Consider the following 115,343-nt stretch of genomic DNA (forward strand, 5'->3'; position numbering starts at 1 on the left):
CTCTGCTTCAAAGCGGCGACATTCTCCTTCTACGACCGGAACCGGGAGTCATGGCCGTCGTTAATGCCGACGATCAGCGCGTCGTCCTCAGTGACGTCCAGGGTCGAGCGCTTCAAGATCTCCTGCCACATCCGCATGAACTTGACACGAACACGGCTCTCCCTGACTCGGTGTCTATCGGGATGCTCGCGGGCCATGCCAAGTCGCTAAACGGGCGCAAGAAGCGCTCTGCTCTGTTGGAAATTCTCGCCGCAGTGACTTCTGCTGACGAGATCTCGAAGAGTGCGTCAGCGCTGGCGGAGATCGTCACCGGCCAGGAAGGCGTAGACACGCAGAAGCAGAAGGAGCAACAGCTCGGGATCGACCTGCTGGTCAAGATCGCTCAGATCGAGCAGTCCAGCTTCAAAGAGCTGCAAGAAGCTATCGCAGAAGAGCGCGAGGGCCTGGTCAACGGTCTCATTCAGGAGATGAACAACTCGATTGCCCGCCACCTCAATGTGTCTCGTTGGTGGAGCCAAGATCCGGAGTTCCAGCTCCGCGTGTCACCGCGCGAGCACGAACTTGTCTTCACGATCCGTGACCGCACCGGGACCGACTACTCCTTCACGGAACGCAGCCGCGGCCTGCAGTACTTCCTCAGCTACTACGTCCAGATGCTTGCACATGACCGGCCAAGTTCGCAGCCGGAGGTTCTCCTCATGGACGAACCGGACGCGTATCTCTCGGCGTCTGGACAGCAGGACTTGCTCCGAGTGTTCGAGCACCACGCACGGCCCGACGATTCCGACCGCGAAGACCAAGTCGTCTACGTCACTCACTCCCCGTTCCTCATCAACCGCAACGCCGGGCACCGAGTGCGAGTGGTAGACAAAGGTTCACGCGATGAGGGCACCCGACACGTAAAGGACGCGACCCGTAATCACTACGAGCCGCTACGAACCTCACTAGGGTCGTTTGTCGCCGAGACAGCCTTCATCGGCGGCGATAACCTTTTCGTTGAGGGGATCGCTGACCAGGTCCTCCTCGCAGGTATGAACATGAGACTTCTCCGCTCGGGAGTTGCACCAAGTCAGTGCCTCGATCTCAATCAGGTCACCATCGTCCCCGGCGGATCGAACATCCCATACATGCTCTACCTTGCACGCGGTCGTGATCAGGTGAAGCCCGCATGCGCTGTCCTGGTCGATGGGGACGACGCCGGCAACACAGCTCGGAAGCAGATCAAGAAGGGTGGCGCTCACGGAAAGCCCACCGTCGCCGACGAGTTGGTCGTGCAGGTCGCAGAGTGGGCTGCCGATGCCTCCCCCGACGTCACACCGGGAGTGATCGTTCGTGAGCCGGAGGACCTCGTACCTGCCGGCATTGCGGTCATTGCCGCGCGGCGTTATGCCCAGCACTTCTTGGGCCATAGCGAGACGACCACAGCGAAACTCATTGAAAGCGACCTGAAGGATCGACTCGAAGCTTGCAAAGGCAACATGTGGGATGCCCTCGACCAAGCCTTCAACGCAGTCTTCGCAACCAAGCTCGGCAAGGCAGGGTTCGCGAAAGAGCTCCTCGCATACCTCGCGGAATTGGATATCGACAAGAGCCGTCCGGCCGGAGTTCTGGCATTAGATAAGAACTTCGGACTGCTCCTAGCACGTCTCACTGAGACGTTGAATCGGGCCAGGGAGATGGAGTCACAGAGCCGGCGCGACCAGAGGCTTGAACGCGCCATCGATACCTTCGTGAAGGACTACCCCACGGGCTGCACCCGCGATCGAGCTATGAGCATGCTCGGCCGTATCGATGCGGCCGTGGATTCGACCACCGCGGGAGATGCCATCCGTGTTGGTACGGCAAGCATTCGCCGCGATTTCAAACTCTCCACTGAACCCCTTAAGAAGGTCGACGAGTACCCTGCCTTCTTAGAGCGTCTGAGCAACCTGCGTCATTTCGAGCGGCTGAGCAATCAGGGCGTGCTGACATCGCCGACGGATTCGTGACGGTTATCGCGCGGTTTCGTATTCGCCTCCCTCAGCCCCTCTGCTCCTCCAGTACAAGCAAGCTTCCGTAGCTGCGCGATGCCATCCTTCCAAGCCCACCCCACAGGCAAGCCAGATCAGATGTCACCTACCCGTGCAGCAGACCCGAGCCTTCCTCGCGGACGATGGCGTCACCGAGCTGTACGCGGTCCCCGATGCGATGAGGACCCGAGCCGATGCCTGCCAGATCAGCAGACCACGCTGCGGCGCATCAGCTCTCCCCGCGCATGAGGTCAACGAGGATCGGCATCGCCGACGACGGATCCGGGCCGACACGGCCAGCTTGCATCGCGGGATCCGCCGCTCGGGCGACTCTGCAGGCATCGTCGACGCCGTCGATGGGAAAGCGCAGCGGCAGCCTCTTTCCCGTGGTGAGCTTGAGCGTCGCCATCCGCTGATCCAACTGTGACGAACTCAACGCCGATCTCTTGTCCTCGGCGTGCCAGCGCAGCCAGGCCTCGAACTTGAGGTTCGAGACCAGCAGAAGGATCGACTCGTGCTCAGCCAGGCGACTCGCGCGCTCCAGAGTGGTGTGTTCATCGACGTCGACCAGGCACACGCAGACGTCGTAACGCTTCTCCGTGCCCGCGGCAGCATCACGCAGCTCGATGGACTTTTCCACGACGCGAAGAGGGTCCTCCCCAACACCCACCGACTTGACGATTGCCGTGGCCGACCTGCTGCGCAGGTACCCATCAAGACGCTCGACGTACTGGGGCTCCGTTCTGATGCCCTCGGTCACCACAAGGATGCGCCGGGCAGGATTGCGCTGCGGCCGTCTCTGCGCTCGACGTCCCTGCCGGCCTGCCACGCTCAAGCCTTGCCGGACTGCACGAGTGCGGCCAACGAGCTGGGCGAGAGACGCGGGGTGCCCCCATATCGGCCCGTCAGGTAGCGCCGGGAGACGTTGGCGTCGGGGTGCCTCGGGAAGTCAGAGAGGCAAGTCAGTTCGGTGACGCCCTCATAGGACTTGTCCGTGAACCACACCTGCTCCGGATCGAGCTTCACCTCGCTCAACGGCGACAGGACGTACGACTCGTGGCTGGTGAAGATCAGCTGCGCGTGCTCCGTGTTGACACCCGGATCCGCGAACGCCCCGAGCAGGACCTCCAGCAAGTGAGGGTGCAGGCTCGCATCGATCTCGTCGACCACGAGGAGCCCACCCTGCCGGAGGGCTTCCAGAGCAGGCACCGCGGTAGCGAGCCACGCGATGGTGCCGTCGCTCTCGTCCTGGATCGAGAACGCCGGGCAGTCCTCGACCGTGCCGCGGTGGGTGAACACCAGGTGGCGGATCACCTGCTCGAGCTGATCAGGATCGAGTTCATCAGCGCTGTCGTCCTCGCCGCCCTCGTCCTCTGCGTCGTTACGCAGGTCACGCTCTAGGTTGAGGAACGCTCGACGGATGCGCTCGGGGATGTTCGTCTCCTCGATGTCGACCTTCACTACGCCGATGTCGGCGACCTGGAGCAGCGCCTCAAGATCGGCGAAGGTGATGGTCTTCTCCGCCAGGGAATCCGCGATGTCCCTCAGCCGTGACTCGCGGTGGGAGTCCTTGACCAGCACTGCGTCGAAGTGCGATACGAGATCCCGGGCGATGGCGTGCAACAGCGTGTCCCCAAGCAGCAGCGCACGACTGAGGACCAGCTCACGAGGAGTGACCTCAATCTTTCCACGTAATGCCGCGTGGAATGTGAGCGTGCCCTCCCCCCGGTCACGCTCGAGCAGGGTGCGCCAGCGCGAGCTGGGCACATCGCGCATCCACTCACGCCTAATCCCCTCCGCGTCGACCTCGAAGCCGTACAGGTGCCGGCGGCCGTCGTGGACGAAGTCGAGCTCGTATGTGCTCGAGGACGAGCGCGCCGTCCCATCGAGCTGGAAGGGTGCCCGGTGTACGGACTTGGATGCCTGCCAGCTAGTCGCGGACAGCTGGATTGCTGTGAAGACAAAGCGCAGGGCATCCAGCACCGCCGACTTGCCGGTGGCGTTGCCGCCGAAGATACCCGCAAGCGAGTAGCTCGCACTCGACCAGTCGGCATCCTTCGGCTGCAGGGTCCGGAGGGAGGGATGCGTGAGGTCGAGCGTGATCTCATCCCTGATGCTGGCGTGGTTACGCACGGTGAAGCTCAACAGGATCATGATAAGACCATAGCATGCCGAACGCATCATCTTTCACGTTTTTCGAGCGAATCGATACGCTCCGATCAGTTCAGCATGACGAGCGACCGATTCGACGAGGTCGCCGAGATCCGTCGGAAGATCATCATTGAGATTGAGGCGGTTCGAGTCACGGCGAAGAACCTCACACTGCATGCCACCGTCCACGCCCCCGGCAAAGGGCTGCCGGAGCTCGTCGGGCCGGTTCATGTGCGGCACACATGGTCGGTGCAGTTGCAGTCGGCTATGTCCAACTCAGGGAGTCGGGGCAGCACTGCAACGAGGGGCGATCAGCGGGTCGGGTACCGCTGACACACACTGCGCTCGAGCCGTTTATCGCCAACCTGCCGGAGCCGTAGAAGGAGCGCATCTGTGTCGAGGGCGCACGGCGGATCTTCGCCGAACAGCGGGACGGGTCACCGGCATCCGTCGCGGAGGGACTCGAAGTCGAAGCGGAGGCGAGCGACCAGGCCGTCCCGACTCGGAGGTCGTGCGCGTTCGTCGCCGTTACCGCGTCCTGCTGGGCCCACTTGAGTCAGGTGAGCTCTGTCGTTTGCCGCGCATATGCGCCTCCGACAAGACGGTTGCCCCGGGAGTCCGGTCTTAGAAGATCCGAATAGTCACCGGGGCTCACGTCTTTGATCCTAGCAGTGCCTGCGCACCACCCGGAGGTTGGCTGTTCTAATCCTGCTCGACCGGGAGGCTGGCGAACGCACGAGCATCGTCGCGCATCCGTTCGAGCACAGCGAAGTTGCTCAGCACGGTCTCCGGCTCATACGTGACGGTAGGTCTCAGTTGCTGCATCCGAGCAAGCATCTCCTGGTCCGACAAGCTCTCCAGCCATGCCGCGATCTGCTCGGTACCCAGGTCATCGTCCATCTTGCTTATGGTCTCGACCATATCGCGGCGCATTGCTGCAGCCCTGAGGCGGTCGTTGTGGAGCTGCGGGGCAGACATCGTCGACCCTGAAGACAGCGCACTGCGCTCGTCGTCATGGCCGACCGAGATTTCGTACCGAGCAGGCAAGGCCGGTGCAGGCGGTTCGACCCCCGTGATCAACCGTGGCACTGCTTGACACCGTACCCACGTGGCAAGTTCGTCAAGCTCCTTCATCAGCACCGGCCAGCGCTCGGTACCGGGCCGGTTAATACCAATGGTCGGGAAGAGCGCGACAGGAGTGTGCTGACCTCTGGGGGTCTCCGCGATCACCTCCCCGACCTGCAACGGCACCTCCGGGCGACGCTCGACATCTGCCAACGGCGACGGCATACGGTCCTCGCGATGAATCGCTGCGAGGCGGACGGCGGTGACCGCTGGCGATCGGTGTTTCGAGTGGTTTGTGTGCAGCGCTAGCAGCGCCATCGGGTGATCATGCGAGCCCACCGTCCGATGGAACGGTTGGAGCCCCTCGATGCGCTTGATCAACTCGCTACCCCGCTGCAGGGACGGCGGCCCGTTCTTCGCACGACCCTTCATCCATGCGTCGAACGCATCGTAAGTCTGCGCCGCCGGCATCTCTACGACTTTGGCCGCTTTCTCGTCGAGCGTGCCATCGCGGTACTCAACCTCAGCGAACAGGGTGTGCTCGATAGCATTCCGCAGGACTACCAAAGCGTCGGCGACCAAGAGGACGACCTTGCGCGGTATCGGCGATATGCTCAGCACGATAGTCTGACTGTGGGTGATCATCGGCACTTCTCGCAGCTGGATGATCCCTTTCGGCTGCGTCTGATAGTCGAAAAGGAGGCTGGCGACTTCCCCGATAATCTCATCAGCGTGTGCGAGCGTCGCCGCCACGGCCAGATGGTGGTCGGGCAACCATGTGTAGTTCGAACTCATCCTCGGTCTTTCTGATTAGCGTTGAATTGCGGAGTCCATGCTCCGTCGGCCTCCGCGAAGGCCGCGGCGAATTGGGAGCGATAGGCCCGGTCTCGTGGTGTGGATCCCGAGCTGATCGACGGGCTCCGCATGTTGCTGGCCGCGAACTACTTGTGATTGCGAGAGTTCAGGCGAAACCATGCCTCGGGCGGTCTCTGACCGCTCAGGACGAAGACTCATCACGGACCGAAAACAGAGCCGCGACTTGCCCACGAGACAGCGGAGCTGACTCAGGCGGCAGCATATGCTCGACGTAGCGATGCACATCGCTCGGATAGTAGACGGGCCCGCTCTCTCCGTTCGCGTAGGTCTTCATGATCATGTGCTCGCGGAAGTCAGCCATGCGGTCGCCGAGGATGCCGACGAGCTGCTGCTCGGAGTAGCCGAGCTCGTTGTCGTGTGCGGGGAGTAGTCTGCTGTCCATCGTTCTATTTTCCCGCCCGATTAGAGGCCGTGCATTTCCCGCCCAGCGCCCTGGAGCCCTCTGACCACCGCACTCCACATTCCGGTCGCCCAACCTGCGGCCGAGGCGCACCCTTCTGAAGGCATGATCATCGGCGAGGAACCAGAGAGCAATTCGGGTCTTGCCCGCGCAAGGGTGGCTGGCGTCGCATTTTCATCCCAGTCCGAAGCGATCAACTTATTCGCCTCTCCTTCCATGAGAGGGTCACGCGCCTTCGCAGTCTCGAGTTGCGGAAAATGACGTCACATATGTCGGAATCGAGTGGCAGCAGGCGTGGGTTCCCCGAGGTCACCATATTGTCGGCCAAGTGTGCGATCCAGCTCGAGTGTTCACCGGGCCCGGTATAACGTGTACCTGAGTAACCTTGCCACCGAGGTCAATCCGCGCAGAGTCCACACCCAGCCGTTGCACATGTCACTGCGACGCAGCGGTGATGTAGTCGGAGGCAAGAGCATCTCACTCATCGCTGTTCCCGACCGAGAGGTGACATAGTGGATAGTGAGATCGGTTCGGGAGCCTCTTTGTCGGCGATGAGCCGTGGTATCGCCTGGGCCAGGAGCAAGTATACGATCGCGTGGACTTCAGTCATTAGAATCGGCCAACAGTCAGTACCGACTCGATTGGTGCCGATTGTCAGGAAGAGAGCGCCTCGACGCCCATCTTACGATGAGCGCCGTACCAGGCGGCATACGGCAACTGGTGCATAGAACACTCATTCGCATTACGTATAAAACTGTCCAGGAAACGATTCGGGCTCGGCCGCACTTAAAAGACTCCCAACAAGCGCCCGCATCGCAGACCAAGAATCTCGATCAACCTCATGGTCTGGCGAAGCGCCCGCAAGGAAGGACCTTATGTTTTTCTGTACATAGGCTTTATCTGCCTTCGAAAGGCTGCCTTGATAAGCTCCGATTGAAGCAACGGGTCCGGACCACTCAACCTTTGCGAACTCACCGTTCTCTTTGCGCAATACGTCAAGTCCAAATTGAAATTCGATCGCCACCGCACGGCCATTGATGTCAAGATTCGAGTCGCCGCTGGGCCCAAGAGTCGGATACGACTCCCCATATGGAACGTCTGGAAGCAGGAAGTACCGATTGTTGCTTGGACGTGGCTTTGCCTCGAGCTCTCTGGCCGCCGCACGCCCCGCTGCATCATTATCAAGGACACCGACGACGCGATTAGTTATCCCGGCGGCCGCGAAGGCACGCAGTGTGCGAACAACTTGAGCTGCGTTCAGTTCGGCTCCTGCTTCCCTATCGAAGAAGCGAAACATGTGCGATAGTTGTGGTGCGACAAGGTCGAGTGCAGATTTCAGGAACTCGGCGTCTGTGACTCCCTCGGTGACGACTACAATCGGTCCGCCTGAGCTCACACTAACTGCGAGCTCATCCACAGCAAGTTGCGTGATGTTGTCTATGCTTTCGAAGTAGCCAGCGAAGTAGAGATCGTGCAAATCAATCCAAACCTCGTCGTTTGATTCTGAGGACTCGAGCTGAAGCGCTAGAAGTACTCTACGATCGACTCCTGATTCCAAAAACACTTCGATATAGCGTGAGCAATACTTTTCGATGGGATCGTCTAACCGTCCTGATTGGCCAGCCTCATACGCCTGCAGTGCCCGATCCAGCACCTCCTCCTTGGGGACGTTACTAACAACTCCACCCAGATCGAGAACGGAGATAGCGTCTCCCAGCTGATCTTCCTCGATAACCTCGTAGATGCCGCGTGACAGCTCTCGCCGGCACGCTTCCGCGGTGAAGCCCATTAAAGACAAACGCCGGCGAATAGTCGACACCTTCGCTAGGTAACCAAATGTACGCGAAGGATCAACTTCCTCTAAGAAGATTTCATCTTCCGCCTGCAGCGCTGCATCATCAGCAGTGTACAGACGTGACGTTTGTCGTTCGCAGACGTCTAACCAATGTTTATCTGCGACTTTCTCGGTCTCCGTGAATAACGTGAGAAGCGCGAGAGGAGTTTCGTTCCGACCCCATTGAATCTGATTTCCGCCTCGATAAAGCCACCAACGGTCGCTCACTGCCGTTCCTCGTTTCTTGATGTTTCTTGCACAGGACGTGCAGGCGGATCGCTCTTCTTTACCGTGTGCGCTTCAGCAACCTACTCCACTATCTACAGAAGCGTTTTGAACTTCTAGTCTCGTCAACTCTAGTCACCCTGACGAATGCCCCCGACGAACGATTACCGAGTCGCATAAAACGCTACAGCCGCCGAGGCCGCGATGTTCAGCGAGTCCACGCCGTGCATCATCGGAATCGTCACCCGACGGTCGAGCCGTCGATCAGCCTGGCGCGTCAGCCCTTGACCTTCTGTACCAAACACCAGTGCGAGATGCGGGTGGTCCTCGGCGACCAGTTCGTCCAGGCTGATCGCGCCCTCGCCCAGCGTCATGCCTGCCACAACGTATCCGTACTCCTTGATCAAATCGATGTCGTCCGGCCACGAATCGATGCGAGTCCACGGCACCTGGAAGACGGTCCCCATCGAGACCCGGATCGAACGACGGTATAGCGGATCCGCACAGCTCGGTGTGACCAGCACAGCATCTACGCCGATTGCCGCGGCCGATCTAAAAGCGGCTCCGAGATTCGTATGATCAACTATGTTCTCGAAGATCGCAATTCGTGAACGTCGCTTCCTGTTCAAGGCTGATTTGGCGACTTCTAACGGGACGTTCTCGACAGAGTTCGCGCGAGTGCGAAGATGGTCCGTAGCTGGGCTGCCAGTCGTCGGCTCGAGGATATGATCGACCACAGGATCTGCAGCCTCGGAACGCGAAAATCGACTCGTATTCGAGGACTCAGCGCCTCCGTGTGCAGGTTTGGAACCCCACACGTTCGTGTGGTCGACGACGTCTTCGATGACGACGATGCGCCGAGCATCCGCCACAAGCTCCGACACCGCAGGCAACGATGGGCGATGCATGGCCGCAAGAGCCCCGCGGTGGAGGTGGAAGCCGGTGAGCGATTCCACGGCGGCATCGGTGCCGATGAAGATCGGCACATCGTGTTCGGCGATGAGGTCGGCGAGGTCGAAGAGCCATTTGGGACTGGTCAGGAAGGACCGCGGCACAAGACCCGCGGCATGGGCGCGCCGGATGATCTTCGAGGATTCGGCGATGAACAGTCCTTCGGCGGGCTCTCGAATGCTGCGCAGTGCGACGTCCGTCAGCTGCGTGTAGTCGTGCAGCGACCCCAGGTTTCCGTTCGCAGCAGGGCCGTCGGTGACGTCCCCGCGGGGACGCCCACCCACGGCCCCGCCGGTGCCGCCAGCCCCGCCGGTGCCGCCAGCCCCGCCAGCGGCGGCCAGGGATGATTCGTCGAAGAAGTGCAGCCGCGCCTCGGCGATGCCGAGTTCCGTCGCCCGCGCCCGGATCTGCTCACGCGTCAGCGGGGCCTTGGCCGGGGTGTTCACTGCTCGTCAACTCTCACAGCGCCAAGATCCGCCAGATCGCGACGAGGCCGAGGATGACGATGATCGTGCGCAGCAGCACCGGCGAGAACTTCCGACCGATGCGGGCCCCGAAGTATCCGCCGATGAGCGAACCCACGGCGATGCAGATGACGGCGATCCAGCTGATCCGGTCGTGGCCGACGATGATGTAGGTGCTCGCCGAGACGGTGTTGACGACGAGGACGAGCACGTTCTTCAGACCGTTGAGCCGCTGCAGGTCATCGGGAAGCAGCAGTCCGAGCAGGGCGATGAGGATGATTCCCTGCGCGGCGGCGAAGTACCCGCCGTAGATCGCGGTCAGGAAGACGACGAGGAGCACAGCGAGGTAGCGTCCGGTCGACAGCGTATCCCCCACCGAGGCGGCCACATGCTCACGTCCAGCCCGTTCGGCTCGACGCAGCGACCGGTTCTTCAGGTAGCGCGAGAGCGCCGGCTGGCCGACGACCATGATCAGGGCCACGACGAGGAGGACGGGAACGATCGTCTCGAAGGCGTCCTCGGGCAGGTGCAGCAGCAGATACGCCCCGGTCAGCGACCCGAGCAGCGAGGCAGGCACGAAGCCGAGGATGCGTCGCCACTGCCCGCGCAGCTCCTCCCGGTACCCGAACGAGGAGGCGATGTTGCCGGGGATGAGGCCGACGGCGTTGCTCATCGTCGACACCACCGGGGGCACACCGAAGGCGACCAGGGCGGGGAAGGTGATGAGCGTGCCCGAACCGACGACGGCGTTGATGCCGCCTGCGCCGATGCCTGCGAGGACGATCAGCGCGATCTGCCACAGCTCCATGCCGAGGATCGGCTCCATTACGAGAGCTGGGAGCGAGCGTGGAACCGCTGACCGTCGCGAGTGAGCTTGACGTCGATGCCGAAGGTCGCCGCGAGATTGTCAGCCGTCAGAGTCTCATCGATGGGTCCGGCGGCGAGGTCGGTGCCTTCGGCGAGCAGCAGCACATGGGTGATCCCCGCAGGGATCTCCTCGACGTGGTGGGTGACCATGATCGTGGCCGGCGCCCACTTCGAGGACAGGATCTCCGTCATCGCGGACAGCAGCTCTTCACGGCCGCCGAGGTCGAGTCCCGAGGCCGGCTCGTCGAGGAGCAGCAGCTCCGGGTCGGTCATCAGCGCACGGGCGATCTGGACGCGCTTGCGCTCTCCCTCGGACAGGGTGCCGAAGGTGCGGTCGGCCAGATGCGTGATGTTGAACGCGCCGAGGAGGTCCTTGGCACGGTCGATGTCGGTGGTCTCATACTGCTCGACCCACCGGCCGGTCACGCCGTAGGCGGCGGTGAGCACGGTGTCGAGCACGGCTTCGGACAGGGGGATCCGGTTGGCCAGGGCGGTCGAGGCGTAGCCGATGCGCGGCCGCAGTTCGAACACGTCGACGCGTCCGAGGCGTTCTTCGAGGATGCCAACCTTGCCGGTCGTGGGGTGCATTCGTCCCGCTGCGAGTTCGAGCAGAGTCGTCTTCCCGGCGCCGTTGGGTCCGAGGACGGCCCAATGCTCGCCTTCGGAAACGGTCAGGGAGAAATCGCGGAGGAGGAAATTCTCCCCCCGGCGGACGGAAACGGAATCCACAGTCAGGACATCACTCATATCTTCAGACTCTATCGCAGGCGCGGCGTCTATTCTGGTTCGACATGGACCTCACTACCGACTCACTGCTGCTGGCCCTGGCACTCAACCACCGTCTGAGCTCGACGCTTGCTCCCGACGAGGTCAGTGCCGCCTTTCTCGACGATGATCGTGACGTTCCTCTCATCGTCTCCGATGCCGTGCTCGGGACCACCCCGCCGACGGGGCTGCTCCTGTTCGCCGCCGAGGCGGCCGCGGCCGGGATCACGCATGCTCGCTTGGCGCTGCACCACCCGTCCCTGCCGCACACCACCCCGCCGGTGGACAAGGCCGACCGCACCAAGGTGGGACGGCATCCCGCCCCGATCGTCCTGCACCGGGGCACGCAGCAGCTCGGCATCGTCCTCATCGGCGCCGAGGCGAACGTCGAGGTCCTCGCCTGCCGGGAGACGGTCTTCCGCCCGGTCACGGTCGAAACCCCCGCCGAGGCGCTGCGACGTCTGCGTCTGCTCGTGATGGAGGGGCTCTCGCTCATCGAATCCATCGATGTTCCGGCCGAATGGCGTGAGGGTCCGTGGCGGGACTGGCAGGAGGAGCTCTCTACCTCGCATCCGATCTCCCGACTGATCCCGCGGGCAGCGGATTCCCGGGCGATCTATGCCGCCCTCGACATCCACCACCGCATGGCTTCGGTGCTCGCCCCGGCGACGGTCGAGCCGCCGGAGTTCGGCGGTCTGCTCTCCCGCCTGCACCCCGCGGCTGCCGACTACATCATGGCGGTGGCTACGATGAAGGGGTGAATGACTCAACACTCCCCGTGCAGCTGCTCGTCATGGACGTCGATTCCACGTTCATCAATGAGGAGGTCATCGACCTCATCGCCGTCCATGCCGACGTCGGCGAGCAGGTCGCCGACATCACCGAGAGAGCGATGGCCGGTGAACTCGACTTCGCCGCCTCCCTGGCCGAACGGGTGGCCCTCCTCGACGGCCTGCCGGTGTCCGTGCTCGACGAGGTCCGGGCGCAGATCTCCCTCACCGAGGGAGCGCGAGAGCTGGTGGCCGCCGTGCAGGAGGCCGGAGGCGTCGTCGCACTGGTCTCGGGCGGTTTCACCCCAATCATCGCACCTGTGGCCGCTGAGCTGGGCATCGAGGAGGTGCACGCGAACGGTCTCGAGATCGTCGACGACCATCTGACCGGGCGCACCAGCGGTCGGGTCATCGATCCGAGCGCGAAGGCCGAGATCTTCACCGATCTGGCCCGCCGGTACGAATGCGAACCTGCCCGCACCGTCGCGATCGGCGACGGGGCCAATGACATCGGCATGATCGAGGCCGCGGGTCTCGGAGTGGCCTTCTGCGCCAAGCCGGCGCTGGCCCAGGTCGCCGATGCCGCGGTGACGACACGGGACCTGCGTGAGGTCCTCACCCTCATCGCAGCGCGCACGGGCGCCGCGGACATCTGAGGCTGAGCCCGACCCGGCCCGGCCCTCAGACTCCGCGGAACACGCGGATTTCGGGGGCCGGGTAGTCCCCGGGTTCGACGTTCCAGCTTTCGAGGTCGAAGACCGCGATCGAGGAGGGACGGAACTCCTCGGGAACTCCGGTGGCCGGGCTCAGGTGGCCGACCACCTCGGCGACGGTGGGCTGATGGCCCACGATGTAGGCGCAGTCGGATTCCGCCGGGATCGAATTGATCGCATCCAACCAGTCCTCGACGCCGCCCTGGTAGAGGGAGGCGTCCTGCCGCAGCTCAAGTCCGCCGACGCTGTCGGCGTCGGCGTCGGCGTCACTGTCATCTCCGGTCACCCGGTTGACGGCCTCGACGACGGCCTGCCCGGTCTGCACCGTGCGCCTGGCCGCCGAGGCGATGGCCACATCGGGTGACCATCGCTCGGCGATCTCTGCCCCCGCTTCGATCGCCTGCGCCAGACCCGTGGGGTTGAGCGAGCGTTCGAAGTCGGTCGGACCTTCGGCCTCGGCCTTGGCATGGCGGGCGAGAATAAGCACAGGCATCGTCGGGCTCCGTTTCGGGCTGCTGCGGGTTGTGTCTCGGGCGCTGAGTCAGGCGCCGGTGGAGTGGAAGCCGCCGTCGACGTGGACCATCTCGCCGGTGGTCGCGGGGAACCAGTCGGAGAGCAGCGCCACGATGGCCTTGCCGGCAGGGGTGGTGTCCTTCTGGTCCCAGCCCAGCGGTGCCCGATCGCCCCACATGTCCTCGAGGGTCCCGAAGCCGGGGATGGAGGTCGCCGCGGTCGTCTTCAGCGGTCCGGCCGAGACGAGGTTGACGCGCACACCGTCTTCGCCGACGTACTTCGCGAGGTAGCGGGCGGTGGATTCGAAGGCGGCCTTGGCCACACCCATCCAGTCGTAGACGGGCCAGGAGATGGTGGCGTCGAAGGTCAGTCCGACGACGCCGGCGCCCTTGTTGAGCGCGGGCTTGGCGGCCACGGTGATGGCCTTGAGCGAGTAGGCCGAGACGTGGATGGCCGCGGACACCGATTCCCACGGGGTGTCGAGGAACACGCCGCCGAGTGCGTCCTTCGGGGCGAAGGCGATCGCGTGGACGATGCCGTCGATGTTGCCTTCGAGGCGCTCGGGCAGGGCCGCGAGATCCTCTTCGTTGGTGGCATCGAGTTCGATGACCTTCGGGGTCTGGGGCAGGCGTTCGGCGATGACCTGTGTGATCTTCATCTGGCGGCCGAAGCTGGAGAGGATGACTTCGGCACCCTGCTCCTGAGCGATGCGGGCCGCGGCGAAGGCGATCGAGGCCTCGGTGAGCACGCCGGTGACGAGGATGCGCTTTCCGTCAAGAATTCCCATGGTGGTCCTTTCAGACTGTGTGTGGTCGAACTGAATCGTGTCGAACCTGTCGGGTTCGACGTCTCCGCTGTGAAGTCTAGGCGCTGAGGGGACTCAGTGTCCCATTCCCAGTCCGCCGTCGACGGGAATGACCGCGCCGGAGATGTAGGCGGCCTCGTCCGAGGACACCCAGCGCACGACCTTCGCGACCTCGCTCGCCTCGGCGAAGCGCTTCGCGGGGATGGTCGCGAGGTATTCCTTCTGCTGCTTCTCGTCGAGCTCATCGGTCATGTCGGTGCGGATGAATCCGGGGGCGACGACATTGGCGGTGATGCCGCGTGAGCCGAGCTCACGGGTGATCGACCGTGCGAAGCCGACGAGACCGGCCTTCGAGGAGGAGTAGTTCGCCTGTCCCGGGACTCCGTAGAGGCCGGAGACCGAGGAGATGAGCACGATGCGGCCCTGCTTGGCCCGAATCATGTTCGTGATCCCGCGCTTGACCGTGCGGAAGGCACCGGTGAGGTTCGTGTCGACGACGGCTCCGAAGTCCTCGTCGCTCATGCGCATGAGCAGGTTGTCGCGGGTGATCCCGGCGTTGGCGACGACGACCTCGACGGGTCCGAGCTTCTCCTCGATCTCCTGGTAGGCACGGTCGAGGGACTCGGTGTCGGTGACGTCGGCGGCGACGGCCAAGGCGCCTTCGGGCGCGTCACCGTTGCGGGAGGTGACGGCGACCTTGTCGCCCTGGGCAAGGAATTCCTCGGCGATGGTGCGCCCGATTCCGCGGTTGCCTCCGGTCACGAGGACGATGCGTGGTTCTGACAAGAATCTCTCCTGTTGGTGGACAATGATGATTGGTCGATGCTGTGGACCAATGCTGCCGTGACTAACCTATCGTGAACCGCCCCGCGTCGATACGACTCACACAAACGAAGAGTATGATTTTGTAGCAGTAATCGATCGAAGAAGGTTATGGCCAAGCACCCGCAGCAGATCACCACGGCAGACACCGCCCTTGACGACGACATGAAGTCGCGGATCATCAAGTACTCGATCACCATGGGCATCAGGACACTCTGCTTCGTGGGGGCGTACTTCGCATTCGTCGCCGATCTCCATGTGCTCATGTGGATCCTTGTCGCCGGTGCCGTGCTGCTGCCCTATCCGGCTGTGATCTTCGCCAACGCGGGTCGTGAACGCAGCAGCAACGACTCGACCGCGCTCATCGACTCCGCTCCGCTGGCCGAGCTGCCGCCGTCCACCGGCGAGACCATCTCCTCGGACACCGTCAGCGGGGACACCGTCAGTGGGGAGACCGTCAGCGGGGACATCGTGCCCGGCGATCTCGCCGAAGATGACGATGAGTCCCCAGCTGCGAATCCCAGCCGTCCTCGGACCAGGGGTGAGGATTCGTGACGGAGCGACTCCAGTGCTCGGCCAAGGCGTGCCGAGCCGATGCCACCCGCGCCGTGCTGTGGAACAATCCCGGCCTGCACACCCCCGAGAGGCGCAAGGTCTGGCTGGCATGTGAGGAACACCTCGAATACCTGCGGCACTTCCTCGACCTGCGCGGCTTCTTCATCGCCGACGTCGACATCGACGCCATCCCCGAAGGAGCAGGCTGATGTCTCGCTATTCCTTCCTCTTCACCGCCCGGTGGCTCAAGTACATCGCGATGACGATCATCGTCGTCATCGCCTGTGTGTGCCTGGCCCTGTGGCAGAAGGATCGCCGTGAGCAGCGTGAGAACGAGATCGCGACGATCAATGCGAACTATTCGGCCGAACCCGTCGACATCGACCAGATCCTTCCCTCCGCCTCGGCGTCGCTCGACGATTCCGATGAGTGGAAGCAGGTCTCCCTCGAGGGCGAGTTCCGCAGCGAGGACACGGTGCTGGCCCGCAATCGCACCGTCAACGATCAGACCGGCTTCTATGTCGTCGTCCCCTTCGCACTCGACTCCGGGCAGACGATCGCCGTGGTCAGGGGCTGGATCGCCGATGCCGACCAGGTGCCTGCCACCCCCACCGGACACCAGAGCATCGTGGCTCACCTGCGCCCGGCGCAGGACGGAGCCGACGACGACAACCCGGAGGGCATGATCAAGGCCATCGACCCCGCCCGGATTCCCGGGATGGATGACGCCTACGCCCACGTCTACGGCGAGGTCGCCGACACCACCAACGGGCTGCCCGACGCCGAGGGCCTCACTCCCCTGCCGATGCCCGACCTCAACCCCGGCAACCACCTGTCCTATATGCTCCAGTGGTTCGCCTTCGGCATCATGATCATCATCGCCGTGTCGATCTCGGCCAGGCGGGAGCGCAAGGCCGCCGCCGAGGTGGCCGAACAGTCCACCGGTGAGCCCGATTACGTCGTCGTCGACAAGGCGGCGCTGGCCGCCGGTGCCAAGATCAGCCAGCCGGGCAGCCGCTACGGCCGCAACCGCTTCACCGCCCCCGGTGTCCACGGGCGCGCCGAGGCGGAAGAGGACGAACTCCTCGAAGAGCGGTTCCGCTCGAACTGAGCCGGGCCCGAATCAGGCGAGGCTGACGAGGTCGAGGTAGGTGTCGTTCCACAGGTCCTCGTCCCCGTCGGGCAGCAGCAGCACCCGGTCCGGGTCGAGGGCGGAGACGGCTCCCTCATCGTGGGTGACGAGGATGATCGCGCCCTCGTAGCGGCGGATCGCCGAGAGGATCTCCTCACGGGAGGCCGGGTCGAGGTTGTTCGTCGGCTCGTCGAGGAGGAGCACGTTCGCGCTCGAGACCACCAGGGTCGCCAACGCCAGTCGCGTCTTCTCACCGCCGGAGAGCACCCGGGCGGGTTTGTGCACGTCGTCGCCGGAGAACAGGAACGAGCCGAGCACATTGCGCACGGCAGTGTCGTCGAGATGCGGGGAGTTCCGACTCATGTTATCGAGCACGCTGCGTTCGAGGTCGAGCGTCTCGTGCTCCTGCGCGTAATAGCCGAGCTTGAGCCCGTACCCGGGCACGACTTCACCCGAATCCGGGTCATCAAGTCCGGCGAGGAGGCGCAGCAGCGTGGTCTTGCCGGCGCCGTTGTAGCCGAGGATGACCACGCGGGAGCCCTTGTCGATGGCGAGATCGACGCCGGTGAACACCTCCGTGGAGCCGAAGCTGCGGGACAGTCCTTCGGCGGTCAGCGGCACGCGTCCGCAGTCGGCCGGTGCCGGGAAGCGGAGGTTCGCGACCTTCTCGGTGGCGCGTTCGTCGTCGAGACCGGCAAGGAGGCGTTCGGCGCGTTTGGCCATCTGCTGGGCGGCGACGGTCTTCGTGGCCTTCGCCATCATCTTGTTCGCCTGAGCTGTCAGCGCGGAGGCCTTCTTCTCCGCGTTCGCCCGCTCACGGCGGCGGCGACGTTCGTCGTCCTCACGCTGCTTGAGGTAGAGGCGGTAGCCCATCGAGTAGATGTCGATGGTCTGCCGGGTGGCGTCGAGGAAGAAGACCTTGTTGACGACCTCGTCGATGAGATCGAGGTCGTGGCTGATGACGATGAGTCCGCCCGAGTACCCCTTGAGGTAGTCGCGCAGCCACAGCACGGATTCGGCGTCGAGGTGGTTCGTCGGTTCGTCGAGGATCATCGTGTCCGGAGACGAGAACAGGATGCGCGCGAGTTCGACCCGGCGGCGCTGACCGCCGGAGAGGGTGCCGATCTCCTGGCCGATGAGGTCCTCGTCGAGGCCGAGGTTAGCCGCGATCGCATAGGCCTCCGATTCGGCGGAGTAGCCGCCGGCGGCCATGAATTCCGCTTCGATGCGCGGATAGCGGTCGATGGCCTTGGCCGCGACGTTCTCATCGGGCGAGGCCATCTGACGTTCGGCCTTGCGCAGGCGCTTGACCAGGACATCGAGTTCGCGGACGGAGAGGATGCGCTCCATCCCCGTGGCCTGCAGGTCACCGCTGCGCGGGTCCTGGGGTAGGTAACCGACGGATCCGGAGATCGAAACGTTGCCGCCGGCGGCCGGGTGCCCGCCCATGATCACCTTCGTCAGGGTGGTCTTGCCGGCGCCGTTGCGTCCGACGAGTCCGACGCGGTCACCCTTGTCCACCCGGAAGGACACATCGGACATGAGGGTGCGGGCGCCGACGGCGACTTCGAGACCGGAGGCCTGAATCATTCGTTCTCCAAACTGCGGCCGATGATCTCGGCCAGGAATTCTTGGGGGTGGATGCCGCGGGCCTTCGCCCGGGCGACGAGTTGGTCCGCCTGAGAGGTGGGCACCCGACAGGACACGACGGTGGTGACTTCGCCCTCCGGCGCCGAGGCGGGTGTCGTGTCCTCGCCAGTGGTCGGAGCCGAGGCGGGCATCCCCGCGAGGACGAATCCGGGACCTTCGGGCACGCTTGTGCCCTTCTGATAGGCCGTGGCCGCCGCCCTCGCGCGGTCATCGGCGGCCTCGTTCATCGCGTGGTTGCTGTGACCCTTGACCCACTCGAATTCGACCTCGCGGCCTGTCAGTGCGGTGTCGAGGAGTTCGAGGAGGTCCCGATTGAGGACTTCCTTCCCGTCGGCCTTCTTCCAGCCCTTGCGTTTCCACCCGGGCATCCATTTGGTCAGGGCGTTGATCACGTATTGGGAGTCGCAGAAGACCTTGAGCTCCTCATCGGCATCGGCGGTGGCCTCGAGCAGGTCGAGCACGGCCATCAGTTCGCCGCGATTGTTCGTCGCGTTCTTCCAGCCGCCCGCACGCCAGCAGTCGTCGTCGATGTACCAGGCCCACCCGGCGGGTCCGGGGTTGCCGAGCGCAGACCCGTCTGCGGCAGCGATGATCGTCAATGGTTCTCCTTGGAAAGTCGGCTTCCATTCTTTCACGTCACCGGCCAGGACAGGCATTCAGGGGCGGTGATCTGCGTGACCAGTCCGGCGTGCCGACGGAACTCGCCGTGGTGCCGACGAGACTCGCCGAGGCGGGGCGTCGGAATCGACGCGCCCGCCTCGGCGAGGTGGTGGGCATCCCCGCGGGGACGTCTGGTCCCGCGATTCGGGACTCGTGATTCAGTTGGATTCGAGTCTCAGCTGGTGCTGGAATCAGATGTTGAACCCCAGGGCCCGCATTTGTTCGCGGCCGTCCTCGGTGATCTTCTCCGGGCCCCATGGCGGCATCCACACCCAGTTGATGCGGTAGGCCGGCACGATGCCGTCGAGGCACTGGGCCGTCTGATCTTCGATGACGTCGGTCAGCGGGCAGGCCGCCGAGGTCAGGGTCATCTCGACGACAGCGGTGCCGTCGTCTTCGACCGAGAGTCCGTAGACGAGGCCGAGGTCGACGATGTTGACGCCGAGTTCGGGGTCGACGACGTCCATCATCGCCTCGCGAACCTCGTCGACGCTCGCGTTCTGCGGTGCGTCAATGACTTCAGGCATGTCGTTTCTCCTCACGCGCTGTTTGTGCTTGGTTGAGTGCGTCCTTGAAGGCCACCCAGGACAGGAGTGCGCACTTGATCCTGGCTGGGAACTTCGAGACTCCCGTGAACGCCGCGGCGTCTCCGAGAACCTCTTCGTCGGCCTCCATTGTCCCACGCGAGTGCATGAGTTCGTGGAACTGTCCCTCGATCTTCAGCATCCCCTCGATCGTGGAATCGTCGGCGAGTTCGGAGAGCACCGAGGCCGAGGCCATCGAGATCGAACAGCCGTCGCCGGACCAGCGCACGGCGATCCGCCCGTCCTCGAGCAGCTCGGTTTCGAGCTCGATCTCGTCCCCGCAGGTCGGGTTGACCTGATGGGAGTACCCGTGCGGACCGGCGGCGTTCTCGCCCAGCAGGGCGGAGTTGCCGATCCGGGACCGCGAATGGTCGAGGATGACCTGTTGGTAGAGCTGCTGCATCTGGGTGCTCATGAGGCCTGCTCCCCCACCCCGAAGAACGGCCGCACCTCGGCGAGGGCGGCGAGGAACCGCTGGCAGTCCTCGACGTTGTTGTACAGGTAGGTGCTCGCCCGCGTCGAGGCAGTGACCCCGAAACGACGGTGCAGCGGCTGAGCGCAGTGGTGGCCGACCCGCACAGCCACGCCCTGCGAGTCGAGGTACTGTCCGACATCGTGGGCGTGGACGCCCTCGACATCGAAGGCCACGGTCCCGATCCGCTGCTCGGCAGAACCGAGGACGCGGATGCCCGGGATCTCGGCGATGCCGTCCAGCAGCACCTCGGCGAGTTCGCGTTCGTGGGCGTAGACGTTCTCCAGGCCCACCTCGACGAGGTAGCCCACGGCCGTGGCGAAGGCCGCGACCTCAGCCACGGGTTGGGTGCCGGCCTCGAAACGCTGGGGTGCGGGCATGAACTCGGTGTTCTCCATGGTCACGGTCGTGATCATCGATCCCCCGGTGAGCACCGGCGGCAGCGCGTCGAGCAGCTCAGGCTTGCCCCAGAGCACACCGAGCCCGGTGGGCCCGAGTGCCTTGTGCGCGGAGAACGCCGCGAAGTCGACGTCGAGGTCGACGAAGTCCACGGGCATATGCGGCACGGACTGGCAGGCGTCGAGCACCACAGCCGAGCCGACGGCGCGGGCCCGGGCGACGAGCGTGTCGACGGGGTTGACGGTGCCGAGGACATTGGACACGTGGGTGAAGGCGAGCACCTTCGTCGTCTCGTCGACGATCGAGTCGAGTTCGCTCAGGTCGAGTTCGCCGGCCTCGGTCACCGGCAGCCAGCGCAGGCTCGCCCCGGTCGAGGCGGCCAGCTGCTGCCAGGGGACGAGATTGGCGTGATGCTCCATCTCGGTGACGACGATCGAGTCGCCTTCTCCGATGGCGAAGCGCTTCGCCGCCTCACCCCCGAAGCCATGGCTGGCCCTGTCGATGCCGAGAGCGACGATGTTGAGCGCCTCGGTGGCGTTCTTCGTCCAGCACACCTGTTCGGGTGCTCCTCCGACGAGTCCGGCGACGGCCGCGCGGCCGCCCTCGAAGGCATCCGTGGCCCGCACCGCCAGCGTGTGGGCACCGCGGTGGACGGCGGCATTGCGCTGGGCGTAGTACTCGGTGAAGGTATCGATCACACACTGCGGCTTCTGGGAGGTCGCACCGGAGTCGAGATAGGACAGCGGCGACTCCCCGACCCTCTCATCGAGGATCGGGAAATCGCCTCGCAGCCGTGCGAACATCAGGCCGTCGGTGCGAAGAAGCGGTCGTAGCCTTCGGCCTCGAGGCGGTCGGCCAGTTCCGGTCCGCCCTCTTCGGCAACCCGGCCCTTGATGATCACGTGCACGTGATCGGGCTTGATGTACTGCAGGATGCGGGTGTAGTGGGTGATGAGCAGGACGCCGACGTCGGTCGACTCCTTGACCCGGTTGACGCCTTCGGAGACGATGCGCAGGGCGTCGACGTCGAGGCCGGAGTCGGTCTCATCGAGCACGGCGAACTTCGGCTTGAGCATCTCGAGCTGGAGGATCTCGTGACGCTTCTTCTCACCGCCGGAGAAGCCCTCGTTGACATTGCGGTTGGCGAACTCGGGATCGACCCGCAGGCTCTCCATCGCGGACTTGAGGTCCTTGGTCCAGTGACGCAGCTTCGGCGCCTCACCGTCGATGGCGGTCTTGGCCGAGCGGAGGAAGTTCGTCACGGTCACGCCGGGCACCTCGACGGGGTACTGCATGGCCAGGAACAGGCCGGCCTTCGCCCGCTCGTCCACGGACATCTCGAGCACGTCTTCACCGTCGAGGGTGACCGATCCGGAGGTCACTTCGTACTTCGGGTGACCGGACAGGGAGTAGGCGAGGGTGGACTTGCCCGAGCCGTTGGGGCCCATGATGGCGTGGGTCTCGTTCGAGTTGATCTCGAGGTTGATGCCGTTGAGAATCGGCTTCGGACCGTTTTCGGTGTTGACGCTGACGTGCAGGTCTTCGATCTTCAGGTTGGACATGACAATCCTTTGTTGTTCGTTTCAGTTCAGGGTCGTGGTCGGGTCGAGCAGGATGCGGCCGGCGATCTCCTTGCAGTCGTAGACCGCGACGGGTTCGAATGCCGGTGGGCTCAGCGGCTGACCGCTGGTGAGGTCGAACTGCGAGCCGTGCAGCCAGCATTCGATGGCGCAGCCTTCCACCTCGCCCTCGGCCAGGGAGACCTCGCCGTGGGTGCACAGGTCGTCGATCGCATGGATCCGACCGTCGGAGTCACGGGCGATGCAGATCTCGTGGTTGTCCACTTCGATGCGCATCGTGCCTCCGGGGGCCACCTCGTCGGCGGCCGCCACGTCGATCATGGTCACAGAACGCTCCGTGAGAGCTCGTCCTCGATTCGTTCGTTGAGGACCTCTTCGATCTCGGGGACCTGGATCTTCTGGATGACCTCGTTGAAGAATCCGCGGACCACGAGCTGACGGGCGACATCCTCGGGGATGCCGCGGCTCATCAGGTAGAACAGGTGCTCCTCGTCGAAGCGACCGGTCGAGGAAGCGTGCCCGGCACCGGCGATGTCGCCGGTCTCGATCTCGAGGTTCGGCACCGAGTCCGCCCGTGCCCCATCGGTGAGGATGAGGTTGCGGTTGAGCTCGTAGGTGTCGATGTCGAGGGCCTCGGGGCGGATGAGGACATCGCCGATCCACACGCTGCGTGCGTCCTTACCCTGCAGGGCGCCCTTGTAGTGGACGTTCGACTTCGCCTTCGGCGTGTTGTGGTCGATGTAGGTGCGGTGCTCGAAGTGCTGTCCGGCATCGGCGAAGTACAGGCCGAGCAGTTCGGCCTCTCCCCCGGCAGCGGAATAGCGCACGTTCGTGTTCAGGCGCACGATGTCACCGCCGAGGCTGATGACGATGTGCTTGAGCTTCGCATCCTTGCCCACGATCGCATCGTGCTGGCCGAGGTGCTGCGATTCGTCGTCCCAGAGCTGCAGCGACACGAAGGTCACATCCGCGCCGTCGCCGATGACCAGCGACACGAGCTCGGAGTACCGGGCCGGTCCCTCGTGCTCGACGACGATGGTGGCCTTGGCGTTCGCACCGACGGAGACGACCACATGGCCGTGGGTGATCTCATCGCCGGTGCCGTCGGCGTGGATGATCGCCGCCTGCTCGAGTTCGGTGTTCGCGGGCACCGAGTAGTGGGTCACGGTCTTCGCACGGTTCGCGGCGACGGCGGCCGCGCGGTCCTCGGGCTCGAGGATGCCCAGCTCCTGCGCGGCATCAAGCGAGATCTCCTCGACGGAGATGCCCTCGGGCAGTTCGTTCGTCACCTGCAGGTCCGCCTCGGTGCCGGCATCGGTGAAGAACTCACTGAGCTTGCGCACCGGGGAGAATCGCCATTCCTCCTCGCGTCCGGTCGGGACGGGGAAGTCGGCGGTGGCGAAGCTGCGTGTGCGTGCGTCCCGCTTGGAATCGGGAACCTGGACGCCGGCGCCATGAGAGTGCTCATCGACGCCCAGCGGATTGGTGGTATCAGTCACTGAATAAACTCCTTGGTGTGGAAGGCGGTGGGGATCAGCCCACTGCCCCTTCCATCTGCAGTTCGATGAGGCGGTTGAGCTCGAGTGCGTATTCCATGGGCAGCTCGCGAGCGATCGGCTCGACGAATCCGCGCACGATCATCGCCATCGCCTCGGTTTCCTCCATACCGCGGCTCATCAGGTAGAAGAGCTGGTCCTCGCTCACCTTCGACACCGTGGCCTCGTGGCCGAGGGTCACATCGTCCTCGCGGATGTCGATGTAGGGGTAGGTGTCGGAGCGGGAGACGTTGTCGACGAGCAGGGCGTCGCAGAGGACGTTGTTCGACGAACCCTCGGCACCGGGGTGGACGTGGACGAGGCCGCGGTAGCCTGCGCGTCCGCCGCCGCGGGCCACAGACTTCGAGACGATCGAGGAGTGCGTGTGCGGAGCGGCGTGGACCATCTTCGCACCGGTGTCCTGGTGCTGTCCCTCGCCGGCGAAGGCCACGGACAGGGTCTCTCCTCGGGCGTGTTCGCCGGTCATCCAGATGGCCGGGTACTTCATGGTCACCTTGGAGCCGATGTTGCCGTCGACCCATTCCATGGAGGCGCCCTCTTCGGCGATCGCGCGCTTGGTCACGAGGTTGTAGACGTTGTTCGACCAGTTCTGGATCGTCGTGTAGCGGACCTTCGCATCCTTCTTCGCGATGATCTCGACGACGGCCGAGTGCAGGGAGTCCGTCTTGTAGATCGGAGCCGTGCAGCCCTCGACGTAGTGGACCGAGGAGCCTTCGTCGGCGATGATCAGGGTGCGTTCGAACTGGCCCATGTTCTCGGTGTTGATGCGGAAGTAGGCCTGCAGCGGAATCTCGACGTGGACGCCCTTGGGGACGTAGACGAAGGAGCCGCCGGACCACACGGCCGTGTTCAGAGCGGAGAACTTGTTGTCCCCGGCCGGAATGATCGAGCCGAAGTACTCCTCGAAGATCTCCGGGTGCTCGCGCAGGCCGGTGTCGGTGTCCATGAAGATGACACCCTGGCGCTCGAGCTCCTCGTTGATCTGGTGGTAGACGACCTCGGACTCGTACTGAGCCGCGACGCCGGCGACGAGGCGCTGCTTCTCCGCCTCGGGGATGCCGAGCCGGTCGTAGGTGTTGCGGATGTCCTCGGGCAGATCCTCCCATGAGGTGGCCTGACCTTCGGTGGAGCGCACGAAGTACTTGATGTCGGCGAAGTCGATGCCGGTGAGGTCCGCACCCCAGTTGGGCATGGGCTTCTTGTCGAAGAGCTTCAGGGCTTTCAGTCGACGGTTGAGCATCCACTCGGGTTCGTCCTTGAGCTTCGAGATGTTGCGCACCACGTCCTCGCTGAGGCCGCGCACCGCGGTCGCACCGGCGTCGGTATCGTCGTGCCAACCGTATGCGTACTGCCCGAGGTCTTTGAGCTCGGGGTTGGCATCGATGATCCGATTTCCTGTGTCAGTCATCGTGAACCTCCTTGAGGTCGATCATTGCTGTGAATGAGTGGTCTGGTGAGTTCCGAGGTGGGAATGTGGGTGGTGCAGACATGGTCCCCGTGCGCCAGCGACGAGAGCCTGCGCACATCCACGCCGAGGTAGTCCGAGAACATCTCGAGCTCCGCTTCGCAGATCTCCGGGAATTCCGAGGCCACCGCCTGGATCGGGCAGTGTCCCTGGCACAGCTGCATCGCTTCGAGGGGGGTTCCTGCCGCAACCGGGGTCGCCGAGGCGGCATATCCTTCCCTGGTCAGCGCGGCCGCCAGGGCTCGGGAACGGGACGCCACGGTGGTGCCGCCCCTCCTGTCGAGTTCTCCGCCGAGGCGGTCGCGGAGCTTGGCCACGAAATCCTCGGTGTATTCCTCGACGGCTTCCCCGCCATCGCGATCTTTCATGAATTTGAGGATGTTGACGGCCAGCTCATCGTAGGAATGGCTGACGGAGCCGTGCCCACGCGAAGTGACCACATAGTGCCTGGCCGGACGTCCCCGCCCCGACTGCTTCCCGGCGAATTCGCGCACCTCGATGAGGTCCTCGTTCTCGAGGGCATCGAGGTGGCGGCGGATCGCCGCCGGAGTCAGTTCGAGGGTTTTGGCCAGTGACGAAGCGGTGATGGGGCCTTCGTCGAGCACGGAGCTGAAGACCTTCTGCCGGGTTCGGCGATCTTCCGTGTCGTTTGCAGCCATTTTCCACCTCCTTGACTAACACAACAATATTGTTGCGTAATTTGTTTCGTAAAACTAGGTGAGCCTAACCGCACAAGGATTCGACCGACCGTAGAATGGTCGGGTGTCAGAATCGGCTCTCACCATTCGCGGTCTCCATTACTCGTACGGCGCCCACCACGTCGTCGACGGAATCGACCTCGACGCCGCGCCGGGATCCATCCTCGGCGTGCTCGGTCCCAATGGTGCGGGCAAGTCGACGACGATCTCCCTGGCTGTCGGCACGCGTGCCCCCGATGCCGGTCGGGTCGAGATCTTCGGCCATGACCCCCACCGCGAACACGAGACGACCTCGCAGCTGGCCGGGGTGATGCTCCAGGACGGCGGACTGCCGATGAGCGCGAAGCCGCTCCAGGTCCTCCGTCATCTCGCGTCCCTCTACTCGGATCCGGTCCCCGTGGACGAGCTTGCCGAACCCTTGGGTCTCCATGAGTTCTCCACGCGCACGATCCGTCGCCTCTCCGGCGGACAGAAGCAGCGGGTGGCTCTGGCCGCGGCCCTCATCGGCCGTCCCCGGTTGGTCTTCCTCGACGAACCCTGCGCCGGACTCGACCCGCAGGCCAGAGAGGTCGTCCACGACTTCATCCGGGATCTCGCCGCCGGCGGGGTGACCGTGGTGCTGACCACCCACGACCTCGCCGAGGCGGAGGAGCTCGCCGACGAGGTCGTCGTCATCGATCGCGGGCGGATCATCGCCCAGGGCGCTCCGGAGGAGCTGCGCAACGCCTCCCCCGCAGGTCGACGCCTCGAGATCCGCGTGGCCGAGGGCCTGGCGACTGCGCCGCAGACCGACCAGGACCGTGCGCGACTGCTCTCTGCCATGGACGCCGTCGCCCCCACCTCGGCGACCGGATCGAGTCTCATCGTCGACGGGGAGCTCGACAGCCACCAGATCGCCCGCCTCTGCACCCTCGTCGCCGAGGCGGGGCTGACGATCACGGACATAGACATGCATTCCCAGTCCCTGGCAGATGTGTTCTTCGAGCTCACGGGCAGGCCGCTGCGATGACTGAGAAGCCTGCTATGACCGGGACACCCGCGACGACTCAGTCACCGGCGGTGACGAACTCCCCCGCGCTGCGGACCAAGCGGATCTCCGCCCAGGTGCGATTCGAGACGGTCTCCGTCCTCCGCAACGGCGAGCAGCTGCTGCTCTCCCTCATCCTGCCTCTGGGCATGCTCGTCTTCCTCGCGAAGACCCCGCTGCTCGATGCCCTCGGGGCCATCCCACACGGTGGGGACCCGCTGATCGTGGCGCTGCCGGGAGCGCTGAGCCTGTGCCTGGCCTCGACCGCGTTCACCGGCCAGGCAATCGCGACCGCCTTCGACCGTCGCTACGGCGTGCTCAGACAGCTGGCGACGACGCCGCTGGGCACGAGCGGTCTGATTCTCGGCAAGCTGGGCGCGGTCATCGCCGTCATCATCATCCAATTCGCCCTCGCCTTCGCTATCGCCGCCGTGCTCGGCTTCACCGGGCCCGTCGACGTGCTCGCACTCGTCTGCGCCACGCTCCTGGGCACCGCCGCGCTGCTCTCCCTGGGTCTGCTCATGGCCGGCACCGTCCGCGCGGAGGCGACCCTGGCGGGAGCCAATCTCATCTGGGTGCTCATGGCCGGGGCGGGCGGCCTTGTCATCGCCCATCCAGGCGAATGGGGCACACTGGTCGGATACCTTCCGTCCGGCGCCCTGGGCGAGGCGATGCGCGCGGCTCTCGACGGGGCGGGCTTCGACGTCAAGGCAATGATCGTGCTCCTCTTATGGGGGCTGCTGGGAACGCTTGCCGCACGCAGGTGGTTCCGATTCGAATGAGGAGAGAAGTGGTCACAACCAGGATTCGCATCGCCGCATGGGCCATGCTCATCGCGCAGGGCGGAATCATCTTCACCGGCGGCATCGTCCGCCTCACCGGGTCCGGCCTCGGCTGCTCGGACTGGCCCAAATGCACCCCGGACTCGCTCGTGGCCACCCGCGAGATGGGCATCCACGGGGCCATCGAGTTCGGCAACCGCCTGCTCGCAGTGGCCTTGGCGATGCTCGGCGTGCTCATCCTCATCATGCTCTGGCGCGCCCGGAAGCGGCGCCCCGACCTGTTCTGGCTCAACCTCGGTCTGCTGGCGATCGTGCCCGTCCAGGCCGTGGTCGGCGGAATCACCGTCTGGACGAAGCTCAATCCCTGGGTCGTCGCCGGCCACTTCGTGCCCTCGGCCATCGCCGTCGGGGTCGCCGCCTACTTCGTCAGGCGCACCTATGACACCGGAGTCAGGCTCAAGACCAAGGCCCCGGCACCGCTGCCGGTGCTCGGCTGGATCATCCTCGCCCTGACCGCTGTCATCGTCCTCTTCGGAGTCCTCACCACCGGTGCCGGACCGCACTCGGGGTCGACGATCTCGACGCGCAACGGCTTGGACAACGTGTGGATCACCCGCGCCCATGCCTTCCCCGTCTGGCTGCTCGTCATCGTCACCGTCATCGGCCTGGTGCTCGCGTTCCGGCGCGGGCAGACCACCATGGTCCGCACCCTAACCGTGCTCCTCATCGTCGAACTCGCCCAAGGGCTCATCGGCTACGTCCAGTATTTCAACGGCGTTCCCGTCCCCCTGGTGGCCTTACACATGATCGGTCTCTCGGCTACCATTGCGGCAAGCGTTGCCGTCCTGGACAGCGCATATCCGAGGAGCACTCATCCCGACGCCGATAGTTCCGTGCCTGTGGTTTCCTGATCACGCCGAGGAGGCGATGGAGTTCTACTGCTCCGTCTTCCCGAACTCGCACATCGTCTCCATCGAACGCTACCCGGACGAGTCCCTCGATCCGCACTATGCGGGCATGAGCGGGAAGGTCATCACGGGCGTCTTCTTCCTCGACGGAAATCGCTTCATCTGCCTCGACGGCGGTCCGGCCTTCACCTTCAACGAGGCGATCTCGATGACCGTGGAATGCGCCGGGCAGGCCGAGATCGATCACTACTGGTCAGCACTGTCCGCGGTGCCCGAATCCGAGCAGTGCGGCTGGCTCAAGGACAGATACGGGGTGAGCTGGCAGATCGTGCCGGACAACCTCGGCGAACTGATGACCGGGGACGCTCAGGTCAAGGCGTTGATGGGAATGAAGAAGATCGTCATCGATGACCTCGTCAATGCGCGCTGAGGCTCAGCGACAGCAGCGCTGAGACTCAGGCGCTGAGGCTCACCAGATGCCGGGGATGAGCGTGTCGACGAAGGGGTCGATCGCGACGGCGAGGAAGAGCAGCGAGAGATAGGTGATCGATCCGTGGAAGACCTTCATCGCCCGCAGCGAAGTGCCGTTGAGGCCCTTCTTCGCGCGTGAGACCAGGGCGTAGCACGACCACAGGAACCAGGCGCCGGCGAGCACCGCGACGACGGTGTAGACGGGTCCCATCGGTGCGACCGGGATGAGCGCGAGCGAACAGGCCACCATCGCCCAGGTGTAGAGGATCATCTGTCGGCCCACCGATGTCGGCGGGACCTTCGAAGGCAGCATAGGAACGTCGGCGGCGTCGTAGTCGGCTTTGTACTTGATCGCCAGGGGCCAGTAGTGCGGCGGGGTCCAGAAGAAGATGACGAGGAACAGGATGAGCGGTTCCCAGGACAGGCTCCCGGTCACGGCCGACCAGCCGATGAGGACGGGCATACATCCCGCGGCGCCGCCCCACACGATGTTCTGCGTGGTGCGTCGTTTGAGGATGAGCGTGTAGAAGACGGCGTAGAGGAGGATCGCGCAGGCGGTCAGGCCCGCCGCGACCCAGTTGGTGAATCCGCCGAGCCAGAAGATCGACCCGAGCCCGAGTGCGCAGGCGAAGATCAGTGCCGCACGGGGAGAGATCTCACCTGTGACGAGGGGACGGTCCTTCGTCCGATCCATCTTCGCATCGATGTCACGGTCGACATAGCAGTTGAACACCGAGGCGGACGCAGCCGCAGCGGCTCCGCCGATGAGGGTGTTGAGGACCAGCCAGAGGTTCGGCATGCCCTGCGCGGCGAGGAACATCACCGGGGCGGTGGTGACGAGCAGGAGCTCGATCACCCGGGGCTTCGTCAGCGCGATGTAGGCGCCGATCTTCGACCGTGTACGTGGGGAGTGGCTCTGTTCGTCGATGGTCCTCTGCAGAGGCCGTTCGCTCTGCGTGTCCGGGTTCTGACGAAGTTCACTCACGGGTCCGATTCTACCCTCTGTCGAATTTTTTGCCAGTCGGCCCGACCTGTGTTGCCCACTCGGTCGCGACGGCCTCTCAGTCACGCTGATCTCGTCCGCTCTGCTCGCGGCCGCGCTGGCGGACGATGTTGACGATGAAGGCGATGGTCGCCGCGATCGGTGCCAGCAGGACGGCCTGGACGACCACGGTGGAGACGAGGCCCAGCGCCGCCGTCGACGACTCGGAGGCGAGGACGGACAGATCCACACCGAGTCCGAGAACTCCGGCGACGAGGCTGTAGATGAGGGTCGTGAACCAGGCGAGGCCGCCGCGGCGAGCGGTGAGCATGACGATGAGGGAGGCGACGAAGGGAAGGACCAGCACCGCGGTGAAGGCGAGCCACCCCAGCAGTGCGGCCACGTCGACGGGGGCGCGCAGCGGCTGCCCCAGCGCCGAGGCGACGGCGATGGTGACGATGGCGAACAGAACGGGGACGATGGGACCCGCAGCCAGCAGCCGGCGGCGTTCCCGGGATTCGGGAACCGAGGAAGCGGTGGCGATGCGGTGCGTCGGGCGGGAATCTGCCGCAGTCCGCGGCGCCAGCGTTGATCGGGATGGGGACAGAGACGATCGAGGTGAGGACAGAGACGTCCGGGTCGAATTCGTCATCGGCTGTGCTCCCTCGCCCACCGTGTTCCCTTCTGCTCGTCGACTGCGTGCAACCGCAGGGTCCGATCTGGTCTGATCTGGTCTGCCGCGACCACACTCTACCCCGAGGTCCGCCCGATGTCTCGGAGAGCGCGAGGGCGACCCGGCGCGGTAGAGTTTGAGTGCACGCTCGCAGCCGAACGAAGGATCGCTCGAAGACATGAACTCCCTGTCCTGGACAGAACTCGACAATCGCGCCGTCGACATCGCCCGCCTCCTCGCCGCAGACGCGGTCCAGAAGGCAGGGAACGGGCACCCCGGAACCGCGATGAGTCTGGCGCCGATCGCCCACTATCTCTACCAGCACGGGCTCACCCATGACCCCTCCGATCCCAGCTGGGTCGGTCGCGACCGCTTCGTCCTCTCCTGCGGCCACAGTTCCCTGACTCAGTACGTTCAGCTCTACCTCGCCGGCTTCGGACTCGAACTCGACGATCTTGAGGCCCTGCGCACCTGGGGCTCCCTGACCCCGGGCCACCCCGAGGTCGGCCACACCGCCGGCGTCGAGATCACCACCGGTCCGCTGGGCTCGGGCCTCGCCTCGGCGGTGGGCATGGCCATGGCCTCCCGTCGCGAACGCGGTCTCTTCGACCCCGCAGCCGCCCCCGGGGCCTCCCCGTTCGACCACTCGATCATCGTGCTCGCCTCCGACGGCGACCTCGAGGAGGGTGTGTCCGGCGAGGCCTCGTCCCTGGCCGGCACCCAGGAGCTGTCCAATCTGCTCGTGATCTGGGATGACAACAAGATCTCCATCGAAGACGACACCGCGATCGCCTTCGGTGAGGACACTGCGGCCCGCTACGCCGCCTACGGCTGGCACGTCCAGCACGTCGACTTCACCGCCGGAGGAGAGTACAAAGAGGACATCGAGGCCTTCCACGCCGCGGTCGAGGCCGCCCGCAAGGATTCCCGCCCCTCCTTCATCCGACTCTCGACGATCATCGCCTGGCCGGCTCCGAACGCCCAGAACACCGGCGGCTCGCATGGTTCGGCCCTCGGCGACGAGGAGATCCGGGCGACCAAGGAGGTCCTCGGCTTCGATCCCGAGGAGACCTTCGCCGTCGCCCCCGAGGTCCTCGAACACACCCGAGCCGTGCGTGAGCGCGGCCGCGCCGCGCACCTCGAATGGGACAAGGCCTTCGCCGCGTGGCGTGAGGCCAACCCGGACAACGCGGCCCTGTTCGACCGCCTCTCGAAGGGTCAGCTGCCGGAGAACCTCGACTCCGCCTTCCCCGTCTTCGAGGCCAGCGAGAAGGGCATCGCCACTCGCGCCGCCTCGGGGCAGGTCCTCAACGCCATCGCCGAGACGATGCCGGAGCTCTGGGGCGGCTCGGCCGACCTCGCAGGCTCGAACAACACCCTGATCAAGGGCGAGCCCAGCTTCCTGCCGGCACACCGGTCGACCGGGGCCTTCTCCGGCAACGAATACGGACGCAACATCCACTTCGGCGTGCGTGAGTTCTCGGCCGGACTCATCGGCAACGGCATCGCCCTCCACGGCGGCACCCGCCCCTACACGGGCACCTTCCTCGTCTTCAGCGACTACCAGCGCCCGGCCGTCCGCCTGGCGGCTCTGCAGGAGGTGCCGAACATCTTCGTGTGGACGCATGACTCGATCGGTCTCGGCGAGGACGGCCCGACCCACCAGCCCATCGAGCATCTTTCGGCGCTGCGCGCGATCCCCGGCCTCGATGTGGTCCGTCCCGCCGATGCCAATGAGACCGCCGTGGCCTGGCGCAAGATCCTCCAGCGCGGCGACGGCCCCAGCGGCCTCGTCCTCACCCGTCAGGCGGTGCCGGTCCTCGACCGGGAGAAGTACGCTCCCGCCGCCGAGGCCGAACGCGGCGGCTATGTGCTCACCGACACCGGTGACGAACCCGAGGTCGCCATCCTCGCCAGCGGCTCCGAGGTCGCCATCGCCCTGGCCGCCGCCGAGGAGCTCCACGCCTCCGGGACCGCCGCCCGGGTCATCTCCATGCCATGCCAGGAATGGTTCGACGCCCAGGACGAGGACTACCGTCGCACCGTGCTCCCCCGATCCCTCAAGGCCCGGGTGAGCATCGAGGCGGCCTCCGCCATGAGCTGGCACAAATACCTCGGCGATGCGGGCCGGGCCGTGTCCATCGAGCACTTCGGCGCCTCCGCCGACTACGCGACCCTGTACGAGAAGTTCGGCATCACCTCGGCGGCCGTCGTCACCGCCGCCGAGGATTCGATCGCCGCGGCGAAGGAGAACGCATGAGCACCAATCTGGAACGGCTGAGTTCGCACGGGGTCTCGATCTGGCTCGATGACCTCTCCCGCACCCGCCTGAAGTCCGGGGACCTCGCCCGGCTCATCGCGGAATCGCAGGTCACCGGGGTGACGACGAACCCGACGATCTTCGCCAATGCGATCGCCGGAGCCGACAGCTACGATGCTGCGGTCGCCGAACTCGCCGGACAGGGCGTCGAGGTCGATGAGGCCATCGAGTTCCTGACCACCACGGACGTGGCGGAGGCCGCTCGGCTCTTCCGCCCGATCTTCGATGCCACCGACGGCGACGACGGACGCGTGTCCATCGAGGTCGCTCCCCCGCTGGCCCATGATGCCGAGGGCACCGTGGCCTCGGCCAAGGCGCTGTGGGAGCGCGTCGGCGAACCGAACACGATGATCAAGATCCCGGCCACCGAGGCGGGCCTGCGAGCCATCTCGGAGACCATCGGCGCCGGTATCAGCGTCAACGTCACCCTCGTGTTCTCGCTGACTCGCTACCGTCACGTCGTCGAGGCGTTCCTGCAGGGGCTGGAGAAGGCCCGCGCCGCCGGACACGATCTGTCGACGATCCGGTCCGTGGCCTCGGTGTTCGTCTCCCGCGTCGACTCCGAGATCGATGCCCGACTCGACGCACTCGACGATCCCGCTGCCGCCGGGCTCAAGGGCCGGGCCGGCATCGCGAACTGTGTGCTCGCCCACGAGATCCATTCGCAGCTCTTCACCTCGGAGCGCTTCCGGGTCCTCGAACTCGCCGGCGCCCGGCCGCAGCGGCTGCTGTGGGCCTCGACCGGTGTGAAGAACCCCGACTACGCGGACACCATGTACGTGTCCGGTCTCGTCGCCGAGAACACGGTCAACACGATGCCCGAGCCGACGCTCGAGGCCTTCGCCGACCACGGTGAGGTCACCGGAGAGATCACGGCCTCCGACTACCGCGCCGCGGACGAGGTCTTCGACTCCCTGGCCCGACTCGGCATCGACTACGCGGAGGTGATGACCGTGCTCGAACAGCAGGGTCTGGAGAAGTTCGATGTCAGCTGGACCGAGCTCCAGGGCACGATCCGCACGGCGCTGGGTCGAGCATGAGACTCCAGCTCAGAGTTCCCGTCGACGAGGAGTTCGACGCCGAGCTCACTCGGCTGATCTCGGCGCGTGTGGCCGGCCGGATCACGGACAAGGACGCCGGGGTGTTCGACGATGCCGAGGGTGTCGCCTCCCGGTTAGGGTGGGTGGACCTGCCCGCCCATGCGGCCGAGCTGTGTGATGAGATCGAGTCCCTGCGACAGCGTCTGAGCGAGCAGGGTCTGCGGTCGATCAGCCTGACCGGAATGGGCGGCTCCTCCTTGGCGCCCGAGGTGATGGCCGGTACCGCCGGTGTCCGCCTCGAGGTCGTGGATTCGACCGACCCGAACCAGGTCGCCGAGGCGATCGGCACCGACCTGTCCCACACCGTTCTCGTCGTCGCCTCGAAATCGGGGACCACTGTCGAGACCGATGCGATCAGACGGGCCTTCTCCTCGGCGTTCGAGGCTCTCGGCATCGATCCGGGGTCACGGATGATCGCGATCACGGACCCGGGCACCGAGCTCGATGCGCTCGCGAACGAACAGGGCTTCCTCGCCACCTTCCGCGCCGATCCGACTGTAGGCGGTCGCTTCAGTGCGCTCTCGCCCTTCGGCCTGGTCCCGGCCGGACTCGCCGGTGTCGATGTGCGTGGCATCGTCGCAGCGGCGGCCTCAGCCGTTGCCGAGTTCGCCGCGGACTCCGCGGACAACCCGGTCCTGCGCTTCGGCACCTGGCTGGGCATCGGACATGCGCGGGCGACCGAGAAGCTCGTACTCGCTGAGACCTCACCGGCACTGACTGGGCTCTCCCCCTGGGTCGAGCAGCTCGTCGCCGAGTCTCTCGGCAAGGACGGGCAAGGTATCCTGCCGGTCGTCGTCGACGGAACCGGCGATGTCGGCTTCTCCGATGCCCGGGCCGATGCTCTGCTAAGTGTGCTCGGTACCGCAGACGAGGGCCTCGGTGCCCCCTCCGGATTCGAGGCCGTCGTCGATGGCAGCCTCGGCGAGCTGTTCATGTTCTGGGAGTACGCCACGGCGATCGCCGGCTACAGCATCGGGGTCAACCCGTTCGATCAGCCGGACGTCGAGTCCGCGAAGGCCAATGCCAAGCAGGTGCTGGCACGACCGGCCGACGGAGACGAACAGCCTCCGGCGTTCCGGGAGGGCCAGGTGCAGGTCTTCGGCTCCGGTGAGGGTGTTCAGACCCTGAAGGAGGCTCTCGAAGAGCTCTTCGCCACGGTCGACGAATACGGTTATGTCGGGATCCAGGCCTATCTCGACAGGATCGCCGATGCGGCGGCGGAGGGGCTGCGCGCCCTGGTGTCCACGCATGCCGGCGTGCAGACCACCTTCGGCTTCGGACCGAGGTACCTGCATTCGACGGGCCAATACCACAAGGGCGGCCACCCGAACGGGGTGTTCCTCCAGATCACGGCCGAACCCCGGACGGATCTGCTGGTGCCGGGCCGCTCCTACGGGTTCACGGAGCTCCAGCGGGCACAGGCGGCCGGGGATGCCGCCGCACTGGCCGAGAGGAATCGCCCGGTGCTCCGCCTCCACCTGCTCGATCGGACCCTCGGCCTCCAGCAGGTGCGCGAAGCCCTCGGCACGATCTCGCCCCAGCACCACTTCGGCGTGGACTGAGGACTGCTCGGGGCTCAGGACTGCTCGGGGCTGAGGACTGCTGTGGACTGAGGGCTGCTCGGGGCTGAGGACTGCTGTGGACTGAGCGCTGCTCGGACCTGAAAACAGCTCAGGAGACGCGCGGCAGGAAGGGCCCCGACCATTCGGTCGAGGCCCTTCCTGCTGCGCGGGTGCTCGGGGTGTGATCAGCCGTTGAAGCGGGTGATGAGTCCGAGCAGGATGATGCTGGCCGCCCACACGATCGCCATCAGCGTGGTGAAGCGGTTGAGGTTGCGCTCGGCCACGCCGGACGAGCCGAGCGACGATGACATTCCGCCGCCGAACATGTCCGACATGCCTCCGCCCTTGCCCTTGTGCATGAGGATCAGCAGGGTGAGGAAGATGCTCGTGAGCACGAGCAGCGCAATGAGTATGATGTTGAGGATTTCCACGTCGGTAACAGCCTCTGTATTCGTCAGGTGATTTGCAGTTCAGTCTACTTGGCGACCGCGGCCTTGCACAAAGCGGCGAAGTCGGGGCCGTTGAGGCTGGCTCCGCCGACGAGCGCTCCGTCGACATCGGCCGAGGCCACGATCTCTGCGACGTTGTCGGTCTTGACCGAGCCGCCGTAGATGATGCGGGTGGCTTCTGCCAGTCCGGGTCCGTACTTCTCGCCCAGGTGGGCGCGGATCGCTGAGGCCATCTCCGCGGCATCGGCGGCGGTCGCCGTCTCCCCGGTCCCGATCGCCCACACGGGTTCATAGGCGATGACGAGGCCGTCGAGGGCCTCGGCTCCGAGTCCGGCCAGGGACTCCTCGAGCTGACGCAGCGTGAAGTCGACATGGGTCTTCTCCTGCCGCTGGTCGAGCGACTCGCCCACGCAGAGGATCGGGGTGAGATCAGCGGACACCGCCGCCTTGATCTTCGCGGCCACGATCTCATCGGTTTCGTGGTTGTTCGCGCGTCGTTCGCTGTGGCCGATGACGACATAGCTGCAGCCGAGCCGGGACAGGAACGAGGCGGCGATCTCTCCGGTGTGTGCTCCAGGTTCATGCTGGGAGACGTCCTGGGCACCGTAGCCCAACCACAGCTTGTCGCCCTGGATGAGGGTCTGGACGGAGCGGATGTCGGTGAACGGCGGAATCACGACGACTTCGCAGCGACTCTCGTCGAGCTTGGCGTCTTCTAAGGCCCAGGCGAGTTTCTGGACGCTGGAGATGGCCTCGAGATGATCGTGGTTCATCTTCCAGTTTCCGGCCAGGAGCAGGGTGCGGTCGCTCATTGTGCTCTTCTTCCTTATGCGAGTGCGTCGAGTCCGGGCAGGGTCTTGCCTTCGAGGTATTCGAGGCTGGCTCCTCCGCCCGTGGAGATGTGTCCGAATTCCTCATCGGAGAAGCCGAGGCTGCGCACGGCCGCCGCGGAATCGCCGCCGCCGACAACGGTGAGGCGCTCCCCCTCGGCCGCGGAGGCGGTCAGCGCCTGCGCCACGGACTTGGTTCCGGCGGCGAAGGCCGCGAATTCGAAGACGCCCATCGGACCGTTCCAGAACACGGTGGCCGAGTTCTCGATGATCTGCGCGTAGGCGGTGGCGGTCTCGGGTCCGATGTCGAGGCCGAGTCCGCTGTCTGCCGCCGGCGTCGATTCGAGTGCGTCGATCGGGCGGATCCAGTTCTCGGCATCTGCGGCGAAGGAGGCAGCCATGACGATGTCGGTGGGCAGCACGATCCGCGCTCCCCCAGCCTGCGAGCGTTCGAGGTAGCTCTTGACGTCGGCGATCCGGTCGGTCTCGACGAGGCTCGAGCCGATGCTGTGACCCAGTGCTGCGAGGAAGGTGAAGACCATGCCGCCGCCGATGAGCAGATTGTCCGCCCGATCGATGAGGTTATCGATGACGCCGAGCTTGTCCGAGACCTTCGAGCCGCCGAGGACGACGGTGAAGGGGGCCTGCGGGTCGTTGAGCAGGCGGTCGCTAACTTCGACCTCGGCCCGCACGAGCGAACCGGCGTAGTGGGGCAGCAGTTCGGCGATGTCGAAGACCGAGGCCTGCTTGCGATGGACGACGCCGAATCCGTCGGAGACGAAGTCGTCGGCGAGTGCGGCGAGCTCGGCGGCGAAGGCCTGCCGCTGGGCGTCGTCCTTCGCGGTCTCTCCGGGGTTGAAGCGGAGATTCTCGAGCAGCACCACCTGTCCCTCGCTCAGACCGGCAGCCTTCGCCTTCGCGTCCTCACCGACGGTGTCGGAGGCGAAGGCGACCTCGCGGCCGATCGCCGTGGCGAGTTCCGGGGCGATCGGGGCCAGGGAGTACTGCGGGTCGGGTTCGCCCTTGGGACGGCCGAGGTGGGACATGACGATGACCTTGGCCCTCGCCTCGGCGAGGTTCTTGATCGTGCCCGCCGAGGCGAGGATCCGGCCGCGGTCGGTGATCGTCGTCCCGTCCATCGGAACGTTGAGATCGCTGCGGACGAGCACCGTGTGCCCGGCGAAGATCCCCGGATCGTCGTAAGTCCTCATGAGGTCCTTTCCCTGAGAATGTAGCTGAGCATGTCCTTGAGACGGTTCGTGTAGCCCCACTCGTTGTCGTACCAGGCCACGATCTTGATCTGGTTGCCCAGGGCCATCGTCAGCTTGGAGTCGACGATCGCCGAGGCGGTGGTGCCGACGATGTCGGTGGAGACGAGTTCGTCGGTCGAATAGTCGAGATAGGGCGAGTCCGCGGCGGCGGCCTCGAGGATCTCGTTGATCTCCTCGGCGCTGGTCTCGCGTCCCGGGGTGAAGGTGAAGTCGATGATCGAACCGGCCGGCACGGGAACACGCACGGCGAGGCCGTCGAGCTTGCCGGCCAGGTGCGGGATGACCTTGCCAACGGTGCGGGCGGCACCCGTGGTGGTGGGCACGATGTTGATCGCGGCCGCCCGGGCCCGGCGCAGGTCGCGGTGGGGGCCGTCGACGAGCATCTGGTCCCCGGTGTAGGCGTGGACGGTGTTGAGCAGACCGGATTCGACGCCGATCGCGTCGTCGACGGCCTTGACCACGGTGGCCATGCAGTTCGTCGTGCACGAGGCGTTGGAGACCACGGTGTGCTGGGCAGGATCGAAGTCGGATTCGTTCACGCCCATCACGAACGTGGCGTCGACGTCCTTGCCGGGGGCGGAGAGGACCACGGTCTGCACGGACCCGCCGAGGTGGGCCTCGGCCTGGTCACGGCGAGTGAATCGGCCCGTGGATTCGACGACGAGTTCGACGTTCTGGGAACTCCAGTCGATGCTGCCCGGATCGGCCTGGCTGAACACGGCGATGGTCCGGCCGTCGACGGTCAAGGAGTCCTTACCGGCGCTGACCTCGTGGTCGAAGCGCGGCCACACGGAATCGTGGGTCAGCAGGTGGGCGAGGGTCTCGGTATCGGTGAGATCGTTGATCGCAACGACCTCGAGATCGGAGGAGGGTTCGAGGGTCAGACGGAACAGGGCGCGGCCGATACGGCCGAAGCCGTTGATAGCGATTCGTCTCATGCCTCGATCTTAGCGATCTTCGAGCATTTCCGGAGTCAGGCTGGCTTCGGTTCCCGGAATTCCCAGTTCCTCGGCATGTTTGTCAGCCGTGGACAGGAGGCGGCGGATGCGGCCGGCCACCGCGTCCTTGGTCATCGGCGGATCCGCCAGCTGCCCGAGCTCCTCGAGGGAGGCCTGTTTGTGGGTGACGCGCAGCTGACCGGCGTAGCGCAGATGTTCGGGGACTTCGTCTCCGAGGATCTCCAGGGCGCGTTCGACTCTTGCGCCTGCGGCCACTGCCGCACGGGCCGAGCGGCGCAGGTTCGCGTCATCGAAGTTCGCCAGGCGGTTGGCCGTGGCCCGCACCTCACGGCGCATGCGCCGCTCCTCCCAGACGAGCACGGCGCTGTGTGAGCCCATCCGCGTCAGCAGGGCGGCGATGTCGTCTCCGTCGCGGATGACGACGCGGTCGACCCCGCGGACCTCCCGGGCCTTGGCGCTCAGGCCCAGACGACGGGCGGCTCCGACGAGAGCCAGCGCGGCCTCCGGTCCCGGGCAGGTGACTTCGAGGGCGGATGATCGTCCCGGTTCGGTCAGTGAGCCGTGGGCGAGGAACGCGCCTCGCCAGGCGGCCTCGGCGTCGGCGACGGAGCCGTTGACGATGGCCGAGGGCAGTCCGCGGACGGGGCGTCCGCGGTTGTCGACGAGACCCGTCTGGCGGGCCAGCGCTCCCCCGTCTCGGGTCACGCGCAGCAGGTAGCGGTTCGAGCGGCGGATGCCGGCGGCGTTGATGACGACGATGTCGGCGAACTGGCCGTAGAGGTCCTTGATCTCGCTGCGCAGACGCTTCGCCGCCTGCGCGGTGTCGAGCTCGGCCTCGAGCACGATCGAACCGTTGACGAGATGGAGAGCCGAAGAGAAGCGGAAGATGGCCGAGACTTCGGCCTTGCGCGCCGAGGTGCGGGTGATCGTGACCCGGGCCAGCTCATCCTTGACCTGAGCGGTCAGTGCCATTGTTCGTCCTCCTGCGCCTGAATTTCCTACCACTGCTCGTCCACACCGATCCCGGCGTCGATCAACATGTCACGGTAACACGCCGCGAGCTTGAGGCTGTCATGCTGACCCACCCGCCTCGAGCGCAGCGGACGCACCCAGAGTTTGGCGTTGAACATGTCGCGGGCGCGCTGTTCGAGGTCAGGTTCGACGGCGGTCGCGGCCTCGTCCACCAGCACATAATGCAGCTCGAGCGCGGGGGCGTGCCGGTGAAGGGACATGAGGTGCTCGCCGAGGCTGAGGTCCCGGGTCTCGCCATCGGTGGAGCTGAGGTTCAACGTGAGAGATTTCACCGCACCGGACCTGCCGATCGCCTCGGCGAGGGAGGGCACGAGCAGATGCGGCATCACCGAGGTGTACCAGGAGCCCGGCCCGAGGTTGAGCACATCGGCTTCCTGCACGGCTTCGATGGTCTCGTACCTGGCCGGAGGGACCGCGGGGTCGAGGCGGACGTTCTCTACGTGGCCGCGGGTGGACGCGAGGACGGACTGGCCGCGGACGACCTGGAAGGATCCGGGGAACTTCACATCGGCCTCGATCGTCAGCGGCACCGAGGACATCGGCAGGACGCGTCCGTGGGCGCGCAGCAGCTTGGCCATCCAGTCGAGTCCGGCGACGTGATCGCCGTGGATCTGCCAGAGGGCGGCGATGAGGAGGTTGCCCACTGCGTGACCGCTGAGCTCCCCTTCGGAGTCGAAGCGGTGCTGGATCACATCACGCCAGGTCTTGCCCCAGTTGCCGTCATCGCAGAGCGCGGCGAGAGCCATCCGCAGATCACCCGGCGGCAGCCCGCCGAGTTCGTCGCGGAGACGACCGGAGGACCCGCCGTCGTCGGCGACGGTGACGACGGCGGTCAGCGATTCGGTGAGCAGGCGGAAGGCCCGCAGAGCCGCGTAGAGTCCGTGTCCGCCGCCGAAGGAGACGATCTTGGGGCCTTTGTTCTGCACCGCGGGGGTGATCTGCGGGAGGTCTTCGGTCTCCATCTCATTCTCTCCCCAGATCGCGGTGGCGCACGGAGACCGGGATGCCGGTCTGTGCGGCCAGGCTCTTGGCCACGCGTTCGCTGATCGCCACCGAACGGTGCTTGCCGCCGGTGCAGCCGATGCCGATCATGGCGTAGCCGCGACCTTCGTGGAGATAGCCGCGAGAGACGGTCTCGAGCGTCGCGGTGTAGCGTTCGATGAATTCCTCGGCGCCGTTCTGTTCGAGCACATAGTCGGCGACATCGGAGTCGAGTCCGTTGTGCCCGCGCAGGTGCGGAATCCAGTACGGGTTGGGCAGGAAGCGGACATCGGCGACGTGGTCGGCGTCCTTGGGCAGGCCGTATTTGAATCCGAAGCTCATCACGGTCAGCCGCAGCGGCGGGGCGTCGTCGGCGCTGAATCGCTTGCGGACCTCGCTCGAGAGCTGGTGCACGTTGAGCGTGGAGGTGTCGATGATGATGTCGGCGCGATGTTTGAGCGATTCGAGGCTCGAGCGTTCGGCTTCGATGCCGTCGAGCAGCGTGCCCTCGCCCTGCAGAGGGTGGGGTCTGCGGGTGGATTCGAAGCGGCGCACGAGCACCTCGTCGGAGGCTTCGAGGTAGAGGATCGACAGGGACAGCCCCTGATCGATGAAGTCGCCGATCGTGTTCTCGAGCTCTTCGTATTTGGCGCGCCCCTTCGAATCGGTGACGATCGCGATCTTCGGCAGGGCACCGTCGGCGCGGGCGACGAGTTCGACCAGCGGTCGCATCATCTGCGGGGGCAGATTGTCGACGACGTACCAGTCCATGTCCTCGAGCACATTGGCGACAGTGGTCCGACCGGCCCCGGACATTCCGGTGACGAGCACGACCTCGATGGGATGGTCGGCACCGTTCGATTCGGTCTGCGTACTCACTCGTCCTCCTGGGGGTGCGCGTCGACATGCTGGCGGCAGGCGGGTGCGAAACCCGCTCGGACACTACTCTAGAGCAGAAATCGGACGCTCAGTCTGCGGGGGAGTCTCAGTCTTCGCACCGCCCGGACTCTCCGGTGGCTCAGTCGGCGAGGGCGTCCGCGATCTTCTCCGCCAGGGCCGGTCCGATGCCCTTGACCTCGCAGATCTCGTCGATACTCGCCGCCCGGACCTTCTTGACCGAACCGAAGTGTCGCAGCAGCGCGGTGCGCTTGGACTCGCCCAGCCCCGAGATGTCGTCGAGGACGGAGGAGGTCATCGCCTTCGCCCGCTTCGAGCGGTGGTAGCTGATGGCGAAGCGGTGGGCTTCGTCACGCAGCCGCTGCATGAGGAAGAGGCCCTCGGAGTTGCGCGGCAGGATGACGGGGAACGGATCCTCGGGAACCCACACCTCCTCGAGGCGTTTGGCCAGTCCGACCACGGAGATGTCGGGGATGCCGAGATCGCCCAGCGCCCGCATGGCCGCGGCGACCTGCGGTCCGGCACCGTCGACGACGAGGAGGCTGGGCCGGTAGCCGAAGCGGTCGTCGGGTTCCTCGGAGCTCATCTGCTCGAGGTAGCGGCTGAACCGTCGGGAGACCACGTCGTACATGGAGGCGGTGTCATCGGCGGCGGCCTCGCCGTGGATGGCGAAGTGCCGGTAGTCGCGCTTCTTGGCCATGCCGTCCTCGAACACGACGAGCGAGGCCACGACATTGGATCCCTGGGTGTGGGAGATATCGATGCATTCGATGCGCAGCGGCGCCTCGGGCAGATCGAGGTGCTCCTGGATCTCCTTGAGCGCCTGGCTGCGGGTCGTGAGGTCGGAGGAGCGTTTGAGCTTGTGCTGGATCAGCGCCTCCTTCGCGTTCTTGCTCACGGTTTCGAGGGCCGCCTTCTTCTCACCCCGCTCCGGCACTCGGACGGTGACCTTGGCCCCGCGCTGTTCGCTCAGCCAGGCTTCGAGGGAGTCGAGGTCGGCCGGGAGGGTGTCGACGAGGATCTCCTTCGGGATCGCATCGGCGTCGAGCCCGGAGTAGGCCTGCCGCAGATAGTCGGTGGTCAGCTCCTCCGGCGTGTGGTTATCGGAGCGTTCGATGATCCAGCCGCGCTGACCGCGGATCCGACCCTGGCGGACGTGGAAGACCTGCACCGAGGCCTCGAGCTCTTCGGTCACCAGGGCGAAGACATCGCAGTCGGCGCTGACGGAGAGCACCACCGCGGACTTGTCGAGAACCTTCTGGAGTGCGGTGATCTCGTCGCGCAGCCGGGCCGCCCGTTCGTAGTCGAGCTCGGCCGCCGCAGCGGACATCTCCTTCTGCCGGTAGCTGATGAAGCGTCCCGTGTTGCCGGACATGAAGTCGGAGATGCTGCGGGCGAGATCCCGGTGCTCCTCCTTGCCGATCTGACCGACGCAGGGGGCGGCGCACTTGTCGATGTAGCCGAGCAGGCAGGGTCGGCCGCTGCGTTCGGCCCGCCGGTAGACTCCGGCGGTGCAGGTGCGCATCGGGAAGGCGCGCAGCAGCAGGTCGAGGGTGTCCTTGATCGCCCACACCTGTGCGAAGGGCCCGAAGTACTTGATCCCCTTGCGACGCTTCCCCCGGGTGATGAAGGCCCGCGGGACCTCGTCGCCCATGGTGATCGCCAGGTACGGGTACGACTTGTCGTCGCGGAACATGACGTTGAACCGCGGATTGAATTCGTTGATCCACGTCCACTCGAGCTGGAGCGCCTCCACCTCGGTGTCGACGACGGTCCATTCCACCGAGGCGGCCGTATGCACCATCGTCGACGTGCGCGGGTGCAGCTGCGCCGGGTTCGCGAAGTAGGAGTTGAGCCGGTTGCGGAGGTTCTTCGCCTTCCCGACGTAGATCACCCGTCGATCGGGGTCCCGGAACTTGTAGACCCCGGCCGAGGTCGGGATCGAGCCCGTCGCCGGACGATAGCTGGCTGGATCAGGCATCGCACGTCGTTTCTCGTTCAGGCATCGAGCATCGTCTTGAGGAACCGTCCCGTATGTGAGGCGGAGACCTCGGCGACTTCCTCCGGAGTGCCCTGGGCGATGATCTGCCCGCCGCCGCGTCCGCCTTCGGGACCGAGGTCGATGATGTGATCGGCATTGCCGATGACGTCGAGGTTATGTTCGATGACAATGACCGAGTTGCCCTTGTCGACGAGCCCCTGGAGCACGTGGAGCAGCTTCGAGATGTCCTCGAAGTGCAGACCGGTCGTGGGTTCGTCGAGGACGTAGGCGGTGCGGCCGCGGGAGCGCTTCTGCAGCTCGGAGGCGAGCTTGACGCGCTGGGCCTCACCGCCGGACAGGGTGGTCGCCGGCTGGCCGAGGCGGACATAGCCGAGGCCGACCTCGACGAGTGTCTTCATGTGTCGGGAGATCGCGGGGATCGCGGCGAAGAAGTCGTTCGCCTCCTCGATCGGCATGTCGAGCACCTCGGCGATGGTCTTGCCCTTGAACGTGACCTCGAGGGTCTCCCGGTTGTAGCGGGCTCCCCCGCAGACCTCGCAGGGGACGTAGACATCGGGCAGGAAGTTCATCTCGATCTTGATCGTGCCGTCGCCGCTGCAGTTCTCACAGCGACCGCCCTTGACGTTGAAGGAGAACCGTCCTGGCAGGTAGCCGCGGACCTTCGCCGATTCGGTTTCGGCGAAGAGGCGGCGGATGTGGTCGAAGACGCCGGTGTAGGTGGCGGGATTCGACCGCGGGGTCCGTCCGATCGGCGACTGGTCGACGTGGACGACCTTGTCGAGATTGTCCAGACCGGTCACCCGCTTGTGCCTGCCGGGCACCCGAGAGGCGCCGTTGAGGACATTGGCCATCTGCGTGTAGAGGATCTCGTTGACCAGGGTGGACTTGCCGGAGCCGGAGACCCCGGTGACCGCGGTGAGCACACCGAGGGGGAAGGACACCGTGACATCGCGGAGGTTGTTCTCCACAGCCTTCTCAACGGTGACCAGACGGTCCTTGTCCACGGGCCGACGGGTGGTCGGGATCTGGATCTCACGACGGCCGGCGAGGTAGTCGCCGGTGATGGAGTTCTCCGCGTCCTTGAGCCCGGGCACCGGTCCGGAGTAGATGACCTCTCCCCCGTGCTCGCCCGCGCCGGGTCCGATGTCGACGATCCAGTCGGCGGATTCGATCGTGTCCTCATCGTGTTCGACGACGATGAGGGTGTTGCCGAGGTCCTTGAGTTTGTTGAGCGTGTCGATGAGGCGGCGGTTGTCGCGCTGGTGCAGACCGATCGAGGGCTCGTCGAGGACGTAGAGGACGCCGACGAGGCCGGATCCGATCTGGGTGGCCAGGCGGATGCGCTGGGCTTCGCCGCCGGACAGGGTGCCCGCGGCGCGGTCGAGGCTGAGGTAGTCGAGTCCGACGTCGAGGAGGAAGCCGAGCCGGGCGTTGATCTCCTTCATCACCTGCGCGGCGACGGCCGCATCACGGGAGCTGAGTTCGAGCGAGGACAGGAATTCGGCCGCCTCGTCCAGCGCCATCTCTGACACCTCGGCGATCGACTTCTCCCCGACCTTGACCGCGAGGATCTCGGGTTTGAGGCGGGTGCCGTCGCAGCTGGCGCAGGGGATCTCCCGCATATACGACTCGTAGCGTTCGCGCGACCAGTCGGACTCGGTCTCCTCGTGCTTGCGCTGGATGTACTGGTAGACGCCTTCGAAGCCGGTTGAATAGGTGCGTTCGCGGCCGAAGCGGTTCTTGTACTTGACGTGGACCTGGTAGTCCTTGCCCGAGAGCACCGCGGCCTTCGCCGACTTCGACAGCTTCTTCCACGGCGTCTTCATATCGAAGTCGAGCTCATCGCCGAGGCCTTTGAGGAGGCGGTTGAAGTACTTCGAGACCTGCTTGCCGCCGGACCAGGGAGCGATCGCCCCTTCGCCGAGGCTGAGGTCCTCGTCGGGGACGACGAGGCTCTCATCGACCTGGAGGCGGGTGCCGATGCCGTCGCAGGTGGGGCAGGCGCCGAAGGGCGAGTTGAACGAGAACGTCCGCGGTTCGATCTCATCGATCGTCAGCGGGTGCTCATTGGGGCACGACATGTGTTCGGAGAAGGTGCGGGTGAACTGTTCGTCGACGAGGTCGATGTCGATCCGGCCGTCGGCCAGTCTCAGCGCCGTCTCCACGGAGTCGGTCAGGCGCGGACGCAGACCGGGTTTGGCGACGAGGCGGTCGACGACGACGGAGATCGTGTGTTTGTACTGCTTCTCCAGCGTCGGCGGTTCGCTCAGGCTGATCTGCTCGCCGTCGACGACGGCGCGGGAGAAGCCCTTGGCCTGCAAGTCGGTGAACAGGTCGACGAATTCGCCCTTGCGGGAGCGGACGACGGGAGCGAGGACGAGGAACTTCGTGCGCTCCTCGAGCTCGAGGAGCTGATCGACGATCTGCTGCGGGGTCTGCTTGGTAATCACCTCACCGCAGACGGGGCAGTGGGGAATGCCGATGCGCGCCCACAGCAGACGCAGGAAGTCGTAGACCTCGGTGATGGTGCCGACCGTGGAGCGGGGGTTGCGGGAGGTCGACTTCTGGTCGATGGAGACCGCCGGGGACAGTCCTTCGATGAAGTCGACATCGGGCTTGTCCATCTGCCCGAGGAACATCCGGGCGTAGGAGGACAGGGATTCGACGTAGCGTCGCTGTCCTTCGGCGAAGATCGTGTCGAAGGCCAGGGAGGATTTGCCCGATCCGGACAGGCCGGTGAACACCACCATGGAGTCTCTGGGCAGAGCGATCTCCACGTTCTTGAGGTTGTGCGCACGCGCGCCCTTGACCCACAGGGTATCGAGATGGGACACGCCTGTGGCTTGCTCACCGCTGTTAGTTTTCATCACCTGACCACTGTATTACTCGGCACTGACATTGCATCATTTTCGGCCCGGTCCCACTCGTTGCGGGAGGGGGCTCAGATCTCTCCGACGGCCAGGATCCGCAGCACGATGTCTCCGGTCTCATCACTGGCGTCCACGTCCACCTCGGCGTCGATGGCCCAGTCTCGGTTGCCCTCGGGGTCCGCCAAGGTCTGTCTGACGCTCCATGTCCGTGAACCCGTTTCGATGCTGATGTATTCCCGACCGCGGGCCGAGGCGTCGGTGAGCAGATCACCGTATTCCTCGTAGAAGTCCTCGATCGCGTCCTCCCAGGCCCGGGCGTCGAAGCCGGACTCGGCGTCGAGGCGGCCGAGCTCGGCGTAGTCGGCACGTTCGGCCAGGAGCACCCGGTGGAACAGCGCATTGCGCACCTCGGCGGTGAAGACCTTCGTGTTCTCGGAGAACTTCCTCTCCAGGGCGGGCAGGTCCTCGAAGGCGGACTCGCTCGGGTCGAGTCCCTGCAGCGTCCGCCATTCGTCGAGCAGGGAGGAGTCGGTGCGGGCGATGGTCTCCCCCAGCCATTCGATGATGTTCGCCAGCTCTTCGCTGCGGCGGTCGGCGGGCACATTGTGCGTCAGCGCTCGGAAGACGTCGGTGAGGTAGCGCAGCAGGCTGCCCTCGGCGCGGGCCAGAGAGTAGTAGCCGACGAACTGGGTGAAGCCCATGGCCTGCTCGATCATGTCGCGGACCACGGACTTGGGTTCGAAGGCACCGCCGCGCAGCCACGGGTGGGCCTCGACGAAGTGCTCGAACGCCGGTTCGAGGATCTCCGCGAGGGGTTTGGGGCCTTCGATCTCGTCGAGCACGGCCATCCGCTCGGTGTACTCGACGCCTTCGGCCTTGAGCTCGGCCACGGTGTCGCCTTTGATCCGGTCGAGTTGGCCCTTGAGGACCTGGTGCGGCACCGAGGTGGTGGCTTCGACGATCGAGACCACGTCGAGGGCGTAGCTCTCGGACTCCGGATCGAGGAGTTCGAGGGCGGCGAGGACGAACGGGGCCAGCGGCTGGTTGAGGGCGAACTGCGGGCCGAGGTCGGTGGTAGGGATGAGTTCGTCGTCCCGGACCTCGATGAGGCCTGCCTCGATGAGGGAGCGACCGATGCTCAGCGCGGTGAGTTTGAGGTCGAGGCGGCGGTCCCGGCTTTCGTGGGTCTTGTCGATGAAGGCGCTGATCGTCGCCACATCGGAGCCGGGCCGGGCGACGAGGTTGAGGATCGTCGAGTGGTCGATCTTCATCCGCGGGCGCAGGGATTCGGCCTGGGATTCGATCAGCTTGGTGAAGGTCTCCTCCGACCAGCCGACGAATCCGGCGGGAGCGGCCTTCTTCTTGACCTTCTTCTTTTTCTTCTTGTCGTCGTTGGCCGCCTTCGCCTCGGCGCGGAGGTTCTCGACGACGTGTTCGGGGGCCTGCGCGACGACGTAGCCGCGGGTGTCGAAGCCGGCCCTGCCGGCGCGTCCGGCCAGCTGCTGGAATTCGCGGACGCTGAGTCTGCGCATCTTGCGTCCGTCGAACTTCGTCAGGCCCGTCAGCAGCACCGTCCGGATCGGCACGTTGATGCCGACTCCGAGGGTGTCGGTGCCGGAGATGACGAGCAGCAGTCCGCGCAGGGCGAGCTGTTCGATCAGCCGCCGGTATTTCGGTAGCATTCCGGCGTGGTGGACGCCGACGCCGTGGAGGAGGAGTTTGCGCAGGCTCTGGCCGAAGCCTTTGGCGAAGGTGAACCCCTTGAGCGCCTCGGCGATGGAGGCCTTCTGCTCCTTCGTGGCGAGGTCGACGGAAAGCAGGTTCGTGGCGAGGTCGATGGCGCCGTTCTGCGAATAGGAGACGACGTAGACCGGGGCTTTGTCGTTGCGGACCAGGCCGCGCAGGGTGTCCGAGAGCGTTTCGGTCGAGTATTCGTAGTCGAGCGGGACCGGTCGGGTCGCCGAGTTGACCACCGAGCTGTCGCGGCCGGTCGTCGTCTCCATGGTCCGACAGATCTCCGCGGTGTCACCGAGGGTCGCGGACATGAGCACGAACTGCGCCTGCGGCATCTCGAGCAGCGGCACCTGCCAGGCCCAGCCGCGGGAGGGGTCGGCGACGTAGTGGAATTCGTCCATCACCACCATCCCGGCGTCGAGCGTGCCGCCCTCCCGCAGGGACTGGTTGGCCAGGATCTCCGCGGTGGCGCAGATCACGGGGGCATCGCCGTTGACCGTGGAGTCGCCGGTGATCATCCCGACGTTCTCGGCGCCGAATGCCTCGATGAGGGAGAAGAACTTCTCGCTGACTAGGGCCTTGAGCGGGGCCGTGTAGTAGGCCCGGATGCCGCGCGTGAACGAGAGGTAGAGCGCAAACAGGGCGACGAGGGACTTCCCCGATCCGGTGGGGGTGGCGACGATCGTGTTGTCGCCGGCGAGGATGTCGAGGAACGCCTCGTCCTGAGCCGGGTAGGGTTCGACGCCGATCGCGGCGCAGTATTCGCCGAAGGCCTCGTAGACGGTGTCCTCATCAGCGTATTCCGCTGGTATCTCCTGCAGCACAGCCACCTCGTCGCACTCACCTTCCGTTTAGACTGATCCCTTGACAATCCTAATTGCGAACCCGGAGGACACAGATGTCAGTTTTCGCCGTCACCTATCTCTACGGACCCGATACGCAGACGCGTATGGACAACCGTCTCGCTCACCGCGCCTGGCAGTCGAAACTCGTCGAGCGCGGCGTCATCCTCTCCTCGGGTCCTCTCGATGACGAACCGCAGCCGGGCGGACTGCTCATCCTCACCGCCGCCGATCGCGCGGAGGTCGAGAGCCACCTCGCCGAGGACCCCTACGCTTCGATCGGCGTCATCGAGGAGGTCTCGATCCGCGGATGGACTCCGGTGTTCGGGCCCTTCGCCGAGGCCTGAACTTCGGTCAAGGGCCCGAATTCGTCGTCGGACCCGTGACCGATGCGAACGATGCGCGGGAGCCGCTCCTTCTCGGTGCGGCTTCCGCGCATCTGCGTCTCCGGTGGAGAGCTGTGTCTGCGGCAGAGAGCTGTCGCTCAGTCCTCTGCGGTCTTCTGATCGTCGGGTCCGAGCTCGCGGAATGAGATGCCGTCCTTCTTCATCTTCATCAGCGAGGCGATCGTCGCCACGGCCATGGCGAGGACGATGAAGCTCAACGACAGCCAGGTCGGCACCTCCGGGATCGAGTGGCCCCAGGACAGGAACTCCCAGTTCGACTCATGGAGAGCGTGGATGAAGAGCTTGATGCCGATGAAGGCGAGGATCGCAGCGATTCCGTAGTGCAGGTAGACGAGCTTGTCGACGAGCCCGCCGAGCAGGAAGTACAGCTGACGCAGACCCATCAGCGCGAACACGTTCGCGGTGAACACGAGGAACGCGCTCTGAGTTACGCCGAAGATCGCCGGGATCGAGTCGAGCGCGAACATCACATCGGTGGAGCCGATGGCGATGAACACGATGAACATCGGGGTCCAGTACTTCTTGCCGTCGTCGAGGGTGACCCGGAGCTTGTTGCCGTGGTATTCGTCGACGACGTTGATGCGTTTGCGGAGGAAGCGGATCAGACCGTTCTCCCCGTCTCCGTCGTCCTCCTCGCTGAAGGCCTGTCGATAGGCGACGATGAGGAGGAAGATGCCGAAGATGAAGAAGACCTCGACGAAGGCGCTGATGATCGCCGCCCCGGCGAGGATGAAGATACCGCGGAAGATGATGGCGATGATGATGCCCACCATCAGCACTTCCTGCTGGTACTTCCGCGGGACGGAGAAGCTGCCCATGATGATGATGAACACGAACAGGTTGTCGATGCTCAGGGAGTATTCGAGCAGCCAACCGGTGAGGAACTCGCTGCCGTGCTGGGCGTCGCCGATGGCGAACAGCGAAGCGCCGAAGATGAGGGCGAGGGCGACGTAGAAGCCGACCCAGATGCCGGCCTCGCGCATCGACGGCACGTGGGGCCGCTTGATGACGAGGAGGAGATCGACGAGGAGGATCGCCACGACGGCGATGCTCGAGCCGATCATGAACCACATGGGAATGGGTGATTCGCTCGCCGCAGCGGAGCTGCCGCCGGCGGCGAGGGTGGAGGACAGAATATCCATGATGCCTTTCGTGATGACGGAGTTGTACCCGTGCCGAAAGTCTCTCCCACGCTAAGACCACTGTGACAGCGGCGGCGTGCGCTCCGCGCCCGGATCCTCAAGCGGATCGTGGTGACGAGCACGGATGGACGGGATACTCCCTTTCGTCAGCCACCCCAGTATAGTCATGATGCCGACGGCACCCTCACAGGACGGTGTTCTCAGGCGTGCCCGGCTTCCTTCATCTGCCGCAGCTCCTTCTTGAGGTCGGAGAGTTCGTCGCGGAGCCGGGCGGCCAGCTCGAACTGCAGTTCGGCGGCGGCCGCATGCATCTGCGAGGTCAGCGATTCGATCAGCTCGGTGAGGTCGGCAGCCGGCGGCCGCAGTGAACCCGCCTTGCCGCCTGCCTCTCGCTGTTCATCGCTGAGGGTGGAGTTGTAGCCGCGCTTGCCCTTGCCGTAGTCGAATTCGGTGAGCAGCTCCCGGGTGTCCTCGTCCTCACGTTGGAGGCGTTCGGTGATGTCGGCGATCTTCTTCACCAGCGGCGCCGGGTCGATGCCGTGTTCGGTGTTGTAGGCGACCTGGATCTCGCGCCTGCGGTCGGTCTCGTCGATCGCGGTGCGCATCGAATCGGTGATGGTGTCCGCATACATGTGGACCTGTCCGTGCAGATTTCGGGCTGCACGACCGATGGTCTGGATCAGCGAGGTCGAAGACCGCAGGAAGCCCTCCTTGTCGGCGTCGAGAATCGCCACCAGCGAGACCTCCGGCAGGTCGAGACCCTCGCGCAGCAGGTTGATGCCGACGAGGACGTCGAACTCGCCGCCGCGCAGCTCCGTGAGCAGCTCCACTCGGCGCAGCGTGTCGACATCCGAATGCAGGTACTGCACGCGCACATCGTGTTCGAGCAGATAGTCCGTAAGGTCTTCGGCCATCTTCTTCGTCAGCGTGGTCACGAGCACGCGTTCGTTCGCATCGACCCGGCTGCGGATCTCGTCGAGCAGGTCGTCGATCTGGCCCTTCGTCGGTTTGACGACGATCTCCGGGTCGACCAGACCCGTGGGTCGGATGATCTGCTGCACGTAGCCGTTGGCGTTGCTCAGCTCGAAATTGCCGGGCGTCGCCGAGAGGTAGACGGCCTGCCCGATCCGCTCCCGGAACTCGTCGAACTTCAGAGGACGGTTGTCCATCGCGCTCGGCAGCCGGAATCCGTGTTCGACGAGGGTGCGTTTGCGTGACATATCGCCTTCGTACATGCCGCCGATCTGCGGCACCGTGACGTGGGATTCGTCGACGACGAGGAGGAAATCCTCCGGGAAGTAGTCGAGCAGGCAGTTCGGGGCCGATCCCGGTTCACGACCGTCGATGTGCCGCGAATAGTTCTCGATGCCGGAGGTGAAGCCCATCGACTCCATCATCTCGAGGTCGTAGGTGGTGCGCATCTTCAGTCGCTGCGCTTCGAGGAGTTTGTTCTGCGCTTCGAACTCGCTCAGTCTCTTCTGCAGCTCCTCCTCGATCTCGCTGACGGCCCTGGCCATCCGGTTCTCGCCGGCGACGTAGTGGCTGGCCGGGAACACGTGGATCGTCTCCTCTTCCCGGACGATCTCCCCGGTCAGCGGGTGCAGGGTCTGCAGGGATTCGATCTCGTCGCCGAAGAACTCGATCCGCAGCGCCAGCTCCTCGTACTGCGGGATGATCTCCACGGTGTCCCCGCGCACTCGGAAGGTGCCGCGGGTGAAGGCCATGTCGTTGCGGGCGTACTGCATGGTCACGAACTGTTTGAGCAGTTCGTCCCGGTCACACTGGTCACCGCGGTGGAGGGTGACCATCCGGTCGACGTATTCCTCGGGGGTGCCGAGACCGTAGATGCAGGACACGGTGGACACGACGACCACGTCCCGCCGGGTCAGCAGCGCGTTCGTCGCCGAGTGGCGGAGTCGTTCGACCTCGTCGTTGATCGAGGAGTCCTTCTCGATGAAGGTGTCCGTCTGCGGGACGTAGGCCTCGGGCTGGTAGTAGTCGTAGTAGGAGACGAAGTACTCGACGGCGTTGTTGGGCAGCAGCTGCCGGAACTCGTTGGCCAGCTGCGCGGCCAGCGTCTTGTTCGGTGCCATGATCAGCGTGGGCCGCTGCACCTGTTCGATCAGCCACGCCGTGGTCGCCGATTTTCCGGTGCCCGTGGCACCGAGGAGCACGATGTCGCGTTCCCCGGCTTCCAAGCGTTCGGAGATCTCGGAGATCGCCGTGGGCTGATCTCCCGACGGCGAGTATTCGGAGACGACCTCGAACGGGGCGACCGTGCGGGTGACGTCGGGTCGGTGACCGATGGCGGGCAGGGGGCGTGCTGAGCTCATGGCTCAACACTAACCCCCGCCCCTGACATAGAGAACGGCCGGGACGAGTTCCCCTTGTGGGCTCGTCCCGGCCGGTCCCCTCCGCCGGGGCGGTCGTGGCCTCAGCCGCCGAGGTAGACGTCCCGAATCGTGCTGTCCTCAAGCAGCTCGCGGCCGGTTCCCGTCTTCGTCAGCCTTCCGGCCTCGAGGACGCAGGCGCGGTCGGCGATCGCCAGTGCCTGATTCGCATTCTGCTCGACCAGCAGGACCGTGGTCCCCTGGGCGTTGATCTCCCGGATGATCGCGAAGATCTGGCGGATGAATTGAGGTGCCAGACCCATCGACGGTTCGTCGAGGAGGAGCACCTCGGGATTGGCCATGAGCGCTCGACCGATCGCGAGCATCTGCTGCTCGCCGCCGGACATCGTCCCGCCCATCTGCTTCTCCCGCTCCTTCAGCCGTGGGAACAGTTCGAACACCCGGTCGTATTCGGACTCGGGGTTCTTGCCCTGCAGGGCGTAGGTGCCCATGTCGAGGTTCTCACGCACGGTCATGCCGGGGAAGATGCCGCGGCCTTCGGGGACGAGCGAGATGCCCTTGCGGACTCGCTGGTGTCCCTTGAGCCGGGTGACGTCCTCGCCCTTGAACGTGATCGACCCGGTGCGGGCGGCGAGCAGGCCGGATACGGCGCGCATCGTCGTCGTCTTCCCTGCCCCGTTGGCGCCGATGAGAACGACGATCTCACTGGCATCGACGTCGACGGAGATCTCCTCGACGGCCTTGATGCGTCCGTAGCGGACCTCAAGATCCTTGATCTCAAGCAGTGCCATCGGGTTCCTCCTGTCCGAGGTAGGCGGCGATGACCGCCGGGTCCTCACGGATCGCCGCCGGTACGGCGTCGGCGATCTTCTTGCCGAATTCGAGGACCACGATCCGATCTGTGACCCCCATGACGAGCTTCATATCGTGTTCGATGATGAGCACCGTGTAGCCTTCGTCCCTGACCGTGCGGATGAGCTCCATCAGCTCCTCCTTCTCCACCGGGTTGAACCCGGCGGCCGGCTCGTCGAGGCACAGCAGCTTCGGATCGGTGGCCAGGGCGCGGGCGATCTCGAGTCTGCGCTGATAGCCGTAGGGCAGGTCCTTCGACTTGTCGAAGGCGCGGTCGGCGATGCCCACGAATTCGAGCAGCTCCATTCCGCGAGTGATGATCTGCTTCTCCTCACGATAGTGGCGAGGCGTCCTGAACATCGCCGAGATCATGCCCGACTTGTGTCGGGCGTCGAGCCCGACGGCGACGTTCTCCAGAGCCGTCATCTCACCGAAGAGACGGATGTTCTGGAAGGTTCTGGCCAGCCCGAGGCGGGTGATCCGATGCTTCTTCAGACCCAGCAGGGAGTTTCCCTCGAGGGTCACGCTGCCCTGCGACGGGCGGTAGACGCCAGTCATGGCGTTGAAGCAGGTGGTCTTCCCCGCCCCGTTCGGTCCGATGAGACCGAGGATCTCCCCGCGTCGGATGTCGAAGGACACCGAGTCCAGCGCGGTCAGACCGCCGAAGACGACGCTGAGGTCCTTGACCTTGACCAGGGTGTCGCCCTCGGCGACGGCGATCTCCCTCTCGGGAGCCACCTCGGTGAGGTTCGCTTCTGCGTTCATGCTGCGCCTCCTCGGCGTGGTGCGGTCTTCGGCGGGGTTCCCTCGTCGTCTCCCGGGGGTCCTTCCTTCTTGACCTTCCGCCGGATCCGGGCGGTGTAGGTCAGCAGCTTAGGCTTCTTGCCGAAGAGGCCCTGCGAACGGAAGATCATCAGCAGCACTAGGACGATGCCGAAGATGAGGAACTTCCACCCGCCCAGCGCCGTGAAGCGCAGCGGCACATAGGCGACGATGGCTCCGCCGATGACGACGCCGAGCTTGTTGCCCTGCCCGCCGAGGATGACGGCGGCGAGGAACAGGATCGAGGTCGGCACATCGAATTTCTGGTTGTTGACGAATCCGACCTGCCCGGCCAGCAGCGCACCCGAGAGCCCGCCCAGGGCGGCTCCGGTGCCGAAGGCCGCGAGCTTGAACCGGAACGTCGGCACACCCATGATCTCGGCGGCGTCCTCGTCCTCGCGGATGGCGAACCAGGCGCGGCCGACGCGGGAGCGTTCGAGATTGCCCAACAGGATCATCACGATGACGATGAAGGTGACGGTGAACCAGTACCAGGGCAGACCGTTCGAGGCGGAGAAGATCGGCGCCCCGTCGATCTCGCCCGGGGGCCGACCGACGTTCTGGAATCCGGTGTTGCCCTTGAGGACGGGAACGATCGTCGCCAGCAGGCGGATGATCTCGCCGAATCCGAGAGTGACGATCGCCAGGTAGTCCCCGCGCAGGCGCAGCGTGGGGATTCCGAGTGCGATGCCGAAGACCACGGTGACGATCATCGCCAACGGCAGGGTCCACAGGTACGGGATGTGCACAAGCGGCGAATCCGGCGAGGTCCACAGTGAGGCCGTGTAGGCGCCGACGGCGAAGAAGCCGATGTAGCCGAGGTCGAGCAGACCCGCCTGACCGACGACGACGTTGAGACCGAGCGCGACCAGGCCGTAGAGGGCCATGTTGAAGCACGAGATCGCGAAGTCGTTCGACGGTTCGGTGGTGATCAGGGGCGGGTTGATCACCGGCAGCAGATAGGCGAGGACGACGACGATGAGCAGGATCAGCCACTGCTGCCAGCGGGAGCGATCGTTCCACCAGGACTTCATCCGCAGGTACCAGTTGGGCCGCTGGTGGCCCAGCTTGCCGTAGGCTTCTGCCTGTTTGGCGCCGACGGAGCTCAAAGGACTGTGAGCTGACATCAGACTCTCGCCTCCCCGAGGTTGCTTCCGAGTATTCCGTTGGGTCGGATCATCAGCACGAGGATGAGGACGATGAAGATGACGACGTCCGTCCACTGCGAATCGCCGAGGATGGTCGCCCCGTAGTTGCCGATGAGTCCGACCAGCAGCCCTCCCAGGAGGGCGCCTCTGACATTGCCGATACCGCCGAGCACTGCGGCGGTGAAGGCTTTGATGCCGAGGATGAAGCCGCCCATGTAGAAGACTCCCGAGGGCACCCGCATGACGTAGAAGAGCGCGGCGGCGCCGGCGAGGAATCCGCCGATCGCGAAGGTGGCCACGATGATCCGCTCCTTGTTCACACCCATCAGGGTGGCGGTGTCCGGGTCCTGGGCGACCGCGCGGATGCCGCGGCCGAGCTTCGTCCGCTGCACGATCTGGTCGACGCAGACCATCATCACCACTGCGGCGATGAAGATCGTCAGCTGCTGGGAGTCGATGATCGATCCGAAGACCTCGAAGATCGGCTTCGGTCGGAACATCGTCACCGCGGGTTCGGCGGTGGCTCCGCGCCATTCGTAGAAGATGTACTGGAGCACGAAGGACATGCCGATCGCGGAGATGAGGAAGGCCAGGCGCGAGGCGCCGCGGTTACGCAGCGGTTTGTAGGCGATCCTCTCGACGAGAACCGCCGTCCCTCCGGAGACCACCATCGCGATGATCCCCGCGAGCACAAGATCGAGGATGAGCATCCCGATCGGCAGCGTCGGTGCCGAGGGACCGAAGCCCAGGGCGCTGAGGAAGAAGACCACGGCGAAGGCTCCGGCGATGAAGACTTCCGAGTGGGCGAAGTTGATGAGGTTGAGCACACCGTAGACGAGGGTGTACCCGAGTGCGACGAGAGCGTAGATCGCTCCCAGAGTGAGTCCGTCGAAGGTCGTGGCCCAGAAGCTGTCGATGAGGGCCCCGAAATCGAACGAAATCCAATCACTGGACATGGGTTCTCTTTCTGAACTGAACGTCTCGAAGCCCTCCGGTGACCCCGGAGGGCTTCGAGATGTGACTGTGGAGGCGCGTGGCTACTCGATGAGTCCGACGGAGACGATGCCGTCGCCCTCGGTCTTGTAGCCGTACACGGCCTTGTCCTCGAGTTCTCCCGTGTCGTCCCACTTGTAGGTCTTGCCGTAGCCGACTCCGTTGTAGTCACGGACATACTCGGTCATCTTCTTCCGGTCGGTGATGCCCTTGTCGATGCCCGAGAGGAAGATCGTCATGGTGTCGTAGCCTTCGACCGAGTAGGTTCCGGGTGCGTCACCGCCCGAGACCTTCTCGAAGGCCTCGGCGAACTCCGGAATGAGATCGCCCGGCACGCAGGTGCAGGTGTAGTAGGCGTTGTTGGCCGCGTCTCCGGCCTGCTTGACGAAGGCGGTGTCCTTGACCCCGTCGGGTCCGATGAAGTAGCCGTCGAAGCCCTTATTGACCAGCTGGTTGTCCAGCGGTGCGCCTTCGGCGAAGTAGCCGGAGTAGATGACCGTGTCGGCCTTCGAATCCATGATCTTCTGGATCGTGGGCGCGAAGTCCTTCTGGCCGGTGGTCACCGCGTCCTCGCATTCGAGCTTGTCGCCCATCTTCTCCTTGACGACCTTCGCCAGACCCATGCCGTAGTCGGAGTCGTCCTCGATGAGGCAGGTCTTCTCGGCTTCGAGCTTCTCGACGAGCTTGACCAATGCCGGGCCCTGGACCGTGTCGTTGCCCAGGCCCCGGAAGAAGGTCTTCCAGCCGTTCGTCGAGAGATCGGGGTTCGTGGCCGCCGGGGAGATGTGGACGAGGCCGGCGTCTTCGAAGATGCCGCCGGTGGCCTTCGACTCACCGGAGAACGGAAGTCCGACCACACCGATGATGTTGTCTTCCTTCGTCGCCTGCGCCGAGGGGCCGGTCGCCTTGGCGGGATCGCCTTCGGTGTCGATCTTCTTGAATGTCACCTGGCAGTCGGGGTTCGCCGCGTTGTGCTCATCGATTGCGGTCTGTGAGCCGTTGTAGATGTTGATGCCCAGCTGCGCGTTGGGGCCGGTCATCGCGCCGACATAGGCGATGGTCGTCTTCGAGTCGCATTTGGCCTTGCCGTCGCCGGCGGCCTTGACGACATCCTCGGGGACGTCCAGCTTCTCCTGGACAGGGAGTTCGACGCGGTCGGAAGAGCCTTCCTCGCCTCCCCCGCCGGCGGATCCCTGGTTGGCGCAGCCGCTCATGGCCAGAAGCGCGGCGACGGAGAGTGCCGCGACGGTGAGCCCGCTGGTTCGTTTCATCTGATTCACTTGTACCTTCTACTCCGAGGTCGCGGCGCCATCGCCGGCCTCTCTCATTCGTACAAGATGAAATAGTATGCCTCGGATGTGAGGTGGCTCACTTCAACACATCACAAGTTCATAACATCTGTGATGGTAGCCACTTTTCAGCACAAGAGTTATTGCATTTTTGGTACCCTTTCGCCGTTCCAGCTCAGGCGAAGCTCTCGGGGACGAGACGACGCCTCATCTGCAGGAAGTACGGCTCCTTCGCCACCGCATAGTCGGCGGTTCCGGCGTCTGCGGCGTGAGTCCGGGCAAGATCGTCCTTGAGGCGGGCGTAGCGGCACCGTTCGCTTTCGTCGTCGCGCAGCAGATCCCGCAGCGCCCGGGCGAACCGGGCACCGGAGGAGTCCTCGGTCCGAACGTGGAGGTTCACTGCCCGCCCCGGATCCGCGTTGGCATGGAAGTACTTGCCCTCCAGCCGGTCTTCGCCGAGGTCGTCCTCCAGCGGGCTGCCCGGGTACCCGAGCCGTGCCAGCACGGGGGCGAGAGTCTCCGCAGTCGCCAGGTCGGGGACGAGCAGCTGGAGGTCGATGACGTTCTTGGCCGGCAGGTTCGGGACTGCGGTCGAGCCGATGTGCTCGACCATGTAGGCATCCTCGGTGCCCTGGCGCAGCTTGGCGATGATGCGGTCGGCTTCGGCCGGCCAGTCGCCCTGACCCGGGTCGATGAGTTCCACGCTGCCGCGGGGTGCGCGGCGCTCTGCCCGGAGGTTGTCTGCGAAGGGACGGATCCGATTCTCCAGGAGGTCTGCGACCGACTCCCGCGTGTCTTCGATCGTGCCCGAGTTGTCGATGAGCACATCGCAGGCGGCCCGCCGTTCGTCATCGGTGGCCTGCCGGGAGATCCGCGACTCGGCATCGGCCCGATCCATGCCTCTGGTCTCGACGAGCCTGTCCAGACGGACCCGTGCGGGCACATCGACGAGGAGGTTGAGGTGGTAGGAGGGCGTCATCCGGTTCTCGACGAGCAGGGGAACATCGTGGACGACCACCTCGGCGTCGGCGTGCCGGGCGAAGTGCTCGGCGGTGCGCTCACGGATCGCGGGGTGCATGAGTCCATTGAGACGGTTCGTGTGCTCGGCGTCGACGAAGGCGGCGGTCGCGAGGCCGGCACGGTCGAGACCTCCGTCCGCGGCGAGGACGCCGGGTCCGAAGGCCTCGGCGAGTTCGGCGAGCAGGGGTTCGCCCGGTGCGACGACCTCGCGGGCGATCCGATCGGCGTCGATGAGCACGGCGCCGTTGTCGACGAGCATCTTCGACACGGTCGATTTGCCCGCGCCGATCCCTCCGGTCAGTCCGATTCGCAGCATGGTGGAAGTCTATCGGTCGGCGAGGCGGTAGACCCGAACCTCCTCGTCGGCGAAGTCGGGCGTACCGAGGGCGACGTCGAGGAAGTCGGCGTACGCACCCTGACCGCCCGGCAGCAGCGGAGCGTCCTCGGCGAGGACGACGAAGTCCACGCCTTCGGCTGCCAGCTCGTCGACGGCGGCGCTCACCGCGGCGCCGGTGGGATCGGGCAGCGGAGTCCCGGAGAACACGTTGTCGTGGAGCAGCCGGTCGAGCGCGTCCTCGGGTGCGGCATAGGTCACTGCTGAGTCCGGGCTCGATCCGATGAAGTAGCCGCCGGTCTCCCGATAGGAGAAGTCAGCAACGGACTGCCAGACCATGGCCTCGTCGGCATGGGGTTCGGCCCAGGCCAGCGGCCGGGGGAAGGTTTTGACGACGGAGCCCGCGGGGATCACCTCGGGCAGAGACTGGGTGTAGAACTCAGGCACGGTGACCTCACGTGAGCTCTGCACTCCGGGGATAACACAGAGTGCGGAGACGAGGAGGAGAGTGAGCAGCCCCTGTCCGGTGCGTCGGCGGCGGTGGGCGAGGGCCCATTCGAGGCCGATGCCGAGGATCGCGAACAGGGCGATCGTCGAGTGGAGGACGAGGCGCATCGGCAGGATGTTGTTGAGCACCGGGATGGCTTCGACGAGGGCGAAGGGTCCGGTCGGCAGCAGCTCTCGTCCGTTGAGGAGGACGGGCGAGCCCAGGGACAGCGCGAAGACGAGGATCCCCGTCGCCGAGGCGATGGCCAGCGTCGTGGCATACCTACTGTTCCGGCCCAGGCAGAAAAGGATGATCACGGCCGCGAGCAGGGCGGGGACGCCGACATAGGCGCCGAGCTCGGCGCCGTCGATGTCCATGATCCGCGGCAGCGGGGACTCTCCGTTCCCGAGCAAGGTCGGGACGGCGGGAATGATCGGATCGAGCAGGTCGGTGTTCCACACGCCGTGAGGTCGGATCGCTCCGCTCGGGGCGTTCGGCCCGGTCATCGTCACCAGCAGCGGCAATGCGAACAGGAGAGCCAGCGCCGAGGCGACCGTTCCTCCCAGCAGCAGCCGCAGCCACCCGGCAGCTGAGGTCAGCGACCGACCGAGTAAGGCGATGGCGAGGAACAGGCAGAGGACGGCGATGAAGGTGCCGGCAAGCACCTCGGTGGAGACGTAGAACTGAAATCCGAGGAGCGCGCCTAGTCCGAGGCTGACCGACCAGAACCGACGATCGCGGATACCGTTTCCGGAGAGGAGTTCGAGGATCGCGACCGCCACGAGCGGGGGCGCGATGGCGAAGGCGAGATTGGGGTGGCCGGAGAGCTGGGCGATGACGTAGCTGGAGAACCCGACGCCGCCGGCGGCGATGAAGGCGGGCAGACGGGACAGGAACCGGGTGAACAGGACCGCGGTGGCGAGGCTGACGAGCACCGGGATGGAGATGATCAGCAGGTTGTAGCTGACGATCGGCCCGGCCAGCAGGGTGATCGGGGCCAGCAGGATCGCGATGCCGGCCAGGGAGGTGTTCCAGGCGCCGTTGACTCCCCCGCCGAGGGCGTTCATCGCCTCGGTGCGGAGGAGGCCGTCCTCGGCGCCGGTGAGCACGTGCGCGGCATGCCCGAGCCACCAGATGAAGAGGGAGGAATCGTCGTTCTCGGCGACGACGCGCCCGCCGGGGTCGGCGGCGACCTCACCGAAGACGGTGATGCTCAGCAGGATCAGCAGAAGTGCGTACCACAGCCAGGGGCGCAGGCGTGAGCGCAGCGTGAGGGCATACACAAAGGGCTCCCGGCCAATCGACCGGGAGCCCTCGTGAGTGCTGTTATCAGCTGCCTGCAAGCTTCTCACGCAGTGCTGCGAGAGCTTCGTCGCTGGCCAGGGTACCTTCGTCGGCCGCCTCTTCCGAGGAGAACGATCCGGTGGCCGGAGCGGCGTCGGCAGAGGCGCCTGCACCGGCATCGGCGGAGCCGGCTTCGGCATCCGCGGCGATGGCCTTGGCGACCTGCTTCTTGTGCTCTTCCCAGCGGGTCTGGGCGGCGGCGTACTGCTGCTCCCAGGTCTCGCGCTGAGCCTCGTAGCCCTCGACCCATTCGTTGGTCTCGGGGTCGAAGCCCTCGGGGTACTTGTAGTTGCCGTCCTCGTCGTACTCCTGCGGCATGCCGTAGAGAGCGGGGTCGAGGAACTCTTCGGCCTCGGGATCGACGCCCTCGTTGGCCTGCTTCAGCGACAGCGAGATGCGGCGACGTTCGAGGTCGATGTCGATGACCTTGACGTAGATGGTCTCATCGACGGAGACGACCTGCTCCGGCAGATCCACGTGGCGAACCGCGAGTTCGGAGATGTGGACGAGGCCTTCGATGCCGTCTTCAACGCGCACGAACGCACCGAAGGGAACCAGTTTGGTGACCTTGCCGGGAACGATCTGTCCGATGACGTGGGTGCGAGCGAAGTGCTGCCACGGATCTTCCTGGGTCGCCTTGAGCGACAGGGAGACGCGTTCGCGGTCCATGTCGACGTCGAGCACCTCGACGGTGACCTCGTCACCGACGGTGACGACCTCACCCGGGTGATCGATGTGCTTCCAGGACAGCTCGGAGACGTGCACGAGTCCGTCGACACCACCGAGGTCGACGAAGGCACCGAAGTTGACGATGGAGGACACGACGCCGGGACGGACCTGGCCCTTCTGCAGGGTCTGCAGGAAGTCGTGGCGGACGGCGGACTGGGTCTGCTCGAGCCAGGCGCGACGCGACAGAACAACATTGTTGCGGTTCTTGTCGAGTTCGATGATCTTCGCCTCGACCTGCTGGCCGATGTAGGGAGCGAGGTCCCGGACACGGCGCATCTCGACGAGGGAGGCGGGCAGGAAGCCGCGCAGTCCGATGTCGACGATCAGGCCGCCCTTGACGACCTCGATGACGGTGCCGGTGACGACTCCGTCGTCTTCCTTGATCTTCTCGATGTCGCCCCAGGCGCGCTCGTACTGAGCGCGCTTCTTCGACAGCATGAGACGGCCTTCTTTGTCTTCCTTCTGAAGAACGAGGGCTTCGATCTCATCGCCGACCTCGACGACCTCGCCGGGATCGACATCGTGCTTGATAGAGAGTTCACGCGAAAGGACGACGCCTTCCGTCTTGTATCCGATGTCGACGAGGACTTCGTCGCGGTCGACCTTGACGACGGTGCCTTCGACGATGTCGCCATCGTTGAAGTACTTGATCGTCTCATCGACGGCGGCGAGGAAATCCTCAGCGGTTCCGATGTCGTTGACAGCGACCTGCTTCGGCTGCACCGATTCCGGCGTAGTGGTGGTCATATAGGTTGGGACTCCGATGGAATTATGGTCCAGATCCGATACTCTGGGTCGATGTCGTCAAACACTGACGAAGAGACGGATCCGGTCTCGATTGCGAATTTGGACTTGTATGCATACGCGCATACGGTTGTCAATACTAGCACCATCCGAGGCGTGAATGCACGCCGAGTTTCCAAATGAATGACGTACCCAGCCACGGAGGAAAGTTGACCGACGGAAGTTACCGAACCGAAGTCATCAGCGGTGGCTATCTCCCGATCGACGAAGAGGCCTCAGTTCGGGCCAATCGTAGCTATTGGGACAACTCCGCCGAGGACTATCTGGCCGAACACGGCACTTTCCTCGGGGCTTCCGAGTTCATCTGGTGTCCCGAGGGAATTCACGAATCCGACGTCGGCCTCCTCGGCGATGTCACCCGCAGACAGATCCTCGAGGTCGGCTGCGGGGCCGGGCAGTGCTCGCGCTGGTTGGCCGAGGAGGGGGCGATCGCCACCGGTGTCGACGTCTCCGCCGGCATGCTCGAGCAGGCCTCGCGGCTGCAGCGGGAGAATCCGCTCAGCGAGGGGGTCACTCCCCCGACCTTCCTCCATGCCGATGCCCGCCAGCTGCCGTTCGCGTCGAACAGCTTCGACGTCGCCTTCTCCTCCTATGGGGCGCTGCCTTTCGTCAAGGACGCCGAGGTGGTCTTCGCTGAGGTGGCACGCGTCGTCCGTCCGGGCGGCCAGTGGGTGTTCTCGACCACCCATCCCATGCGGTGGATGTTTCCCGATGTGCCAGGCGAGTCCGGTCTCACCGTCGAATACTCCTACTTCGACCGCACTCCCTACGTCGAGCTCGACTCAGAGGGACAGCCGATCTACGCCGAACATCACCGCACGATGGGCGACTGGGTGCGCCTGCTGGTGGCCGCCGGCTTCACGATCGATTCGGTGACCGAGCCGGAGTGGCCGGAGTCCAACCAGACCGCCTGGGGCGGATGGTCTCCCCTGCGCGGTGCGCTCATGCCGGGCACCGTGCTCTTCTCCGCCACCCTCGCAAAGGACTGAGCTCCGCGGGCCCGGGCTACCTGACCGCGGCAGAGCTACCTGACGGTGTCCGAGCTACCCTCCGGCGCTCGAACTACCCGACGGGGCCTGAGCAACCCGCCGGTGCCTGAACTACCCGACGGGGCCTGAGCAACCCACCGGCAGGCTCAGTCCACGCGAAACTCGAAAACATCTTCACTGGCGACGACTTTTTCGAGTTTCGCGTGGACCGAGGCGTCCGCAGGCGCATTATGGTCTCGCTCGGTGTCGTTGCGCGGGCGGCCGCGGACCTCACCGAGGCTCCGCTCACTCCAGTGCTGCTCTGCGGACGTCAGTGGGCGGCGGCGTGCCAGGAGATGCCGGTGCCGACGTTGACGTCGAGCGGAACGTCGAGCTCGAAGGCCGAACCCATCTCCTCGGTGACGATGCTGGTGACCTCATCGACCTCGCCCGGATCGACATCGACGATGATCTCATCGTGGACCTGCAAGAGCATGGTCGATTTCAGCCCGTCCAGGCGCCCGGCGACCTTGAGCATCGCGATCTTCATGATGTCGGCCGCCGACCCCTGGATCGGGGCGTTGAGCGCGGCGCGTTCGGCCATATCGCGCAGCTGTCGTCGGTCGCTGTGGAGGGCGGGCAGGTAGCGCCTGCGGCCCATGATGGTCTCGGTGAACCCGTTCGCTCTGGCCTGCTCGACGATCTCGTCGAGGTAGTCCTTGACGGCCCCGAAGCGTTCGAAGTACTGCTCCATCAGGGCCTTCGCCTCGTCGACGCCGATCACCAGCTGCCGTGAGAGCCCGTAGGCGGAGAGACCGTAGACGAGGCCGTAGGACATGGCCTTGACCTTCGACCGCATCTCGGAGTCCACCTCGTCGATACCGACTCCGAAGACCTTCGATCCGACATAGGAGTGGAGGTCCTCTCCGTCCTTGAACGCCTGGATCAGCGCGGCATCGCCGGACAGGTGCGCCATGATCCGCATCTCGATCTGCGAATAGTCGGCGGTGAGCAGTCGCCCACCGGAGACCTCGGGATCGGCGATGAAGATCTCGCGAATCCGTCGCCCCGACTCGGTGCGGACCGGGATGTTCTGCAGGTTCGGATCGAGAGAGGACAGACGTCCGGTGGCGGCGACGGTCTGCTGGTAGGTGGTGTGGATGCGACCGTCCTCGGCCACCGTCTTGAGCAGTCCGACGACGGTCTGCTTGAGCTTCGTCGAATCCCGGTAGGCGAGCAGATGCTGCAGGAACGGGTGCTCGGTCTTGATGAAGAGCTCGGCCAGGGCTTCGGCGTCGGTAGTGTAGCCGGTCTTCGTGCGCTTCGTCTTCGGCATATCGAGTTCCTCGAAGAGCACGGTCTGCAGCTGCTTCGGCGAGCCGAGGTTGACGTCATGCCCGATCGCCTCATAGGCGAGTTCGGCACTGGCCTCGGCCTGCTTCGTGAATTCGTCGATGAGCGAGCTCAGCCCAGCTTCGTCCACGGCGATGCCGGCCAACTCCATCTGGGCGAGCACCGGCACGAGCGGCAGCTCGATATCCCGGTAGACCTGGTTCATGTTCGCCTCGTCGATGGCCTTGGCGAGCACGTCGTGGACCTCGAGCAGAGCCGCGGCGCGCTGCCCGTGGGTCTTGGCGGTGGTGTCCTCGTCGAAGTCGAGTGCAAGCTGACCGGAGTCGGATTCGGGTTCGCCGAGCTCGATGCCCGCCCGTTCGACGGCGATCTGCCCGAGGTCGTAAGCCCGCTGATCGGGCACGAGCAGATAAGCGGCCAGAGCGGTGTCTCCGGAGACGTCGTCGACGTCGAGTCCCAGTGATCTCCAGGCCTTGAGCTGGAGTTTCGAGCTGTGGAGGATGAGCGATCTCTTCCCCAGAGCTTCCCCGAGGTCCGCAATCGCCTTCTCCCCCGCCTCGGCGAGATCGACGACGAGGGCCTGGCCCGGCTCGGTGGAGACGGCGAGGATTCGGACATCGCCGTGGCCGAGTTCGAAGCGGGCATCGGAGTCGAGGGCGAGGACGTCCGAGTCCGAGATCCGGTCGAGCAGCGTCGCCACGTCCACGGTCTTGACGGTGACCTCTCTGGCCGGAGCGCTCTCTTCCCCGGGCACGGCTTCGTCACCGAAGATCGCGCTCAGTCGTTTGCCGAGCGCCTGGAATTCGAGCTGATCGAACAGGCTCGACAGCTCGGCCGGGTCACCGGCGCCCCATTTGAGGTCCGCGTACTCCAGCTCCAGGTCAACATCGTCGAGGAGTCGGTTGAGCTTGTAATTGCGTTCGACCTCGGGAATGTGGTCGCGCAGCTTCTCGCCGACCTTGCCGCCGATGTCCGCGGCATTGGCGAGCACGCCGGGGAGGTCGCCGTGGGCCTTGAGCCATTTGGCGGCCGTCTTGTCGCCTACTCCCGGCACACCGGGGAGGTTGTCGGCCTTCTCCCCCACGAGTGCGGCCAGGCCGCGGTAGTTCGCGGGGCTGACCGCATATTTCTCTTCGATCGCCGCCGGTGTCATCCGGTTGAGGTCGCTGACACCGCGCTTGGGATAGAGGATCGTCACGGCATCGCTGGCGAGCTGGAAGGAGTCCTTGTCCCCGCTCATGATCTCGACGGCGGCTCCCGCCTCGGTACCCATCCTGGCCATCGTCGCCAGGGCGTCATCGGCTTCGAAGCCCTCTTTCGTCACTACCCGGATGCCCATCGCGGTCACGATGTCCTTGATGAGGTCGATCTGCGGGTGGAATTCTGGCGGAGTCTTGGCTCGACCGGCCTTGTACTCGGAATACTCCTCGAGGCGGAACGTCTGTCGGCCGAGGTCGAAGGCCACGGCGACGTGGCTCGGCGATTCGTCGCGGAGGACGTTGATGAGCATCGAGATGAAGCCGTAGATGGCGTTCGTGGTCTGACCGGTGCTCGTCGAGAAGTTCTCCACCGGCAGAGCGTGGAAGGCGCGGTAGGCCAGGGAGTGTCCGTCGATGAGCAGGAGGGATTCGTTTGAGTGACTCACATGGCATAGCCTATCGTTCGACGCTGACATGCCCAGCGCGGCCAGCCGATTTCGAAGGAGAGCGATGTTCAGACCCGAGGTGTCACTGACAGCCGAGACGACCGAGGAGCAGCGGGCGCAGCTGCTGACCCAGCTCAACGCGCCCGGGGCGCGGGGCGCGCTGGCGGAGAAGATGGGCATCGATTTCACTGCGGTCGCCCACGATCATGTCGAAGCCCGAGTCGCGGTCGAGGGCAACACCCAGCCGATGGGGCTCTTCCACGGCGGCGGGCATGTGGTGCTGGCCGAATCGCTGGCGTCGATGCACTCGTTCCTCCTCTCCGGGGGCCGGAACGTCGTCGGTGTCGATCTCAATGCCACGCATCTGCGCGCAGCCAGCGAGGGCACGGTCACCGGCACCGCCTCGGTGCTCCATCAGGGGCGGACCATCATGTCCCATGAGGTGAGGATGACCGACGAGGCGGGGCGGCTGCTGTCGATCGTGCGGATCACGAACATGATCCTCAAGACCGACCCGAAATAGGGGACGCCCGAAACAGGGGGCGACCGAAACAGGGGGCGACCGAAACAGGGGACTCGGCCACTGCGACGCCAGCTCCGCGGTGCGTACCGCAGTCCGCTCGGCGGCGCACTCCCGACCCCTTGCGGATGGTCCGATGGTCCCGCCAATGTGACCGTACACGAAGGGCCCGACCAGTTGGTCGGGCCCTTGCTGTCGGTGGGGTGGGTTACTTCTTCGAGCCGATCTGCTTGAGCACGGTCTCGGCGACCTCGCGCATCGTCAGGCGACGATCCATCGAGGTCTTCTGGATCCAGCGGAAGGCCTCGGGCTCGCTCAGACCCATCGAGGTCTGCAGCAGGCTCTTGGCGCGCTCGACGAGCTTGCGGGTCTCGAAGCGCTCGCTGAGATCGGAGATCTCGGATTCGAGGGAGCTGATCTCCGCGTGACGGGAGAGCGCGATCTCGAGGGCGGGAATGAGATCCGCCGAGGTGAAGGGCTTGACCACATAGGCCATGGCGCCGGCGTCGCGGGCCCGCTCGACCAATTCCTTCTGCGAGAAGGCGGTGAGCAGCACGACCGGGGCGATGCGCGCCTTGGCGATGCGCTCGGCGGCCGAGATGCCGTCGAGGATGGGCATTTTGATGTCCATCACGACGAGGTCCGGGCGCAGCTCCTCGGCCAGGCGGATGGCGGATTCGCCGTCTGCGGCCTCACCGACGACGTCGTATCCGACCTCGCGCAGCATTTCGACGATATCGAGACGAATCACTGCCTCGTCTTCGGCCACGACGACGCGGCGGACAGGCACTGACTCATCTGAGGTTGATTCTTCGCTGTTTGAAAGCACGGCACCAGTCTAGACCAGGCCCGAGACCGGCATTGCAATGGGCGCGGAGTTTTCCTCTGTGATGACAGCCACCCCTGTGACGGCGACCACCGCGATGGACTCTCGCGGGGCTGCCGACCACAGAAGCTGCACTGACGCCAGACGCACTGTTCGCCGGTGTGCATCTGTTTTCACGCTGACGTAGTATTGACGCTGTCGCTCGCGCGGGCGACGAGCCGGATTGGCGGAATCGGTAGACGCGGTGCACTCAAAATGCATTGTCGAAAGACGTGTGGGTTCGAGTCCCACATCCGGTACACAGCACAGCGGAGGGCTTCGCACACGAGAGATCGTGTGCGAAGCCCTCCGCTGTTTCGCCGTCCGCCCGCTGCGCGCGGGCGACTTCTCACGGATAGGTCACAGAACCGAGCGCTCTGCCGCTTCGGCCTCGGTTCTGTGACCTATCTGTGGTCAGTCGCACAGTGGTCAGACCCGCAGATCGAGGGCGTAGAGGTGGGTGTCGAAGCGCCTGTCCCCGACCGCGACGAAGCCCGGCAGCAGGCCGTAGCGCTCGAACCCAAGCGATTCGTAGAGCGCGATCGCCGCTGTATTGTCCCCGCGCAGGTCGAGGGTGATGACCTCGACCGCGGCCTCCCGCGCCGAGGCGATGAGGGCGTTCATCAGCATCCGTCCGATCCCCTGCCCCTGGGTCCGCGGATCGACGGCGACCTTCTCGACGTCGACGTGAGGGCGGTGGGTCGGTCGCGCATATCGTCTCCAATAGGCGATTCCCACAACGCGTCCGGCCCCTGGTTCACCGTCGACGGCGGTCGCGCCGACGGGTTCGCCGAGCGCCAGCGCCACGCTCGCCTCTCCCCCGTCGACCCCGGCGGCCAGCTCGTCGAGCAACGCGGCCACTTCCGCCCGGGTGGAAGGATCGACCCACCCGAGAGCCGCACCCGCGGACACGAGTTCGGCAAGGATCTCGGTGATCTGCGTGAGAGCGGGCTCACCGACGCCTCCGGCCGGCATGAGCATGATGCTCATGCCGGCCGGGTGCGCATCGGAGTGCGCGGATGGATCTTGCGAGTCCTCCATGGGCTGGTCCTCTCCACGGTGCGACATCCTGTGATGCCGAACCTACCGGTTCTCCCGTGCGGAGACGACAGCCCACACCGAGACGACACCCTGCCGGGAGATCACCGCATCTGTGCCGAGATCACCGCATCTGTGCCGAGGTCTCAGCCTCGGCGGCCTCGGTGGTCTCGCCGGCCTCAGCGGTCTCGCCGGTCTCCTCCTCGTCGACGGGGACGTAGCCGTCGATGCGCGGGGCGTCGTAGCGGTCGACGTCGAGGATGTCATGGCGCTTGGCGACGATCGCCGGGATGAGGGCCTGTCCGGAGACGTTGAGCGCGGTGCGGCCCATGTCGACGATCGGTTCGATCGCGAGCAGCAGGCCGACGCCCTCGAGCGGCAGTCCGAGTGTCGACAGCGTCAGCGTGAGCATCACGGTCGCACCCGTCGTGCCCGCGGTCGCGGCCGAGCCGATGACGGCGACGAACACGATGAGCAGGTACTGGATGAGCGAGAGGTCGATGCCGAAGAACTGGGCGACGAAGATCGCCGCGATCGCCGGGTAGATGGCCGCGCAGCCGTCCATCTTCGTCGTCGCGCCGAAGGGCACGGCGAAGGCTGCGTAGCCGTGGGGCACACCGAAGTTGTCGGTCGCGACCTTCTGGGTCACGGGCATCGTGCCGATCGAGGACCGGGACACGAAGCCCATCTGCGCGGCGGGCCAGACGCCCGAGAAGTACTGCCGCACCGACAGGCCGTTGAGCTTGGCCAGCAGCGGGTAGACGCCGAAGAACACGATCGCGAGGCCGAGGTAGACGGCGACGACGAACCACAGCAGGGATCCCATCGTCGACCAGCCGTAGGAGTTCACGGCGTTGCCGATGAGGCCCAGCGTGCCGATCGGGGCGATCCGCACGATCCACCACACGACCTTCTGCACGACGGCCAGTGCCGCCTCGGTGAACTGGAGGAACGGCTCGGCGGCCTTGCCGACCTTGACGGCGGCGATGCCGATCGCACCGGAGGCGATGATCAGCTGCAGGATGTTGAAGTCGACGTCGGAGACGAGTCCGCCCGCCTCATCCGCCGAGGTGGAGACCTCGAGTCCGAGGAAGTTGACCGGAACGAGCCCGGTCAGGAAGCCGATCCAGCTGCCCTGCGAATCCGGGGCGGCGCCCGAGAGCGAATTCGCGTCGGCGTGCATGCCCGGCTGGATCACGACGCCGAGGATGAGGCCGATGAGCACCGCGATGAGCGCGGTGAATGCGAACCACAGCAGGGTCGAGACCGCGAGCCTGGCGGCGTTGGTGACCTTGCGCAGGTTGCCGATGCTGGCGATGATCGCAGTGATCACCAGGGGCACGACGGCCGCCTTGAGCAGGGTCACATAGGACGAGCCGATCGTGTCCAGCGTCTGGCCAAGCCAGTTGTCCTGCGCTTCGCTGACCGGGCCCCAGGACCGCGCGATGAGTCCGAGGACGACACCGGCGATGAGCGCGATGGTGACCTGCACCCCGAACGATCTGCTCCAAGCGGGCAGTCTCATGCGTATTCTCCTTGCTGCTTGCCCGTCGGCTGTGGCCGTCGGGAGTTGTTGTGAAGGTTCTGTCGACCCAAGGCACAACTGTTGAGCAATATGGAAAATTCCGCAAGTCAGGGTGAGGTGGGTCGCACCACCGGACGCGGCGTCACATCCGCCGCGCCCAGCGTCACACGCGGCGGACCGGTGCCGCCCATGGACTCAGGGATGCACCCGCGGACTCAATGCCGCGGTGCGCCGCCTTCGCGCACGATCGGGACCTCGCGGGTGACGGGCGCCTCGGCGACCACGCCGTAGCCGGCCAGAGGATCCTCTTCGGAATCCGAGGAGTCCTGGTATGCGGCGGTCACGCCCTTGGCGGCATCGCCCATCGTGTGGATGCGCAGAGCGTTCGTCGACCCCGGAATTCCGGGAGGAGAACCGGCCACGAGGATGCTCTGATCACCTTCGCGGGCGGTTCCGTCGGCGAGCAGGACCGCATCGACCTGACGGGCCATCTGATCGGTGTGGCGGACGGTCTTGACCAGGTACGGGCGCACGCCCCAAGTCAGCGCCAGCTGGTGACGGACCTGCGAGTCGGGAGTGAAGCCGAGGATCGGCCACTTCGGGCGCAGCCGCGACATCCGACGCACGGAGTCACCGGTCTGTGAGAAGGTGCAGAGCAGATCGATGTCGAGCTGCTCAGCAATCTTGACCGCGGCCGCGGTGACGGCGCCGCCCTTGGTGTGGGGCACGGTGCCCAGCGGCGGAATCCGCTCGAGTCCGTGCTCCTCGGTGGATTCGATGATCCTGCTCATCGTGCGGATCGCCTCGACCCAGTGCGCTCCCACCGAAGTCTCCCCCGAGAGCATGAGCGCATCGGCACCGTCGAGGACCGCGTTCGCACAGTCGCTCGCCTCGGCGCGGGTAGGCCGGGAGGCATCGATCATGGTCTCGAGCATCTGCGTAGCGACGATGACCGGCTTGGCCTGCTGACGGGCGATCTCCACGGCGCGCTTCTGCACGATCGGGACCTGCTCGAGCGGCAGCTCGACGCCGAGGTCGCCGCGGGCGACCATGATGCCGTCGAAGGCGTCGATGACCTCGTCGAGGCGGTCGACCGCCTGGGGCTTCTCGAGTTTGGCGATGACAGGGGCGGTGATGCCGACCTCGTCCATCACGGCCCGGACATCGGCCATGTCCTCGGGACTGCGGACGAAGGACAGCGCCACCCAGTCGAAGCCGAGCTGCAGACCCCATTTGAGGTCCTCGACGTCCTTCTCCGACAGCGCCGGCACGGAGACCGGAACGCCCGGAAGGTTGATGCCCTTGTGGTTGGAGATGGTTCCGCCGATCTCGACCTCGGTGACCACATCGGTGGTGGTCACCTCGGTGGCGCGCAGACGCAGCCGACCGTCGTCGATGAGCAGCGGATCGCCGACCGACACGTCGCCCGGCAGGGTCGCCAGGGTCGTGGAGACGACTTCGGAGGTGCCGGGGATATCGCGGCTCGTGATCGTGAAGGTCGCCCCTTCGACGAGCTCTTCCTTGCCGTTGGCGAAGTTGCCGACGCGGATCTTCGGACCCTGCAGGTCGAGGAGCACGGCGACGGCGCGTCCGGTGTCGAGTGCCGCCTGGCGGACCCAGGCGAATTTCTCTTCGTGTTCGTCTCGCGTGCCGTGGCTGAGGTTGAACCTCGCCACATCGACGCCTTCATCGACGAGTGCGCGGATCTCTTCGTAGGAGTTCTGATTCGGACCTAAAGTTGCGACTATCTTTGCACGCCTCATGCACACCACCCTACCTGCATCGCGGCGGGCGGTTCGACCCGCCCGCCGCGTCTGCGACTCGGTTGTCGGTCGGCACGTCTTCGTGCGACCTTCTCATTAAATGACACAGCCTATCTTAGCATTTAATACCTGTGTCGCTCGGCCGCACCGGCTCCGGAAGCCGCGTGGATCCGGTGAGGAAACGGTCGACCTCCGCGGCCGCGGCTCTTCCCTCCGCGATGCCCCAGACGATGAGCGACTGTCCGCGTCCGGCGTCGCCGGCGACGAAGACGCCGGGCAGCGAGGACTGGTACGACTCGTCCCGGGTGAAGGCCCTGCCTCCGGGCGCGTCGAGGTCGAGATCCGCAGTCTCCGGTCCGCTGAAGCCCAGCGCGAGCAGCACGAGATCGGCCTCGAGCACATGCTCGGTGCCCGGCGTCGGGATGCGCCGTCCGTCGGCGAACTGAGTCTTCGCCACCTCGATGCCGGTGACGCGACCGGCCGTGTCCCCGACGAAGCGGGTCGTCGAGGCCAGGTAGCGCCTGGTTCCACCCTCCTCGTGGGAGGACTGGACTTCGAAGATCCGCGGCACTGTCGGCCAGGGGTCGGCCTCGCCGCGTTCCGTCGGAGGCTTCGCACCGATCGCCAGGGTCGTCACCGATGCGGCCTGCTGACGCAGCGCGGTGCCGAGGCAGTCGGCGCCGGTGTCTCCGCCGCCGATGATGATCACATGCTTACCCCGAGCGTCGATGTGGCGCGGGCCGACCTGGCCGGCCTGTGCCTGGTTCGAAGGCACGAGATAGTCCATCGCGAACTCGACGCCGTCGAGCTCACGGCCTTCGATGGGCATGTCACGGGGCACGGTGGCTCCCGTGCACATGATCACCGCGTCGAAGCTGGTCCGCAGCTCCTCGAGGCTGATGTCCCTGCCGATGTCGACGCCGGTCTCGAAGCGTGTGCCCTCGGCGCGCATCTGCTCAAGACGGCGATCGATGTGGTGCTTCTCGAGCTTGAAGTCGGGAATGCCGAAGCGCAGCAGGCCGCCGAGGCTCTCGGCCCGCTCGTAGACGACGACGGTGTGCCCGGCCCGGGTCAGCTGCTGGGCCGCGGCCAGACCGGCCGGACCGGAGCCGATAACGGCGACCGTGTGACCGGTGATCCGCTCCGGGACCACCGGCTGGATCAGCCCGGCTTCGAAGCCCTCATCGACGATAGTGACCTCGACCTGTTTGATCGTCACGGCCGGCTGGTTGATGCCGAGCACGCATGCGTTCTCACAGGGCGCCGGGCAGGCGCGGCCGGTGAACTCGGGGAAGTTGTTCGTCGCGTGGAGCAGCTCGACGGCGCGCGGCAGCTCCCCGCGGTACATCGCATCGTTGAACTCGGGAATGAGGTTGCCCAAGGGACAGCCCTGGTGGCAGAAGGGCACGCCGCAGTCCATGCAGCGCGACGCCTGCCGGCGCAGCTGTGCGGGGTCTCCCGCCTCGTAGACCTCCCGATAGTCGAGCAGTCGGATCGGGACCGGCCGGCGCTTGGGCACCTCGCGATGGTCGACGGTGAGGAATCCGTGTGGATCAGCCATGAGTGACCTCCAGAATCTTGTGCCAGGCCGCGTCCGAGTTCGGGGAGGTCCCTTCCTCGGCGAGCTCGGTCTGGATCTCCCGGACCGCCTGATAGGCGACCGGAATGATCTTCGTGAATCGTGAGAGAACGTCTTCGCCGCGGCGCAGTCCGTCGAGGAGTTCGCCGGCCAGGGGCGAACCGGTCCAGTCGACGTGTTCGCTCAGCAGCCTCTGCAGGACCTCCATGTCGTCGACGCCGACTCCGGTGAAGCGGAAGACGCCGGCCGCACGCTCGTCCGGGTTGAGCCGGGCGGGGTTGAAGTCGAGGACGTAGGCGGTGCCGCCGGACATGCCGGCCGCGAAGTTGCGTCCGGTGCCGCCGAGGATGACGGCCACTCCTCCGGTCATGTATTCCAGCCCGTGGTCGCCGATGCCCTCGACGACCGCCTCGGCGCCGGAGTTGCGCACCATGAAGCGCTCACCCACCTGGCCGGAGACGAAGAGCTTGCCCGCGGCCGCTCCGTAGCCGAGCACATTGCCGGCGATGAAGTTGTGTTCGGGCCGGGTTCGGTTCGCCGCGCTCGGATGCACGCTCACCGTTCCGCCGGAGAGGCCCTTGCCGACGTAGTCGTTGGCGTCTCCGGACAGATCGATGCTCACTCCCGAGGGCAGGTACGCCCCGAGGGACTGACCGGCCGTGCCGTGCAGCTGCAGCCGGATCGTATCCGCCGGCAGGCCGCGGTCGGCATGGGCGAGGGTGACATGGTGGCCGAGCAGGGTGCCCACGCTGCGGTCGGTGTTCGCGATCTCCGAGGTGATCGTCACCGGCACGCCTGTGTCGATGGCCTCGCGCGCCTGTTCGAGCAGACGCGGATCGAGTTCGTCGGCGAAGTCCCTGCGCACCGGTCCGGCGCACTTGCGCGCCACCTCGGTGTTCCCGTGCAGGTCGGCGGGGACGGTGAGGATCTGGCTGAGGTCGAGTGCGAGACCGGAGCTCTGCGCCCGCTTCTCGTCGATGCGCAGCCTCTCCACGGCGCCGATCGCCTCGTCGAGTGACCGGAAGCCGAGCTGGGCGAGGTAGCCGCGGACCTCCTCGGCGATGAAGGTGAAGAAGTTGACGACGTGGTCGGCCTGCCCCTGGTAGCGCTGTCGCAGGACCGGGTTCTGAGTCGCCACCCCGACCGGGCAGGTGTCCTTGTGGCATACGCGCATCATGATGCAGCCGGACACGACGAGTGCCGTGGTGGCGAAGCCGAATTCCTCGGCGCCGAGCAGGGCGGCGATGATGACGTCGCGTCCGGTCTTGAGCTGACCGTCGACCTGCACGCTGACCCGGTCGCGCAGACCGTTGAGGATGAGCGTCTGCTGCGCCTCGGCCAGGCCGAGCTCCCAGGGGGTGCCGGCATGCTTGAGCGAGTTCAGCGGGCTCGCCCCGGTGCCGCCGTCGTGTCCGGAGACGAGGACGACATCGGCTCCGGCCTTCGCGACGCCCGCCGCCACCGTGCCCACGCCGATCGCGGAGACGAGTTTGACGTGGACCCGGGCTCGGGCGTTGGCCCGACCGAGATCGTGGATGAGCTGAGCAAGGTCCTCGATCGAGTAGATGTCGTGGTGCGGCGGAGGTGAGATCAGTCCGACGCCCGGGGTCGCGTGTCGGGTCTTCGCGATCCACGGATAGACTTTCTCCCCCGGCAGCTGACCGCCTTCGCCGGGCTTAGCGCCCTGGGCCATCTTGATCTGCAGGTCGTCGGCCTCGGTGAGGTAGTGGCTGGTCACGCCGAACCGCCCCGAGGCGATCTGTTTGATCGCCGAGCGGCGCTCGGGATCGAGCAGGCGTGCGGTGTCCTCCCCGCCTTCGCCGGTGTTCGACTTCCCGCCGATTCGGTTCATCGCGATGGCCAGGGTCTCGTGCGCCTCCTGGGAGATCGAACCGTAGCTCATCGCTCCCGTGGAGAAGCGCCGCATAATCGCCGAGGCGGGTTCCACTTCGGAGATGTCGATCGGCCCGTCCGGCAAGGGAACGAGGTCGAAGAGACCGCGCAGAGTCATCAGCTCACGCGACTGATCGTCGACCGCGGACGTGTACTGCTGGAAGATCTCATAGCTCTTCGTGGCAGTGGAATGCTGGAGTTTGAAGATCGTCTCCGGGTTGAACAGATGGCTGGGACCCTCCCTGCGCCACTGGTATTCACCGCCGATGCGCAGCGGCCGGTGAGCCGGCCGCGGATGGTCATCGCGGTAGGCATCGGCGTGACGGGCGGTGCTCTCGGCCGCGATCTCGACGATGCCCTTGCCGCCGAGCTGGTGCGGCGTGGAGGTGAAGTAGCGGTCGATGAACTCCTCGGACAGGCCGACGGCCTCGAAGGTCTGGGCTCCGTGATAGGACTGCACGGTCGAGATGCCCATCTTCGACATGATCTTGAGCATGCCTTTGTTCAGGGCCGCGAGCACATTGGCCACGGCCGCGGACTCGCTGACCCCGCGGACCCGGTCTTCCCGCACAAGCACCTCGGCGGTCTCCATGAGCAGGTACGGATTGACGGCGGAGGCACCGAAGGACACGAGCATGGCCGCATGGTGGACCTCCCGGACGTCCCCGGCCTCCACGACGATGCTCACCTGTGTGCGCGTCCGCTCCCGGACCAGATGGTGATGGAGTGCGGAGGTCAGCAGCAGCGACGGGATCGGCGCAAGATCGGCCGTCGACTGGCGATCGCTGAGGACGATGAACACGGCACCGGCGGACACGGCCGCGCTCGCCTCGGCGCAGAGTTCGTCGATCCGGCGCTCCATCGCCGCGTCACCGCCGTTGACCGAATACAGACCGGACAGCGTCACGCTCGGACGGAGGCTGTCGACACCGAGAGCCGAGCCCTTCGCATGGGCGATCGCAGCGAGATCGTCGTTGTCGATGACGGGACGGTCGATGATGATGTGGGCCGAGTCCGGACGGTCGTGTTCGAGCAGATTGCCCTCACGTCCCAGGCCGGCGGACATGCTCGTCACGATGTGTTCGCGGATCGAGTCGAGCGGCGGGTTCGTCACCTGCGCGAAGTTCTGGTGGAAGTAGTCGAAGAGCAGTCGCGGCCGCGTGCTCAGACCCGCGATGGCGGTGTCCGTGCCCATCGCACCCAGCGGCTCCGCGCCGGCTTCGGCCATCGGCGCGATGAGCACCCGCAGCTCCTCCTCGGTGTAGCCGAAGGTCCGCTGGCGGCGACGCACCGAGGCGGGCGGGTGTGAGACGTGGACGCGGGCCGGCAGCTGATCGAGGCGTTTGGAGGACTCTTCGAGCCACTCCTCGTAGGGGTGCTGGGTGGCCAGAGTGTTCTTGATCTCCGTGTCGGAGATGATCCGCTCCGACACCGTATCGACGAGGAACATCCGGCCCGGGGTGAGCCTGCCGCGGCCGATGACCTCGGATTCGTCGAGGTCGACGACGCCGATCTCGCTGGCGAGCACGACCGTATCGGCGGTCATCACGTAGCGGGCGGGACGCAGTCCGTTGCGGTCGAGCACGGCACCGGCCAGACGACCGTCGGTGAAGGCGACGCAGGCGGGTCCGTCCCAGGGCTCCATGAGCAGTGAGTGGTACTGGTAGAAGGCCTTGCGGGACTCGCCCATGCCCGGGTTGTTCTCCCAGGCCTCGGGAATCATCATCAGCATGGACTGGGGCAGCGAGCGGCCGGAGGCGACCATGAGTTCGAGCACGGCATTGAAGGACGCCGAGTCCGAGGCCCCCGGGGGCACGATCGGGCACAGCCGGTCGAGGCTGTCATCGGTGCCCGGCACGGGTGAGGCGAAGAGCTCGGAGGCGAGCTTGGACTCCCTGGCCTGCATCCAATTGCGGTTGCCGCGCACGGTGTTGATCTCGCCGTTGTGGGCGATCGTGCCGAACGGCTGCGCCAGCTGCCAGGACGGGAAGGTGTTCGTCGAGAATCGCGAGTGGACGAGAGCGATCCGTGAGGTCAGCCGCGGATCGTCGAGTTCGGTGTAGTACCGGGCGAGCTGACCGGTCTCGAGCATTCCCTTGTAGGTGATCGTCGTCGGCGAGAGCGAGGGGAAGTAGATCCCGGCGAGGTCGAGGCGTTTGCGCACGATGTAGGCGCGGCGACGCAGATCGTCGGCGTCACGGGCCGGGTAGCGCTCGTCGAGAGCGAAGAAGACCTGCCGCATCCGCGGCTGGGTGGACCGAGCGATCTCGCCGAGCACGCTCTCATCGTGGGGCACCTCGCGGAAGGCAAGGACGCTCAGTCCCTCCTCGGCGGCGATGCGATGGACGAGCGCCTCTTCGCCGGACTCCGCAGTCTCTGCACCTTGGTCGGTCTCGGGCACGCCGGGAGCGGGAAACACATCGCCGCTCTCGGCTCGGCCGGCACCGGTGAGGTCGCGGCGGTAGTCCTGGGAGAAGAAGCCGATGCCGGCGGCGTACTCGCCGGCCGCGGGAAGCTCGGTCCCATCGGCGGCGAGCACTTCGGCGAAGTAGTCGTGGGGAATCTGCAGGGTGATGCCGGCGCCGTCACCGGTGCCGTCGTCGGATCCGATGCCGCCGCGGTGTTCGAGTTTGCGCAGGGCGGAAAGGGCCTGTTCGACGACCTCATGGTCTGGACGGCCCCGATAACGGACGATCAGTGCGAGACCGCAGGCGTCATGTTCGAGCGCGGGATCGTAGAGTCCGGCACGGCCGGGCGGAGACGGAAATTCAGGGGTCGATGGGTTGACTCTTGTCATCGGCTGCCTTCACGGGGTCGAGTAGCTTTCCGAAAAGACGGCATTGTCCTCAACGGTTCTGACGTGTGCCGAGGAGGTCGTCTTCGGACACATTATGTGACGTGGTTCTCACGGTCGGATATTCAACCTACACGAAGTGGAGGCACGATGCGAAACCGAGAAAGGACCGAACAGTGAACCATATCGTCTCAAATCGCGGACACTGTCTCGTTGTATCCCGGGAAGACCATCAGAATGCTGCCGCGATTACGGTGACGGTGAACCCTGTCAGTCGGCGGACGGAGGCCGGCCGTCCTCGCGTGAGCGTCCCCGGACGTCAGGGACGATCGAGATCGCCGAGGTGACCGCCCCGAAGAAGCCGAAGCTGTGCATTCCGTTTTCGTCGACTCCCTCACCGGAGGGGTCCGACACGGAGCCGTCCACGCTCCCGCCCACGGGATCAGTATGCGCTCCGGCGCGGGTGTCCCCGGATGCCGCGGGGGCGACCCCGACGGGTTCGAAATCGTGCTTGCCGCGCCTGCGCCGCCGCTGCAGGGTCCGGGGCTCGCGCAGGTAGACCCCGGTTTCGGGGGTGCGATGGCGGGCACGCGAAGCCACCAGCCAGATCATGCCGATGAGGAGTGCGACGATCGCCGACCACACGTTGAGCGGGAGACCGACCACCATTCGGGCGTCCTCGGCCGCTGGGGTTCCGATGCGCAGGGCTTCGAGCCACACGCGTCCGAGTGCGAAGAAGCAGAGGTAGAGGGCGAAGACCTGGCCGTGGCCGAAGCGCAGCCGCTTGGCGATGACGATGAGCAGGATGCAGCCGATGAGGTTCCAAACGGACTCGGCGATCACCGTCATCAGGGTCAGCCGCTGATCGATCCAGTCGCCCCAGGCGCCGGCCACCTGCCCCAGGATGAGCCCGGGAGCGACCGAATCGAGGAACGGCAGCAGCTTGACGCCTTGGAAGCGGGTCAGCGCCCAGGCGGCGAGGACTCCGAGGATGAGTGCACCCCAGAAGCCGAAGCCGCCGTCCCAGAGCGCGAATGCCCGGATCGGATCGCCGTCGGGCCCGAAGTACTCACCCGGTGAGGCGATGAGATGGTCGAGCCGTCCGCCGATCACAGCCGCGGGAACCGTGATCACGGTGATGGCCCACAGGTCTCCCTTGTGACCACCGCGCGATCGCCATTGGATCGAGGTCATCCACAGGGCCAGAGCGATGCCGAGGAGGACGAACAGGGCCCAGAGCGGACTGAAGCTCATGCACACCCTTCTGCGAGTTCGGCGGCGAGAGCGGCCACCCCGGGCACACCGTCGGACTCGAGGGCCCTGACGAGGGCCGAACCGACGATGACGCCGTCGGCGTATTCGGCGACCTCAGCCGCCTGCTCCCGGTTCGAGACGCCGAGACCCACGCAGGCACGCGGCGCCCCGGCCTCCTTGAGGCGGGACACGAGATCACGGGCATGGTTGTCGACCTCGGAGCGGACACCTGTCACGCCCATCGTCGAGGCGGCGTAGACGAATCCGCGGCTGGACTCGACGATCCGGGCGATGCGTTCGGGCGTCGACGACGGTGCGGCAAGGAAGATGCGATCGAGGTCGTACGCCTCGGCGGCGTTCAGCCACCCGGCGGCCTCGTCGGGGATGAGATCGGGGGTGATGATTCCCCCGCCGCCGGCGGCATCGAGGTCACGGGCGAAGGCGTCCACGCCGTATTGGAGGACGAGGTTCCAGTAGCTCATGACCACGGCTGTGCCGCCCGCCTCGGCGATGGCGGCAACGGCGGAGAAGACATCCTTGGTGCGGACTCCGCCGTCGAGCGCCTGCTCCGCGGCCCGCTGGATCACCGGTCCGTCCATCCCCGGGTCGGAGTAGGGCAGACCGACCTCGACGATGTCGACTCCGGAGCGGACGAGTTCGACCATGGCCTCGATCGAGCCGGGCACGGTCGGGAACCCGACCGGCAGGTAGCCGATGAGTGCGGCCTTGCGGCCCGCCTCGGCGACGGCGTCGAGGGTGGTGGCTGTGCGTGGACCTGTGAGGCTCATACCTGCACCGCTCCTTCGTCGAAGTAGTCGAACCATTTGGCTGCCGTGGTCATGTCCTTGTCGCCGCGTCCCGAGAGATTGACCAGCAGCACGGCCTCGGGGCCGAGCTCCCGGCCGACCCGCATGGCACCGGCCAAGGCATGGGCGGACTCGATGGCGGGAATGATGCCTTCGGTCCGTGAGAGCAGTTGCATGGCCTCCATCGCCTCGGCGTCGACGACGGGTTCGTAGGTGACACGTTCGGTGTCGTGCAGATGCGAATGCTCGGGTCCGACCGAGGGGTAGTCGAGTCCGGCCGAGACCGAATGCGACCCGCGGGTCTGACCGTCGGCGTCCTGGAGGATGTAGGTCGCCGAGCCGTGCAGCACGCCGGGCCGACCGCCGGAGAAGCGGGCCGCGTGCCGTCCCGAGTCGATGCCTTCTCCCCCGGCTTCGAAGCCGAAGATCCTGACATCTGTGTCGGCGAGGAAGGCCGCGAAGATGCCCATCGCGTTCGAGCCTCCGCCCACACAGGCGCAGACGGCATCGGGCAGGCGACCGGCCGCGTCGATGACCTGCTGTCGGGCCTCGACGCCGATGACGTTCTGGAAGGAGCGGACCATGGCCGGGAACGGGTGGGGTCCGGCGACGGTGCCGATGACGTAGTGGGTGGCGTCGACGTTGGCGACCCAGTCGCGCATCGCCTCGTTCATCGCGTCCTTGAGCGTGCGGGTGCCGTTGGTCACGGCGTTGACCTTCGAGCCGAGCAGGCGCATGCGGGCGACGTTGAGGGCCTGACGCTGCGTGTCCTCCTCGCCCATGTACACCTCGCACTCCATGTCGAGGAGGGCCGCTGCGGTCGCCGTGGCCACCCCGTGCTGTCCGGCGCCGGTCTCCGCGATGAGGCGGGTCTTGCCCATCCGCTTGGCCAGCAGCGCCTGGGCCAGCGCGTTGTTGATCTTGTGGCTGCCCGTGTGGTTGAGGTCCTCACGCTTGAGGAACACTCGGGCACCGCCGCAGTGCTTCGCGAAGCGCTTGGCCTCGGTGAGCAGGCTGGGGCGTCCGATGTAGTCGCGCTGCAGGGTGAGCAGTTCGTCGGTGAATTCCGGATCGACCTGGGACTTGCGCCAGGTCTCCTCGATCTCGTCGAGGGCGGGAATGAGGGCTTCAGGGATGAACCTGCCTCCGAACGCACCGAAGTACGGTCCGTTCTCCTGGCTCACATCGGTCATTGCGGTCCTTCTCGATCTCGTGATGGCTGCAGTGGGTGTTCGGCAGAGCCGGCGACGGTCCTCCGACGGCGAGGTCGGAGATCTCGGCTGGTGCCGTCGGTGGACTCGGCTCGACTCAGGACGCGGACACGGCCCGGTGGGTCCGTCCCGTCGCGGTGAAGCTCGCCACGGCGGCACGCGGATCTCCGCCGGTGACCAGAGCTTCCCCGACGAGCACGAGATCGGCTCCCGAGGCGGCGTAGCCGACCACATCGGTCTCGCTCGTGACTCCCGATTCGGCGACGAGGGTCGCGCCCGAGGGTGCGAGCTCGGCCAGGGGCGAGAATCGCGCGGTGTCGACGCTGAGGTCCTTGAGGTTGCGGGTGTTGACGCCGACGAGATCGGCACCGAGCTCGGCGGCGATCTCGAGTTCGGCCCGATTGTGGGTCTCGACGAGGGCCGTCATGCCGAGGTCGGTGGCCAGAACGTGGAATTCGCCCAGCTGTGCCGGCTCGAGGGCTGCGACGATCAGCAGCACCAGATCGGCGCCGTGGGCGCGCGCCTCATGGAACTGGTATTCGTCGACCATGAAGTCCTTGCGCAGGACGGGAATGTCGACCGCCGCCCGCACCGCATCGAGGTCGGCGAGGCTGCCGGAGAAGCGGCGAGACTCGGTGAGCACGCTGATCGCGCGGGCTCCGCCGGCCGCGTAGAGGCCGGCCAGAGTACCCGGATCCGGGATGTCGGCGAGGTCCCCGCGGGAGGGAGAACGTCGCTTCACCTCGGCGATCACCCCGAAGTCGGCGGAACGGTCGAAGGCACGCGCGGGTGCGGCCGACCGGGCCCGGTCGATGACCTCGGACAGAGGCGCCTGCCTCCGACGTGCCTCGAGATCCTCGCGCACGCCGGCGACGATGTCGTCGAGTACCGTCATTTCTTCTTCGGCTTGTTCCCCAGGCCGACGGCGCGCAGGATCATGCCGACGATGAGGCCGAGGACGACGATGCCGGCCGAGATGTAAACGATGGTGTGGTTGTGGATGGTGAATCCGACGCAGCCGACCGAGATGCCGAGGAGCATGATGATCACGCCCGTCCAGCCGGCGACTGAGTTCCCGTGTCCCGGGTCGGCGATCGCGGCGTAGTCGATCGTCGACTTATCGAGGTCTGCTGGGCCGCTGCGGGCGAGGGACTGCGACATGGTGCTCCTTAGAATGACAGGCGTGGCACGCGTGAGAACTGTTGCCTCCATTGTGACACGCTTCGGTTTGCGCCCGGGCATCGACCCGGTCACAGGACTATTTCGAATCCTCCCCGGATTCGGTCTCCGGGTCGTCCCGGTCGTCGGACTCGGGGCCCAGGACATCGGACTGGGACTCCGGGGCCTCTGTGTTCGCGGCTTCGGCCTCCGGGGCCGTGGTCTCGGCCTCCGCTTCCTCGGATTCGGTCTCCGTATCCGCCGCCTCCGCATCCTCGGATCCGGCTCCGGCCGCAGGTTCGGGTTCCTCCCCGCGGGACAGGGCGTCCCAGGTGGCGGCGGAGTCGAACTTCTCCCCGTCCGCCTCGGCGCTCACGGCGTAGCGGTTCGAATTCGCCCACCGCGCCGAGGCGAAGGCCACATAGAGGATGACGACGAGGGCGATCGCGGCGGCGAAGGCGCCGGCGATCGGCAATGGAGTGGCCCCGGGCGCCGATATCGCGACCACTGCGGTGATGCCGTAGCCCAGCGCCGCGAGGGCGGCGAGGCCGAGCACCACGATCCGACCGACCTTGCCGAGCATCGCCGAGAGCAGACCGGTGACGGCGATGATGGCGACGCAGGCGGTCGCCACCGGTGAGGCCTGGGATCCGGAGTCGTCGGTGACATCTGCGACTCCGGCCGGTCCGAGCGAGTCGGCGGCCACGCCGGCCTGCCAAGAGGCGAGGCTGAGCGCCCACAGCGCACCGGCGAGGACGAGGACGATGAGGACTCCGCGCGATTTCGTCATCTCAGGCATCCGCCTCGGCGAGATCGCGCACGGCCCCTGCGGCCGCGGCTGCCCGCAGCACCGCGGCGGCTTTGTTCTCCGATTCCCGGTATTCGGTCTCCGGCACGGAGTCGGCGACGAGTCCGCCGCCGGCGTAGACGCTCATCACGTTCTCCCTCAGCACTCCGGTGCGGATCGCGATGGCGAGATCGAGGTCGCCGGTGAAGGACATATAGCCGACCACTCCCCCATAGATGCCGCGGCCGATCGGTTCGAGTTCGTCGATGATCTGCAGCGCCCGCGGCTTCGGCGCTCCCGAGAGCGTGCCGGCCGGGAACGTCGCGCGCAGGACGTCGACGGCGCCGTGGCCTTCGGCGAGCTCCCCGCGCACGGTCGAGGAGATGTGCATGATGTGGCTGTAGCGGACGATGTCCATGAAGGCGCTGACATCGATCGTGCCGGCTCGGCAGACCTTCGCGAGGTCGTTGCGGGCGAGGTCGACGAGCATGAGGTGCTCGGCCCGCTCCTTCTCATCGGCGATGAGGTCGCGGGCGTGTTTGTCATCTTCCTCGGGATTCGCCCCGCGCGGGCGGGAGCCGGCGATCGGGTGGGTGACCACGCTGCCGGAACGCACCGTGACCAGGGCCTCCGGTGAGGATCCGATGATGCTCGCCGGCTGTCCCTGATCGTCGTGGAGGTTGAGCAGATACATGAACGGGCTCGGATTCGAGTGCCGCAGCATCCGGTAGACGGTCAGCGGATCCGCCGTGCAGGCGGTGTCGAAACGCTGTCCGAGGACGACCTGGAAGACTTCCCCGTCGACGATCTCACGTTTCGCGGCCTCGACGCCGTCGAGGTAGGCCTGCGGATCGGTGCGGGTCGAGACCTGCGGATCGACTGAGGCGGGGCGCACGATGGCGGCCTGGCTGGGGCGGCTGATCCGCTCGAGCATCGCTTCGATGCGTTCGACCCCGGCCTGGTAGGCCTCGTCGATGCCGGTGTCGGTACCGTTGACGTTGAACACATTGGCCACGAGCGTCAGGGTTCCGGAGTAATGGTCGTAGACGGCGATGTCGCCGGGGATCATCAGCTGCACCGTCGGCAGGTGGTGTTCGTTCGGGCGAGCCGGGCCGAGTCGTTCGAAGCGGCGCACGATGTCCCAGCCGAAGTATCCGACGAAGCTCGAGACCATCGGCGGCAGTTCGCTCTCGGATTCGTCCACGGCGAGCAGCTCGAGGGTGGCGGTGACCGCGTCGAGGACGTCGCCCTCGGTGGGGATGCCGACCGGTGGTGTGCCCTCCCACCGGAATCCCTCGGCGGTGGAGTACAGGGTCGCGACCGGGGCGGAGCCGATGAAGGAGTAGCGGTCCCAGGCGCCGGAGACGGCTGACTCGAACAGGAAGCTGCCCGGTCCCCCGTCGGTGAGCTTGCGGTACAGGCTCAGCGGGGTCTCGCCGTCGGCGAGGACCTGGGTATGGACGGGGACGAGGCGGTGCTCGGCACCGGAGGCACGGAACTCGCCGAGGCTGGGGCGGATGTCGAGCTCGGGCGCGGTGGGCGCGGAGTCAGTCGGCACTGATGCTCCTTCCGGTGAAGCAGGTCGGGGTCATGGTGTGGCAGGCGGGGCCGGTCTGGTCGACGACCATGAGCAGGGCGTCGGCATCGCAGTCGAGGCTGAGGGACCGGACATGTTGGACGTTGCCGGAGGTCTCTCCCTTGACCCAGTATTCCTGCCGTGACCGCGACCAGTAGACGGCTTGGCCGGATTCGAGTGTGCGTTCGACGGCGGTGACATCCATCCACGCCATCATCAGCACGTCTCTCGAGGTCGCCTCCTGCACGATCACGGGGATCAGACCGTCGGCGTTGACGGTGATGAGGTCCCGCCAGTTCTCCGGATTCGCGTCGATCTGAGGTTTCGGTTCAGCTGTGCTCATCGGACCTCGATCCCTTCGGCGCGCAGTGCGTCCTTGACGTCAGCGATGCTCAGCGTTCCGAAGTGGAAGACGCTGGCGGCCAGCAGTGCATCGGCGCCGGCGGCCACGGCAGGGGCGAAGTGTTCGACCCGGCCGGCTCCCCCGGAGGCGATGAGCGGCACGTCCACGGCCTCCCGGGCGGCGGCGATGAGTTCGAGGTCGAAGCCGTCGCGGGTGCCGTCGGCATCGATCGAATTGAGCAGGACCTCACCGACTCCGCGTTCGGCGGCCTCCCGGATCCACTCGATCGCGCAGCCCCCGGTGCCTTCGCGTCCCCCGCGGGTGGTGACCTCGAATCCCGAGGCGGTCTGCCCGCCCTGGGTGCGCCTGGCATCGAGGGAGAGCACGAGCACCTGGTTGCCGAAATGATGGGAGATGTCGCTGATCAGCTGCGGATTCTGCACCGCCGAGGTGTTGACCGAGACCTTGTCGGCCCCGTTGCGCAGGAGCCGATCGACATCTGCCACGCTGCGGACTCCGCCGCCGACGGTCAACGGGATGAAGACCTGTTCGGCGCAGGCGCGGACGACGTCGTGGACGGTCTCGCGGTCACCGCTGCTGGCGGTGACGTCGAGGAAGGTGAGTTCGTCGGCACCGGACTCGCCGTAGCGTCGGGCGAGTTCGATGGGATCGCCGGCATCTTTGAGGTCGGCGAACTTCACGCCTTTGACGACCCGGCCGGCATCGACGTCGAGGCAGGGGATGACCCTGATGGCAACCATCTGCTTCTCCTAGATTCCCAGAGTCCGATACCGTTCCATCCGCCGTGCGATACGGCGTTCGGACGGTTCGCGCATCAGTTCGATGAGTTCGTACTCCAGTGTCGCACCGACCCGAGCGACGAAGTCGAGCGGTTCCTCGCTCGCGTCGGGGTGTTCGGCGATGATCCGATCGACGACCCCGGTGGCCTTGAGCATCGGCGCATGCACGCCCTGGCTCTGGGCCATCTCGGGGGCGCGTTCGGTCGTCCTGTGCACGATCGCGGAGGCACCTTCGGGCGGCAGCGGTGAGAGCCACCCGTGTTCGGCGCTGAGCACCCGATCAGCGGGAATCAGCGCCAGGGCTCCGCCCCCGGAGCCCTCACCGAGGATGAGCGACACCGAGGGAGCGTCGAGGTTCGCCAGCTCGGCGAGGCTGCGGGCGATCTCACCGGCGATGCCGCCCTCCTCGGCGGATTTGGACAGAGCGGCACCGGGGGTGTCGATGACCGTCACGAGCGGCAGATCGAGTTCGGCGGCCAGGCGCATGCCGCGGCGGGCCTCACGCAGAGCGGCGGGTCCGAGCGGGGCACGGGAGTCCTGTCGGAACCGGTCCTGTCCGAGGACGATGCAGGGGGCGGAGCCGAATTTGGCCAAGGCCAGCAGCAGTCCCGGATCCTTCTCCCCTTCTCCGGTCCCGTTGAGCGGCAGCACGGTGTTCGCGGCCGTCCGCAGCAGGTCGCGGACTCCCGGACGTTCGGGTTTGCGAGACCGGACGATCGACTCCCAAGCGTCCGACTCGGCGTCGATGACCGCCGGCGAGGTGTCGGGATCGGCCACTCGGGCGGGAACCTCTTTGGCTCCCATGAGGACATCGAGGACCCGGGCGACGGTCGTCTGGATCCGCTCGGGTCCGATCACGGCGTCGATGATCCCGTTCTTGTGCAGGTTCTCCCCGGTCTGGACGTTCTCGGGGAACTTCTCCCCGTAGATGGCCTCGAACACGCGGGGACCGAGGAATCCGATGAGAGAACCCGGCTCCGCGACAGTGACGTGGCCCAGCGATCCCCAGGAGGCGAAGACGCCGCCGGTGGTGGGATGGCGCAGGTAGACCAGGTAGGGCAGTCCGGCCCGGCGGTGCGCGACGACGGCATTGGTGATCTTGACCATCGACAGGAAGGCGATCGTGCCCTCCTGCATGCGCGTGCCCCCGGAAGCGGGACCGGCCAGCAGCGGCAGCCCCTCGAGGGTGGCCCGCTCGATGGCGTCGACGAGACGCTGGGCGGCGGCGACACCGATGGACCCGGCGAGGAACCGGAACTCTCCGGCGACGACGGCCACTCGGCGTCCCTGGATGGTGCCCTCACCGGTGATGATCGCCTCGTCGACCCCGGACTTCTCCCGCGCCGCTTCCAACTCGGCGGCATACTCATCGGAGATCCCGCCGGCCGGAGTGATCGGCTCGGTGTCCCAGGAGGTGAACGAGCCGGCGTCGAGGACGATGTCGACGAGTTCGTGTGCGTTCAGACGTGCCATCTCAGTCCTCGGAGTCCAACCACGCGAGGATCGTGTCGGCATCCTCATCGAGCAGCGGCGGAGCCTCGTGGCTGGTGCGCGTGGTCTCGACCTCGGCCTCGCCCGCGGCGTCGAAGAACCGCAGCGGCGGACCGGGCAGGTCGATGTCGCCGAGGACGGGGTGGTCGACGGAGACCTTGAGCCCCTGGCTGAGTGCCTGATCCCAGTCGTAGACCTCTTCGAGGGTGCGCACGGTGCCCGAGGGGATGCCCGCGGCGGTGAGCTTGGCCAGCAGGTCTGCGGAGTCGAACTCACCGAACTTCGATTCGATGAGGTCGATGAGCGCCGGCCGGTTCGCCACTCGGGAGGCGTTGTCGGCTAGACCCTCGGTCGCCGGGTCGATGTCGAAGGCGGTACAGAACTTCTGCCACAGGTTCTCGTTGCCCACGGAGATCTGGACCGCACCGTCGCGGCACTTGAACAGGCCGTAGGGCGAGAGCGAGGGGTGGTGGTTGCCGCCGGGCTGCGGGTTCTCCCCCGCCACGGTGGCGCGCGTGCCCTGGAAGGCGTGGACGCCGACCATCCCGGCGATGAGCGAGGTTCGCACCACCTTTCCCTTCCCGGTGCGTTCGCGTTCGAGGAGGGCGGCCAGGACTCCGTAAGAGCCGTAGATGCCGGCGAGCAGGTCAGCGATCGGCACACCGACGCGCTGCATGTCATCGGGTCCAGAGCCGGTCAGCGACATCAGTCCGGCCTCTCCCTGCGCGATCTGGTCGTAGCCGGCGCGGGAGGCTTCGGGTCCGTCGTGGCCGAACCCGGTGATCGAGAGGATGACCAGGCGCGGGTTGATCTCCATGCACACCCCGGTGGAGAAGCCGAGGCGATCGAGGACGCCGGAGCGGAAGTTCTCGATGAGCACATCGGCGCGGGAGATGAGTTCGCGCAGCGTGTCCTTGCCCGTCTCGGATTTGAGATCGAGGGCGATGGATTCCTTGTTGCGGTTGCAGGAGAAGAAGTAGGTGGCCTGCGGATCGTCTTCGGGCCCGACGAAGGGCGGTCCCCAGGATCGGGAGTCATCACCCTTGCCCGGGTTCTCGACCTTGATCACTCGGGCGCCGAGGTCGCCGAACATCATTCCGGCGTGCGGGCCGGCGAGTGCTCGGGAGAGATCGATGACGGTGTATCCGCTCAGCGGCCCATCAGTGCCGGTGGGTGTGTCCTTAGCCATTCCTAGTCCTCCTTGAATCGGGTCCATTCAGCGATGAGCTGACGCAGTCGTGCGCATTCCTCGTGGGCTCGGGCCCCGTCCGCGTGCTGGATCGCCATCACCGGAGTGGTCGTCCCGTCCGTGAGGTCGAGGATCGGCCACGGGTCGTCGCCTTCGGGCGAGAACGTGACGCCGAGGATCTGGCCCCATTCGAGGGTCCGGGTCCGCACCATGTTCTTCACCACCAGGCCAGTCTCGGACGGACGGGCCTGGATGTCGGCGATGCGCAGCAGTGCGGCCGCGAAGACGATGCCCAACACGTTCATCCATATCATGTCCAGACCCGTCCAGGGTTTCCAGTCCACGATGAGCAGTGCCACTGAGAGCACGCTGAAGCCCACGAACACGGCGATTGCTCCGACGATGCTGATGATGCGCACCTGTCGGGGACGGAAGGTCCGGAGATCAGATTCGGCAGGCGCCAATGTTCGTCACCAGAATCGCACGGGCACCGACGTCGTAGAGCCGGTCCATGACGTTGTTGACCTCTTTGGCTTCGACCATCACGCGGGCGGCCACCCAGCCGGTCTCCTGCAGCGGGGAGATGGTCGGTGATTCGAGACCGGGGGTCAGCGAGATCGCTTCGGGCACGAGGCGCTCTTCGATGTTGTAGTCGACGAGCACGTACTGGCGGGCGACCATGACGGATTCGAGCCGCCGCTTGAGCACGCCGATCCTCTCAGCTGCGCCGTCGCGCTGGATCAGCACGGCCTCGGATTCGAGCAGGGGTTCGCCGAAGGTCTCGAGTCCCGCAGCACGCAGGGTGCTGCCGGTCTCGACGACATCGGCGATGGCATCGGCGACGCCGAGCTGGATTGACACCTCGATGGCGCCGTCGAGTTGAACGGTGGAGGCGTCGATGCCGCGGGAGCGGAGATCGGATTCGACGAGGTTGGGGAAGCTGGTGGCGATGCGCGCACCGGCCAGCTGCTCCGGCGAGGTGAAGCTGCCGCTGGTCCCGGCGTAGAAGAAGCGGGAGGCGCCGAAGCCGAGTCCGATGACCTCTTGGGCCTCGGCCTGGGATTCGAGCAGCAGGTCACGACCGGTGATCCCGGCGTCGAGGATGCCGGATCCGACGTAGATGGCGATGTCGCGGGGGCGCAGGTAGAAGAACTCGACCCCGTTGACCTCGTCCTGATGGACGAGGGTCTTGCTGCCTCGGCGGGTGGAGTATCCGGCCTCGCTGAGCATCTCGGAGGCGGCTTCGGACAGGGCGCCTTTGTTCGGCACGGCTACACGCAGCATGTTGTCCCTTTGTGGTTCTGGGTCGGTCGTGGGGGTCAGAGGTGGGTGTTGACGTCGTCGAGGCTCAAGCCCTTGGCGACCATCATCACCTGCACATGGTAGAGCAGCTGAGAGATCTCCTCGGCGAGGTCGTCCTTGGTCTCGTATTCGGCGGCCAACCACACCTCGGCGGCCTCCTCCACGACCTTCTTCCCGATCGCATGGACTCCGGCGTCGAGCTCCGCGACGGTCTTCGAACCATCGGGGCGATCAAGGGATTTCTGCAGAAGTTCGGCGTAGAGCGAGTCAAAGGTCTTCACTTCTCCAGCCTAATGCATCGACCTGGACGCCCCGGCACCCGGTGTCCGTCATCTGCGTCTCAGTCCCCGGATCCGTGGTCTCAGTCCCCGGGTTCGCGGTTGATGTCGGTGGCGCCGAGGTGGGGCGCCGAGATCGTCTGCCGTGACCTCTTCGACCAGTCGAGGAAGCCGAGGACGACCATGACGAGGAAGATCAGGTAGACGGCGCCGGAGAAGACGAGACCGCCGGCCACGGCCAGCGGGATGCCGACGAGGTCGACGGCGAGCCACACGAACCAGAATTCGACGATCGCCCGGCCCTGGGCGTACATGGCCACGAGCGAGCCGATGAAGATGTAGGCGTCCGGGTACGGGTTCCAGGACCAGCCGCCGAGGGCGAGGACGAAGCCGAAGACGCCGGTGCCGATCAGGAGGGCGGCGATGAGCAGGAGCCGTTCCTTCCAGCTCGCCCAGCGGACGATGACCTCACCGGCGGATTCGCGTGACTTCCTCCACTGGGTCCAGCCCCAGACGGCGGCGACGATGATGACGACCTGGCGGGAGGCATTGCCGCCGAGTCCCGCGGAGATGCTCGCGCTCAGCAGCAGGATGGAGCCGAGGATCTGCACCGGCCAGGACAGGATGTTCCGCCGCAGCGCGAGGACCACGGTGGCCAGGGCGCAGATGTTGCCGAACAGATCGGAGTAGGGCACCGGGTTGCCCAGCAGTTCGAACGCCGGGGTGTTGAGCCAGTCGAGGATGTCCATGGGCTGAGCTCAGTGAGCGTGGGCGGCGGCGAGCTCGCGCAGTTCGGCGATGGCTCCGGCGGCGTCCTCGGCACCGTAGACGGCGGATCCGGCGACGAGCACATCGGCGCCGGCGTCGACGACCCGGTCGATGGTCGATGCCGAGACTCCCCCGTCGACCTGCAGCTTGATCTCGAGTCCGGCTGCGGAGATCGCCTCACGGGTGCGGCGGATCTTCGGCAGGCACACGTCGAGGAACTTCTGTCCCCCGAATCCGGGTTCGACGGTCATGATGAGGATCTGGTCGAATTCGCCGAGGAGGTCGACGAAGGGTTCGATCGGGGTGGCGGGTTTGAGCGCGAGGCTGGCCTTGGCACCCAGCTTCCGCAGCTCCCGGGCCAGGCGCACGGGGGCGGCGGCCGCCTCGGCGTGGAAGGTCACCGAGGCGCAGCCGAGCTCCGCATAGACGGGGGCGTTGCGGTCGGCATCGGCGATCATCAGGTGGGCGTCGAGCGGGATCGGGCTGATCGCCTGGATCCGTTCGACCACCGGGGGGCCGAAGGTGAGGTTGGGGACGAAATGGTTGTCCATGACGTCGATGTGGGCCATGTCGGCGGTGCTGATCCGGGCCAGCTCCCCGCGCAGGTCGGAGAAGTCCGAGGACAGGATGCTGGGGTTGATCTCGATGGACAATTCAGTTCGCCTTCCGCAGGAGTGCCAGGAACATGCCGTCTGTGTTGTGGAGATGGGGCCACAGCTGAGCGTACCGCCCGTCCCCTCTGCTCACCGAGGCGAACGAGGCGGCGGCTGTGGCGGACTCGCCGGATTCGGCTCCGGTGAGTTCGGCGAAGACCGCGGGTGCGTCGAGGATCTCGATGTTCGCCTCCTGGTTCTTCGCACGTTCGCGCAGCACATCGTCGACGACGAGGACGGTCTCCGCATAGTGCGGGGAGCAGGTCGAATACGCGACGACGCCCCCGGGTGCTGCGGCGTCGAGGGCGGCGGTGAGCAGTTCGCGCTGCAGACCGGCGAGAGCGTTGATGTCGGCGGGTCGGCGTCGGTAGCGGGCTTCGGGACGGCGGCGCAGCGCACCGAGGCCGGAGCAGGGGACGTCGACGAGGACCTTCGCATAGGGTCCGCTCGCCTGGCGGCCGTCCTGCAGCTCGGCGGTGACGTTGTCGAGAGCCTGGGTGGAGCTGCGGACGAGTTCGACACGGTGTTCGCTCGAGTCGAAGGCGGCGAGTCCGGTGCCGGACTGCCGCGCCACGGCACCGAGGATGGCGGCCTTGCCGCCGGGCCCTGCACACAGATCGGCCCAGTCACCTGCCGGGGCGTCGAGGTGGGCCAGGGCGAGGGCGACGAGGGCGGACCCTTCGTCCTGGACCCGAGCGCGACCGTCGGCGACGGCCGGGAGGTCCTTCGGCACTGCGGTGTCGAGGGTGACGCCGATGGGTGAGAACGGCGTCGGTTCGCCGGGCAGGTCCGCCCGGTCGATGAGTCCGGGGAGGGCGGTGACGCTGACCTTGGCGGCGGCATTGTCCGCGGCCAGCAGCTCATCGAGTTCGGCGGCGTCGCGGCCGTGGCCTTTGAGCGCTTGGGTCAGGGCCCGGACGATCCATTCGGGATGGGAGTACTCGATGGAGCGAGTGCTCAGTTCATCGGCGCCGTCGGTGACGCGGGACAGCCAGTCCTCACGGGTCACCTCCGAGACCCGGCGCAGCACGGCGTTGACGAACCCGGCGGTCTTCGGTGCGTACCTCTTGACCACGGCGACCGTCTCGGACAGGGCGGCGTGGTCGGGGATGCGCATCGACAGGATCTGGTGGGCGCCGAGGCGCATCGCGGCCAGAGGTTCGGGATCGATCGTGGCGATCTCCCGGTTCGCGGCCCGCGCGATGATCCGGTCATAGAACTCCTGCTGGCGCAGCGCTCCGTAGGTCAGCTCCGTGGTCAGGGCCGCGTCCTGGACGCCGAGGTGGGTGCGCGCGAGCTTCGCCGGCAGCAGCAGGTTCGCGTAGGAGTCCTTCTCCGCGACATCGATGAGGACCTCCCAGGCGATGCGCCGCGGCAGGTTCTTCGGTGCGTCCCTGCGAGCCCGATCGTTCGACTCGTCCCGGCGGGGCCGGTTCCTGGGGTGCTTGTTCTCGGCCATGGGCCTCACGCTCTCGGGTCGGGTACTTCGGTGCTGGTGGACTCGGTGTCGGCGGGGTCCGGTTCGGCCTCGACGGGATCGAATCGGACCTCGCCGTGGCCGCGGAGGAAGTCCACGGCCGCCATCCGGGCCTTCCCGAACGGCTGGATCTCGGCGACGGCGATCCAGCCGTCCCCGCAGCCGAGCACTGCGGTCCTGTCTCGAGTCGTCAGCAGCCCGGGTTCGGGTTGGATGTCGACCTCGACAGCTGGGCCGAGTCCGAAGATTTTGGTGCGCTTGCCGGAGATCTCGGCCCAGGGGCCGGGCGCGGGGCTGGTGCCGCGGGAGCGGTCGATGATCGCTTCGGCGGTGTGGGTGAAGTCGAGATGGGCGTCGTCGACGGTGATCTTCTCGGCGTGGCTCGCCGCTTCCCCGGCGTCGATGAGCGCCGCCTGTTCGGTGAAGTCGGCGGTGCCGGCGGCGAGGTCGTCGAAGGCGGCGACGAGTTCGCCGGCACCGGCATGGGCATAGTCGTCCAGGGCGGTCGCCACATCGGGCTGGTCGAGGGCGAGCTCGCGACGACGCAGCACGGGGCCGATGTCCATGCCTTCGTCGATGCGGAAGACGCTGACTCCGCTGCGGGTCTCCCCGGCGATGAGGGCCCGCTGCACGGGCGCGGCTCCGCGGTGGGCAGGCAGGAGGGAGAAGTGGAGGTTGAACCATCCCAGGCGGGCCGTGGCGAGTGCGGCGGGTCCGGCGATGGCGCCGTAGGCGACGACGGCCACGGCATCGACATCGAGGTCGCGCAGCTGCGCGATGACCTCACCGCGCAGGCGTCCGGCTTCGATGACCTCGAGGCCGAGTTCGAGGGCGCGGGCCTTGACCGGTGAGGGGGTGAGCACGCGTCTGCGGCCGACCGGGGCATCGGGGCGGGTGAGGACCGCGCGGATCCGATGCTCGGATGCGGCGAGGGCCTCTAGTGCCGGCACTGCGGCTTCCGGTGTTCCGGCGAAGACGATATCCACGAGACAGGATTCTACTTGTTCACCCTGCGGTCACAGTGACCGGGGATCGTCGATGCGCACGCGCACCTGCGGCTGCTTCTTCGCCGACCGTGCCGCGGTGATGGCGGCCAGTCGGGATCCGACCCGATCTCCGGCCGAGATCGGGTAGGCGGCCACGGCCTTCTGGGTTCCCTCGTCCTCATCTTGGATGAGCTCCTCGAGCTCTTCCACCTCGGCGCCGACCTCGGCGATCACGGAGTCGATCTCGGTTCCCGACCCGGTGAGTTCGACGATGCGCCGATACGGCGGGAAACCGAGTTCCCGGCGGTCGGCCAGCTGCCGGGACATGAACGTGGCCGGGTCGAATCCGGTCACCGTGGCCCGGATCGCCTCATCGGCATCGCCGAGGTAGACGGCTCCCCCGTTCTCACGTGAGCGCACGAGCACGGCTGCCCGGAGGCGGCGCGCCACACCTTCGTCGATCGATCGCATCCAGGGGCCGGGCCACAGGGAGTCGAGCAGGATCGCGGCGGCGTATCCACCGAGGGCATAGGGTTCGGCTCCGGTGGTGGCGACGACGAGGCGCGGGACGTCGTCGATGACGGTGGAGATGTCCTCTCCCCCGGATTCGAGGATCTCGATGCCGGGCAGTGCGCGGCGCAGCTCTTCGACGGTGCGCCCGCGACCGCGCACGATCGACCGCACCTGGTGGGACCGGCACCGGGTGCAGGTGAAGGTCTCCGAGTGGTGTCCGCAGCGCCGGCAGGCGAAGGGGCCGGTCTCGGATTGGGTGGTCAGGGTCGCCGAGCACTGCGGGCACCGCGCGACCTCGTGGCAGCGGGCGCAGGCGAAGACGGGATAGTAGCCGGAGCGGGGAACCTGGACGAGGACCGGGCCGGCGGCGTGGGTGTCCTTCGGTCCGGGACGCAGGGCGCTGCGCATGATCTGCCAGGCCCGCGAGGGAATGCGCTGGAAGGCGAAGGGGTCTCGGTCTTCGTCGGGGACGAAGACGAGCGGAGCCGCGCTGCGCCGAGGCGGTCCTCCCGGGGTGATGTCGCTCAGCCAGCCGATCTCGACGAGACGCTGCACCTCGGCGCTGCGGTCGGTGGAGACGAAGAACACGCCGCAGCTCTCGATCGTCGATCGCAGCAGGCTGACCTCGCGGGCGTGCGGGTAGGGGGCGTGCTGGTCGAGGTAGTTCGAATCGGAGTCGTTCGTGCAGATGATCAGGCCCAGATCGGGCATCGGCGCGAAGGCCGCGGCACGAGTGCCGATGAGCAGCCGACTGTGTCCGAGGAGTCCCTCGAGCCACGCCGTCCACCGCTGCTCGGGAGACTGATCGGCGCTGAGCACCGCATAGTCAAAGGGACCGATGGCGTCGGCTTCGCCGGTCTCAGTTTCCCCGGTCTCAAGCGCAGCGGCGTTGACCGCGGCGGCGTCGAGGGCGGCGCTGAGCACGGCCAATTCGCGATGGTCGGGCACGAGCCACAGCACGGATCGTCCCGCGGCCAAGGTTGCGCGCGCCGCTTCGAGTCCCGCTCGGATCCACTCGAGTCCGGGATGCTCACCGGGCACGCAGCACAGAGCGAGCCGAGGGTTCTCAGCAGCGGGGCCGTCCCCGTCCGGCAGCCCGGTGACCACCCATTCGCCGAGGCGGTCGAGCAGTCCGTCACCATGTGCGGGGACCTCGGCATCGGCTCCGGTGTCCCCGGAATCCGCGGTATCCGCGGTTCTCGCAGTACCCGCGGTGACGGCCGCGGCCTTCTTCGGCTTGGATCGATTGCGGTCGGTTCTGAGCACGGCCTTCTCCGCCCGGGCGTGCCGAGGCGGGATCGCCAGCCGCAGCACATCGGAGAGAGTCCCCGCATACCGCCTGGTCACGGCCTCACAGAGAGCCAGCAGCTCGGGAGTCAGGACGACGAGCGGACTCGTGATGCGTTGGATCGTCGCCAGCGGGCCGAGGTGCTCGGAGGTCTCGACCCTTTCGAGGAGGAAGCCGTCGCGGAGACGACCGGCGAACTTCACTCGCACACGCACTCCGGGGACGGCCGCCTCGGCGAGCTTCTCCGGCACCGCGTAGTCGAAGACTCGGGCCAGATGGGGCACCGGATGGTCGATGAGCACGCGCCCCACGGGGGCATCGGCCGCCAGCGGCACCTGGCCTTCGGCGGTGGTGCCGGTGTCGATTGGGAGGGGTTCGTCCACGGTGCCCGGCCGGGGACTCAGTTGGCGGACACGGCGCGCAGCAGAGCGTCTGCGCGGTCCGTGACCTCCCAGGTGAAATCGGGCAGCTCGCGGCCGAAGTGGCCGTAGGTCGAGGTCTGGGAGTAGATCGGGCGCAGCAGGTTGAGTTCCTGGATGATCATCGCCGGACGGAGATCGAAGACCTCACGGATGGCCCGCGAGATGGCGTTGGGATCGACCTTCTCGGTGCCGAAGGTCTCAACGTAGAGGCCCATCGGTTCGACGCGTCCGATGGCGTACGACACCTGCACCTCGGCGCGGTCGGCCAGTCCGGCGGCGACGACGTTCTTCGCAACCCAGCGCATCGCATAGGCCGCCGAACGGTCGACCTTCGAGGGGTCCTTGCCGGAGAAGGCGCCGCCGCCGTGGCGGGAGTAGCCGCCATAGGTGTCGACGATGATCTTGCGTCCGGTCAGTCCGGCATCGCCCATCGGCCCACCGGTGACGAAGGGGCCGGCCGGGTTGATGTGGACGTTCACGCCGCTCGTGTCGAGACCCGAATCGGCGATCACGGGGTCGATGACGAGGTCTTTGACTTCGGCATGCAGCTGAGCCTGAGAGACATCGGCGGCATGCTGGGTGGAGACGACGATGTTCTCGATCGACACGGCCTCGCTGCCGTCGTAGCCGAGGGTCAGCTGGGTCTTGCCGTCGGGTCTGAGGTAGTCAAGCGCTCCGGTCTTGCGGACTTCGGAGAGCTTCTCGGCCATCCGCGAGGCGAGGTGGATGGGCAGCGGCATGAGCACATCGGTGGCGTTGTCGGCGTAGCCGAACATCAGTCCCTGGTCACCGGCGCCGAGGCTGGTACCGTGATCGGCCGATTCCACGGCTTCACGGAAGTCGAGCGGATTCGTGACTCCGGAATGGATGTCCGTGGACTGGCTGCCGATCGATACTGAGACTCCGCAGGAGTGCCCGTCGAAGCCGGTGTCCGAGGAATCGTAGCCGATGCCGGTGATCAGTCGACGCACGATGCCTGCGACATCGGCGTAGGCCGCAGTGTTGACCTCGCCGGCGACGTGGACGAGTCCGGTGGTGACCATGGTCTCCACGGCGACCTTGGCGTTGGGGTCCTGGGCGAGCAGATCGTCGAGGACGGCGTCACTGATCTGGTCGCAGATCTTGTCCGGGTGTCCCTCGGTGACGGATTCTGACGAGAAGTAGCGAAGATTTGTTTGAGTCACGGCGTCGATTCTACGCATTCGAACTGACGCGACACCGCGTCGATGACCTTTTGCGAAACATCGTCCTTGCTGCCGCGGACTTCCTCTCCCGCCAGCACCTCGTCACCGTCCGCGCTGAGGATCTGCACGACGGTGTCGTCGTGGCCGAAGGCGCGATCTTCGGAGACGTCATTGAAGACGAGGAGGTCGGCGCCCTTGCGTCGGAATTTGTCCTTCGCATAGTCCAGCGCCGAGTGTGTGCGGTCACCGGTCTCGGCAGCGAAGCCGACGATGATCTGTCCCGGCCTGCGCGCGGCGACGAGTCCGACGAGCACATCGGGGTTCTGCACGAGGGTGAGTGTCAGCCCGTCCTCGCCGGACTTCTTCATCTTCGAGTCGTTGGTCTCGGCGGGACGGTAGTCGGCGACGGCGGCGGCCATGATCAGGGCATCGGCGCGTGTCTGGGCCGATGCCATAGCGGTCCGCAGCTGACGTGTGGATTCGATCTCGGTGACGGTGATTCCGGCGGGGAGCCCGACGAGCAGTCCCGAATCGACATTGGCGGCCACGAGTTCGACCTCGGCTCCGGCCGCGGCGGCGGCCTTGGCCAGGGCGATGCCCTGTTTGCCGGAGGAGCGGTTGCCGAGGTAGCGGACCGGGTCGAGTGCTTCACGGGTGCCGCCGGCACTGATGGCGACGTGTCTGCCGCTCAGCGGACCGGAATCAGCGGTCCGGCCGGCGAAAGACTCATCGTCGGCGGCCGCCAGGGCGAAGTCGACGATGGTGTCGGGTTCGGGCAGGCGACCGGGGCCGGAATCGGGGCCGGTGAGGCGCCCGACAGCGGGCTCGAGGACGTGGATGCCGCGTTGTCTCAGGGTTGCGATATTGGCGACGGTGGCCGGGTTGTGCCACATCTCGGTGTGCATGGCCGGGGCCACGACCACCCCGGCGGTGGTGGTCAGCACAGTCGCTGTGAGGAGGTCATCGGCGATGCCGGCGGCGATCTTGGCGATGATATTCGCCGTCGCCGGAGCGATGATGACGAGTTCGGCCTCTTGGCCGATGCGCACATGGTTGACCGACTCGACCTCGTCGAAGACGTCGGTGCTCACGGTCTGGCCGGACAGAGCCTCGAAAGTGGGGGCGCCGACGAATTCGAGGGCGTTGGCCGTGGGTACGACCTTGACGCTGTGGCCGAGTTCTCGGAGCCGCCGGATGACATGTGCCGCCTTGTAGGCGGCGATTCCACCGGCGACGCCGAGTACGGTTCTCACTGGTCGCTGAAGTCGATCGCGCCGTCGTTGCTCACCGGTGCGGTCTGCACCGGCTCTTCCGCGAGCGGAGCGAAGTCGGCCTCGGTGACCTCCCGGGCGACGATCTTGGATTCGTTGATCTCGCGCAGAGCGATCGACAGGGGCTTCTCGTTGGTGCCCGGGGTGACGAGCGGTCCGACGTTCTCCAGCAGGCCCTCTTGCAGCTGTGCGTAATAGGAGTTGATCTGGCGGGCGCGCTGCGCCGCGATGGAGACCAGCTCGTACTTGGATCCGGTGACGGTCAGCAGATCGTCAATCGGAGGATTCGTGATGCCTTCGGGCTGTGCAGGCAAGGACTGTCCAATCTAATCGGAAGTGGATATACCCATCAATGATATGAGTTCTTCGGCCGCAGTGCGAACGTGGGCATTGACGATGGTGACGTCGAACTCGGATTCCGCCTCGAGTTCGCGCTTCGCGGTGGCCAGTCGGCGCTCCTGCTCCTCGGCGGTCTCCGTCCCCCGTCCGGTCAGACGGGAGACGAGCTCCTCCCAGCTGGGCGGGGCGAGGAAGACGAACCGGGCATCGGGCATCTTCTCCTTGACCTGGCGCGCTCCCTGCAGGTCGATCTCGAGCAGGGCGGGACAGCCCTGCGCGAGTTTGTCGTGAACCTGCCGTGACGGCGTGCCGTAGCGGTGGCGGCCGTGGACCACGGCGAATTCGAGCAGCTCATCGGCGGCGATCAGGGCATCGAACTCATCGTCGCTGATGAAGTGATAATGAACACCATCGACTTCGCCGGGTCGCCTCGGCCGCGTCGTTGCCGACACCGAGAACCAGACCTCAGGGTGATGCTCGCGGATATACGTGCTGATGGTGCCTTTTCCGACCGCGGTCGGGCCCGCAAGGACGGTGAGTCGATTGTTCACAGATCTATTGTTGCCATACTCAGGAGTATTTCTCCAAAAGGGCGTTCTTCTGGTGCACGCCCAGGCCCTTGATGCGTCGGGAGGTGGCGATGCCGACCTCTTCCATGGCCGCTTCGGCACGCCGGTCGCCGACGCCCGGCAGAGCCCGCAGCAGGTCGAGGACACGCATCTTTGCGAGCGCTTCGTCCGCTGCGGCCTTCTTGAGCACGGCGGCGAGATCGGTTTGACCATTCTTCAGCGCGGTCTTGACCTCGGCTCGCGCCTGACGCGCCTTGAAGGCCTTGTCAAGAGCAGCTGAACGCTGTTGTGGGGTCAACGGTTCGAGTGCCACATTATCTCCTCTGTCACCATGAACGGGCAGGTAGGGAAGTTGCTTCAGTCTAAAACAAAACTGCGCACACTGTCGCAATGCGGCGAAGAAAACTCGACTCCCGCGCAGATTCGCCGAATTCCGCCCGTTCCGGCCCGGCTCAGCGGGCCGGTGTGCAGCACGTTCCGACCGGCCGAGTGGCAGGGTGGCCGGCCGGGTGGCAGGGTGGCCGGCCGGGTGGCAGGGTGGTCGGCCCTCCCCGACCGGCCGAGTGGCCCCGTCGTTATTCAGTCGGTGCTGCGAAGTGAACGGTTGAGCGCCTCCGCGGCGCCGCGCAGTCCCTGCGGTCCGGCCCCGAGCACGGCCCGTGAGGCCGTGGCGAGGATCTGGTTCCCGGCGATCGCCTGCGTACCGAAGACCTCGCGCAGCTCACGGATTCCGGCACCCTGGGCGCCGACTCCGGGAGCCAGGATCGGTCCCCTGCAGGAACTGGGATCGATGCCCAGTTCCCGTGCGGCCTGACCGATCGTGGCCCCGACGACGAGTCCGAACCGGCCCAGAGCCTCCCCCGGGCCTGCGGCATTGCGGGCCGCGACCTGGTCGACGATCGCGGCGGCCACCGCCTTGTCCCCCAGGCGGGCGTGCTGGACCTCGGCACCTTCGGGATTCGAGGTCAGGGCGAGGACGAACACGCCCCGGTCGTGGCGTTCGGCGAGGTCGAAGGCCGGAGCCAGGGCCTCGAATCCGAGGAACGGGGAGACAGTGATCGAATCCGCAGCCAGCGCCGAGGCCGGATCGAGGTAGGCCTGGGCGTAGGCGCCCATGGTCGACCCGATGTCCCCGCGTTTGATGTCGAGGACACTGATGATCCCCGCTTCACGGCAGGTGGCGAGGGTATCCTCGAGCGCGGCGACCCCGGCGGAGCCGAAGCGTTCGAAGAACGCCGACTGCGGTTTGACCGCGGCCACGCTGCCCGTGAGCTCCGTGACCACGCGCAGGCCGAACTCCCGCACACCGTCAGCACTCGAGGGCAGGCCCCAGGCGTCGAGGAGATGGTCATGCGGGTCGATGCCCACACACAGCGGTCCGTGTTCGGCCATCGCCGCCTGCAGCCGGTCGCCGAACATCAGGCGCTCCAGTCCTGGAGGCTGCGGACGCCGAACTTCTTGTCCCTGACCACTTCGAGCGAGGTCACGGCCGCAGCAAATTCGGCCAGGGTGGTGATCAGCGGAACCGAGTTCGCCGTCGCCGAGGCCCGGATCTCGTAGCCGTCGGCGCGTTCCTGCCGTCCGGAGGGAACGTTGATGACCATGTCGATGGTGCCCGCCGCGAGGTAGTCGAGGATTGTGCGGTCCTCGGCATCGGCCTCGAAGTGCTTGTGCACCTGTGTGGTCCTGATCCCGTAGCGGGAGAGCACCGCGGCCGTGCCGGTGGTGGCGACGACGTCGAAGCCCATGTCGACGAGTTCCTTGACCGGCAGCACCATGGCCCGCTTGTCGCGATCAGCCACGGAGACGAACACGGTGCCCGAGGTCGGCAGCTTGATCGAGGCACCGAGCAGTCCCTTGGCGAAAGCCGTCGGGAAGTCGTGGTCGATGCCCATGACCTCACCGGTCGAGCGCATCTCAGGTCCGAGCACGGAATCGACGACCTTGCCCTCGACGGTGCGGAACCGGCGGAAGGGCAGCACCGCCTCCTTGACGGCGATCGGGTGATCGAGCGGCAGGGTCGAACCGTCGCCGGTCTCCGGGAGCAGCCCGCCGCGGAGGTCCGCGATCGTCCGGCCCACGGCGATGAGCGCCGCGGCCTTCGCCAGCTGGGTCGAGGTCGCCTTCGAGACGAAGGGCACGGTCCGCGAGGCACGGGGGTTGGCCTCGATGACGTGGAGGACGTCGGCGGTGATCGCGAACTGGATATTGAGCAGACCGCGCACGTTCGTGCCCTCGGCGATGGCCAGGGTGGCGTGGCGGACGCGTTCGAGCACGTCCTCCCCCAGGGTCAGGGACGGCAGCACGCAGGCCGAGTCGCCGGAGTGGATGCCGGCCTCCTCGATGTGCTCCATGATCCCGCCGATGAAGATGTCATCGCCGTCATAGAGGGCGTCGACGTCGATCTCGATGGCGTCCTCGAGGAAGCGGTCGACGAGCACCGGCCGGTCGACGGAGATCTCCGTGGCCGTGGCCATGTAGTCGACGAGCTGCGTGCGATCGTAGACGATCTGCATGCCGCGCCCGCCGAGCACATAGGAGGGACGCACGAGCACGGGATAGCCGATCTCCTCGGCGATCTTCTCCGCCTCGGCGTAGGTCACGGCGGTGCCGTGCTTGGGTGAGGTGAGCCCGGCACGGTCGAGGACCGCTCCGAACTCGCCGCGGTCCTCGGCGAGGTCGATGGCTTCGGGCTGAGTGCCGAGCACGGGCACACCTGCGGCCTTGAGCTTGTCGGCCAGCCCCAGCGGGGTCTGCCCGCCGAGGGTGCAGACGACGCCGAGCACCTCACCGGCGGCCGCCTCGGCGTGGTAGACCTCCATGACGTCTTCGAAGGTCAGGGGTTCGAAGTAGAGGCGGTCGGCGGTGTCGTAGTCGGTGGACACGGTCTCCGGGTTGCAGTTGACCATGACGGTCTCGTACCCGGCCTCGGAGATCGCCATGGTCGCGTGCACGCACGAGTAGTCGAATTCGATGCCCTGGCCGATCCGGTTCGGTCCGGAGCCGAGGATGACCACGGCCGGCTTCTCGCGGGGGGCGACCTCGGTCTCCAGGTCATAGCTCGAGTAGTGGTACGGGGTGTGGGCGGCGAACTCACCGGCGCAGGTGTCGACGGTCTTGAACACCGGGCGCAGGCGCAGAGCATGCCTGACCCCGGTGACGACGTTGGTGTCGAGGTTGCGCAGGGCCGCGATCTGCTCATCGGAGAAGCCGTGGTTCTTCGCCTCCCTGAGCACCTCGGCGTCGAGTTCCTCGGCCTCGGCGATGTATTCGGCGACCTCGTTGATCAGTTGGATCTGGTCGAGGTACCAGGGATCGATCTCGCAGGCGTCGAAGACCTCGGCAGCACTCAGTCCCGCGGCCAGGCCGCGCTGGACCGCGTGGATCCGATCGGCGGTGGCATGCGAGATGGCCTCGAGAACGGATTCGCGGACGTCCTCATCGGTGATGTCGGGCAGCTCGGCCCACGAGAACGAGGCGTTCTTCTGCTCCATCGAGCGCATCGCCTTCTGCAGGGCGGTGGTGAAGTTGCGGCCCAGCGCCATCACCTCGCCCACGGACTTCATGGTCGTCGTCAGCGTCGGGTCCGCGGCAGGGAACTTCTCGAAGGTGAACCGCGGGATCTTGACCACGACGTAGTCGAGGGTCGGTTCGAAGCTGGCCGGGGTGACCTGGGTGATGTCGTTGGGGATCTCGTCGAGCGAATAGCCGACGGCGAGCTTCGCCGCCATCTTCGCGATCGGAAAGCCGGTGGCCTTCGAGGCCAGAGCAGACGAGCGCGAGACGCGCGGGTTCATCTCGATGACGACGATTCGGCCGGTCTTCGGATCCACGGCGAACTGGATGTTGCAGCCGCCGGTGTCGACTCCCACGGCTCGGATGATGGCGATGCCGACGTCGCGCATCTTCTGGTATTCGCGGTCGGTCAGCGTCAACGACGGGGCGACGGTGATGGAGTCGCCGGTGTGCACGCCGACGGGGTCGACGTTCTCGATGGAGCAGACGACGACCACATTGTCCTTGTGGTCGCGCATGAGTTCGAGTTCGTATTCCTTCCAGCCGAGGATGGACTCCTCAAGCAGTACTTCGTGGGTAATGGAGTCGGAGAGTCCGGCACCGGCGATGCGGCGCAGATCGGATTCGCTGTAGGCCATTCCGGAGCCGAGTCCGCCCATCGTGAACGACGGACGCACGACGACCGGGTAGTTGAGCTCCTCGGCACCGGCCAGCGCCTCTTCGAGGGTGTGGCAGATGACGGAGCGGGCTGATTCGGCGCCGCAGTCGGCGACGATGTCCTTGAACTTCTGCCGGTCCTCACCGCGTTGGATGGCTTCGACGTCGGCGCCGATGAGCTCGACGCCGTGCTTATCGAGGATGCCCGCATCGTGGAGGGCGATGGCCGCGTTGAGAGCGGTCTGACCGCCGAGCGTCGGCAGGATCGCGTCGGGACGTTCCTTCTCGATGATCGATTCGATGATGTCGGGGTCGATCGGTTCGACATAGGTGGCATCGGCGACGTCCGGATCGGTCATGATCGTCGCCGGATTGGAGTTGATGAGGATGACGCGCAGCCCTTCGGCCCGCAGCACCCGGCAGGCCTGTGTGCCCGAGTAGTCGAATTCGCAGGCCTGACCGATGACGATGGGGCCCGAGCCGATGACGAGGACGGACTTGAGATCGTGTCTGAGTGGCATGGGGTCTCCTTTTAAGCCTGTGCGACCTGGGAAGCGGACATGAGGTCGATGAAGCGGTCGAAGAGGTAGCTCGAGTCGTGCGGCCCGGCTGCGGCTTCGGGGTGGAACTGGACGGAGAACGCTGGAATGTCGAGGCAGGCCAGTCCCTCCACGACATCGTCGTTGAGGCACACGTGCGAGACCGTGACGCGACCGAAGTCCGCCGAATGCGGAGCCTGGGTCTCTCCGTCCAGGGGCGCGTCGACGGCGAAGCCGTGGTTCTGGGAAGTGATCTCCACCTTGTCGGTGGTGCGGTCCATCACGGGCACGTTGATCCCGCGGTGTCCGAAGGGCAGCTTATAGGTGCCGAAGCCCAGCGCCCGACCGAGCAGCTGGTTGCCGAAGCAGATGCCGAAGAACGGGATCCGGGCGGCCAGCACTTCGCGCAGCAGCTCCACCTGGTCATCGGCGGTCTCTGGGTCGCCGGGACCGTTGGAGAAGAAGACTCCGTCCACGCCGAGTGCCTGGATCTCCTCGAAGGTGACTGTCGCGGGCAGCACGTGGACGTCGATGCCCCGTTCGGCCAGCCGCTGCGGGGTCATCGACTTGATGCCGAGGTCGACGGCGGCGACGCTGAAGCGCTTCTCGCCCTGGGCGGGCACGAGTGCGGGTTCGGTGACCGAGACCTCCTCGGCCAGCCGGGCACCGGCCATCTCGGGCGCGGAGCGGACCGTTTCGAGCAGCTCGGCCTCACTCGCCTCGGCGGCGGGTCCGGAGAAGATGCCCATCCGCATCGCGCCCTTGTCGCGCAGGTGCAGGGTCAGGGCGCGGGTGTCGACTCCGCTGATGCCGACGACTCCGGATTCGTCGAGTCGGGTGGCCAGGTCGCCCTGGGACCGCCAGTTCGAGGACACCCGGGAGGCGTCGCGGACGACATAGCCGGCGACCCAGATCTTCCGGGACTCGTCATCGGCGTCGTTGATGCCGGTGTTGCCGATGTGCGGGGCCGTCTGGATGACGATCTGCCGGTGGTAGGACGGGTCGGTCAGCGTCTCCTGGTAGCCGGACATGGCGGTGACGAAGACCGCTTCGCCCAGGGTCTGCCCGATCGCGCCGTAGGCGGATCCGTGGAAGGTTCGGCCGTCTTCGAGGACGAGGACGGCGGCTGTGGTGGAAGGTCTCATTGTGCCTCTTCGATCATTGCGCGGATGCTCTCGACGGTGGGGGTGGTGTTCGTGGCGTAGCGGGCTCGGAACCCGGTGTCGACGAGTGTGTCGCCGAGGCGCCAGGTGATGCGCACGATTCCGCCGCGTTCGACGAATTTGCCGATCATCCCGGCCGTGGTGTCCACGGACACGATGTCGCGGCGGGGAATGAGGAAGTCCTCACGTCCGGCCAGGTCCATGATCACTCCCCCGTCGGTGATGACGAGTTCGCCTGTGGTGCGGATGCCCAGACCGTGCACGGCCACGCGTTCGAGCGGGTGGCCGGCCTTCGTCGTCGAGACGTAGGAGCCCTCGACGGGCTCGGACAGCGGGGTGATGCCCATATGCGGCTTGGCCGGCTGCGGGACATCGGACTGGTTGCGTTTGCGTCGGCTCCACCCCCAGGTGATCGCGATGATCACGAGGAGGAAGACGGCGGCGATGATGATGACGCTCACTGGTCGGTCCATGATGCTCCTGCCGGGTGGGGGGTGCTGAGAACGCCTTCGGCAAGGACCCGGTGGCCGTAGAAGAAGGTGTCGGTGATGTCGGTGGCCACGTCCAGGCCGGCGAAGGGGTTGTTGCGTCCCTTCGTGGCATGCTCGGCGGGCACGATCGTGTGCGACCGGTTCGGATCGATGAGCACGATGTTCGCGCTCGCCCCGATCTCGAGGCTGCCATGGCCCGAGGCCCCGGTGATCCGGGCAGGGGCCGATGACATGATACGGGCGAGGTCGCCGAAGTCGAAGTCGTGGTCGGACATGGCTTCGACGACGATCGGCAGCGCCGTCTCCATGCCCACCATGCCCATGGCCGCCGCCGTCCATTCGCTGCACTTGTGTTCGGCGGTGTGCGGGGCGTGATCGGTGCCGACGACGTCAATGGTTCCGTCGGCCAGTGCCTCGCGCAGGGCCGTGACGTCGGCGGCGGTGCGCAGCGGCGGGTTGACCTTGTAGACGGGGTCGAAGGTGCGCACCAGCTCGTCGGTGAGCATGAGATGGTGCGGGGTGACCTCGGCGGTGACCCGGATGCCGCGCGACTTCGCCCAGCGGATGAGATCGACGCTTCCGGCCGTGGAGACGTGGCAGACGTGGAGTCGGGAGCCGACGTGCTCGGCCAGCAGCACGTCACGGGCGATGATCGATTCCTCGGCCACCGCCGGCCAGCCGGGCAGTCCGAGTTCGGCGGAGACGGTGCCTTCGTTCATCTGCGCCCCTTCGGTCAGGCGCGGCTCCTGGGCGTGCTGGGCGATGATGCCGTCGAAGGTCTTGACGTATTCGAGCGCCCGGCGCATCAGCAGCGGGTCGGACACGCAGATGCCGTCGTCGGAGAACATCCGCACGCGTGCGGCCGATCGGGCCATGGCTCCGAGTTCGGCCAGCTGCTCACCGGCCTGGCCGATCGTCACTGCGCCGATGGGCACCACCTCGGTGTAGCCGGCGGAGCGGCCCAGCCGGTGCACCTGTTCGACGACGCCGGCGGTGTCGGCCACCGGCGCTGTGTTGGCCATCGCATGCACGCAGGTGTAGCCGCCGGCTGCCGCCGAGCGGGAGCCGGTGAGGATCGTCTCAGCGTCTTCCTTGCCCGGTTCGCGCAGGTGGGTGTGCATGTCGACGAGTCCGGGCAGGGCGACGAGCCCTGCGGCCTCGATAGTCTCCGCGCCGGCACCGAGGAGGTCGGGATCGACGATGCGACCGTCCTTGATCGCGATGTCGCCGGCGCCGCGTCCGAGGATGTCCGCACCGCGGATGAGATAGTCAGTCATTGGTCTCCTCCTGACCTGTCAGCAGACGGTAGAGCACCGCCATGCGCACGCTCACTCCGTTCTCGACCTGATCGAGAACGAGGGCGCGGGATGAGTCGGCCGCGGCCGCGGAGATCTCGAATCCGCGGTTCATCGGGCCCGGGTGCATGATGAAGGTCTCGGCCGGCAGAACCGCCAGTCGCGCCGCGCTCAGTCCCCACAGACGAGCGTATTCGCGCGCATTGGGGAAGAACGACTCATGCATCCGCTCGTGTTGGACACGCAGCATCATCACGGCCTGGAAGTCCTCGGCGGCCAGGGCCTCGTCGAGATCGTAGTGGATGGTCACCGGCCAGGTCTCCGCACCCCAGGGCAGCAGAGTCGGTGGGGCGATGAGATGGACATCCGCGCCGAGGCGGGCCAGCAGGTGGACATTGGACCTGGCCACTCGGGAGTGCAGGACGTCGCCGACGATGGCGACCTTCGCACCGTCGAGTCCGCGTCCCCGCGGTCCTTCTTCGACCGGCCCCGAGGCGGGGAATCCGTTGAGCGCCCGCCGCAGGGTGAAGGCGTCGAGCAGTGCCTGGGTGGGGTGTTCGTGGGTGCCGTCTCCGGCGTTGACGACGGGCACATCGATCCAGCCGGTGTGGGCCAGCCGGTGTGCGGTGCCGGCCCCGGAATGGCGGACGACGAGGGCGTCGGCGCCCATCGCGGAGATAGTCTGGATGGTGTCCTGCAGGCTCTCCCCCTTGGACACCGAGGAGCCCTTGGCAGAGAAGTTGAGGACGTCGGCGGAGAGTCGTTTGGCTGCGGCTTCGAAGGACAGCCGGGTCCGTGTCGAGTCTTCGAAGAAGAGGTTGACGACGGTGCGACCGCGCAGCACCGGCAGCTTCTTGATCTCCCTCTGGGAGACCAGCGCCATCTCCTCGGCGATGTCGAGAATGGCCACGGCGTCCTCGCGGTCCAGGGATGCGGTGTCGAGCAGGTGCTTCATTCGCGACCTCCCGAGATGGTGACCGCATCCTCGCCGTCGATCTCGGCCAGAGACACGTTGACGCGTTCGCTGCTCGAGGTCGGCAGGTTCTTGCCGACATGGTCCGCTCGGATCGGCAGATCCCTGTGCCCTCTGTCGACGAGGACGGCGAGTCTGACCTTGGCGGGGCGTCCGAGGTCGGCAAGGGCATCGAGGGCGGCCCTGATGGTGCGACCGGAGAAGAGCACATCGTCGACGAGGACGACGGTCCTGCCGTCGATGCCGGCACTCGGGATCCGCGTCGGCTCCGGGGCTCTGTAGGAGCCGCCGCGCAGATCATCGCGGTACATCGTGATGTCGAGGCTGCCGACGAGCTCGCTCGCCTGTGTCTCTCCGCCGGAGATCTCGGCGATCTGGTCCGCAAGCCTGGTGGCCAGGGGGACGCCGCGGCGCGGGATGCCGAGGAGGACGAGGTTGTCGCTGCCCTTGTCGGATTCGATGATCTCGTGGGCGATGCGGGTGATGGCCCGGGTGATGTCGGGCGCGTCCAGCACTGTTCGCTGTGTCATGGTTCCCCTTCTCCGCCTCTCCGGACGGTGGTTAAAGGAGTGGTTCGATTCGATTGTAGACGCCGTGGCCACCGTGGCGAGCCGCGGGTCCGGAGTCCGGACGCACGGTTCGTCCACGGCACCTCAGATCAGCGTCGGTTTGACGTCGAGGATGCGTGAGAGCAGGCCGGAGACGAAGCCGGGCGAATCATCGGTCGAGAACTGTCGGGCCAGGGACACCGCCTCGTCGATGGCGACCTTGTCCGGGACCTCATCGTTGAACAGGATCTCCCAGGTTCCGATCTCGAGCAGCGCCCGGTCGACAGCCGGCATCCGCTCGAGCGTCCAGCCCTGCGCGTAGGTGGAGATGATCTCGTCGATCTCCGCCTGACGACCGGTGATGCCTTCGACGATCTCGACGGCATAGGCCTTCATCGGATATTCGGGATCGTTCGAGCGCATGGTCACGAGCTCGTCGATGGCGAGGCTGCGCTGTCCGGCTTCGAACAGCAGTTCGAGGGCCCTGCGGCGGGCCCGGGTGCGTGCCGACACTTACTTGACGCGACCCAGGTAGTCGCCGCTGCGGGTGTCGACCTTGATCTTCGTTCCCTCTTCGAGGAACAGCGGCACCTGGATCTCGTAGCCGGTCTCGAGCGTGGCGGGCTTCGAGCCTCCGGTCGAGCGGTCGCCCTGCAGGCCCGGTTCGGTGTGGGAGATGGTCAGCTCCACCGAGGCGGGCAACTCGACCGAGAGCGGGGTGCCGTCGTGGAACGAGATCTGCAGATCCTGGTTCTCGAGCATGTAGTTCGCGGCATCGCCGACGAGATCGGGCGAGATGCTGACCTGGTCGTAGTCCTTGGCGTCCATGAACACGAAGTCGGTGCCGTCGTGGTAGAGGTACTGCATATCGCGACGGTCGACGTTCGCGGTCTCGACCTTGGTGCCGGCGTTGAACGTCTTGTCGATGATCTTGCCGGAGATGACGTTCTTGAGCTTGGTGCGGACGAAGGCCGGTCCCTTGCCGGGCTTGACGTGCTGGAACTCGAGCACCTGCCACAGCTGGTTGTCGATGTTGAGCACGAGGCCGTTCTTCAGGTCATTGGTTGTCGCCACTAATCCGTCCTTCTTCGCTTCAGTCCTGAGCACCCGCGGCGCTGCCGTGGTGATCGACGTGTGTCGGCGGTGTCGCCGGTCTGGCAGTTTCGCCAATCAGCAATTCTAGCAAGCTCGAGGATGAGCTTCCATCCGCGCGGATTCGGCGGCCCCGCACAGGGTCGTTCGAACCTGCCTGCGCCCGGTCGTCAGCCGAGACCGCCGCCGAGCGTCATCCGCGGTGAGTCCTCACCGATCTCCTGGTAGGCGGTGTGCAGGATCGACAGATCGGGGATCTCGACGGTCGCCGGTGCGCCGATGTCGGAGAGCAGGACCATCCGCAGCATCGAACCGCGGGCCTTCTTGTCCCGCTTCATGGTCTCAAGCAGCTGCGGCCATACATCGGCGCGGTAGCCCAGCGGCAGGCCGAGCTTGCCCAGCAGCTCCCGATGGAGGTCGACGACCTCGGTCGAGAGGTTCTTGACCATGGCGGCGACCTCGGCGGCGAAGACCATGCCCACGGACACGGCCGCACCGTGTCGCCACTGGTAGCGCTCCTTGTGTTCGATCGCGTGACCCAGCGTGTGCCCGTAGTTGAGGATCTCCCGCCGGCCGGACTCCTTGAAGTCGCTGGCGACGACCTCGGCCTTGACGGCGATGGCGCGTTCGATGAGTTCGCGCAGCACGGGTCCCGAGACATCGGCGATCTCCGCCTTCGTGTGCTTTTCCACGAGTTCGAGGATCACGGGGTCGGCGATGAAGCCGGTCTTGACCACCTCGGCGAGGCCGGTGAAGAGTTCGTTCTCCGGCAGCGTCGTCAGGGTGTCGAGGTCGACGAGGACACCGGCCGGGGCGTGGAAGGAGCCGACGAGGTTCTTGCCCTCGGCGGTGTTGATGCCGGTCTTGCCGCCGATCGAGGCGTCGACCATGCCGAGCACGGTGGTCGGGATGTGGATCACCCGGATGCCGCGCAGCCAGGTGGCTGCGACGAAGCCGCCGAGGTCGGAGACGGCACCGCCGCCGACGGTGATGATCGCATCGGTGCGGGTGAAGTCGCTCTGACCCAGCACCTGCCAGCAGAAGGCGGCCACCTGGATGTGTTTGGCCTCCTCGGCGTCGGGGATCTCCGCGACGATGGCGTCGAGCCCGGTCGCACCGAGATCGTCGCGGACGGTCTCCCCCGTGGCGCGCAGGGCGCGGGGGTGGATGACGAGGACCTTCTCGACCCGCGGACCCAGCAGCTCGGGCAGCTGCCCGAGGAGACCCTGACCGACGAGAACCGGGTACTGGCCACCGGATTCGACGTTGATGCGTGTGAAGCTCATGCCACCGCTTTCCTCTTCTGCATTCGCGTACCCGCCCAGCCTAGCCGCCGTCGCTTCCGGGTGCCGACCCCGGGTGTGCGTCCCGTTCGGCAGGTGTCCGGCGGTTCATTCCTCATGGCTGGCGTACTTCGCATACTCTTCGGCTCGCTGCAGTCCGGTGAGCACGTCGACGACGCGGTTGACGACCGTCGAGGGCGGCGAATTCGAGGCCTGGACCCGGAAGGTCGCCACCTGGTCGTAGAGGGGCTCACGCTCGGTGACCAGGGCCAGCCAGTTCTCCACCGGAGATCCGGCGCCGCGCAGCAGCGGTCGGTGCGGAGCGTTGAGCCTGGTGGCGACCGTCTCGACATCGATGTCGATGTGCACGACCTTGATCGCCGGATGCTTGAGCTGGGCCCGGGTTCCGGGATTGAGGATCGCTCCCCCGCCCAGGGAGACGATGCCCGGACGGTCGAGGAGGCGCCGCAGGGCCCTGCGCACGACTTCGCGTTCGACCCGGCGGAAATGGTCCTCTCCGCGTTCGACGAAGATCTCGGCGATGACCCCGTACTGCTCGACGATATTGGCGTCGGTGTCGGTCAGGGGCAGGTCGAGGCGGTCGGCGAGAAGTCGGCCGATCGTGGATTTCCCGGCCGCCGGCGGTCCGGTCAGCACGATCCGCGACTGCGCGGCCGGGACCGGTTCCAGCGGAGGAACCGGTTTCGGGAGCGGGGTGTCGGTCATTGTCCGATGTGGAGGTTCTCCGGAATGGCCGCGACGTAGGCGTCCAGGTTCCGTTTGGTCTCGGCCACCGAGTCGCCGCCGAATTTCTCGACCACGGCCTCGGCGAGGACGAGGGCGACCATCGCCTCGGCGACGACTCCGGAGGCGGGAACGGCGCACACATCGGAGCGCTGGTGGTTGGCCTTCGCAGCCTCACCGGTGGCGACGTCGACGGTCGCCAGGGCGCGCGGGACCGTGGCGATGGGCTTCATGCCGGCACGCACCCGCAGCGGTCCACCCGTGGACATGCCTCCCTCGGTGCCGCCGGCCCGGTTGCTCACGCGACGGAAGCCGTCCTCGCCCACGGCGAGCTCATCGTGGGCCTGTGACCCGGGACGCTTCGTGGTGAGGAAGCCGTCGCCGACTTCCACGCCCTTGATCGCCTGGATGCCCATCAGCGCACCGGCCAGTCGCGAGTCGAGGCGACGGTCCCAGTGGACGTGGGAGCCCAGGCCCGGAGGCAGGTCGTAGGCGAGGACCTCGACGACTCCGCCGAGGGTGTCGCCGGCCTTCTTCGCCGCATCGATCTCCGCGACCATGGAGGCCGAGAGCTCGGTGTCGAAGCATCGCACCGGGTCGGCGTCGAGGGTCTCGACATCGGCGGCGGTCGGCAGATCGGGGGCGGCATCGGCCGGATGTTCGGCGGTGCCGATGGCCACGGTGTGGGAGACCAGGGTGATGCCGAGTTCGCGCAGGAAGTTCGCGGCCACGGTGCCCAGCGCCACCCGCATCGCGGTCTCCCGGGCCGAGGCCCGCTCGAGGACGGGGCGGGCTTCGTCGAAGCCGTATTTCTGCATGCCGACGATGTCCGCATGTCCGGGACGGGGCCGGGTCAGCGGTGCGTTGCGGGCCTGACCGGCGAGTTCGTCCTCGTCGATCGGGTCCGGGCTCATCACGGCCTCCCATTTGGGCCATTCGGTGTTGCCGACCTCGACGGCCACGGGAGAGCCGAGGGTGAGTCCGTGTCGGACACCGCCGAGGAGTCGCACCTCATCAGCCTCGAATTTCATTCGGGCACCGCGGCCGTAGCCCAATCGGCGGCGAGCCAGGCTCGCACGGATATCGTCCCTGGTGATCGGAATATGGGCGGGAAGTCCCTCAATGATCCCGGTCAGCGCTTCGCCGTGGGATTCGCCTGCAGTCAGCCATCTCAACATTCCACCGATTCTACAAAAGGAATGGGGCCAGCACCGACCCCAGCCACATTCCGGAAAGCATCGCCGGGCCGAAGGCGATCGTCGTTCCGGCCAGGCGGCGGCTGCGCAGGGCGGAGATGATCGCCCACACACCGGCGATGAGCATCATGGCGATGAGCACGAGAGCAGGCGCCCACGGGTCGAAGAGGCCCGCCAACGCGAAGACGACGAAGGCGAGTTTGACGTCCCCGAGGCCCAAGGTGCGGGCCCGCAGCAGCCTGCCGAGCAGGTGGAGGGCGAGGAACAGGAGGGCAGCGGCGACGCCGGCGATGAAGCCGGTGTACCAGTTCAGGGAGTGTCCGATCACCGTCCCGAGGACGAGGGCGGTGAGGATGAGGAGGATGAGCGGGTAGACGATGCGGTCGGGCAATCGGCGGATGCGGATGTCGACGATGATGAGGAACGGGGTGGACGCGGCGACGGCGCCGAGGACGACGGCGGTGAGGATGAGGTCGGCCGAGTTCGGGGCGGAGACGTCCCCGGTCAGCTGTGCGGCGGTGTGGAAGGTGTCGACCGGAATCACCGCCGAGGCGGGGAACAGCAGTGCGGCGGCGGCAGCGAGGAGGACGCCGCCGAACATCATCGCCGGGCCCAGCCTCCGACCGGTCACAAGTGAGATGCGGGAATCGTCGGAGAGCCACCAGCGGGTGCCCCGAGACAGCAGCAGTCCCCCGGCGAGGCCGACGAGGACCGTCAGCCCGATGAACATGCCGTGGAGCACGTGCGCGGTCACCGCTGCTCGGCCATCACCTTGTGCATCGCCTCGCTGATCGTCCGGCGCACCTCGGCGGTGACGATCCCGCCGGCGGCGGCATAGAAGAGT

105 protein-coding genes and 1 tRNA gene (2 of these 106 running past the window's edge) are annotated in these 115,343 nt (G+C 66.1%); 17 read left to right on the forward strand and 89 right to left on the reverse strand.

What is annotated here, in order from left to right; genetic code table 11:
* Window positions 1–1,988, forward strand: the 3' portion of a protein-coding gene (locus CV023_RS03460; RefSeq protein WP_230744056.1) for an AAA family ATPase. It extends 361 nt beyond the left edge of the window; 1,988 of the gene's 2,349 nt are visible here — the last part of the coding sequence; its start codon lies beyond the left edge, outside the window; the stop codon is at window positions 1,986–1,988.
* A 250-nt stretch (window positions 1,989–2,238) separates the two neighbouring features.
* Here the strand turns inward: CV023_RS03460 and CV023_RS03465 are convergent, their stop codons facing one another.
* The 9 genes from CV023_RS03465 to CV023_RS03505 form a co-directional block, all read right to left on the reverse strand.
* Complete coding sequence (locus tag CV023_RS03465; protein ID WP_330166644.1) at window positions 2,239–2,838, reverse strand: RloB family protein; 600 nt, start codon at window positions 2,836–2,838, stop codon at window positions 2,239–2,241.
* Window positions 2,839–2,840: 2 nt separating this feature from the next.
* The gene (locus tag CV023_RS03470; RefSeq protein WP_230744057.1) at window positions 2,841–4,163 is read right to left on the reverse strand and encodes an AAA family ATPase; all 1,323 of its coding nucleotides are present in this window, start codon (window positions 4,161–4,163) and stop codon (window positions 2,841–2,843) included.
* A 33-nt stretch (window positions 4,164–4,196) separates the two neighbouring features.
* Window positions 4,197–4,391: a hypothetical protein gene (locus tag CV023_RS03475; RefSeq protein ID WP_230744058.1), complete on the reverse strand. Its 195-nt coding sequence runs from the start codon at window positions 4,389–4,391 to the stop codon at window positions 4,197–4,199.
* 471 nt (window positions 4,392–4,862) lie between these two features.
* The gene (locus CV023_RS03480) at window positions 4,863–6,020 is read right to left on the reverse strand and encodes a hypothetical protein (RefSeq protein WP_230744059.1); all 1,158 of its coding nucleotides are present in this window, start codon (window positions 6,018–6,020) and stop codon (window positions 4,863–4,865) included.
* A 202-nt stretch (window positions 6,021–6,222) separates the two neighbouring features.
* Window positions 6,223–6,483, reverse strand: a complete 261-nt coding sequence (locus tag CV023_RS03485) for a hypothetical protein (RefSeq protein ID WP_230744060.1) — start codon at window positions 6,481–6,483, stop codon at window positions 6,223–6,225.
* 760 nt (window positions 6,484–7,243) lie between these two features.
* Window positions 7,244–8,563, reverse strand: a complete 1,320-nt coding sequence (locus CV023_RS03490; RefSeq protein WP_230744061.1) for a HEPN/Toprim-associated domain-containing protein — start codon at window positions 8,561–8,563, stop codon at window positions 7,244–7,246.
* 161 nt (window positions 8,564–8,724) lie between these two features.
* Window positions 8,725–9,714 (reverse strand): TrmH family RNA methyltransferase, encoded by a 990-nt coding sequence (locus tag CV023_RS03495; RefSeq protein WP_442859921.1) that lies wholly within the window; start codon window positions 9,712–9,714, stop codon window positions 8,725–8,727.
* A 256-nt stretch (window positions 9,715–9,970) separates the two neighbouring features.
* Window positions 9,971–10,783 (reverse strand): sulfite exporter TauE/SafE family protein, encoded by an 813-nt coding sequence (locus CV023_RS03500; protein ID WP_230744393.1) that lies wholly within the window; start codon window positions 10,781–10,783, stop codon window positions 9,971–9,973.
* Between the two features lie 17 nt (window positions 10,784–10,800).
* Window positions 10,801–11,589 carry an ABC transporter ATP-binding protein gene (locus CV023_RS03505; protein ID WP_230744062.1) on the reverse strand — a complete coding sequence of 263 codons (789 nt, stop codon included), beginning with the start codon at window positions 11,587–11,589 and terminating at the stop codon, window positions 10,801–10,803.
* Window positions 11,590–11,633: 44 nt separating this feature from the next.
* Here CV023_RS03505 and CV023_RS03510 point away from each other — a divergent pair, with 44 nt between their 5' ends.
* Both CV023_RS03510 and serB read left to right on the forward strand, forming a co-directional pair.
* Window positions 11,634–12,368, forward strand: a complete 735-nt coding sequence (locus tag CV023_RS03510; protein ID WP_230744063.1) for a hypothetical protein — start codon at window positions 11,634–11,636, stop codon at window positions 12,366–12,368.
* Window positions 12,365–13,033: a phosphoserine phosphatase SerB gene (gene serB, locus CV023_RS03515; RefSeq protein WP_230744065.1), complete on the forward strand. Its 669-nt coding sequence runs from the start codon at window positions 12,365–12,367 to the stop codon at window positions 13,031–13,033. Before CV023_RS03510 ends, serB begins: the two co-directional genes overlap by 4 nt.
* 25 nt (window positions 13,034–13,058) lie before the next feature.
* Here the strand turns inward: serB and CV023_RS03520 are convergent, their stop codons facing one another.
* The 3 genes from CV023_RS03520 to CV023_RS03530 all read right to left on the reverse strand — a co-directional run bounded on the left by CV023_RS03520 (window position 13,059) and on the right by CV023_RS03530 (window position 15,194).
* Window positions 13,059–13,583 carry a SixA phosphatase family protein gene (locus CV023_RS03520; RefSeq protein WP_230744066.1) on the reverse strand — a complete coding sequence of 175 codons (525 nt, stop codon included), beginning with the start codon at window positions 13,581–13,583 and terminating at the stop codon, window positions 13,059–13,061.
* 48 nt (window positions 13,584–13,631) lie between these two features.
* Window positions 13,632–14,390, reverse strand: a complete 759-nt coding sequence (fabI, locus tag CV023_RS03525; protein ID WP_230744067.1) for an enoyl-ACP reductase FabI — start codon at window positions 14,388–14,390, stop codon at window positions 13,632–13,634.
* Between the two features lie 93 nt (window positions 14,391–14,483).
* Window positions 14,484–15,194, reverse strand: coding sequence for a beta-ketoacyl-ACP reductase (locus tag CV023_RS03530; RefSeq protein ID WP_230744068.1), 711 nt, complete (start codon window positions 15,192–15,194; stop codon window positions 14,484–14,486).
* A 147-nt stretch (window positions 15,195–15,341) separates the two neighbouring features.
* Between CV023_RS03530 and CV023_RS03535 the strand changes: the two genes are divergently transcribed.
* The 3 genes from CV023_RS03535 to CV023_RS03545 are packed head-to-tail and all read left to right on the forward strand — an operon-like array spanning window position 15,342 to window position 16,896.
* A complete protein-coding gene (locus CV023_RS03535; protein ID WP_230744069.1) occupies window positions 15,342–15,785 on the forward strand; it encodes a DUF3099 domain-containing protein in 444 nt (147 codons plus the stop codon).
* On the forward strand, window positions 15,782–15,994 hold the full coding sequence (locus tag CV023_RS03540) for a hypothetical protein (RefSeq protein WP_230744070.1): 213 nt from the start codon (window positions 15,782–15,784) through the stop codon (window positions 15,992–15,994). The genes CV023_RS03535 and CV023_RS03540 overlap by 4 nt, the downstream gene beginning before the upstream one ends.
* The gene (locus CV023_RS03545) at window positions 15,994–16,896 is read left to right on the forward strand and encodes an SURF1 family cytochrome oxidase biogenesis protein (RefSeq protein ID WP_230744071.1); all 903 of its coding nucleotides are present in this window, start codon (window positions 15,994–15,996) and stop codon (window positions 16,894–16,896) included. Before CV023_RS03540 ends, CV023_RS03545 begins: the two co-directional genes overlap by 1 nt.
* 12 nt (window positions 16,897–16,908) lie before the next feature.
* Here CV023_RS03545 and abc-f read toward each other — a convergent pair whose 3' ends face one another.
* The 10 genes from abc-f to CV023_RS03595 form a co-directional block, all read right to left on the reverse strand.
* Window positions 16,909–18,507 carry a ribosomal protection-like ABC-F family protein gene (abc-f, locus tag CV023_RS03550; protein WP_230744072.1) on the reverse strand — a complete coding sequence of 533 codons (1,599 nt, stop codon included), beginning with the start codon at window positions 18,505–18,507 and terminating at the stop codon, window positions 16,909–16,911.
* Window positions 18,504–19,166 (reverse strand): ribonuclease H family protein, encoded by a 663-nt coding sequence (locus tag CV023_RS03555; RefSeq protein WP_442859913.1) that lies wholly within the window; start codon window positions 19,164–19,166, stop codon window positions 18,504–18,506. The genes abc-f and CV023_RS03555 overlap by 4 nt, the downstream gene beginning before the upstream one ends.
* Window positions 19,167–19,418: 252 nt before the next feature.
* On the reverse strand, window positions 19,419–19,754 hold the full coding sequence (locus CV023_RS03560; RefSeq protein WP_230744073.1) for a metal-sulfur cluster assembly factor: 336 nt from the start codon (window positions 19,752–19,754) through the stop codon (window positions 19,419–19,421).
* The gene (sufU, locus tag CV023_RS03565; protein WP_230744074.1) at window positions 19,747–20,226 is read right to left on the reverse strand and encodes a Fe-S cluster assembly sulfur transfer protein SufU; all 480 of its coding nucleotides are present in this window, start codon (window positions 20,224–20,226) and stop codon (window positions 19,747–19,749) included. Before sufU ends, CV023_RS03560 begins: the two co-directional genes overlap by 8 nt.
* Entirely contained in the window at window positions 20,223–21,485 is a 1,263-nt protein-coding gene (locus CV023_RS03570; protein ID WP_230744075.1) for a SufS family cysteine desulfurase, read from the reverse strand. Before CV023_RS03570 ends, sufU begins: the two co-directional genes overlap by 4 nt.
* Window positions 21,485–22,243 (reverse strand): Fe-S cluster assembly ATPase SufC, encoded by a 759-nt coding sequence (sufC, locus tag CV023_RS03575; protein ID WP_230744076.1) that lies wholly within the window; start codon window positions 22,241–22,243, stop codon window positions 21,485–21,487. Before sufC ends, CV023_RS03570 begins: the two co-directional genes overlap by 1 nt.
* Window positions 22,244–22,264: 21 nt before the next feature.
* The gene (locus tag CV023_RS03580) at window positions 22,265–22,588 is read right to left on the reverse strand and encodes a non-heme iron oxygenase ferredoxin subunit (RefSeq protein WP_230744077.1); all 324 of its coding nucleotides are present in this window, start codon (window positions 22,586–22,588) and stop codon (window positions 22,265–22,267) included.
* A complete protein-coding gene (sufD, locus tag CV023_RS03585; RefSeq protein ID WP_230744078.1) occupies window positions 22,585–23,760 on the reverse strand; it encodes a Fe-S cluster assembly protein SufD in 1,176 nt (391 codons plus the stop codon). The genes CV023_RS03580 and sufD overlap by 4 nt, the downstream gene beginning before the upstream one ends.
* A 34-nt stretch (window positions 23,761–23,794) precedes the next feature.
* Window positions 23,795–25,225, reverse strand: coding sequence for a Fe-S cluster assembly protein SufB (sufB, locus tag CV023_RS03590; RefSeq protein ID WP_230744079.1), 1,431 nt, complete (start codon window positions 25,223–25,225; stop codon window positions 23,795–23,797).
* Entirely contained in the window at window positions 25,222–25,941 is a 720-nt protein-coding gene (locus tag CV023_RS03595; RefSeq protein WP_230744080.1) for a helix-turn-helix transcriptional regulator, read from the reverse strand. Before CV023_RS03595 ends, sufB begins: the two co-directional genes overlap by 4 nt.
* Window positions 25,942–26,044: 103 nt before the next feature.
* On the opposite strand from CV023_RS03595, the gene CV023_RS03600 reads away from it, so the two are divergent.
* From CV023_RS03600 to CV023_RS03615, 4 genes are read left to right on the forward strand one after another with little or no spacing between them, the layout of a single operon-like run.
* Window positions 26,045–26,989, forward strand: coding sequence for an ABC transporter ATP-binding protein (locus CV023_RS03600; RefSeq protein WP_230744081.1), 945 nt, complete (start codon window positions 26,045–26,047; stop codon window positions 26,987–26,989).
* Window positions 26,990–27,003: 14 nt separating this feature from the next.
* Window positions 27,004–27,789: an ABC transporter permease gene (locus CV023_RS03605; RefSeq protein ID WP_230744082.1), complete on the forward strand. Its 786-nt coding sequence runs from the start codon at window positions 27,004–27,006 to the stop codon at window positions 27,787–27,789.
* Window positions 27,790–27,797: 8 nt separating this feature from the next.
* Window positions 27,798–28,700, forward strand: coding sequence for a COX15/CtaA family protein (locus CV023_RS03610; RefSeq protein ID WP_230744083.1), 903 nt, complete (start codon window positions 27,798–27,800; stop codon window positions 28,698–28,700).
* A 16-nt stretch (window positions 28,701–28,716) separates the two neighbouring features.
* Entirely contained in the window at window positions 28,717–29,127 is a 411-nt protein-coding gene (locus CV023_RS03615; RefSeq protein ID WP_230744084.1) for a VOC family protein, read from the forward strand.
* 39 nt (window positions 29,128–29,166) lie between these two features.
* On the opposite strand, the gene CV023_RS03620 is transcribed toward CV023_RS03615, so the two are convergent.
* Window positions 29,167–30,153 carry a heme o synthase gene (locus tag CV023_RS03620; protein ID WP_230744085.1) on the reverse strand — a complete coding sequence of 329 codons (987 nt, stop codon included), beginning with the start codon at window positions 30,151–30,153 and terminating at the stop codon, window positions 29,167–29,169.
* A gap of 76 nt (window positions 30,154–30,229) precedes the next feature.
* Window positions 30,230–30,802 carry a hypothetical protein gene (locus tag CV023_RS03625; RefSeq protein ID WP_230744086.1) on the reverse strand — a complete coding sequence of 191 codons (573 nt, stop codon included), beginning with the start codon at window positions 30,800–30,802 and terminating at the stop codon, window positions 30,230–30,232.
* Window positions 30,803–31,001: 199 nt separating this feature from the next.
* On the opposite strand from CV023_RS03625, the gene tkt reads away from it, so the two are divergent.
* From tkt to CV023_RS03640, 3 genes are read left to right on the forward strand one after another with little or no spacing between them, the layout of a single operon-like run.
* Complete coding sequence (gene tkt / locus CV023_RS03630; RefSeq protein ID WP_230744087.1) at window positions 31,002–33,083, forward strand: transketolase; 2,082 nt, start codon at window positions 31,002–31,004, stop codon at window positions 33,081–33,083.
* Window positions 33,080–34,183, forward strand: coding sequence for a transaldolase (tal, locus tag CV023_RS03635; RefSeq protein WP_230744088.1), 1,104 nt, complete (start codon window positions 33,080–33,082; stop codon window positions 34,181–34,183). Before tkt ends, tal begins: the two co-directional genes overlap by 4 nt.
* On the forward strand, window positions 34,180–35,805 hold the full coding sequence (locus CV023_RS03640; protein ID WP_230744089.1) for a glucose-6-phosphate isomerase: 1,626 nt from the start codon (window positions 34,180–34,182) through the stop codon (window positions 35,803–35,805). Before tal ends, CV023_RS03640 begins: the two co-directional genes overlap by 4 nt.
* Window positions 35,806–35,990: 185 nt before the next feature.
* On the opposite strand, the gene secG is transcribed toward CV023_RS03640, so the two are convergent.
* The 10 genes from secG to CV023_RS03690 all read right to left on the reverse strand — a co-directional run bounded on the left by secG (window position 35,991) and on the right by CV023_RS03690 (window position 49,660).
* Window positions 35,991–36,236, reverse strand: coding sequence for a preprotein translocase subunit SecG (gene secG / locus CV023_RS03645; RefSeq protein WP_230744090.1), 246 nt, complete (start codon window positions 36,234–36,236; stop codon window positions 35,991–35,993).
* Between the two features lie 44 nt (window positions 36,237–36,280).
* Window positions 36,281–37,066 (reverse strand): triose-phosphate isomerase, encoded by a 786-nt coding sequence (tpiA, locus tag CV023_RS03650; RefSeq protein WP_230744091.1) that lies wholly within the window; start codon window positions 37,064–37,066, stop codon window positions 36,281–36,283.
* Window positions 37,067–37,080: 14 nt separating this feature from the next.
* Complete coding sequence (locus tag CV023_RS03655) at window positions 37,081–38,295, reverse strand: phosphoglycerate kinase (RefSeq protein WP_230744092.1); 1,215 nt, start codon at window positions 38,293–38,295, stop codon at window positions 37,081–37,083.
* Window positions 38,292–39,293: a type I glyceraldehyde-3-phosphate dehydrogenase gene (gene gap / locus CV023_RS03660; protein ID WP_230744093.1), complete on the reverse strand. Its 1,002-nt coding sequence runs from the start codon at window positions 39,291–39,293 to the stop codon at window positions 38,292–38,294. Before gap ends, CV023_RS03655 begins: the two co-directional genes overlap by 4 nt.
* 9 nt (window positions 39,294–39,302) lie before the next feature.
* On the reverse strand, window positions 39,303–40,286 hold the full coding sequence (whiA, locus tag CV023_RS03665) for a DNA-binding protein WhiA (RefSeq protein ID WP_230744094.1): 984 nt from the start codon (window positions 40,284–40,286) through the stop codon (window positions 39,303–39,305).
* Between the two features lie 26 nt (window positions 40,287–40,312).
* A complete protein-coding gene (locus CV023_RS03670) occupies window positions 40,313–41,308 on the reverse strand; it encodes a gluconeogenesis factor YvcK family protein (RefSeq protein ID WP_230744095.1) in 996 nt (331 codons plus the stop codon).
* A 1-nt stretch (window position 41,309) separates the two neighbouring features.
* Complete coding sequence (gene rapZ / locus CV023_RS03675) at window positions 41,310–42,206, reverse strand: RNase adapter RapZ (RefSeq protein WP_230744096.1); 897 nt, start codon at window positions 42,204–42,206, stop codon at window positions 41,310–41,312.
* A 139-nt stretch (window positions 42,207–42,345) separates the two neighbouring features.
* A complete protein-coding gene (uvrC, locus tag CV023_RS03680; protein ID WP_230744097.1) occupies window positions 42,346–44,205 on the reverse strand; it encodes an excinuclease ABC subunit UvrC in 1,860 nt (619 codons plus the stop codon).
* A gap of 17 nt (window positions 44,206–44,222) precedes the next feature.
* Entirely contained in the window at window positions 44,223–47,093 is a 2,871-nt protein-coding gene (gene uvrA / locus CV023_RS03685) for an excinuclease ABC subunit UvrA (RefSeq protein WP_230744098.1), read from the reverse strand.
* 74 nt (window positions 47,094–47,167) lie between these two features.
* Window positions 47,168–49,660: a DEAD/DEAH box helicase gene (locus CV023_RS03690; protein ID WP_230744099.1), complete on the reverse strand. Its 2,493-nt coding sequence runs from the start codon at window positions 49,658–49,660 to the stop codon at window positions 47,168–47,170.
* 68 nt (window positions 49,661–49,728) lie between these two features.
* On the opposite strand from CV023_RS03690, the gene CV023_RS03695 reads away from it, so the two are divergent.
* Window positions 49,729–50,019 carry a YciI family protein gene (locus CV023_RS03695; protein ID WP_230744100.1) on the forward strand — a complete coding sequence of 97 codons (291 nt, stop codon included), beginning with the start codon at window positions 49,729–49,731 and terminating at the stop codon, window positions 50,017–50,019.
* A 137-nt stretch (window positions 50,020–50,156) separates the two neighbouring features.
* On the opposite strand, the gene CV023_RS03700 is transcribed toward CV023_RS03695, so the two are convergent.
* From CV023_RS03700 to rpsA, 10 genes are all read right to left on the reverse strand, one after another.
* The gene (locus tag CV023_RS03700) at window positions 50,157–51,221 is read right to left on the reverse strand and encodes a TerC/Alx family metal homeostasis membrane protein (RefSeq protein ID WP_230744101.1); all 1,065 of its coding nucleotides are present in this window, start codon (window positions 51,219–51,221) and stop codon (window positions 50,157–50,159) included.
* A 200-nt stretch (window positions 51,222–51,421) separates the two neighbouring features.
* Window positions 51,422–53,554 carry an excinuclease ABC subunit UvrB gene (uvrB, locus tag CV023_RS03705; protein WP_230744102.1) on the reverse strand — a complete coding sequence of 711 codons (2,133 nt, stop codon included), beginning with the start codon at window positions 53,552–53,554 and terminating at the stop codon, window positions 51,422–51,424.
* Window positions 53,555–53,655: 101 nt separating this feature from the next.
* Window positions 53,656–54,363 carry an ABC transporter ATP-binding protein gene (locus CV023_RS03710; RefSeq protein ID WP_230744103.1) on the reverse strand — a complete coding sequence of 236 codons (708 nt, stop codon included), beginning with the start codon at window positions 54,361–54,363 and terminating at the stop codon, window positions 53,656–53,658.
* Window positions 54,350–55,189 (reverse strand): ABC transporter ATP-binding protein, encoded by an 840-nt coding sequence (locus CV023_RS03715; RefSeq protein WP_230744104.1) that lies wholly within the window; start codon window positions 55,187–55,189, stop codon window positions 54,350–54,352. The genes CV023_RS03710 and CV023_RS03715 overlap by 14 nt, the downstream gene beginning before the upstream one ends.
* Window positions 55,186–56,280 (reverse strand): branched-chain amino acid ABC transporter permease, encoded by a 1,095-nt coding sequence (locus CV023_RS03720; protein ID WP_442859922.1) that lies wholly within the window; start codon window positions 56,278–56,280, stop codon window positions 55,186–55,188. The genes CV023_RS03715 and CV023_RS03720 overlap by 4 nt, the downstream gene beginning before the upstream one ends.
* 92 nt (window positions 56,281–56,372) lie before the next feature.
* Window positions 56,373–57,350 (reverse strand): branched-chain amino acid ABC transporter permease, encoded by a 978-nt coding sequence (locus CV023_RS03725; RefSeq protein WP_230744106.1) that lies wholly within the window; start codon window positions 57,348–57,350, stop codon window positions 56,373–56,375.
* Window positions 57,351–57,431: 81 nt separating this feature from the next.
* On the reverse strand, window positions 57,432–58,658 hold the full coding sequence (locus tag CV023_RS03730; RefSeq protein ID WP_230744107.1) for a branched-chain amino acid ABC transporter substrate-binding protein: 1,227 nt from the start codon (window positions 58,656–58,658) through the stop codon (window positions 57,432–57,434).
* A 193-nt stretch (window positions 58,659–58,851) separates the two neighbouring features.
* Entirely contained in the window at window positions 58,852–60,012 is a 1,161-nt protein-coding gene (gene coaE, locus CV023_RS03735; protein WP_230744108.1) for a dephospho-CoA kinase, read from the reverse strand.
* Window positions 60,013–60,021: 9 nt separating this feature from the next.
* The gene (locus CV023_RS03740; protein WP_230744109.1) at window positions 60,022–61,800 is read right to left on the reverse strand and encodes a hypothetical protein; all 1,779 of its coding nucleotides are present in this window, start codon (window positions 61,798–61,800) and stop codon (window positions 60,022–60,024) included.
* 46 nt (window positions 61,801–61,846) lie between these two features.
* Window positions 61,847–63,337 carry a 30S ribosomal protein S1 gene (gene rpsA, locus CV023_RS03745; protein ID WP_230744110.1) on the reverse strand — a complete coding sequence of 497 codons (1,491 nt, stop codon included), beginning with the start codon at window positions 63,335–63,337 and terminating at the stop codon, window positions 61,847–61,849.
* A gap of 206 nt (window positions 63,338–63,543) precedes the next feature.
* On the opposite strand from rpsA, the gene CV023_RS03750 reads away from it, so the two are divergent.
* On the forward strand, window positions 63,544–64,383 hold the full coding sequence (locus tag CV023_RS03750) for a class I SAM-dependent methyltransferase (RefSeq protein ID WP_230744111.1): 840 nt from the start codon (window positions 63,544–63,546) through the stop codon (window positions 64,381–64,383).
* Between the two features lie 310 nt (window positions 64,384–64,693).
* On the opposite strand, the gene polA is transcribed toward CV023_RS03750, so the two are convergent.
* Window positions 64,694–67,360, reverse strand: coding sequence for a DNA polymerase I (gene polA / locus CV023_RS03755; protein WP_230744112.1), 2,667 nt, complete (start codon window positions 67,358–67,360; stop codon window positions 64,694–64,696).
* A 64-nt stretch (window positions 67,361–67,424) separates the two neighbouring features.
* Between polA and CV023_RS03760 the strand changes: the two genes are divergently transcribed.
* On the forward strand, window positions 67,425–67,883 hold the full coding sequence (locus tag CV023_RS03760) for a hotdog fold thioesterase (protein ID WP_230744113.1): 459 nt from the start codon (window positions 67,425–67,427) through the stop codon (window positions 67,881–67,883).
* Between the two features lie 205 nt (window positions 67,884–68,088).
* On the opposite strand, the gene CV023_RS03765 is transcribed toward CV023_RS03760, so the two are convergent.
* The gene (locus tag CV023_RS03765; RefSeq protein ID WP_230744114.1) at window positions 68,089–68,670 is read right to left on the reverse strand and encodes an ANTAR domain-containing response regulator; all 582 of its coding nucleotides are present in this window, start codon (window positions 68,668–68,670) and stop codon (window positions 68,089–68,091) included.
* 253 nt (window positions 68,671–68,923) lie between these two features.
* On the opposite strand from CV023_RS03765, the gene CV023_RS03770 reads away from it, so the two are divergent.
* Window positions 68,924–69,005, forward strand: a tRNA-Leu gene (locus CV023_RS03770).
* Window positions 69,006–69,174: 169 nt separating this feature from the next.
* On the opposite strand, the gene CV023_RS03775 is transcribed toward CV023_RS03770, so the two are convergent.
* From CV023_RS03775 to CV023_RS03985, 43 genes are all read right to left on the reverse strand, one after another.
* Window positions 69,175–69,786, reverse strand: a complete 612-nt coding sequence (locus CV023_RS03775; protein ID WP_230744115.1) for a GNAT family N-acetyltransferase — start codon at window positions 69,784–69,786, stop codon at window positions 69,175–69,177.
* A gap of 121 nt (window positions 69,787–69,907) precedes the next feature.
* Entirely contained in the window at window positions 69,908–71,308 is a 1,401-nt protein-coding gene (locus tag CV023_RS03780; RefSeq protein ID WP_230744116.1) for a dicarboxylate/amino acid:cation symporter, read from the reverse strand.
* Between the two features lie 215 nt (window positions 71,309–71,523).
* Window positions 71,524–73,071: a pyruvate kinase gene (gene pyk, locus CV023_RS03785; RefSeq protein WP_230744117.1), complete on the reverse strand. Its 1,548-nt coding sequence runs from the start codon at window positions 73,069–73,071 to the stop codon at window positions 71,524–71,526.
* 115 nt (window positions 73,072–73,186) lie between these two features.
* On the reverse strand, window positions 73,187–74,632 hold the full coding sequence (locus tag CV023_RS03790) for a glutamate synthase subunit beta (RefSeq protein ID WP_230744118.1): 1,446 nt from the start codon (window positions 74,630–74,632) through the stop codon (window positions 73,187–73,189).
* A complete protein-coding gene (gene gltB / locus CV023_RS03795; RefSeq protein WP_230744119.1) occupies window positions 74,625–79,340 on the reverse strand; it encodes a glutamate synthase large subunit in 4,716 nt (1,571 codons plus the stop codon). Before gltB ends, CV023_RS03790 begins: the two co-directional genes overlap by 8 nt.
* Window positions 79,341–79,607: 267 nt before the next feature.
* Window positions 79,608–80,591 (reverse strand): prolipoprotein diacylglyceryl transferase, encoded by a 984-nt coding sequence (locus tag CV023_RS03800; protein WP_230744120.1) that lies wholly within the window; start codon window positions 80,589–80,591, stop codon window positions 79,608–79,610.
* A complete protein-coding gene (gene trpA / locus CV023_RS03805) occupies window positions 80,588–81,379 on the reverse strand; it encodes a tryptophan synthase subunit alpha (RefSeq protein WP_230744121.1) in 792 nt (263 codons plus the stop codon). The genes CV023_RS03800 and trpA overlap by 4 nt, the downstream gene beginning before the upstream one ends.
* Window positions 81,376–82,590: a tryptophan synthase subunit beta gene (trpB, locus tag CV023_RS03810; protein WP_230744122.1), complete on the reverse strand. Its 1,215-nt coding sequence runs from the start codon at window positions 82,588–82,590 to the stop codon at window positions 81,376–81,378. Before trpB ends, trpA begins: the two co-directional genes overlap by 4 nt.
* A gap of 115 nt (window positions 82,591–82,705) precedes the next feature.
* Window positions 82,706–83,503, reverse strand: a complete 798-nt coding sequence (gene trpC, locus CV023_RS03815) for an indole-3-glycerol phosphate synthase TrpC (RefSeq protein WP_230744123.1) — start codon at window positions 83,501–83,503, stop codon at window positions 82,706–82,708.
* The gene (locus CV023_RS03820; RefSeq protein WP_230744124.1) at window positions 83,500–83,769 is read right to left on the reverse strand and encodes an HGxxPAAW family protein; all 270 of its coding nucleotides are present in this window, start codon (window positions 83,767–83,769) and stop codon (window positions 83,500–83,502) included. Before CV023_RS03820 ends, trpC begins: the two co-directional genes overlap by 4 nt.
* Window positions 83,770–83,866: 97 nt before the next feature.
* Complete coding sequence (locus CV023_RS03825) at window positions 83,867–84,556, reverse strand: hypothetical protein (RefSeq protein WP_230744125.1); 690 nt, start codon at window positions 84,554–84,556, stop codon at window positions 83,867–83,869.
* 1 nt (window position 84,557) lies between these two features.
* On the reverse strand, window positions 84,558–86,111 hold the full coding sequence (locus tag CV023_RS03830) for a chorismate-binding protein (RefSeq protein WP_230744126.1): 1,554 nt from the start codon (window positions 86,109–86,111) through the stop codon (window positions 84,558–84,560).
* On the reverse strand, window positions 86,101–86,472 hold the full coding sequence (gene hisI, locus CV023_RS03835) for a phosphoribosyl-AMP cyclohydrolase (RefSeq protein WP_230744127.1): 372 nt from the start codon (window positions 86,470–86,472) through the stop codon (window positions 86,101–86,103). The genes CV023_RS03830 and hisI overlap by 11 nt, the downstream gene beginning before the upstream one ends.
* Complete coding sequence (hisF, locus tag CV023_RS03840; protein WP_230744128.1) at window positions 86,469–87,233, reverse strand: imidazole glycerol phosphate synthase subunit HisF; 765 nt, start codon at window positions 87,231–87,233, stop codon at window positions 86,469–86,471. Before hisF ends, hisI begins: the two co-directional genes overlap by 4 nt.
* Before the next feature lie 9 nt (window positions 87,234–87,242).
* Window positions 87,243–88,745 (reverse strand): acetyl-CoA carboxylase carboxyltransferase subunit alpha/beta, encoded by a 1,503-nt coding sequence (locus CV023_RS03845; RefSeq protein ID WP_230744129.1) that lies wholly within the window; start codon window positions 88,743–88,745, stop codon window positions 87,243–87,245.
* Between the two features lies 1 nt (window position 88,746).
* Complete coding sequence (locus CV023_RS03850) at window positions 88,747–89,952, reverse strand: CaiB/BaiF CoA transferase family protein (protein WP_230744130.1); 1,206 nt, start codon at window positions 89,950–89,952, stop codon at window positions 88,747–88,749.
* A gap of 2 nt (window positions 89,953–89,954) precedes the next feature.
* Complete coding sequence (locus CV023_RS03855; RefSeq protein ID WP_230744131.1) at window positions 89,955–90,371, reverse strand: PH domain-containing protein; 417 nt, start codon at window positions 90,369–90,371, stop codon at window positions 89,955–89,957.
* Between the two features lie 25 nt (window positions 90,372–90,396).
* Window positions 90,397–91,236: an ATP phosphoribosyltransferase gene (hisG, locus tag CV023_RS03860; RefSeq protein ID WP_230744132.1), complete on the reverse strand. Its 840-nt coding sequence runs from the start codon at window positions 91,234–91,236 to the stop codon at window positions 90,397–90,399.
* A 35-nt stretch (window positions 91,237–91,271) separates the two neighbouring features.
* Window positions 91,272–91,535 (reverse strand): phosphoribosyl-ATP diphosphatase, encoded by a 264-nt coding sequence (locus CV023_RS03865; protein ID WP_230744133.1) that lies wholly within the window; start codon window positions 91,533–91,535, stop codon window positions 91,272–91,274.
* Window positions 91,536–91,615: 80 nt separating this feature from the next.
* Entirely contained in the window at window positions 91,616–92,281 is a 666-nt protein-coding gene (locus CV023_RS03870) for a nicotinamide mononucleotide transporter family protein (RefSeq protein WP_230744134.1), read from the reverse strand.
* 9 nt (window positions 92,282–92,290) lie between these two features.
* On the reverse strand, window positions 92,291–92,953 hold the full coding sequence (rpe, locus tag CV023_RS03875; protein ID WP_230744135.1) for a ribulose-phosphate 3-epimerase: 663 nt from the start codon (window positions 92,951–92,953) through the stop codon (window positions 92,291–92,293).
* 1 nt (window position 92,954) lies between these two features.
* Window positions 92,955–94,412 (reverse strand): RsmB/NOP family class I SAM-dependent RNA methyltransferase, encoded by a 1,458-nt coding sequence (locus tag CV023_RS03880; protein WP_230744136.1) that lies wholly within the window; start codon window positions 94,410–94,412, stop codon window positions 92,955–92,957.
* A 5-nt stretch (window positions 94,413–94,417) separates the two neighbouring features.
* On the reverse strand, window positions 94,418–95,416 hold the full coding sequence (locus CV023_RS18960; protein WP_230744137.1) for a methionyl-tRNA formyltransferase: 999 nt from the start codon (window positions 95,414–95,416) through the stop codon (window positions 94,418–94,420).
* 30 nt (window positions 95,417–95,446) lie between these two features.
* On the reverse strand, window positions 95,447–97,600 hold the full coding sequence (locus CV023_RS03890) for a primosomal protein N' (protein ID WP_230744138.1): 2,154 nt from the start codon (window positions 97,598–97,600) through the stop codon (window positions 95,447–95,449).
* Window positions 97,601–97,617: 17 nt separating this feature from the next.
* On the reverse strand, window positions 97,618–98,823 hold the full coding sequence (metK, locus tag CV023_RS03895) for a methionine adenosyltransferase (RefSeq protein WP_230744139.1): 1,206 nt from the start codon (window positions 98,821–98,823) through the stop codon (window positions 97,618–97,620).
* The gene (coaBC, locus tag CV023_RS03900; RefSeq protein ID WP_230744140.1) at window positions 98,820–100,076 is read right to left on the reverse strand and encodes a bifunctional phosphopantothenoylcysteine decarboxylase/phosphopantothenate--cysteine ligase CoaBC; all 1,257 of its coding nucleotides are present in this window, start codon (window positions 100,074–100,076) and stop codon (window positions 98,820–98,822) included. The genes metK and coaBC overlap by 4 nt, the downstream gene beginning before the upstream one ends.
* Entirely contained in the window at window positions 100,073–100,408 is a 336-nt protein-coding gene (gene rpoZ / locus CV023_RS03905) for a DNA-directed RNA polymerase subunit omega (RefSeq protein ID WP_230744141.1), read from the reverse strand. The genes coaBC and rpoZ overlap by 4 nt, the downstream gene beginning before the upstream one ends.
* A 12-nt stretch (window positions 100,409–100,420) precedes the next feature.
* Window positions 100,421–100,984: a guanylate kinase gene (gene gmk, locus CV023_RS03910; protein ID WP_230744142.1), complete on the reverse strand. Its 564-nt coding sequence runs from the start codon at window positions 100,982–100,984 to the stop codon at window positions 100,421–100,423.
* A 19-nt stretch (window positions 100,985–101,003) separates the two neighbouring features.
* Window positions 101,004–101,315, reverse strand: coding sequence for an integration host factor, actinobacterial type (mihF, locus tag CV023_RS03915; protein WP_230744143.1), 312 nt, complete (start codon window positions 101,313–101,315; stop codon window positions 101,004–101,006).
* A gap of 266 nt (window positions 101,316–101,581) precedes the next feature.
* Entirely contained in the window at window positions 101,582–102,421 is an 840-nt protein-coding gene (pyrF, locus tag CV023_RS03920) for an orotidine-5'-phosphate decarboxylase (protein WP_230744144.1), read from the reverse strand.
* The gene (carB, locus tag CV023_RS03925; protein WP_230744145.1) at window positions 102,421–105,696 is read right to left on the reverse strand and encodes a carbamoyl-phosphate synthase large subunit; all 3,276 of its coding nucleotides are present in this window, start codon (window positions 105,694–105,696) and stop codon (window positions 102,421–102,423) included. The genes pyrF and carB overlap by 1 nt, the downstream gene beginning before the upstream one ends.
* A gap of 11 nt (window positions 105,697–105,707) precedes the next feature.
* Window positions 105,708–106,859: a glutamine-hydrolyzing carbamoyl-phosphate synthase small subunit gene (gene carA, locus CV023_RS03930; RefSeq protein WP_230744146.1), complete on the reverse strand. Its 1,152-nt coding sequence runs from the start codon at window positions 106,857–106,859 to the stop codon at window positions 105,708–105,710.
* Entirely contained in the window at window positions 106,856–107,350 is a 495-nt protein-coding gene (locus CV023_RS03935) for a PH-like domain-containing protein (protein WP_230744147.1), read from the reverse strand. Before CV023_RS03935 ends, carA begins: the two co-directional genes overlap by 4 nt.
* Window positions 107,335–108,645, reverse strand: coding sequence for a dihydroorotase (locus CV023_RS03940; RefSeq protein WP_230744148.1), 1,311 nt, complete (start codon window positions 108,643–108,645; stop codon window positions 107,335–107,337). Before CV023_RS03940 ends, CV023_RS03935 begins: the two co-directional genes overlap by 16 nt.
* Window positions 108,638–109,618, reverse strand: a complete 981-nt coding sequence (locus tag CV023_RS03945) for an aspartate carbamoyltransferase catalytic subunit (RefSeq protein ID WP_230744149.1) — start codon at window positions 109,616–109,618, stop codon at window positions 108,638–108,640. The genes CV023_RS03940 and CV023_RS03945 overlap by 8 nt, the downstream gene beginning before the upstream one ends.
* On the reverse strand, window positions 109,615–110,166 hold the full coding sequence (gene pyrR, locus CV023_RS03950) for a bifunctional pyr operon transcriptional regulator/uracil phosphoribosyltransferase PyrR (protein WP_230744150.1): 552 nt from the start codon (window positions 110,164–110,166) through the stop codon (window positions 109,615–109,617). Before pyrR ends, CV023_RS03945 begins: the two co-directional genes overlap by 4 nt.
* Window positions 110,167–110,289: 123 nt before the next feature.
* A complete protein-coding gene (gene nusB, locus CV023_RS03955) occupies window positions 110,290–110,697 on the reverse strand; it encodes a transcription antitermination factor NusB (protein WP_230744151.1) in 408 nt (135 codons plus the stop codon).
* Window positions 110,698–111,258: an elongation factor P gene (efp, locus tag CV023_RS03960; RefSeq protein WP_230744152.1), complete on the reverse strand. Its 561-nt coding sequence runs from the start codon at window positions 111,256–111,258 to the stop codon at window positions 110,698–110,700. It lies immediately after the preceding gene.
* A gap of 188 nt (window positions 111,259–111,446) precedes the next feature.
* Window positions 111,447–112,562 (reverse strand): 3-dehydroquinate synthase, encoded by a 1,116-nt coding sequence (aroB, locus tag CV023_RS03965; protein ID WP_230744153.1) that lies wholly within the window; start codon window positions 112,560–112,562, stop codon window positions 111,447–111,449.
* A 105-nt stretch (window positions 112,563–112,667) separates the two neighbouring features.
* Window positions 112,668–113,285 (reverse strand): shikimate kinase, encoded by a 618-nt coding sequence (locus CV023_RS03970; protein ID WP_230744154.1) that lies wholly within the window; start codon window positions 113,283–113,285, stop codon window positions 112,668–112,670.
* The gene (gene aroC / locus CV023_RS03975) at window positions 113,282–114,481 is read right to left on the reverse strand and encodes a chorismate synthase (RefSeq protein WP_230744155.1); all 1,200 of its coding nucleotides are present in this window, start codon (window positions 114,479–114,481) and stop codon (window positions 113,282–113,284) included. Before aroC ends, CV023_RS03970 begins: the two co-directional genes overlap by 4 nt.
* A gap of 10 nt (window positions 114,482–114,491) precedes the next feature.
* Window positions 114,492–115,253, reverse strand: coding sequence for a prepilin peptidase (locus tag CV023_RS03980; RefSeq protein WP_230744156.1), 762 nt, complete (start codon window positions 115,251–115,253; stop codon window positions 114,492–114,494).
* Window positions 115,250–115,343, reverse strand: the 3' end of a protein-coding gene (locus CV023_RS03985; RefSeq protein ID WP_230744157.1) for a shikimate dehydrogenase family protein. Its footprint extends 761 nt past the window's final position; the window shows 94 of its 855 coding nt (coding positions 762–855); its start codon lies off the right edge, out of view; the stop codon is at window positions 115,250–115,252. The genes CV023_RS03980 and CV023_RS03985 overlap by 4 nt, the downstream gene beginning before the upstream one ends.

The organism is Brevibacterium sp. CCUG 69071, from assembly GCF_021023135.1.
Lineage (GTDB): Bacteria > Actinomycetota > Actinomycetes > Actinomycetales > Brevibacteriaceae > Brevibacterium.

Bases quoted from the DNA above. Each gene is read 5' to 3' on its own strand.
- CV023_RS03470 (WP_230744057.1), bottom strand. From the start codon at position 4,163: ATGATCCTGTTGAGCTTCACCGTGCGTAACCACGCCAGCATCAGGGAT.
- CV023_RS03475 (WP_230744058.1), bottom strand. From the start codon at position 4,391: ATGAACCGGCCCGACGAGCTCCGGCAGCCCTTTGCCGGGGGCGTGGAC.
- CV023_RS03480 (WP_230744059.1), bottom strand. From the start codon at position 6,020: ATGAGTTCGAACTACACATGGTTGCCCGACCACCATCTGGCCGTGGCG.
- CV023_RS03485 (WP_230744060.1), bottom strand. From the start codon at position 6,483: ATGGACAGCAGACTACTCCCCGCACACGACAACGAGCTCGGCTACTCC.
- CV023_RS03500 (WP_230744393.1), bottom strand. From the start codon at position 10,783: ATGGAGCTGTGGCAGATCGCGCTGATCGTCCTCGCAGGCATCGGCGCA.
- CV023_RS03505 (WP_230744062.1), bottom strand. From the start codon at position 11,589: ATGAGTGATGTCCTGACTGTGGATTCCGTTTCCGTCCGCCGGGGGGAG.
- CV023_RS03510 (WP_230744063.1), top strand. From the start codon at position 11,634: ATGGACCTCACTACCGACTCACTGCTGCTGGCCCTGGCACTCAACCAC.
- CV023_RS03520 (WP_230744066.1), bottom strand. From the start codon at position 13,583: ATGCCTGTGCTTATTCTCGCCCGCCATGCCAAGGCCGAGGCCGAAGGT.
- fabI (WP_230744067.1), bottom strand. From the start codon at position 14,390: ATGGGAATTCTTGACGGAAAGCGCATCCTCGTCACCGGCGTGCTCACC.
- CV023_RS03535 (WP_230744069.1), top strand. From the start codon at position 15,342: ATGGCCAAGCACCCGCAGCAGATCACCACGGCAGACACCGCCCTTGAC.
- CV023_RS03545 (WP_230744071.1), top strand. From the start codon at position 15,994: ATGTCTCGCTATTCCTTCCTCTTCACCGCCCGGTGGCTCAAGTACATC.
- abc-f (WP_230744072.1), bottom strand. From the start codon at position 18,507: ATGATTCAGGCCTCCGGTCTCGAAGTCGCCGTCGGCGCCCGCACCCTC.
- CV023_RS03560 (WP_230744073.1), bottom strand. From the start codon at position 19,754: ATGCCTGAAGTCATTGACGCACCGCAGAACGCGAGCGTCGACGAGGTT.
- sufU (WP_230744074.1), bottom strand. From the start codon at position 20,226: ATGAGCACCCAGATGCAGCAGCTCTACCAACAGGTCATCCTCGACCAT.
- CV023_RS03570 (WP_230744075.1), bottom strand. From the start codon at position 21,485: ATGTTCGCACGGCTGCGAGGCGATTTCCCGATCCTCGATGAGAGGGTC.
- sufC (WP_230744076.1), bottom strand. From the start codon at position 22,243: ATGTCCAACCTGAAGATCGAAGACCTGCACGTCAGCGTCAACACCGAA.
- sufB (WP_230744079.1), bottom strand. From the start codon at position 25,225: ATGACTGACACAGGAAATCGGATCATCGATGCCAACCCCGAGCTCAAA.
- CV023_RS03595 (WP_230744080.1), bottom strand. From the start codon at position 25,941: ATGGCTGCAAACGACACGGAAGATCGCCGAACCCGGCAGAAGGTCTTC.
- CV023_RS03605 (WP_230744082.1), top strand. From the start codon at position 27,004: ATGACCGGGACACCCGCGACGACTCAGTCACCGGCGGTGACGAACTCC.
- CV023_RS03615 (WP_230744084.1), top strand. From the start codon at position 28,717: ATGGAGTTCTACTGCTCCGTCTTCCCGAACTCGCACATCGTCTCCATC.
- CV023_RS03625 (WP_230744086.1), bottom strand. From the start codon at position 30,802: ATGACGAATTCGACCCGGACGTCTCTGTCCTCACCTCGATCGTCTCTG.
- tkt (WP_230744087.1), top strand. From the start codon at position 31,002: ATGAACTCCCTGTCCTGGACAGAACTCGACAATCGCGCCGTCGACATC.
- tal (WP_230744088.1), top strand. From the start codon at position 33,080: ATGAGCACCAATCTGGAACGGCTGAGTTCGCACGGGGTCTCGATCTGG.
- CV023_RS03640 (WP_230744089.1), top strand. From the start codon at position 34,180: ATGAGACTCCAGCTCAGAGTTCCCGTCGACGAGGAGTTCGACGCCGAG.
- tpiA (WP_230744091.1), bottom strand. From the start codon at position 37,066: ATGAGCGACCGCACCCTGCTCCTGGCCGGAAACTGGAAGATGAACCAC.
- CV023_RS03655 (WP_230744092.1), bottom strand. From the start codon at position 38,295: ATGAGGACTTACGACGATCCGGGGATCTTCGCCGGGCACACGGTGCTC.
- gap (WP_230744093.1), bottom strand. From the start codon at position 39,293: ATGAGACGAATCGCTATCAACGGCTTCGGCCGTATCGGCCGCGCCCTG.
- whiA (WP_230744094.1), bottom strand. From the start codon at position 40,286: ATGGCACTGACCGCTCAGGTCAAGGATGAGCTGGCCCGGGTCACGATC.
- CV023_RS03670 (WP_230744095.1), bottom strand. From the start codon at position 41,308: ATGGAGACCGAAGACCTCCCGCAGATCACCCCCGCGGTGCAGAACAAA.
- uvrC (WP_230744097.1), bottom strand. From the start codon at position 44,205: ATGCCTGATCCAGCCAGCTATCGTCCGGCGACGGGCTCGATCCCGACC.
- uvrA (WP_230744098.1), bottom strand. From the start codon at position 47,093: ATGAAAACTAACAGCGGTGAGCAAGCCACAGGCGTGTCCCATCTCGAT.
- CV023_RS03695 (WP_230744100.1), top strand. From the start codon at position 49,729: ATGTCAGTTTTCGCCGTCACCTATCTCTACGGACCCGATACGCAGACG.
- CV023_RS03700 (WP_230744101.1), bottom strand. From the start codon at position 51,221: ATGGATATTCTGTCCTCCACCCTCGCCGCCGGCGGCAGCTCCGCTGCG.
- uvrB (WP_230744102.1), bottom strand. From the start codon at position 53,554: ATGAGCTCAGCACGCCCCCTGCCCGCCATCGGTCACCGACCCGACGTC.
- CV023_RS03710 (WP_230744103.1), bottom strand. From the start codon at position 54,363: ATGGCACTGCTTGAGATCAAGGATCTTGAGGTCCGCTACGGACGCATC.
- CV023_RS03715 (WP_230744104.1), bottom strand. From the start codon at position 55,189: ATGAACGCAGAAGCGAACCTCACCGAGGTGGCTCCCGAGAGGGAGATC.
- CV023_RS03720 (WP_442859922.1), bottom strand. From the start codon at position 56,280: ATGAAGTCCTGGTGGAACGATCGCTCCCGCTGGCAGCAGTGGCTGATC.
- CV023_RS03725 (WP_230744106.1), bottom strand. From the start codon at position 57,350: ATGTCCAGTGATTGGATTTCGTTCGATTTCGGGGCCCTCATCGACAGC.
- CV023_RS03730 (WP_230744107.1), bottom strand. From the start codon at position 58,658: ATGAAACGAACCAGCGGGCTCACCGTCGCGGCACTCTCCGTCGCCGCG.
- coaE (WP_230744108.1), bottom strand. From the start codon at position 60,012: ATGCTGCGAATCGGACTGACCGGAGGGATCGGCGCGGGCAAATCGACC.
- rpsA (WP_230744110.1), bottom strand. From the start codon at position 63,337: ATGACCACCACTACGCCGGAATCGGTGCAGCCGAAGCAGGTCGCTGTC.
- CV023_RS03760 (WP_230744113.1), top strand. From the start codon at position 67,425: ATGTTCAGACCCGAGGTGTCACTGACAGCCGAGACGACCGAGGAGCAG.
- CV023_RS03775 (WP_230744115.1), bottom strand. From the start codon at position 69,786: ATGGAGGACTCGCAAGATCCATCCGCGCACTCCGATGCGCACCCGGCC.
- CV023_RS03780 (WP_230744116.1), bottom strand. From the start codon at position 71,308: ATGAGACTGCCCGCTTGGAGCAGATCGTTCGGGGTGCAGGTCACCATC.
- pyk (WP_230744117.1), bottom strand. From the start codon at position 73,071: ATGAGGCGTGCAAAGATAGTCGCAACTTTAGGTCCGAATCAGAACTCC.
- CV023_RS03790 (WP_230744118.1), bottom strand. From the start codon at position 74,632: ATGGCTGATCCACACGGATTCCTCACCGTCGACCATCGCGAGGTGCCC.
- gltB (WP_230744119.1), bottom strand. From the start codon at position 79,340: ATGACAAGAGTCAACCCATCGACCCCTGAATTTCCGTCTCCGCCCGGC.
- CV023_RS03800 (WP_230744120.1), bottom strand. From the start codon at position 80,591: ATGAGCTTCAGTCCGCTCTGGGCCCTGTTCGTCCTCCTCGGCATCGCT.
- trpA (WP_230744121.1), bottom strand. From the start codon at position 81,379: ATGAGCCTCACAGGTCCACGCACAGCCACCACCCTCGACGCCGTCGCC.
- trpB (WP_230744122.1), bottom strand. From the start codon at position 82,590: ATGACCGATGTGAGCCAGGAGAACGGACCGTACTTCGGTGCGTTCGGA.
- trpC (WP_230744123.1), bottom strand. From the start codon at position 83,503: ATGACGGTACTCGACGACATCGTCGCCGGCGTGCGCGAGGATCTCGAG.
- CV023_RS03820 (WP_230744124.1), bottom strand. From the start codon at position 83,769: ATGTCGCAGTCCCTCGCCCGCAGCGGCCCAGCAGACCTCGATAAGTCG.
- CV023_RS03825 (WP_230744125.1), bottom strand. From the start codon at position 84,556: ATGACGAAATCGCGCGGAGTCCTCATCGTCCTCGTCCTCGCCGGTGCG.
- hisI (WP_230744127.1), bottom strand. From the start codon at position 86,472: ATGAGCACAGCTGAACCGAAACCTCAGATCGACGCGAATCCGGAGAAC.
- hisF (WP_230744128.1), bottom strand. From the start codon at position 87,233: ATGGTTGCCATCAGGGTCATCCCCTGCCTCGACGTCGATGCCGGCCGG.
- CV023_RS03845 (WP_230744129.1), bottom strand. From the start codon at position 88,745: ATGGCACGTCTGAACGCACACGAACTCGTCGACATCGTCCTCGACGCC.
- CV023_RS03850 (WP_230744130.1), bottom strand. From the start codon at position 89,952: ATGGCTAAGGACACACCCACCGGCACTGATGGGCCGCTGAGCGGATAC.
- hisG (WP_230744132.1), bottom strand. From the start codon at position 91,236: ATGCTGCGTGTAGCCGTGCCGAACAAAGGCGCCCTGTCCGAAGCCGCC.
- CV023_RS03870 (WP_230744134.1), bottom strand. From the start codon at position 92,281: ATGGACATCCTCGACTGGCTCAACACCCCGGCGTTCGAACTGCTGGGC.
- CV023_RS03880 (WP_230744136.1), bottom strand. From the start codon at position 94,412: ATGGCCGAGAACAAGCACCCCAGGAACCGGCCCCGCCGGGACGAGTCG.
- pyrF (WP_230744144.1), bottom strand. From the start codon at position 102,421: ATGTTCGGCGACCGGCTGCAGGCGGCGATGGCCGAACACGGACCGCTG.
- carB (WP_230744145.1), bottom strand. From the start codon at position 105,696: ATGCCACTCAGACACGATCTCAAGTCCGTCCTCGTCATCGGCTCGGGC.
- carA (WP_230744146.1), bottom strand. From the start codon at position 106,859: ATGAGACCTTCCACCACAGCCGCCGTCCTCGTCCTCGAAGACGGCCGA.
- CV023_RS03935 (WP_230744147.1), bottom strand. From the start codon at position 107,350: ATGGACCGACCAGTGAGCGTCATCATCATCGCCGCCGTCTTCCTCCTC.
- CV023_RS03940 (WP_230744148.1), bottom strand. From the start codon at position 108,645: ATGACTGACTATCTCATCCGCGGTGCGGACATCCTCGGACGCGGCGCC.
- CV023_RS03945 (WP_230744149.1), bottom strand. From the start codon at position 109,618: ATGAAGCACCTGCTCGACACCGCATCCCTGGACCGCGAGGACGCCGTG.
- pyrR (WP_230744150.1), bottom strand. From the start codon at position 110,166: ATGACACAGCGAACAGTGCTGGACGCGCCCGACATCACCCGGGCCATC.
- aroB (WP_230744153.1), bottom strand. From the start codon at position 112,562: ATGAGCTTCACACGCATCAACGTCGAATCCGGTGGCCAGTACCCGGTT.
- CV023_RS03970 (WP_230744154.1), bottom strand. From the start codon at position 113,285: ATGACCGACACCCCGCTCCCGAAACCGGTTCCTCCGCTGGAACCGGTC.
- aroC (WP_230744155.1), bottom strand. From the start codon at position 114,481: ATGTTGAGATGGCTGACTGCAGGCGAATCCCACGGCGAAGCGCTGACC.